Below are 115,343 nucleotides of genomic sequence, written 5' to 3'. Positions count from 1 at the left end.
TGCCTTCATACATGACCGTCGAGGCTCCCATCAGCAACGGGCCATAGACGATATAGGAATGCCCCACGACCCAGCCGATATCGGAGGCTGCCATGAAGGTGTCCCCCGGGCGGGTCCCGTAGAGAATTTCCATGGAATAATGCAGTGCCACGGCGTAGCCGGCGTGATCGCGCACCACGCCCTTGGGCGTCCCGGTGGTGCCTGAGGTATAGAGGATATAGAGCGGCTCGCTTCCCAGCATGCTGACCACTTCCGTGGCCTGGGCATGCGCCAGACATTCCTGCCAATCGTGGTCTCGCGGCCCCAGGGTGGCTCGTTGCTGCTCACGTTGCAGGATCAGGCAGGCCTCTGGCGTATGCGTCGCAAGTTCGATCGCCTCATCCAGCCACGGCTTGTAGGGAATGACACGGTCGACCTCGATGCCACAGGAGGCCGCCAGGATGACCTTGGGCGTCGCATCATCGATCCGTACGGCCAGCTCCTTGGGGGAGAATCCTCCGAAGACCACGGAATGCACCGCCCCCAGGCGTGCGCAGGCCAGCATCGCCATCGCGGCCTCCGCCACCATCGGCATGTAGATGATCACGCGATCACCCTTCTCGACGCCCTTGTCACGCAGGGCACCCGCCAGCCTGGCCACTTCGTCGCGAAGCTCTCGATAGGTGTACTGGCACTTGCTGTCAGTGACGGGAGAGTCCCAGTAGAGCGCCACCTGATCCCCGCGGCCATTGGCCACGTGATGATCCAGCGCGGCATGACAGATATTCATCTCGCCATCAATGAACCAACGGGCGTGCTCCTGGGCATCCCAGGCCAGGATGGTCGCTGGATCACGGAACCAGACGATGCGCCTGGCCTGCTCAGCCCAGAAGTCCTCTGGCGCTTGATTGGCACGCGAGACAAGTGATTCGTAGTGCTCGCGTGCGGATCGCTTGGCGGTCTCAGGCATGGCTTACCTCGTTGACGATGCTGGCACGGGATTCATGGCATGGCGTTGCCATCAGAAAGCAGTATCACGTCTTACGCGCCTTCGACTCGGGGACTGCGCCTGGAAGATGCCGGCAGCTGGCGACCCCAAGTGTCCCACCACGCTGATGGCAGGTGACGCGCTTGCGCACTATCAGAACCTTAGGCCAAAACCCGCCCGTGTGAATGTCAGATGAGGCATCCAACTCTGGTCAGTTTGTCGTATGACGTCATCGACACGCAGTGAAACGAACGACCGTATGTCGACCAGCGTCAGGAAAAGGAAAAGTCCACCCCTGATCAGACCACCCTCGATGATTTATCGTTTAATATTGCCTTGGACGTAGCACGCGGAGTTATTGATGATTCACTAAAACAAGGATACTTCATGCCTGACACCACAAGGACGGCCAATCTGATGATGGAATCCCCCAGACAGCACCGGAGCTCACCAATGAATGCCAAGGTCTCAACCGCGAGGAAACCCGCCATGCCTGCGCAAGATGATGTCATTACGTTACACCAGGCAGGTGATCGCGTGATCGAGGAAGCCACTGCCCTGTTGAAGGCAATGGGCAATGAAAATCGCTTGCGAATTCTCTGCCTGCTCAGTGAAAGCGAAATGTCGGTCAGTGAACTGAATTCACGTCTCGAACTTTCCCAGTCAGCCCTGTCGCAGCATCTGGCCATTCTGCGTCGCGAAGGCATGGTGCGGACTCGCCGGGCGTCACAGACCATCTACTACTCACTGCTGGGCCCGAACGCTGCAGGCGTGATCCGCACGCTTCAACAACTCTATCGCTGAAAAAGGGCGCCAGTCGAAGACTGACGCCCTTGAGGGAAGCCATCGGATCATCCGGTCACGCCATGTCGCGACGCGATGCCATGACCAGGCTGAGCCAGACCCGCAACATCACCAGGTCTCTCGCACCTCCCTCACTCCTCGTTTGACGGATGGCCAGGGAATGGCCGCCATTGCCCACAGACTTGCATTCGTGCAGAGCCTGGCGCCTGCAGATCACGATTCGCGCAGATCCTGTTTTCCGCAGGTCTCGATTCGCGAAGGTCTCAGTGCTGCTGCCAGCGTGACTCGACATTGCGCTCCAGCACGCGGTCAAGCACACGATCCAGACTCAGCGTCATCCCCTTCCCGAATCGATCCATCATGCGACGCGGCTTTTCAAGACTGACTTCAAATATCTTGAGATCCTGCTTGAGATAGCCGGCCAGCAGCGCCTGACTTGTGCCCACCTCATCGATCAGACCGATCGCGATCGCCTCGCTGCCATACCAGATGTCCCCTTGTGACACGGCCTCCACATCCAGTTGCGGACGACGGCTACCGACGTGCTGCTTGAACAGATCATGGGTGCGTGCCAGGTCAGACAGGAACTTTTCACGCCCTTCTTCCGTATTCTCCCCCAGCATCGTCAGCGTTCGCTTGTAACGCCCAGCCGTCAGGATCTCCACATCGACATCGTGCTTCTTGAGAAGACGGTGCACATTGGGCACCTGTGCTACGACGCCGATGGACCCTATCACGGCAAACGGCGCCGCCACGACGTGATCAGCGGCACACGCCATCATGTACCCGCCACTCGCGGCCACCTTGTCGACGGTAATCGTCAGACGCGCTCCTGCCGCACGCAGACGATCCAGCTGTGCGGCGGCCAGACCGTAGGCGTGCACCAGGCCACCACCAGACTCCAGTCGCAGTACCACTTCATCCTTGTCGGTCAGCACGCCTTCCAGCGCGGTGACCTGCTCGGCGAGGCTTTCCACTCCCGTCGCCTTGATATCGCCGACGAAATCGAGCACGAACACCCGACGCCCGGCAGTGGAGTCCTGATCCTGAACGTCATCTGAAGGCTTGCGCTTCGCCTTGGCCTTGAGCGCCTTCTTAAGAGACTTGGCCTCCTGCTTCTCCTTCTTGGCGCGTGCCTTGGCATTGGCGGTGCGCTCGGCATCTTCCAACCCGGCCTGCCCCAATTCCCGCTGGAGGTGCTGCATGCGCTCATGCCAGGGGCGAATCTTGAGGCGAGCCTCGCGCTCACCACTGTCCCCGTGACGGGCACGCACGATCATGAGGATGATTGCCCCAATGGCCACCACCACCGTGACTGCCTCGGCGAGAAAGAGGCCATATTCCGATAACCATTGCATGCACTTGCTCCTGAACGACATGGATGTCGTCGGACACCGCGACCTGCACGGATCTGTCTGACGGACAACGACTTTAGCGGCCACCAGGCCAGCTGTGAGATTCCTGCTACATGGGGGCAAATGACCCTCTCTGCAAGGCGAGCACGGCGCTGCGAGACAGGGTGTCACAACGCCGGTTGATCCGGTCAGCGCAAGGGCCGCTGCAACGGAAGAGATCATCTTCGGCGCTTGATTGGAACGATCGTTTGAAATAGTCTGATGCACAGCCTTGAAAGTGCTGACCCCCATATCCACTTTCCCAGCCTTCACCATTGAAAAGGAATATTGCCATGGCAGACGCTAACGCCGTCATCGAGATGCTGAAAAATCGCTTCAACCCGGACGCCGCCAAGGGCATGAACGACGTCTTCCAGTTCAACATCACCGACAGTGATGACTACTACATGGTCGTCAAGGATGGCACCCTGGACGTGGGCGAAGGGGAGCACGACGACCCGTCCGTCACGCTGTCCACTGACAGTGATACCCTCAAGGGCGTGATGAAGGGCGAAGTCGACGGCATGCAGGCCTTCATGACGGGCCGCCTGAAAGCGACCGGCAACATCATGCTGGCCACCAAGCTGACCTCTCTCTTCCCGAACAAGTGACGGCAGAACAGCGGATGCGACCTCTGCTGATCGGTATCGCTCGATGAGCGATACCGTCAATGAAAACGCCCCTGCCATTGGCAGGGGCGTTTTCATTGACAGCCCGAAGTGCCAGGCGTCAGCGGCCGCTGGCCACCGAGCGCAGGAAGTTGTCGATCAAGGCATGCGAGATCGAGAACTTCGGCGGCAAGCCAGGCAAGGATTCAGGTGTGAACCACTGGGCATCCTCTATCTCATGGCCATCAATGGCGATCTCTCCGCCCGCATATTCGGCGTAGTATCCCAACATGAAGGAGTGAGGAAATGGCCAGGATTGGCTCTGGAAGTAACTCACGCGCCCGACCTCGACACCCACTTCCTCCAGGACCTCGCGCCTCACCGCTTCCTCGGCGCTTTCCCCGGCTTCGATGAAACCGGCCAGGGTCGAGTACATGCCGGGCCCGAAACGCGGACTGCGTGCCAGCAGCAACTCACGCCCACGCGTGATCAGCGTGATGATGCAGGGTGAGATCCGCGGATAGCTGCGATGCTGACAGCCGGTACAGTGCATCGCGAACTCATGTTCCAGACGTTTCATTCGCTTGCCACAACGCCCACAGAAACGATGGTCCCGCGCCCACTTGAGCACCTGCAGGGCACTTGAGAGCAGCGGGAACTGCTCTCTGGGCAGTGAATGCAACCATTGCCGAGCGCCTGGCCACTCGGAAGAACCATTCTCGCCAAGCACGGCGATCGGCGCCCCCTGCCACTCTCCCAGTGCAATCGCGCCGGATGGCCAGTCGCATGGCGGTTGAATGATGCCGCCATCGGGCGCCGGGGCGACCCCGTCGCGCCCGATGCGAATCAGGTACCCCTGACGCTGGTTCACTCGTGACAGATCACGTATCAGCATCAGACAGCGCCTCCCGGGTTGCCTCTGCCGTCAAGGCTGCCCAACGAGTCGATCGCCACCTTGTCAAAGGCACATTCTGTCTTGGCACGAATTTCCTCGCACCAGGCAGCATGGCGCTCAAGCTCCAGCGCCGAGAGCCCGGGCGTGACCAGACGCGGGCGGTCCGCCCGAAGGCGACGCACCCCCACAATGCCGCCCTCTCCCTCATCGCCATCGTCTATGTCGTCCAGCCCGAGCGCCGTCTGACCGCCGGTCATCGCCAGATAGACGTCGCCGAGGATCTCCGCATCCAGCAAGGCACCGTGCAGCACGCGGTGCCCATTGTCGATATCGTAGCGCTTGCACAGCGCATCCAGGTTGTTGCGCTGACCGGGGTGCTTCTCGCGGGCGAGCTTCAGGGTATCGAGGATCGCGCAGTGTTCCGCCACCGGCCCCAACGGCTGGCTACGCCGTGGATTGATCAGGCCGAATTCATGATCAATGAAGCCGACGTCAAAGGGCGCGTTGTGAATGACGAGCTGGGCGCCCTTGATGAACTCCCAGAAGGCATCCGCCACGTCCGCGAAGACCGGCTCATTGGCGACCCGTTCATCGGTGATGCCGTGGACGCCGATCGCCTCTTCATCGATCAATCGTTCCGGATTGATGTACTGGTGATAAGTGCGCCCCGTCAAACGGCGATTGATCATCTCCACCGCACCGATCTCGATCAGACGGTGGCCTTCCTTCGGGTCGATACCGGTCGTTTCGGTATCGAGAATAATCTGACGCATCTCAGACCTCTTGGTGAACGGGACCTGGTGAACGGGTCCGGGTGAACTTGGCTCTGAAGACACTGGTCCTGATGTATCCGACGCTGGTGCTTCTGACGCTGAGGTTTGTGACTCGGTGGCACCTGACTCTGAGCTGCCGGGCCAGTAGCCGCGTGCTCAACGGCGTGACTGCATCTCATCGATCGCTTCATTGGCAAGGCTATCGGCACGTTCATTGCCTTCGTCGCCACTGTGACCCTTGACCCAGCGCCACTCGATATCATGACGCTGACTCTGTTCCAGCAACGCCTTCCACAGCGCCTCATTCTTGACCGGTTGCTTGGCAGCCGTCTTCCAGCCGCGCTTGACCCAGCCATGGACCCACTTGGTGATGCCATTCTTGACGTATTCGGAGTCCGTCCACAGCACCACGTCACAGCGCCGGGTCAACGCCTTCAGGGCCTCGATGGCGGCCATCAGCTCCATGCGATTGTTGGTGGTGTCCTGTTCGCTGCCCTTGAGTTCCTTGCGATGCTTGCCACTGACGAGAATGGCTCCCCACCCTCCCGGGCCGGGATTTCCTCGGCAGGCACCATCGGTGTGGATGACCACCCGAGGGCTGGGGGCGGCTGAGGAGGCATCATTGGCGAGATCGGACGAGGAGACACTGTGACTCACAGGGGAACACTCTTGGAGAAAGGACAGGACACAGGCAATGACACGACGCGACGTCACTTCGACGCGGGCTTGCTGCCAGGGCGACATTCTAACCGCTCATGCCGGATAGCGGCAAAGCGACCTGTGTGTCCTTACAGTCCATGTCAGCCCATCCGGCGACACGGACGGCGTGGCGACATGGCCTGCACGGCTCACACCTTGCCCGAGTCATCCGACGAACGGGAGTCATGATTGTCGCGCGAATGCAGGCGGGTCACCTGCCCGATGGCGACACCGGGAATCGCCACGCGTGAGCGCTTGGCATTCAGAGGCTGCACGTACCCGACATTGCGACGGGCCCGTATCAGCATCAGGCTTCCCAGAGGCAGGTTGTAACGGCGTCCCATCCGCTCGAGCCAACCATGGCGCAGGCGCAAGCCAGGCAGGTGAAATCCCGCGTAGTCGATACGCTCGATCTCGAAGTCCACGAAGGCCAACCAGTCCCTGAGTGCCGCCGGAGTGCGCCAGCTGCCTTCCCAGGGAGTGATGTGCCGCCGCCGGGGGTCGAGGCGCAGCAGACCCTCCCCGGACATCGGCTGCCAGGCGACGATGATCAGACAACCGCTGGAGCGCAGGACACGCGCCGCTTCGCGCAAGAGGCGATGGGGCTCCGGCGCGACCTCCAGCAGATGATGGATCATCACCATGTCCATGCTTTCATCTGGCAGGGCCAGCTGAGTGAGCGGGCAGATGAGGGTCGATGGCGACTGGGCCAGGGCGGGCTCCGGCGCCCAATGGATGGCATGCCGGATGGGAGACAAGGAGAGCAGGTCATTGTCTCCCGGCCCCAGACACAGACTGTGGAAGCCGAAGCAACGCTCGAACAGCGGCGTCAACATCTCGCGCTCGGCGATGAGAATGTCCTTGCCGTCCGCCCCTTCAAGAAAGGCGCGCATCGCTCGCACGTGGGCGCCCAGCAGCCGCGCGTGCTGTCGCCGACGCGCTTCCGGGGTGAGTTGCGCAGCGGAATCCGCCCCGCGTGAACGACTTTTCCACATCCCTGCATCTCCCGTCTCTTTCATGGGGGAGCGCCCCACGCGCAAGCAAGATGTCACATACTTCTACATTCTCACACCACAAGAGGTTTGACACTTACCCGCTTGCTCGGCAGGCTCTACGCCTTTGCATGGCGATACGTCAGCCGCTTGCGCGCTGTCAACGCCAGACACCCCGGAAAAGAGCGGCGATGAACGCCCCGGGCTGTCCGATGAGAAATCGCATCGTCGATGCCACGCCAAAACCTCCGTGAGCAATGGCCTCGACATCACTTGAAGACATCGTATCCACCATATGCCTGGCGAAGGCTTGCGCCAATCGCCAGCGGGACGGAACTGCCAAGTTCTTTCATTCGGTCACGTCACCGGCAGCCTCCCCCGTCACGCAATGGGATACCGACACGACAAGAGTACCTGACCACCATGATGAGCGTTACGCCCATAGCGGCCTTTCAGGACAACTATATCTGGCTGATCCAGAGCGACGACAGCGACACGGTTGCCGTCGTCGATCCGGGTGATGCCACGCCGGTGATCGAGGTCCTGGAAACCCGCGGCCTGACTCTGGACACGATTCTAATCACTCACCACCATCAGGATCACACCGGCGGCCTCCCCGAGCTGATCAAGCGCTACCGCCCTCGCGTGGTCGGCCCGCACAACCCGGCCATCGAGGGGATCGATGTGCGTGTCGCCGATGGTGACAGCGTGCGCGTGCAGGGACGCTTGTTCGATGTCCTGGAAGTGCCCGGCCACACACTGGACCACATCGCGTTCGTGAGTGCCGGCATGCCGGGGTTGCTGTTCTGCGGGGACACCCTCTTCAGCGCGGGCTGTGGCCGTCTGTTTGAAGGCACACCAGAGCAGATGCACCAGTCACTCACGCGCCTGGCATCACTCCCGGAAGACACCCTCGTCTTCCCGGCTCACGAGTACACCCTGGCCAACCTGGCATTTTCCCGCGCGGCGGAGCCTGACAACACGCAACGCGATCAGGTGATCGCCGAGTGTGAGCGCGCCCGCGAGACCGGCCGCCCGACCCTCCCGAGTCGCATCGCGCGTGAAAGACAGATCAACCCCTTCCTGCGCAGCGATGACTCCACCTTGCAACAACGCTTGCTCCAGCAAGGGCGCCTCACTGCCTCAGAGGACGAGCCTCTCACGTCACTGGCAGCCTTCACGGCACTGCGCCAGTGGAAGGACAGCTTCTAGACCCGCTGACCGCGCGCCTGCCCACGACCTGAAGATGGGCAGGCGTCTCGCGTGACAGCGGGTCGGGTTCTCGTGATCCCGATCAGCCCCCGCAGTCACAGTTTGCGCCGGAATGTCCGGCATGCTGAGCCCGTGTCGTGCCCATCCCACGCTGGCTCGCCAAAGAGTACTCCGTCAATGCATCAGCAAGACCTCCGTACCGACGACACCTCTGTCATCAAGACATCTGCCGCCGACACGCCGGCCCGCCTGCCACTGACTGCTGAACGTCTGCGTTACCTGATTCGCCTCGCCTCTCTCGGAGCCGGCCTGTGCCTGCCGCTGATGGCGACTCCTGCCAATGCAAGCTCCCGGGCGCTCGACGACCTGACACCCACCAGCGTGCATCAGAGCGCTCCTCTGAATTTCATGCAAGCCATCGATGCGGTGCCCGCGCGCTACGATGATGTGTGGGAGCGCCTGCGTGCCGGCTATCAGCTGCAGCAGGACACCGGACGCCCTCGAGTACGCAAATGGATCGACTGGTATGAAGAGCACCCGGAGCACGTGGAGCGTATCGCCGAACAGGCTCGCCCCTGGCTGCGTTACGTGACGCGTCGCACCGAGGCGCGCGGCCTTCCGGCCGAACTTGCCCTGCTGCCTTTCATCGAGAGTGCCTATGATCCGGATGCCGCCCACCCCGGCGGCGCCACCGGCATGTGGCAGTTCATGCCCCAGACCGGCGATGCCATGGGCCTGACCCGCAACCGCTGGTACGACGGCCGCAAGGACGTCCTGATGGCCACCGATGCCGCACTGGATTATCTGCAGTCCCAGGGCGAGCGCTGGTACGACGGAGACTGGGAGCTTGCGCTGGCCGCCTACAACGCCGGCGCCGGCACCGTGAACCGCGCGCGCCGACGTGCCGGCTCAGGGGATGAGGATTACTGGAACATCAAGCTGCCCAGCGAGACCATGGAGTACGTGCCCAAGCTGCTGGCGCTGGCTGCGGTGATCCGTGAACCCGAAGAGTACGGTCTGAATCTGCCGGCGATTCCGGACACCCCGGAAATCGCCGCCGTCGATACCCGGGGCCAGCTTGACCTTTCCGTTGCCGCCAGACTGGCTGGCATCAGCGAAAGCGAGCTGCGCACCCTGAATCCCGCGTACAAGCGGTGGGCGACAAGCCCGGGAGACAGCTCGCTGGTGATTCCGGCCACGGCACGTGACACCTTCCTCAGCAAGCTTGAGACCCTGCCGCAAGAGACCCGCGAAAGCTGGGCGGAGTACCGTGTCCAGCGTGGCGACAGCCTATCGGTCATCGCCCGTCGCAGTGGACTGACACTGGCGGAGCTCAAGCAAAAGAATCGCCTGAGCGGCAACACCATCCGGGTCGGTCAGCCTCTGTTGGTGCCTGACGCCACTCGCGGCGTGGCAGCGGCGCAACTCGCAGAAGCCAACGGCCTCAAGAAGGTGCGCGTCAAGCGTGGCGATTCGCTGTCGGTGATTGCGGCACGTCACAATGTCACCACCCGCCAGATCGCGCGTTGGAACAAGCTCTCTTCCGCCGATTATCTGCGTCCGGGCCAGATGCTGACGCTCTACAGCGCCAACTGAGCGCCATCGCCTGCGCAGCTCCTACGCAGCACGTACGCAACATCAAGACGCCCCCGCCATGCTCCATGGCGGGGGCGTCTTGATATCAGGCACCTGTCAGCCTGGACTCCTCCAGCACTCGGTGGCCGGCACTCGGTGACCGGCACCCGGTGACCGGCACCACGAGGCAACAACAGACACTGAAACGCCGGCACTGACACCAGTCAGTCGCCCTCATCGTGGTCGAACAATGGTCGATAACGGGGAACTTCGATACTCTTGGCGGGGTCGATGCTTGCGGACCCCGTGGCAGTGAGTTGACCTGCCTGCCTTGTGTCCACCAGTGCCACCCGACATTGTCACCTGGCCCTTCGCGCCATGATCCCCCATTCAAGGATGTCCTTTGATGCAGGCTGCTTCTCTTATCCCTCGGCATGCACGCCTACTTCGTGCACTGTGCCTCGGGGCTCTGATTCTCTCCGCCATTGTACCGGCGCATGCATCCTCATCGCGGACCACTGATCAGAAGACTCCCGTGGCCCCCCTGGACGTGCCGACCGTGCACGGACTGGCCATCTATGGCGAACCGGCACATCCGGCAGGCTTCACTCACTTCCCCTACGTGAATCCTGACGCCCCCATCGGCGGACGTATGACTCGCGCCGCCATCGGCAGCTTCGACTCCACCAACCCCTTCATCCTCAAGGGCAACTCGGTGGCAGGGCTCAATTATTTCGGCGGGTTGATCTATGACACCCTGCTCACCCAGTCTGCCGATGAACCCTTCACTGAATATGGCCTGCTGGCCAGCGGGATCCGACTGGCAGAAGACCGCAGTGCCATCGAGTTCGATATCGATCCCCGCGCACGCTTTCATGATGGGGAACCCGTCACCGCCGAGGATGTCGTCTTCACCTATCGTCTGCTGATGAAGGATGGCCTGCCCTTCTTCAAGAGCTACTACCACGATGTCACTCGCGTCAGCCTGATCGACACCGATACCGTTCGCTTCGACATGGCTCCCGACGCCGCCCGCGAGCTGCCCTTGATCATCGGTCAGCTGCCGGTCCTGCCCGAGCATTACTGGAAGACACGTGATTTCACCCGCGCCACGCTGGAACTCCCGCTTGGCTCAGGGCCTTACCGCATGGCCTCGCTGGATGCCGGACGCCAGGTACGCTATGAGCGTGTCGCGGATTACTGGGGCAAGGACCTACCCGTCAACAAGGGACGCCATAACATCCAGACACTGGTCTATGACTATTACCGCGACCAGAGCGTGTCGCTGGAGGCCTTCAAGGCCGGCAGCATTGACCTGCATGTGGAGAGCAGCGCCAAGAACTGGGCGACGGCCTATGACACGCCTGCGCTCAGAGACGGGCGTCTGAAGAAGCTGGAGGTGCCAGACAGCAATCCTGCCGGCATGCAGGGCTTCGTGCTCAATGAACGCCGCGCGCGCTTCCAGGACCCGCGGGTACGCGAAGCCCTGGCACTAGTCTTCGATTTCGACTGGGTCAACCGCAATCTCTTCTACGGCGCCTACCAGCAGACCCACAGCTATTTCGAGAATTCGGACATGGCCGCGAATGGCCTGCCTGAAGGACGGGAACTGGCCCTGCTTGAGCCGTTCAAGGACCAGTTGCCCGCCGCCGTCTTCCGCGACCCGCTGCCCATCGATGAGCCCACGGAACTGCGCCCGCGGCTGCGCAAGGCACTCAACCTGCTTCGGGACGCTGGCTATCGCGTCGCGGATGGCCAGCTGGTCAATCACGAGACGGGCAAGCCGCTGACACTGGAAGTCCTCAACTACGACACCCAGTTCGAACGGGTCATCCAGCCGTGGATTCGCAATCTGGCACGCATCGGCATCCAGGCGCGTATCCGCACCGTCGACGTCAACCAGTACATCAATCGTCGGCGAAGCTTCGATTTCGATGTCGTGGTCGGCAGTTACCCCCAGTCCAACAGTCCCGGCAGCGAACAGCGCGAGTACTGGACGAGTGACTACGCCGATGTCGCCGGCTCGCGCAACCTGATCGGCCTGAAGAGTCCGGTCATCGATGCACTCACCGATGCCCTGATCCAGGCCCAGACCCGCGAAGATCTGCTGAGCGCCACACGAGCACTGGATCGCGTGCTGCGCTGGGGATTCCATGTCGTGCCGCAGTGGCATCTCGCGGCGACTCGCATCGCGCTGTGGGACAAGTTCGGCTATCCGCAGCCGTTCCCGGAGTATCTGCTGAGCCTGGACAGCTGGTGGATCGTCCCCGGGGCTGAGGCTGATGACGAGTCAGACGACTGAAACACTCGCGTGAAGATGGCCAACTGCCGCGCATCCCTCGGCATTGGCCAGCACGACCGACATGGGGCGTCTGCAAGGCTCGCCCCGGCGATTGCTCAACCATGAATGAACACGATGCCATCCGGACCGCCCCGCACAGGGCGGCCGCATGACACGCAGGGAGATTGCTCTTGGGTGCCTATATTCTGCGCCGAGTCCTGTTGATGATTCCGACACTGCTTGGAATCCTGTTGCTGAATTTCCTGATCGTCCAGGCGGCTCCCGGCGGGCCCATCGAGCAGCTGATGTCGCGTCTTGACGGCCTCAGCGCCGGGGCCAGCACACGGCTGAACAGTGGGGGTGGCGATGGCGTCACCAGCGGCTCCGGCACCAGTTCCACCTACCGCGGAGCCTCGGGAGTCGACCCGGCCCTGATCGCCGAGCTGGAGCAGCAATTCGGCTTCGACAAGCCCGCCTGGGAGCGCTTCCGCGACATGGTGGTCGACTACGCGCAGTTCGATTTCGGCGACAGCTTCTTCCGCGACCGCCCGGTGATCGACCTGATGCTGGAGCGACTCCCCGTCTCGATTTCCTTGGGCCTGTGGACGACGCTGCTGGTCTATCTGGTGTCGATACCACTGGGCATTCGCAAGGCACTGGTGCATGGCTCACGCTTCGATGTCTGGACCTCGGGTGTCGTCATCGTCGGCTACGCGATTCCGGGCTTCCTGTTCGCGATCCTGTTGATCGTGGTGTTCGCCGGCGGCAGCTATCTCGACTGGTTCCCGCTCAGGGGGCTGACCTCCCCGGATTTCGAGGAGCTCTCGACGCTTGGCAAGGTCCTCGATTATTTCCATCACATCGCCCTTCCCGTGCTGGCCTCCGCCATCGGCAGCTTCGCCACCCTGACGATGCTGACCAAGAACAGCTTCCTGGATGAGATCCACAAGCAGTACGTGCTGACGGCACGCGCCAAGGGGGCCAGCGAGAACCGCATTCTCTACGGACATGTCTTCCGCAACGCCATGCTGATCATCATCGCGGGGCTGCCGGCGGCGCTGGTCGGCATATTCTTCACCGGCTCGCTGCTGATCGAGGTCATCTTCTCTCTCGATGGCCTGGGCCTGCTGGGCTTCGAGGCGGTACTGCAGCGCGACTATCCGCTGATCTTCGGCACCCTGTACCTTTACACCCTGATTGGCCTGATCCTGAAACTGGTATCAGACCTGATGTATGTGTGGATCGACCCGCGCATCGACTTCGCGACCCGGGAGGCTTGAGATGCGTCACGACACACCCCTTCAAGGGGAGACCAACGTCGTCCAGGACGTGCCGGAACGCCCGCACCGCTCGCGCCTGTCGCCCATCACGCGGCGGCGTATCACGGCGTTTCGTGACAACCGGCGCGCCTGGTGGTCACTGCTGATCTTCGGCATGCTGTTCATTCTGTCGCTCGGGGCGGAACTGATCGCCAATGACCGCCCACTGCTGGTCTCCTATCAGGACGAGCTCTACCTGCCGATGCTCAAGGAGTATCCGGAAACGACCTTCGGCGGCTTCCTGCCGACCGCCACGGATTATCGCGATCCCTATGTGATCGACGCCATCGCGGCGCAGGGCTTCATGCTCAACACCCTGATCCCGTATTCCTATGACACCCTGGATCTCAACCTGGGGTCGCCCGCGCCTTCGGCTCCCAATGCCCGTCATTGGCTGGGCACGGATGACCAGGGACGGGACGTGCTGGCGCGGGTGATCTACGGCTTCCGCCTGTCGGTCCTCTTCGCTCTGGTGCTGACCGCCGGTTCCATCGTGCTGGGCGTGCTGATCGGTGGTGTTCAGGGCTATTTCGGCGGCAAGGTCGATCTGATCGGGCAGCGCTTGATCGAGATCTGGTCTGGACTGCCGGTGCTGTTCCTGTTGATCATCCTGGCCAGCATCGTGGAACCCAATCTCTGGTGGCTGACCGGCATCATGCTGCTGTTCTCGTGGCTGGGGATCGTCGATATCGTGCGCGCCGAATTCCTGCGTGCGCGAAATCTGGAGTATGTGCGCGCGGCCCGCGCCATGGGCCTGCCCTCACGTCTCATCATGTGGCGTCATGTACTGCCCAATGCGATGGTCGCCACCCTGACCTTCATCCCCTTCCTGTTCACGGGCGCCATCACGACCCTGACCGCGCTGGACTTCCTGGGCTTCGGGTTGCCGGCAGGCTCCCCGTCGCTGGGCGAACTGGTCGCGCAGGGCAAGAACAATCTCCAGGCCCCCTGGCTTGGCATGACGGCATTTCTCAGTCTCGGCATCATGCTGACCCTGCTGGTCTTCATCGGTGAAGGGCTGCGCGATGCCTTCGACCCACGTCATATCAGTGCCCGGGAGCAGGACGCATGAGTCAGTCAATGCATGAAGCCACGACAGCGGCCAACGCCGAGCCGCGCTCCCGGGATCACTGCGTGCTGCGGCTGGACGATCTCTGCATCCGCTTTGGCAAGACACCTGTCGTCAGGCATCTGTCGCTGGACGTGAAGCGCGGCGAATGTCTGGCCATCGTCGGCGAATCCGGCTCGGGCAAGTCAGTAAGCCTGCTGGCAAGTCTCGGCCTGCTGCCGGGGCATGCCCATGTCACCGGCACGCGGGAGTTCACCACGCTCGAGGGAGAGAGGCTGGATCTGTCAGCCCTGACGAGCCGCCAATGGCAACTCGTGCGCGGCAACCGGATCGGCTTCGTGTTCCAGGAACCGATGACATCCCTAAACCCCCTGGCCCGAGTCGGCGACCAGATCAGCGAGAGCCTGCGGCTGCATCAGGGCCTGCGTGGCCATGCGGCACGCCAGCGAGTGATCGAGCTGCTCAAGCAGGTTCAGCTGCCTCGCCCGGAAGAACTCCTCGAGGCCTGGCCGCATCAGCTCTCTGGCGGTCAGCGCCAACGCGTGATGATCGCCATGGCGATGGCCAATCAGCCGCCTTTGATGATCGCCGACGAGCCCACCACGGCGCTGGACGTCACGGTGCAGCAGGACATCCTCGCTCTGCTCGACAGACTGCGGCGAGACCAGGGCATGGCCATGATCCTGATCAGCCATGACCTCAATCTGGTCCGCCGCCATGCAGACCGCGTCATCGTGATGCGGGAAGGCGAATGCATCGAGCAAGGGCCGGTGTCAGAGGTCTTCGATTCTCCCAGCCACCCGTATACCCGCGAACTGCTGGCCGCCGAGCCTGAAGGGGTGGCCGCGCCACTCGACCCTGAGGATGCGGGCACGCCCGTTCTGAAAGCACGTGATCTGGAGGTGCGCTTCTCGCGTCCTCGCAAGCTGTTCCAGAAACGTCCAGCGGATTTCATCGCGCTTCAGCCGCTGGATCTGACCCTCGCGCGCGGGGAGACCCTCGGGGTCGTGGGCGAGTCGGGCTCCGGCAAGACCACCCTCGCCCTGGCGCTGTTGAAGCTGCAGGCCGCACGCGGTGAGATTCGTCTGGAGAATGCCCGTATCGATACGCTGGATCGCAACGCCCTGCGTCACAAGCGACGCCAGATGCAGATCGTCTTCCAGGACCCCTATGGCTCGCTCTCGCCGCGCATGCCCGTCACGGACATCATCAGTGAAGGCCTGCGCTTTCATCAGCCTGAGCTCTCAGAGGACGAGGTACGCCAGCGCGTGACGCAGGTCATGCGCGAGGTCGAGCTGCCTGCCGAGTGCGCCGACCGCTACCCTCACGAGTTCTCCGGCGGCCAACGCCAACGCATCTCGCTGGCCCGCGCCCTGATTCTCGAACCTCACCTGCTGGTACTGGATGAACCCACCTCGGCGCTGGATCGCAGTGTCCAGAAGCAACTCATCGCCCTGCTGCGCGACCTGCAGGAGCGTCATGGCCTCAGCTACCTGTTCATCAGTCATGATCTGGCCGTGGTGAGGGCTCTGGCCCACCGCGTGATGGTGTTGCGCGAAGGCAAGCTGGTGGAGAGCGGAACGACTGCCGAGGTACTGGGCAATCCGAGGGAGGACTACACGCGGGCCCTGATCCAGGCGGCAGGACTGACGTGACAGGTCCGCTTGCCACTCAAGGGCGCGCCCGCCACCAAGGCAGCGGAGGCCTCGTCCCTCATGTGGCGAGTCTCGAGAAGACAGGCATCCTGCATTGCACGGAACGCACTGCTGAGTTGCCTGACTGACTCTGGACGATTGCAAATAATAAAGGTTCTCAATATGATTCCGTCAGAGGTGGGCCACGCGACACCGCGCACGACATGACACCTGTCACCGTCGCGTCGAGCCTTCACGACATCGCGTCACGCGATCTGCATAATAAAAGACTGTTCAAGGGAACCTCATGTCCGCACATTTCCGTCCTATCGCTCGCAAGCCGCTGGCTGCCGCCATCGCGCTCTCCGTGGCACTGATCGGCTCTACCGCCCAGGCGCATGAAGGCCATGCACACGATGATCGCAAGGTGAGCGCTGAAGCCGTCGTTGACCAGTACGCCAACGTGGCCCATGCCACCTACAGCGATGCCTTGGCCAGCGCCAATGCCCTGCGCGCCGCCAACGCCGCGCTGATCGAAGCTCCGTCCGAGGCGACGCTTGCCGCGGCTCGCACTGCCTGGAAACAGGCGCGCGTGGCGTACCAGCAGAGTGAAGTCTTCCGCTTCGGCAATGCCATCGTCGATGACTGGGAAGGTCAGCTGAATGCCTGGCCGCTGGATGAAGGCCTGATCGACTACGTCGAAGGCGACGGCTATCAGGCGGAACTGGGCAACCCGGGCGCCAGCGCCAACATCATCGCCAACGACAGCGTGCAGATCGGTGCCGACAAGATCGACACTACCGAGATCACCCCGGAGCTGCTGGCCTCCCTGAACGAGCTGGGCGGATTCGAGGCCAACGTGGCCAGCGGCTACCACGCCATCGAATTCCTGCTCTGGGGCCAGGACATGCATGGCTTCGAGTCTGGCGCAGGCGAGCGTCCGGCGTCGGACTATGCCAAGGGAGAGGACTGCACCGGCGGCAACTGTGACCGCCGTGGCGCCTACCTGCTGGCGGCCAACGACCTGCTGATCAATGACCTGGAATACATGGTCGGCCAGTGGGCACAGGGCGACAAGGGCAACTATCGCGCCGAGCTGACCTCCCTGCCGGCCGGTGAAGGCCTCGAGAAGATGCTGTTCGGCATGGGCTCCCTGTCACTGGGCGAGCTGGCCGGTGAGCGCATGAAGGTCGCGCTGGAAGCCAATTCCTTCGAGGACGAGCACGACTGCTTCTCCGACAACACCCACTACTCGCACTTCTACAATGCCAAGGGCATCCAGAACGTCTATGAAGGCACGTACGTGACGCTGGATGGCCGTACCTTCGAAGGCCCGTCATTGCACGCACTCGTCGCCCAGAATGACCCGGAGCTGGCCGAGAAGATGCACGAGGCGCTGGACACCACCATGGGCCAGCTGCAGGTGATGGTGGATACGGCAGACGCCGAAGACGGCATGAAGTTTGATCAGATGATCGCCCCGGGCAATGCCGAGGGTGCCGAGATCATCAATGCCAGCATCGAAGACCTGGTCGCGCAGACGCGCCTGATCGAAGAGATTGCCAACGACGTCGGCATCAGCGGAATGAAGGCCGATACCGCGGATCACGAATTCTAGGCACTCACCCGAGATTGCCAGGCCATGGGCGGTGATGAAACCGCCCATGGCCGCGCAGCCCCCTCGCCCGAACCTGTCTCGTACAGGTTCGGGCGTTGATGCTTTCGTGCCAGCATTTTATGCGCGCCTGCTAATTCTTCAGAGTGCCTTGCCCGAAGGCCATTGATGGACTCGCAGCCTGACCGCGCAAGCCAGGACCTACATCAATGCCACACGTCATCCCGAAACACCCGATCCTTCACGCGTTGTCGCTTGCCATCGCACTGACCGCCCTGCCCCAGGGCGTGGCACAGGCCGCCCAGACACCGCTGACCGTCAGCGCCTATCTGGCCGCATTGCCACTGCAGGACACCGCGAAGAGTGGTGGCGAGGGCAGCGTGCGCAAGCACGATACCAATGCCTATTCCCTGCCGGCCAAGAACCTGAGCTTCGATCAACGTCTGTCCTTCAGCGTCGGCAACAGCTTCTTCAAGAGCCCATGGGTGATCGCGCCCGCCAGCACCACCGCTCGCGATGGCCTTGGCCCGCTGTTCAACACCAATGCCTGCCAGAACTGCCACGTCAAGGATGGACGCGGCAGTCTGCCGGCCGAGAGCGACCCCTCGGTGGGCCTCTTCCTGCGCCTGGGCATGCCGGACAGCCACGAGGACAGCTGGAGCGATGAGGAGCGTGAATTCCGCCGCATCGCTGGAGTGATGCCGCACCCCGTCTATGGCACTCAGCTGCAGAATGCCGCGGTGCCCGGTATCGAGCGCGAAGGCCGCATGCAGGTCGTCCATGAAGAGATGCCCGTCCCGTTGGCGGATGGAGAGGTCGTTCTGCTGCGCAAACCGCGCTATTCCCTGGTCGAGGCTGGCTTCGGCGACCCTGGCCCCATTGCACTCTCACCGCGCCTTGCCCCGGGCATGGTAGGCCTCGGGCTGCTCGAGGCGGTCAGCGAGGAGACCTTGCTCGAGTGGGCCGACCCGCAGGATGCGGATGGCGATGGCATCAGCGGTCGCGCCAATACCGTCTGGTCACTGACCGAGCAGCACGAGGTCATGGGGCGTTTTGGCTGGAAGGCCGGCCAACCCGACGTTCGCCAGCAAAGCGCCAAGGCGTTCGCCGGCGACATGGGCCTGACATCGAATCTGGTCAGCTCCACCGATTGCACGCCGGTCCAGAAATGCGCAGACCTGCCCAACGGGGGCACCATCGAGGTGGAAGACAACGTCATGGACAATGTGGCGTTCTATTCGCGCAATCTCGCCGTGCCGACACGACGTGACCTCGACGACCCGACGGTGCGCGAAGGCGAGCAACTGTTCCGGGAGCTTGAATGCGCCAGCTGCCACCGACCACGCCTGACGACCGCGTCCGGTGGTGTGGCCGCCCAACTGGCTGACCAGACGATCTGGCCCTACAGCGACATGCTGCTGCATGACATGGGCGATGGCCTGTCAGATGATCGCCGCGAATTCGAGGCAACCGGCAATGAGTGGCGCACACCGCCACTCTGGGGGATCGGCCTGGCGCAGACGGTCAATCCCGCGACGGGCTTCCTGCATGATGGACGCGCCCGCACCCTGCTTGAAGCCGTGCTCTGGCATGGCGGGGAAGCCAGGGCCAGTCGAGACAAGGTCGTGGCGTTGCCGACTGACCAGCGGCAGGCGCTGCTGCGCTTCCTGGAATCGCTCTGATCTCTTCTCAGCCTCTACCCGCCAGCCGACTCTGGCACGCCCCCGACTTTCGCCTGGCGTGCCGTTCTGACAAGGAATCCCGCGACATGTCCCGTGACACCTTCACCTCTGCTGCCATCCCGATGAAACCTTTCACGCGCAAGCCCTCGCCCCTGGCGCTGATGACCTCCGCCATGACCCTGCTGGGCACCGCACTGCTGTCGACGAGCACACTGGCGGCATCGGACTCTTCTAGCGCCAACACCACCAGCGCGGACGCCGTCAGCCAGTTTGCCGCTGACACTTTGAGCGAAGCCCACCAGCAGCTCGCCAACCGCCTGGCGCAACTCTCGCAGCACAGCCAGGCGTTCTGCTCCGCCAAGGGTGACGTGACGCTCGAGACGCTCAAGGAGGATTGGCGCAGCGCCATGCTGGGTCTGAATCAGGTCAACTGGGTCGAGATGGGGCCTATCCTGCAGAATTCTCGCCAATGGCAGCTGTATTTCTGGCCAGACAAGAAGGATCTGGTGTCAGGCAAGACACGCGCCCTGCTCGCTGGCGATGCCCCGATCACGGCCGATGGCCTGGCGCAGCAATCCATCGTCATGCAGGGGCTGGGCAGTGTGGAATATCAACTGTTCGATGCCCGCTATGCCGACTCGCCCCTCACCGCCAACACGCGGCGGTGTGAGCTGATGACGGCCAACACCGCCTACGCCGCCAGCACCGGCAAGACGTTGCTCGAAGAGTGGCAGCAGTTCGCGCCACAACTGGCCGATGGCACTGGCGCCTTCAGCGATCCACGTGACGCCGTGCTTTCCCTGGTACGCGCGATGACCGTGCAGCTTGAGGCCATCAAGGACCGCAAGCTGCGCCGCCCGATCGGGCTCGACAACGGCGGCACGGCCAACCCCTACGCGGCAGAGTCCTGGCGTGGCGGTATGGGGCTTGCCAACATCGGGGCGACGCTTGCGATGATGGAGACGCTCTGGCTCGGCAATGACGAGGTCGCAGGCATTCAGGGCTACCTGAATCAGCAGGTCGACCCGCGCATGGTGGCCTCCACCACCGGAGACTTTGCCGATGCGCGTGACGCCTTCGCCGCCCTGCCGGCGGATCTTGCTGGCATGTTGCGCGACGACCCGCGCAATGGCGATCTGCAGCAGGCCATGATCCACCTCGAGACCCTGCAGGCAGGCTTCGCTGACACGCTCAACCCGGCACTCGGCCTGTCTCTGGGCTTCAACAGTACCGATGGCGATTGATTCGGGAGTGAAGCACGTGAGCAAGACAGGACATGGCATGCTGGATACCCATCCAACGGAGGCACGTCAGCGCCGGCGACTGCTCAAGGCATTGGCCTGCACCCCGCTGCTGGGGTTACCCGGCGGCGCGGCACTGGCCGGTGGCAACAATGCCGCCAGTGCTCGAGGCCATGTGCCAGCCGGGGTGGCCATCTCGGCCTGTGACGATGACACGGGGCAGCACTTTGCCAGCTGTACCAGTTACCAGGGACAGGAACGCTGGCGTCAGCCCATCAAGGAACGCGCCCATGGCGCCACCCGCCATCCTCACAAGCCCTGGGCGCTGATTTTCGCCCGGCGCCCCGGCACCGAAATCAATGTCTTCGATCTCGAGACCGGTGAGCGGATCACGCGCATCGAAGCCGCGCCGGACCGCCACTTCTATGGACATGGCGTGTTCAGCCCGGATGGCGGTCTGCTCTACACCACCGAGAACGCCATCACCTCCGGGGAAGGCCGTATCGGGATCTACGACATGCATCGCGACTTCGCGCGACTTGGCGAGTTCGCCAGTGGCGGGATCGGCCCGCATGAGATCCGTCTGCATCCGGACGGTCGGCAGCTGATCATCGCCAATGGCGGAATTCTCACGCGCCCGGAGACCGGTCGCGTGAAGCTCAATCTGGAGTCGATGCAGTCCAATCTGACGTTGCTGGATCGCGTCTCGGGCGAGATTCACTGGCAAGGCGAGCCATCGCATCATCAGCTGTCATTGCGTCATCTGGATGTCAGCCGCGATGGCACCATCGTCGCGGGGTATCAGTATCAGGGACCTGCCTCGGACCATCACCCCCTAGTGGTGATGAAGCGCCCCGCCAGCGAGACCTTGCAGGAATTGCCGCTACCGCCGGAATACGTCCCTCAGTTCAAGCAGTACATCGCGAGCATCGCCATCGCCCCCGAGGGCCACCTGGCGGTGGCCACTGCCCCCCGGGGCAACCTGATCACGCTGTGGAACCTCGAGACCGGCGAGCTTGAGACGACACTGGACTTCGCCGACTGTGCGGGGGCGCTGGCAGTACCGGCCACTCAGGAGACTCCCGCGGGGTTCGTGGTCAGCAATGGTCGCGGAGAATGGCTGCTGATCGATGAGGACGGGCTGCCGGCGCTGGGGCCGGTGCGCCTGGCCAATACCCACTGGGACAACCATCTGGCGTTGATGTAGACGGCGCATCACGGGATGACCCGTGCTCCAGGTCGCGGGCGAGAGTGTGGCACGCGGCAGGAAACGACAACGCCCCGCAGGCATCCGCCTGCGGGGCGTTGTCGTTCAAAAGGACATGATACAAAGGCGCAAGGAATCAGAAGCGATAGCTCAGACTGCCAATGATGCTGCGGGATTCCCCGTAGTAGCACCAGTAGCTGCAGCTGGCGACATATTCCTTGTCGGTGAGGTTGCTGACATTGACCTGAGCGCTCAGCTCGCGGGTGAAGTCATACCCGACCATCGCATCGAACAGCAGATAGTCGGACACGGTGGCATCGCCATCTACCGATTCGCCGACATAACGGGCACCCGCCCCAAGACGCAGCCCCTCCAGGGCACCAAGCTCGAAGGCGTAATCCAGCCAGCTGGAGGCCTGGTGGCGCGGTATCAGCGGGGCACGCACATCGTCTTCCAGGCGTGCATCGGTATAGGTATACGCCGAGGTCAGCTTGAGATGGTCCGTCAGATAACCGACCATTTCCAGCTCGAAGCCACGCGACTGACGCTCGCCCTCCTGCACCTGGATTCCGCCGGTCGTGACCAGCGTATTGTCTTCGGTGAGGTCAAAGACAGCCGCCGTCACGTAGCCATCCCAGCCGGCGGGCTGATACTTGGCGCCCAGTTCCCACTGGCGTCCTTCGCGAGGCTCATAGAGCGAACCGCGATCATCGGTCGCGCTGATCGGCTCGAAGGATTCGGTATAGCTCAGATAGGGGTTGAGGCCGAAGTCACTCAGGTACATCACCCCGCCCGACCAGCTGATCTCGTCATCATCGGAGCGCTCACGTGACCCCGTCGTCTGATTGACGTTCTCGGTCTCGGCCTGGTCGTAGCGCACGCCCGCCAGCAGCACCCACTTGTCATCGATGCGCAGCTGATCCTGCACGTAGAGGCCGATCTGCTCCTTGTCGATATCGCGCCGCGTGATCTGGTCATCGCTCAAGGCGGTGTAATTGCCGTATTGCGGGTCAAACAGATCGATCGGATCGCCGAAGGCATAGTCATCCGCTTCCTTGCCCGACAGGCTCAGATTCTGATAATCCACGCCCAGCAGCAAGGTGTTCTCGGTGCGCTCGCCATACCACTTGCCGATGGCCCGATTGTCGACGGTATAGCTGTCGATGGTGCCCTCGCGGTACAGCAGCCCCCGCTGTCCCTCGCGCGCCGAGGACTGATAGAGGATGTAGCTGCTGATCAGGTCGAGATCCAGCTGGCTATAGCGGAAATCCTGCTCCAGCGCCCAGGTGTCGTTCAGCTGGTGGCGCAGCTCATAGCCCAGGGAGGTCTGGGTACGCTCATCCTTGTCATACCCCGGTTCGCTGTAGTTGGTCTGCGGGTCCACCTTGCCGAACGGCGTATCATCATGGGTGCCATAGGCCAGCTTGAAGGCATTGGTGGGGACGCCATCATCCTTCTGGAGGCTGGCGAGCAGCGTCAGCTGGGTTGCCTCAGAGATGTCCCAGGTCAGACTCGGCGCGAAGTAGTAGCGCTCGTTCTCGGTATGATCCAGATCCCCATCACGTTCGCGGTACAGCCCGACCAGACGATAGCGCACATCCCCGTACTCGCTCAGATACCCACTGGTATCAAGCCCCGTCTGGCGCAGACCGCGATTGCCGACCTGAATCTGAATCTCGCTCTGCGGCTCATCGGTGGGGCGCTTGCTGATGGCGTTGATCAACCCGCCGGGAGGCGCCTCACCATAGAGGATGGAGGAAGGCCCCTTGAACAGATCGACCCGCTCCAGGCCCCAGGTCTCCGGCAACCACTGATAGAAGCCTTCACGGTAGATGCGCAGGCCATCCTGATAGGTGGATTGATCAAAGCCACGCACCTTGAACCAGTCGGTATTGTTGTCGGACCCATAATGGCCAGACAGGACGCCGGCACGGTAACGGAAGGTTTCATCGAGCTGCTGGACGTTGCGCGTGTCGAGCTCTTCGCGATTGACCGTCGAGACCGGACGCGGCGTCTCCACCAGCGGCGCATCGACTTTCAGTGCCGTGCCGACCACGACCATGGTGTCATCGGTCTCGGCGGCCAGCGCGCTGGCCGACTGTGACAGGAGTCCCGCCGCGATACAGAGCCGAATGGCATGCGTTAGAGAGGCGAGTGCCGGCCGGACAGGTGTCTGCCGTGATGTTGGATGTCTGGACATGTCGTGTTCCCTTGCAACGATCGTTGTGTGGTCAATCTCCCCTTCCGTCTCGTGGCGTCTCTCACTGGCACGCTCATGGCGAATACGGAATGGAATCAGGATGATTCGTATTCATCTAATGTGAGCCGTGGTGACACACCGTTCTGCATGCACCAGCATGCAATCCCGAGAATGGCGCGTCTGACCGACTGCAGTACCCCGAGGGGCGATTCACGCTGCAGCCGGGCATCATCCCTGATACATCACATGAGACCGCCTCCGGGGCTCACGTCCTGCCACTGCCTGTCTGGTGATGTCGGAGGAAATGAGCGACCGCGGCATCCCGCGGCCGCCCCCGCCGCCAGCCCGAACGGGTTGTTTCAGGCTTCATCCAGACGCGCGACGGCATCCTGGCTGATGCGATCACGCTGGGCGCCCGACAACTCCTGCAACGTGCCGGCGCGCATCTCGAACAACCTGTCCGCCTGCGCGAAATAATGATCATCGTGACTGATGGCGAAGACCGTCTTGCCCATCTCGCGCAGACGCGGCAACAGATCGCGATAGAAGATACGACGGAACTGCGGGTCCTGATCTGCCGCCCATTCATCCAACAACACGATGTCGCGACGCTCTGCCACGGCCATCAACAGCGCCAGTCGCTTGCGCTGCCCTTGAGACAGCTCGGTGTTGATCACACGGTTCTCCTCGAGCACCAGCTTCTCGCGCATCTGCAGGTAGTCGATCCATTGTGCGATCAATGCCGGATCTGCCGGCTCACCGGTCGGACCCAGCAGGCGATCGAACTGATGGAAATCAGTGAAGACCGCCGAGAACTGCTGACGCCAGGCTTCCCGCTCGTCTTCTCCTATCGGGTGCCCGTCCCGCAGAAGTGAGCCTAATGTCGGCCGATAGAGGCCGGTCAAGAGCTTGGCCAGGGTCGACTTGCCGCTGCCATTGCCACCGACCAGGAAGACCAGCTCTCCGCGCCTGAGGGTAAGATCCAGCGGACCGACGCAGAAGGCCTGCGCGTCGTTGTGCGCAATGTCCTGTCCCAGGGTCTCGCGGCCGGCGTAGCGGAAGCAGACACCCTGCAGACTCAGGGTCTGCCAGTCAGACCCGGCCGACGTGTCTGCGGCTGACGCATGTCCCTGCGGCGGTGCATCTTGAGGAGACGCGAAATCGGCGTTGACCGGTGCCAATGCCAGCTTGCGCAGCTTGGCAAAGGCCACATCCGCCCCCAGCAGAGTCGGCAATGCCCCCACGGCCTGGATCAAGGGCGTGCGCAGAAACAGCAGCGTCAGGGAAAAGGTTGCGGCGACTTCACCACTGGCCCAGCCCAGGCCATTGGCCAGATAGAAGACGATGCCGATGGCGCCGAGCATCATGATGTTGGAGAAGTTGACGGCGCTCAGGTGGTAGGTATCCGCGCGCACGACGTGATGGCGATACTCACGGGCATTGACGCTATAGCGGGTGTCGAAATAGTCACGCGCACGGGGTCGATTGAGCGCCAGCTCCTTGCGCCCATCGATGACCGCCTCATAGTCGGCGTAAAGGCGACTCTCCGCTTCACGCACCTCGGCCAGGTGGCGATAGACTCGCGTGACCAGCCAGCTGCCCCCCATGATGGTCAAGGTCACCCAGATGGCGGTGACCAGCATCATGCCGGGGGATAGCCAGCCAAGATAGAACACGGCTCCGAGGGTCAGCACGATGCCCTGCACCAGTTCCGGCAGGCGCACGAACGCCAGGGTGATGTTGCGGATGTCACTGGACAGACTCGCCAGCAGGTTGGCGCTGCCCAGCTGCTCGAGCCGCTCGATATCGGTATCGAGGATCTGCTTGACCAGACGCCCGCGCAGTCCGTGCACGAAATGATGCCCCAGCGTCGTCAACGCCAGTTGTGCCCCCAGGGTAATCGCCAACAACAGCAGAATCAGTCCGAGAAACTCCGGAAGCACCCCGACATGGGCCGCAAGCCCCTCGTCCAGGGGGACGGTGGCAGAATGCGCGATGAGTCGCTGGTTGATATAGGCAATGACACCGATTCCCAGCCCTGCACTGACAAGGCTCAGAAAGATCACACCAAGAAAGGACCAGCGATAATGGGCAAGAACCACTTTCAGTAACGTCACACCTGCTCCCGGGCACCATGGCAATCAGACCGCCACCAGAAGGCGGCGACGCAGCTCATGTGACTGCGCCGACAGGAATCTTACGGCGCGCATACTTTAATGCAAGAAATAATAAGAAATATTATCACTACGAAATGACAGCGGTAGGTGCCGTCGCGCGATCCTGCTCTCTGCACCTGTCCCCGCGAGGACCGCCCCCGCTCATGGCGCTCGGCGGTCACGGGCCACTCAAGTGGCCGTGAATCTCACCATAGCGTCATCTGGCGATCCAGCAGACGATCGAAATCATCCTTCACGAACGGAAGAATGCCATCGGCAACGGGCTTGAGCTGACGACTCAGATAATGCTCCACATCGATGGGAGAGCGCAGGTACTCGACAGGCTCCGGCCCGGCAGTGGTCATCACGTAGCGAATCCAGCCGCCACGCTGGTAACGCAACGGCAGGCCGCGCCTACGATTCTCGTCATCCGCCAGACGCGCTGCCCGCACATGCGGGGGCACGTTGCGCTGATAGTCATCCAGACGTCGCCGCAGGCGCTTGCGATAGATCAGCGCATCCACGTCAGAGTGGCTGTCAGTCCCTTGAGCATGGCGCTGCAGAGACTCCTGCACGTAGCGCTTGAGATACTCCTGGTAGGGGCTTCCCTCGAAGATGCGACGGTACAGGCCTTGCTGGAATACCTTGGCCAGCGGCGTCCAGTCGGAGCGCACGGACTCGAGCCCCTTGAACACCAGCTCGCTCCCACCTTCCTCCCCCGTCTGCCGGAGGCCTGCATAGCGCTTCTTGCTGCCCTCCTCTGCTCCCCGGATGGTGGGCATCAGAAAACGCTGATAATGGGTCTCGAACTGGAGCTCCAGAGCACTGTCGAGCCCCAGACTGTCCTTGAGATGCCGCTGCCACCAGGCGGTGACATGGGCGGCCAGTTCACGGCCGATCTCACCGGCCTCCTCCTCCGTGTGCGCCTCGCCAAGCCAGACGAAGGTGGAGTCGGTGTCACCGTAGATCACGGTGTAGCCGCGTGCTTCGATCAACGCCACCGTCTGCTGGATGATCTGATGGCCACGCCGTGTGATCGAGGAGGCCAGACGCGGGTCGAAGAATCGGCAACCGCGTGAGCCCAGCACGCCATAGAAGGCGTTCATGATGATCTTGAGCGCTTGCGTCAGCGGCACATCGCCTGCCGCCCGGGCGGCGTCCCGCGCCTGCCATATCTCTGCGACGATGGCGGGCAGACAATGCTTGTCACGCGAGAACCGCGCACCGAGAAACCCCGGGACGCTTTGGCCCAACGACACATCATCCGACTCATGCAACCCTTCGATGAGCCCCAGCGGGTCGATCAGGAAGGTCCGGATGATGGAGGGATACAGACTCTTGAAATCCAGCACCAGTACCGAGTCGTAGAGTCCGGGCTGGGAGTCCATCACGAAGCCGCCGGGACTGTCCTCCCCCACCACATCTCCCAGATTGGGCGCGACCTTGCCGAGTCGATGCAGGCGCGGCAGATAAAGGTGGGTGAAGGCCGCCACCGAGCCACCGCTACGGTCGGCTTCAAGTCCGGTGACACTGGCCCGCGCCAGCAGAAATTCCATCAGCCGCGTCTGCTCGAAGATACGCGTGACCAGCTCGCAATCCTTGAGGTTGTAGCGCGCCAGCGACGGCTTGTCCTCGGCGAACATGCGCAAGATCTCGTCCAGACGGGAATAGGGATCATCGATGGCCTTGCCTTCCTGCAACAGGTCACGCGAGACATTCTCGAGGCTGAACGACTCGAAATGCCAGAAGGCCGACTTGAGCGCCTCGATGCCGTCCACCACCCACCGGCCGGGAATCTCGGCGAAATAATGCTCCGCCTGACGCGAATGCGCTCGCCACTGCATCGTGCTGCCATCGCGCCCCAGGCGCAGAGGCAGATTCTCGGCCTCCGAGAGCCGCACCAACATGCGAAGATCGAACTGGATGACATTCCAGCCGATGATGACGTCCGGATCGTGGCGTGCCACCCAGTCGATCAGGCACTGCAGCAATTCACGCCGGCTGTCCCGATACTCGAGCCCGAAGTCGCATCGGGCAGTCGTCTCACCGTTCGCCGGGCCCAGCATGTAGACCTGACGCTGGCCGCAGCCTTCAAGCGCGATGGAATACAGGTTGCCCCGGGCATCGGTCTCGATGTCCAGCGATGCCCAGCGCAGGGGAGGACGGTAGCCGTCAAGCGGCATGAGGCGTGCATTGTGCAGACTGCCATCGGCGTGACGCTCACCACGCGCCGTGACGCCCGCCGTGATGAAACGCTCCATCAGATAGCGATCAGGCGGACGGACATCCGCCTCATAGACGTCGACACCGATCGCTTTCAAACGACGTGCCAGCTGCCCCAACGTGCGGTATTCGCGACAGTAAAGCCCCACCACCGAACGATGATGAAAGTCTTCCAGTGCCAACGGGCGCAACTCGGCCCCGGGCTGGAAGCGGACCAGAGTCTGCGCCAGCACCTGCTGTTCAGCTGGCAGGAAAGCGACCACCTCCTGGGGCTGGGTCTGGACTCGCATCCCGCCATCCTCGGTGCGAATCCAGACGCTGATCACGACACCTTCCGGCGTATCCCGCCAGTGTCGCGTCATCACGAAGCCCTGATGAGCCGTGGTGGGAGTCGCTTTCACGCCTGTGTCCGGCTCGAGGTCATCCTGGCGAGTGGACGGTTGGGGGGAACCTGACGATACGGCCTCTGGCACTGCAATACCCTTACGTTGAATATACGAATGCCGAGCGGGATGAGATCAAGACGCGACTGCATCCCCATACGTTAAAATGAATTCAGTAACGTGCAACAGCCGTCGCGACGCCACTGCTTGATGACGGTAACGTCCGTGCCTTCCCAGCGATGTGAATGACGACTGCGGCAAGGAATGCCCCTCCCAAGATACCGGCACGACTCAAGGAGCATGCGTCATGCAACGCTTTGAGATGATTCAAACCCTGCTGGGCCAGATGCTTGGCCAGATCGACGATATCATCTTGCTTGCGGATGATCAGCGACACATCACCTACATGAACGACAGCGCGGTAAAGGCATTCGGCTATCCGCGTGACGTGCTGATCGGCCAGCAGACACGCATACTGTATGCCTCCAACGATGAATTCGAGCGCCAGGGCACGAGACAATTCCGCACCGATGCCCTGCCCCCCAGGGAGGGGCGGGTCATTCGCTATCGACGTCAGGATGGCAGCTTCTTCTATGGCGAGACACTCGGCGGCCCCATCAAGGACCCGTCCAGCGACAACACCTTCATGTTCGGCCTGATCCGCGATGTCTCTCGTCGCGTGACAGCAGAGCACACCCTGCACCGACTCCACGCCATCACCTCTTCGCGCCAGCTGTCCTTCAATGATCGCATTGATGAACTCCTGAAACTGGGATGTGCCCATTTTGGCCTGCCCATCGGTATCTTCAGCCGCATCACGGATGGTGATTACGTCGTCCAGCGTGCCTGCCATCCGGAAGACCTGCTGGCACCGGGACTGAGTTTCTCCCTCAGCGATACCTACTGTGATCACGTCTACAAGGCCGATAGCGTACAAGCCTTCCACCATGTGGCAAGCAGCGAGATCAGAAACCATCCCTGCTACTCCAACTTCAATCTGGAAGCCTACATCGGCGCGCCGGTGATCGTGGATGGTGAACGCTACGGTACCTTCAACTTCTCGAGCCCCGATCCGGTGAAACCCTTCACTTCGCAGGATATCGAGCTGGTGCGTCTCATCGCACTGTGGGCCGGACATGAAGTCGCGCGTGCCAATGACATCAATGCTCTGAAGGAAGCCCATCAGGCGCTCGAGAAGGTCGCGATCACTGACCCGCTGACCGGCCTTTACAACCGACGTCATGCTCAGAAAGTGCTGGAGGAGAGCATCACCGCGCTGTCGACTTCCCAGGTCGACCAACCATTGTGCGTCGCATTGCTGGACTTCGATCACTTCAAGAAGATCAACGACAACTACGGCCATGACGCCGGTGACCTTGCCTTGCAGCAGCTGAGTGTCCTCGCCGAGGACATTCTGCTGCCCGGGGATACTCTCGCCCGCTGGGGAGGTGAGGAATTTCTGGCCATCCTGCCCAATTCACTGCTCAGCGACTCTGCCACACGCATCAATACGCTGCGTCAGCGCATGAAGGACAGTGTCGTGGAGCACGCTGGACAACGCCTGCCACTGTCATTGAGCATCGGACTTACCTGTCTTGCACCCAGCGAGCGTGCCACGCGCGAGCAGCTCATCGCTCGCGCGGACGAGGCCATGTATGCCGCCAAGGAAGATGGGCGGAACTGCCTCAGGATGGTGTGACAGAAAGTCTTGCTGTCTGCCTTCACGCCAAACGGGCCCGAGATCACACTCGGGCCTCTTGTTTCCCGCCAACCGCCCTCCCCCTGATGACCCGCGAGCGATCGAGCGGGGATTGGCTGACGCCTCGCGCTCTGCCAGCGAACAGGCTAATGTCATGGGCTTCGACTCGATGCCAAGCCACCCGACGCCTTCATTGCCAGAGCGTTCATGTCATCACACGACTCCCATGCCTCCTCCCCTGATTCCCGCAGCGCCGTCGGCCTGGCGGAAGATGGCGTTCTGTCAGCGCAGCCCACCGGCATCGCGCCCCTGACGGCAGCGCTCGCCTCGCCGACTCAGCACGAGCGCCACCAATTGGGCATCTTACTTCTGCCGGGTTTCGCGATGGTCGCGCTGTTCTCGATGATCGAACCGCTGCGCATCGCCAATCGCCTGCGCGGGACACGCCTGTATCAGTGGACACTCGCCAGTCAGGATGGCGCACCGGTCAAGGCCTCCAACGGCATGGTCCTGCCGGTGGACACGGCACGTGACGAGCTCCCCTCGGTGGACAAGCTGGTCGTATGTACCAGCTTTGCCCCGGAAGCCTATCTGGAAGATCGTACTCTCCAATGGCTTGAGCAGCGCTCCCGCAGCGGCTGCCAGCTCGGGGGCGTGGACACCGGCTGCTTCGTGCTGGCACGTGCAGGCCTGCTGACGGGCAAGACAGTCACATTGCACTGGGAGAGCCTGCCGGAATTCACCCAACGCTTCGATGAGGTGGATGCCGTGGAGTCTCTTTATGAAATCAGTGATGACGGTTTCTTCTGCGCCGGAGGCAGCGCCCCGCTGGACATGAGCCTGGAGCTGATCCGCCGCCAGCATGGCCAGACGCTCTATCAGGCGGTACGCGATCAGTTGATTCTCGATCAGGGACGACTGCCCGCCAGCCGGCAGCGCGGCCTCAGTCAACAATCGGCAGACCTGGCAGATCCGCTGCTCAGACGTGCCATCACGCGCATGGAAAACACCCTGGAGGCGCCACTCAGCATCGAGGCACTGGCCGAGGAGCTCGGGCTCTCATGGCGTCAGTTGGAGCGGCGCTTCCAGCAAGGGCTGGGATGCACGCCTCAGGCCTATCAGGGAGAACGTCGCCTGCTGCATGCGCGCAGTCTGCTTCATGACACCCGCCACGGCATCACCGATATCGCCCTGGCCTGCGGATTCACATCGCACTCGAGCTTCACCCGCGCCTTTCGTCGCCGCTTCGGGATCACCCCGACACAGGCACGACGCCAGCCACCGCGTCCCGTCTCATGAGCTGACACGCCACGCGCCCACCAGATGTCGAATTGGGCACAGATGGTGTCGAATTGGGCACAGAAGACACCTACATGGACTGCCATTCTGTCGGGGAACTGATCACCGACAGAAGGAAGGACTCTCCATGGCGCTCCCGATGACACCCGACTACGACAGCTGGCCGATTGACGAGACTCTCGTGAAGGTCACCCACGAAGCGCGCTATCTCAGCGTGAGCTGGAGCGACGGACGCGTCAGTCGTTTCCACAGTGTCTGGTTGCGCGAGAACGCCGCGGATGACACCACCATCAATCCAGTGACACGCGAACGCATACTGGATCTCTCCCAGCTGCCAGCATGGCCGGAGATCGCCAAGGCCAGCATCGATGAGGACGGTGCGCTCAGCGTGCTGTTCACGTCGGAAGACCGCCGCCTGCGCTTCCACCCGGGCTTCCTGCGTGCCAATGATTACGACAACCAGAGTGTCTTGCCGCCAGAACTGCCGCCGCATGCTCTCTGGCATGGTGAACAGCTGGAACAGCCCCCGACCATCGACGCCGCCCGCCTGGCCAGTGCCGAGCATGGCAGCCAGCAGGAGTCCGAGATCCTCAATCCGGCCCTGCACGAGCTGCTCGGCAAGGGACTGGTGCGTCTGCGTAATCTGCCGGCGGAGTCCGGCGCCCTGGAGAAGGTCGCCGAGCGCATCGGCTCGATCCGCACCACCAACTTCGGTCACCTCTTCAATGTCCGCGCGATCCAGAACCCGGACTCCAACGCCTACACCTCCATCGCACTGCCACCGCATGTAGACTTGCCGACCCGGGAATACCAGCCGGGCCTGCAGTGTCTGCATTGCATCGAGAACAGCGTGGAAGGCGGCATGGCGGTGATGATGGATGGCTTCGCCATCGCCACGGCACTGAAGGAAGAACACCCAGAGGCCTACGAGACCCTCACCACGGTGCACTGGCGTTACGCCAATACCTCGCGCAATACCGATCACGTCTGGCATTCACCAATGATCGTGCTGGGCCAGGCGGGAGAGCTGCTGGAAGTGCGGATCGCCGACTTCCTGCGGGGCCCGATGATGGCACCGTTCGAGCAGACCGAAATCGCCTACGATGCCCTGATGACACTGCAGCGCATGCTGCGTGAGCCGCGCTTCGCCCTGCGCTTCACCTACGCGCCAGGTGACCTTGTCATCTTCGACAATCGCCGCCTTCTGCACGCCCGCGATGCCTTCGAAGGCGACAGCGGCAGCCGCTGGCTGCAGGGCTGCTACCTGGAGCGTGACGAGGTACGCTCGCGCTATCGCATGCTCAAGCGTACCGAGCGCGCGGAGCGGGTCGAGGCAACGCCTACGGTCTGATATTCGAACATCAAGATGGCATAAAGAAATGGCAGCCCCGAAAGTTTCCATACAAGCCTGGGGCTGCCCAGTATCGCACGCGATTTCAATGTTGATGCTCCTGATCATGCGCGGCGTGAGAATGACCATCTGCATCACCGTTGCTTTTCAGACCATGACTTTCCTGAGCAGGGCTTTCCTGCAAAGCATCATGATGCCCATCATCATGGGGTAACTCTCCAACCCCATCAGCATGGTGCGATGACTGCGATAGCGTAGTCTCACCTCCGCCATGTTGATGACCATCACTCGCTGCCACAAGGGCCGTATAACGCGCAGCACTCATGTCAGGAAGTTCTTCCATGAAAGCGACCATCTGCCAGATGTACTCATCCTGCATGCTCTGACCCCATGCCGGCATTCCGCTGGCTTTTATCCCATGCTTGATGACCCAGAAACGCTCATGAGGCTCACCGCTCATGGTAGATGCTGCGAAATTCGGGGGACTGGGATAAAGCCCCCTACTGAGTTCTGTCTCTGACACACCAGGTGCCAGATGGCAGGAGGCGCACATCGAGGCATAATTTCCTGCACCGGCGACAATCATGGCTTCATCATCAAGCAGGGGAGCCTGGATAGCACTGGAGTGGAACTCGATGGAGCGATCACGCGCCGTTTCAAATACTTCGTACACCCAACCCCAGTGCGGGTCATCCGCGGCCACACTGATGACCCCGGAATAAACCGCCCCCGCACCAAGAGTTGCCAGCATCATAAACGTCAGCCACATTCCCCATAGCATTTTTTCATGTCATATCCCTTGGTCAAGCAAGCATATTCAATGAACAGATCGTCTGACACCATGCAGACAATGGGGCCTTGCCTCGTCATGCTTCCTGAAATTCAGGAAAGGCGCAGTATCCAATCATGAGCAGGTCTTCACGAATGCCACGAATGCTGGTCACCGTCGCGGAGGCGTAACCTGATGACTGAACACCGCCGCCAGCGTGCTTCAGAACATCATGCGGATCCCAATCACGACACCCGTATCTTCTACCGTCTCGCTTTCCTCACGCCGCATATCAGCAGTTTCGCCATACTCCCGCTGCCAATACATACCTACATAAGGAGCTACTCTACGAGTCACCTCATAGCGAGCACGCAAGCCGATTCGCACAGAATTGAGACCCGACCCGATAGCCTGTTGTCTGGATTCATTGGCAGCAAGGACGATTTCACTACGTGGCTGTAGATACCAGCGCTGCGTCAGGCGTATATCATGTTCAAGTTCCAGACTGGCAGTGACGATGCCTCCCTCTCGATATTGGACTGCTGCATCCGTCTCGATTCTGTAGGGTGCAGTCCCTTGAAGCCCGAAGACCCCATACACGCTTTCATCATGATCATCGCTGAGTACGCCGCCCTGATAGCCACCTCCAAACTGAAACTCCCAGAAATCGGCAATCAGGCGACTATAAAGAAGCTCAAGTGACTCAAACTCGGCGTCTTCGCCATCGCCCTGGGTATTTTCTCCTTCTGACTTGAGATAGACACGATGGGTATCTCCGCCATACCAGGCCTGAAAATCCCATACCAGTGAGTCCTCGCCCTTATTCGGAAGGCTATATTCCAGGCGATCGAATGCTGCACTCCACTGGAGATGTTCTGCCATGGGTGATGGCCATGACTGCGGGGCATCATAGCCATCCTGAGCGAACGCTTGAGAGACACCAGCACTGGAGAACAGAAACGCCGTCACGCTGGCAAGACAAAATGAATGATGACTGATTGACATGATGACTCCTCAAGAAACCTTTACGACACGGAACATACCTGCGTCCATGTGATACAGAAGATGGCAATGGAAAGCCCAGCTACCTTCTGCATCTGCAGTGATCAACGCTGACACTCGCTCACCCGGTTTGACATTCAAGGTATGTTTGCGAGGAATCAGATCTCCTTGACCATTCTCCAACTCCATCCACATGCCGTGCAGGTGTATGGGATGCTCCATCATGGTGTCATTGATCAGGATGAGCCGAAGTCGCTCATCTTTCTTGAAGTGAATCGGGCCATTGACTTCACTGAACTTCTTGCCATCGAAGGACCACATATAGCGCTCCATGTTGCCGGTCAGATGCAGCTCCATCTCGCGCGTGGGGCCACGTCTGTCCGGCCAGGGCGCATGGGCCTTGAGGTCCTGATAGACCAATACACGACGCAGCGATTGATCCAGACCGATGCCTGCCTGGTCGTAACGAGCCCCCTGCTGAACAGCACCCGCCATCAGCATGCCATCCTTGGCTACATCGGCTTGCAGGCCCGTCATCTTCGAATGATCCATGCCTGCCATCTGCGAATGGTCCATACCGGCCATCTTCGAATGATCCATACCGGCCATCTGCGAATGGTCCATGCCGGCCATCTGCGAATGATCCATACCCGCATGAGCGCCCATGGCCTCCATCCCGCGATCAGCGATCTGTCGTCGTTCAGGTACGGGCGCCTCCATCCCGGGGCGAGGTGCCAGCGTGGCTCGCGCATAGCCACTGCGGTCCATGGCTTCGGCGAAGATGGTGTACGCCTTGTCGTCTTCCGGTGTCACCAGCACATCGTAGGCTTCCGCCACGGCAATGCGGAACTCATCCACTTCTACCGGTTGCACTGGCTGGCCATCTGCAGCGACCACGGTCATCTTCAAACCTGGAATACGTAAATCGAAGTAACTCATTGCCGAGCCATTGACGACACGCAGACGTACGGTTTCCCCACGCTTGAAGAGCGCGGTCCAATTTTCCTCAGGCGATTGACCATTGAGTAGATACGTATAGGTGCTGCCGGTGACATCCGCGATATCCCGCGAACTCATGCGCATCTCAGCCCACATGCTGCGTGCCTCGATCGTCTCTACCAGCCCTCTACGCCGAGCATCCGCAAAGAAATCATCGACAGTCCGCTCCTGGAAGTTGTAATACCCCTCCATGGTCTTGAGATTGCGAAAGACTGTCTTGGGATCTTCAAACGTCCAGTCAGTGAGCAGCAGGACATGCTCACGATCATATGTGAAGGCTTCGGGAGTCGCTGAATCGATGATCAGGGGCCCAGCATGGCCTTCCTGCTCCTGAAGGCCTGAATGGCTGTGATACCAGTAGGTACCGCTCTGCGTGACAGGAAACCGATAGGTAAAGGTCTCGCCTGGTGCGATTCCCGCGAAGCTGATACCCGGCACGCCGTCCATTTCCGGGGGAAGTATGATGCCATGCCAATGGATGGAGGTCGGCTCATCCATCAGGTTCGTCACCTTGATGACAGCATCCTGCCCCTCTTTCAAACGCACCATGGGGCCGGGGCTGCTGCCATTGATCGTGATGGGACGCGCGAACTGCCCGTCGATGTCGAAATCTTCACGACGAATGACAAGCGAGACTTCGGGGCCATGCACAACCCCTTGAGAATACGTCGATGTTCGCCCCCAGGGATTGGCCCAGGCAGGTGCCATTCCCAGCGCCATTGTACCTAGCCCCAGGGCAGAACCTCCCTTCAGCAATTGACGACGAGATACAGAGAAATCAGAGGTTCCTGATGCCATGGCCATTGTTGCCCCCGGGTCATGAATGATAAGTCATGACATGGATGAAGCCACGGCAAGCTGAAACGAACCTGAATGAAGAGACTATTTACGTGTTGGCAGATGCACGTTGACTCTCAATCCCCCTGCTGCTCCTGATGAGTAGCTCACGCAACCCGCGTATTGCTTGACGAGATGCGAAAGAATGGAGAGCCCCAACCCATAACCTGGGTAAGTTTCGTCCTGTCGCCATCCACGCTCGCCAAGATGGGCCAGTTGCTCCTGCGGCACCCCAGGACCATCATCCTCAATACAGAGTACGACCTGGTCACTCTCTATCGTCACTCGGCATTGCACCTGATTGACAGACCACTTGCCCGCATTATCCAGCAATATCCCGAGCATTTCGGTGAAATCCTGTGTCTCGACACTCACCCAGCCATCAGCATGCTCAACAGGCAAGTTCAGACATTCCAGCAAGAAGGTGCGCTGCGGATAGAGTCCCTGGAACATCTCGATCAATCGCCTGGCCTCTTCAGCAGGGCGCGTGGTCTGGCCCGTACGTGGGCCAGCAATACGGGCTCGCCTGAGTTCGGCCTCCAGCTGGGAGTGTATCGCTTCGACACGTTGCAGCATCTTGCCACGACGTACCTCATTGATCGGGCGTGTGCCCCGCAACACCTGCGTCAATGCCGCCAGAGGTGTCTTTAGAGCATGGGACAGGTTGGCGACGGACTCTCGTGAGCGAGTCAGACGGCGATCAAATTCATCCAGTAGCTTATTGAGCTGCGACACCAGCGTATCCAGCTCCGACGGCACCGTGAGGGCAATCCGCTTTCGATGGCCGGTTTGGAGTTCACTCAACTGATGACGCAAGCCACTCAAGGGCTTGAGACCCCGTCTTACCGCCAGCAGATTGAGTGACACGAGAATTCCCCACAACAACAAGGCGCTGGCACCAATCCACCAATGAACTCGGGTCAAGCCCTTCTCCACTGGCGAGAAATTCTCGGCAATCAACAATTGCACCCGTTGCCCGCGCAGATCAAAGCCATACCGATAGGCCAACATAGGCTGCTGCTGCAGCTGATGCATGAACAACGCATCCCCCTTGCCCTCAAGCAAGGGAAGCATCTCCGTCGGCATGGCAGGAAGCGAAGTACTGACCTCGTTCCCGACTCGCAACACATAGAAATGATGAAAGCTCAGAGACTCCTCGCGTGCCGCCACCATTAGCTGGGCAACAGGACGCTCATCTTTCTTGAGCAAGGTGACGATGTGAGATGCCTCATCCTTGAGACGCTCACCAAGAAAATCCTTCGCCAGCTCGTGCAGAAAGACCCCATGCAGATACCAGGCAAACAACACTACAGCGAGGGATGCCCCTCCCAGGCGTGTCAGCAGACGAAAACGAAGGCTACGACGATCGATGTGAAACAAGCAGGTACCCCTGTCCGCGACGGGTCTGTATCAAGTCCTTGCCCACGCGGCGGCGAAGACGAGCGATATAGACTTCCACCAGATTGGGTGCAGCGGCATCCTGCTCCAGTGCATAGAGCTGATCCAGCAACTGCACTTTGGAATGCACTCTGTCTGGATGATGCATGAGGTAGCGCAGCAAACGGAATTCGGTAGCCGTCAAGGTCGACCAATCCTCGCCGTCGCAACGGACACGTTGCGACTCCTCATCCAGCTGAATCCCGCTGACCTCAAGATACGTATGGCCTCCCCCTTGGCGACGCCGAAGCAGCGCATGAAGTCGCGCCAGCAACTCGGCTTCATGAAATGGCTTGGTCAGATAATCATCTGCCCCGCTGCGCAACCCCACAACCTTGTCCTCCCAGGTATCACGTGCCGTAAGAATCAGCACGGGAATATCCACGTGAGACTGTCGCCAGCGTTTCAGCAACTCCAACCCCGAACCATCCGGAAGCCCGAGATCCAGAACGACCAATGCATACTGTTCCGTCGCTATGAAAGCCTGTGCTTCATGCAGACTCGTGGAGACATCCAGTCGATAGCCATTATCTTCCAGCAGTTCAGCGAGGCTTTCTGCCAGCAGGTCATCATCCTCAAGCAACAACAGCTTCATGCCTACCCTCCTTTATCCCACTGACCTTCACTGAACACCGCTCCCATGACAAGCGCAACATCTGCAGAAAAGCCCCCATCCTGCAGGTATATGCTGAGTGCTGGCTGAAAAGCGCCAGCCACGGCAATGACAGGCACCGGACACTACACCATTGCCTTTGGAAAGCACCTCTCTGATGTCCAAGTCAGCCGACACTTGCCAGCTCATCAGCGGATGAATCTTCCAGGGGGGCCTGCAACACCCTCAGGTGACACCTGAGATACTGGGCAGAGCCTCTCTGTCACGGTAGCCTTGCACGCTTGTCAGGCAGGTCATACATCATGTCGTCTGCCTGAGACCCTATCCATCTTTATTGGCTATCTGCACAGGATGCCTGCAATGCCCGCCAATTCCGCCGATATTCCCTACCTCGCAAGCCTGCTCGATGGCCTCGCGCAGCATTTCCCGCTCTCGCTGCCTATCGTCTGCGCGTTGCTGCTACTTGCCCTGCTGACGTCAGCCTTGTCCGCTGCTGTCGGGGTTGGCGGTGGGACGTTGCTGATCATGATCATGGCGCAGTTGATGCCTGCCGCTGCATTGATTCCTGTCCATGGGATGGTACAGCTGGGTTCCAACGGCGGGCGCATGGCGATGACCTGGCGCCATATCGACATGCGCCGTCTGTTGGCCTTTCTGCCCGGTGTGGCGCTGGGTGCGCTGGTGGCAGCCTGGGTGTTGATCCGCTTGCCTGAAGGGGTGCTGGAGCTTTCCATCGCGCTGTTCGTGCTGTTCACCTGCTGGGGGCCGCCGCTGCCCAAGCGGGCATTGAGCCGCACAGGCACCTTGATCGCCGGTGCCATCACGACGTTCCTTTCGAGTCTGATCGGGGCCAGCGGCCCACTGGTCGCAAGCTTCATCAAGCAAGGCGGCGGCGAGCGTCACACCAAGGTGGCGACCTTCGCGGCCTGCATGGTCGCGCAGCACCTCACCAAGGCCTTCATCTTCGGCATGGCAGGGTTTCTCTTCCATGAGTGGTTGCCCCTGATCGTGCTGATGATCGGTGCGGGCCTGATCGGTACCCGCCTCGGACTGCGTTTTTTGGATCGTGTCTCCAACCGGCACTTCGATGGCCTGTTCAAATGGGCGCTGTCGTTGCTGGCGCTCAGGCTTGCCTGGCTGGGTAGCGTCTCTCTGATCAGTCATTGATCCGCCACCAGGCGGAACTCGGGGTGCGACATTATTGCGGGGGACACCACAGTGCTGGCTGAGGTAACGTGCCCCTTCTGCAAGTGCATACCTCTGACCAGAGGGTGTGAATCCCCATGGCTGGACCATGCACAAGTCAACGCGACCGAAGTCCAGAGGACATCAAGATGACGCATGCAAGACATTGGCTCACCACACTCGTCGCTGGCAGCCTGCTGTTCAGTGGCCAGGCATTCGCTCACGCCCATGTCAGCAGTGCCAATCCCGCGGACGGCGCCAGAATCGCCTCGCCGACTAGCATCAGCCTCACCTTCAGCGAAGGGCTGGAGTTGCCCTTCAGTGGCCTGGGTCTCAGCAGAGTCGATGGCAACCCCGTCTCCCTGGGGGATGCCACTCTCGACAATGGCGGCAAGACGTTGAACGCTCCGGTCAGCAAGACGCTCGAGGCAGGAAAATATGCCGTCAAATGGCATGTGCTTTCCACCGATGGTCACAAGACCGAAGGCCAGTATCAGTTCACCGTCACGCCGTGATCGGCCCCGATAACGCCCTTGCCGCGAGCCGCTTCGTCCTTGACGGAGCGGTCGTGTTCCTTTGGGGCGTCAGCGGATTCCTGCTGACATCGTCATCGCGCGAGCTGCGCCTCTGGCTTGAGGAGCGCTGGTCGGGGGCCTTGCGCCTGGCACTGGCATTGGCCGTGATCGCCACTGCCTGCCAACTGCCACTCCAGACTGCCATCATCGGGGCTGGCTGGGGAGATCTCTCCAATGTCTCCCTGGCATGGAGCGTCATGACCCAGACGACCTCGGGGCTTGCCTGGGCAGGCAAGGCAGGCATCCTGTCGATGGCACTGCTGCCGCTGATGGTGATTCCCGCACATCGCCTGGTGGTCCTGGCGCTTGCGAGCATGGCAATGTTGGCAAGCCTTGCGTTCTCCGGTCACGCCGCCATGCACGGTGGCTGGCTGGGAGGTATTCACCGCGCCAATCAATGGCTGCACCTACTCAGTGGTGGCTTCTGGATCGGGGCGTTGTTCCCGGTGGTGTCCACCCTGCGTGCATTGCATGCCGAAACTTTGTGCCAAGCCGCCAGAGCTGCCTTGATACGCTTCTCCCGCATGGGCCACCTCGCGGTCGCTCTGGTGGTCGTGACGGGGGCCCTCAATACCGGGCTGATTCTCGGGACACCCCCGCTGGACTGGTCACACCCTTATCAAGGACTGCTGGCCATCAAGATCGGGCTGGTACTCAGCATGGTCAGTATCGCCCTCTTCAATCGCTATTGGCTTGTGCCGAAGCTTTCCGGCCAGGGCGGCACCACACGAGCCCTTGAGTGGATGACGCGACTGGAAGTGATGTTGGCGGCGCTGGTACTGGGGCTGGTCGTGACGCTTTCCGCCCTCGATCCCTACTGATGATCGCAGCTTGCGTCTCTGTCCTCTCTACAGCGCCGCCCTTGCTGTCAAGATCCCTAGGCCTTCTTGCCTGCATCATCACCATGACATGTCTGCATTACTCACCATCAAAAACGCCCCGCTCAGCCAGAAGGCTGAGCGGGGCGTTGTTTGTCATGCGCAACTACAGATAAGAGGGATCAGAACGGATACTGACGTGGCTCGACCTGCAGACTGACCCATTGATCGGTGGTGAATTCCTCCAGCACCCAGTCGCCATTGAAGCGCCCAAGGCCTGAATTCTTCTCGCCGCCAAAGGGCGCGCGTGGATCATCATTCACCGGCATGTCATTGACGTGCACCATGCCCGCCTCGACCTTAAGCGCGAAGCGCTCGCCGCGTGCGATATCCGCGGTGAAGACGGAGGCCGAGAGGCCATATTCGGTGCCATTGGCAAGTTCCAGCGCATGCGCTTCATCACGGGCTTTCTGGATGCCGACCACCGGGCCGAAGATCTCGTTCTGCGCCAGGCTCATGTCATTGGTGACATCGGTGAACACATGCGGCGGCACCAGCTGACCCTGCGCCTCGCCCTCAAGCATCACCTTGGCGCCCTCGCCCTTGGCCGTCTCGATCATCTCGAGCAGACCATTACGCTGCTTGGCATTGATGATCGGCCCGATGACGGTATCGTCCTGGGCGGGGTTGCCGACCTTCAGCTCACGGGCACGCGCCACGAAGCGATCGACGAAGGCGTCATGGACCGACGCATCGACGATGATGCGGTTGATGGCCATGCAGATCTGCCCTTGATGCAGGAACTTGCCGACCAGCGCGGCGTCCACCGCCTGCTCGATGTTCGCATCGTCAAGCACCACGAAGGGGCTGTTGCCGCCCAGCTCCAAGGCAACCTGCTTGAGATGATCACCACCGACGGCGCGACTACCGATGCCCTTGCCCACCTGGGTGGAACCAGTGAAGGAGATCAGCCTCGGTACCTCGTGATCCACGAAGGCATCGCCGATCTCGCTGCCGGCACCGACCACCACGCTCAAGACGCCGGCAGGCAGCCCCGCCTCCTCGAACAATCTGGCCAGCAGCAGGCCGCCGGTCAGCGGGGTATCACTGGCCGGCTTTATGACGACGCTGTTGCCGAGTGCCAGTGCCGGCGCCAGGGAACGCTGGGTCAGATGCAGCGGGAAATTCCACGGGCTGATGATGCCGATGACACCCAGCGGCTTGCGGAAGACACGGCTCTCCTTGCCCGGTACCTGAGCCTCCATCACCATCCCGGCCACGCGATTGGCCATCGCGGCGGACTCCAGCGTGATCGCACGGGCCGCCGCCAGTTCCGCCTGAGCCTTGAGGCGGGTACTGCCCGACTCACGCACCAGCCAGCCGAGCAACTCCTCGCGTCGCTCGTCCATCAGCTCCACCACCTTGTGCATCACGCCAGCGCGCTCGCTCGCCGGTGTTAGAGCCCAGTCAGGCTGGACATCACGCGCCCTGCGATAGCTGGCATCGAGATCCTCGGCATTGACCATGGGAATCGAGAGCAGCGAGCTCTGATCGAAGGGATCCACCACCTCAAGCGTCCTGCCGGCTCGGCCGTTACGCCATTCTCCGGCGAGGGGTAGCTGCTCGAGGTTCTGATAGTCGCGGGACATGAGTCACTCCGTATCATGAGTATGATCAGGACATGGCGGTGCCGGAGCAAAACCCAACCGTTGCATCACAGCTGTGCCAGAATGGCACCTGCAACTGACCAGACCGTCCTTAACCGAGTGGAATGAGAGTCACTGGATGAGCCCCGAAGATCTGCAGAAACTGACGACCCGCCAGATGCCCTATGGCAAGTACGCCGGACGCTTGATTGCCGACCTGCCCGGCGATTACCTGGGCTGGTTTGCGCGCAAGGGATTTCCGCAAGGCGAGATAGGTCGCTTGCTGGCGCTGATGCACGAGATAGATCACAACGGGTTGAATGCCCTGTTGGAGCCGCTGCGACGTCGCTGACATGCAGAAGATGAGGTTCACGACAGGCGGCCGCTGGCCTCCAGTTGATCGAACATGTCGTGCAGCGTCGTCTCGAGGGGCCGGTAGATCAGCCCCAGCTGCTCACGGCTGCGGGTATTGTCGAACACGAAGGCATGCCCCACGTTGCGTGAGACGACCTTGCGGGTCACCGCCCTATTGACCAGCGGACCCGCCAGCCACACCAGCCATCTGGGCAGCTGGCGAGAGGGAATCGCATATTGCGGGCCGGCGTGATGACTCAACAGTCGCCCCAGCGCAATGAAGCTTGAGGAGTGCCCGGCGACCAGATGACGCCCGGTGGCCGTGGGCAAAAATCCCGCCGCCAGATGCGCCTCGGCGACATCCCGCACATCCACCACGCCCATGCCGTAATCCGGCGCGCCTATCCTGAGCGTACCGTCACAGAGCTGCGTCATCAGGCTGAAGGATTCGCCGTGCGTGTCATCGCTGATCGCGGGGCCGAGCACCAGCGAGGGATTGATCACCACCAGCCGCCAGCGCGACTGCTGCTCGGCGATCTGCCAGGCGGCCTGTTCCGCCAGCGTCTTGGAGTGGGAGTAGGCCTGGTGTGTCAGCGACGCCGTAGTATTCCAGACACTCTCGTCGAAACAGCCACGCGGGGTGTCCAGCGCATCGGCATTGTCACTGTAGATGGCAGCACAACTGCTGGTCAGCACCACGCGTTCGACACTGCTCTGACGATTGGCTTCCTGGAGCACGTTACGCGTGCCCTCCACTGCTGGCCGCACCAGATCTCGCTGTGCATCCTCGACACTGACGACAAAAGGCGAGGCGGTGTGAAAGACCACCGCACACCCCGCCATCGCCTCGGCGTAAGAGCCCTGCTCGAACAGATCACTGGCGAAGACGCGCAGCTTGCCCGACATGCTGTCTTCCAGTGCCTTGAGTGCCGCCAGACGCTCGGTGTTACCTGGATCCCGCACGGCGGCATGCACTGTCAGACCCTCCTGCAGCAAGCGACGGATCAGCTGTCCCGCCACATACCCCGTCGCTCCTGTCACCAGAACGGGGTGCGACCTGTCCAGATGAGCCAATGCGGCTAGCGTATTGTCATTGAGCGGCATGGAGAAGCCTCAGGGAAGGGGAAAACAGCGGGAATCGCTCTCTGCCTGGGAGCCCCCTCTCAAGCGGACAGCTTGACGAACCAGGTCCACAGGCCGCCGAGAATCAGCGACTCGGCAGCAAAGCGGAACAGATGACGCATGTCGATGCCATCCAGCATCAACCCCATCAGGCGTGCCGTCATGATGCCGGCGATACCCGCCACGGCGAGTGTCACCAGCACCGGCAACACTCCCAGACCGATCGGCGGATACATCAGCAGGTACCCTACCGCGATGACCCAGCCCCAGCGAATCCGACGCGAGATCGCCGCACCCGTTTGTCTGGGCACGGTCAAGGGCGTGTCATCCGGGCCCTTGAAGCGATTGACCAGCTCCGGCACTGCCGCAAGCAGCACCCCCGCCGCCAGCACGAAGCCCCCCAGAATCTGCAATACCATCATCATCGTGCCATCTTCCCTTGTCCGGTAATCAATGGCGCACATGCTACCAAGACTGTGCGGGCTTTGCCTGACCGGAATACGCGCCCTCACAAATCCTCGAGAATGGCCAAGGGTTATCTGCACCCATTCTTTCCTCCGGGCACCTTCCCATATGCGGCACGCTGATCTATCATCGCACCATCGTCATTTCGACAAGTCTCGACATATGGACAAGATGATATGAATGATACTGACAGCCTTCCCGACCCGCAGGCCACGCTGGACACCTTCGCGGCGCTATCCCAGGCCACGCGTCTGGACACGTTTCGCCTTCTGGTACGCCATGAGCCAGAGGGACTACCGGCCGGCGAGATCGCCCGTCGTCTCGAGGTGCCGCACAACACGCTCTCGACCCATCTGGGCGTGTTGAGTCGCGCGGGGCTGATCCACTCCCAGCGCGAGGGCCGTTCGCTGATCTACCGCGCCAACCTCGAGCACATGCTCGCCACCGTGCAGTTTCTGGTACGCGACTGCTGCGCGGGCTCCTCGGTGGTCTGCGATCCGTTGCTGGCCTCGTTCACCCCGCCCAGCTGCGGTGACGCCCACACTCCCGGTACGTCGCAGGAGCCCGGAAACGATGACTGAATCCACTCGCTCTTCCCACACGATCACGATCTACCACAACCCGGCCTGCGGCACGTCACGCAATGTGCTGGCCATGCTCAAGGCTTCCGGTGAGACACCGGAAGTCATCGAGTATCTGGTCACACCCCCGACGCGCGAGACGCTGAAAGCATTGATCGACGCCATGGGCGATGGACCGCGCCCGCTGCTGCGCCGCAAGGGTACGCCGTATGACGAGCTCAATCTGGATGACCCGTCCATGAGCGATGCCGAGCTGATCGACGCCATGATCGCCCACCCGATCCTGATCAATCGCCCCATCGTGGTGACGCCCGAAGCCACGCGCCTGTGCCGCCCGTCGGAGACGGTACTGGAGCTTCTGGACAATCCGGTCGCGCACTACACCAAGGAAGACGGCGACGTCGTCCACGCCCCAAGGACTTGACCCATGAACGCACACACTTCCACCCACTCTCACCTGCCGACAGGCGACACCATGACAGACGCGATGAAAGCGGCATTGGCCGATCTGCCCAATATCGACGCCGAACACTGGCGCCCGCTGGAGATCGACCGTCTGGTCGGCCCCGGTGCGCCGCGTCATGCACCGCGCATTCTGGTGCTGTACGGCTCCCTGCGTGAGCGTTCCTTCTCGCGCTTTGCCGCCGAGGAAGCGGCGCGCCTGTTGACCGCATTCGGCGCGGAAGTCCGCCTTTACTCGCCGGCGGGCCTGCCGCTGCCGGATGACTGCGATGCCGATCACCCCAAGGTGCAGGAGCTGCGCGAGCTGGCTCAGTGGTCCGAGGGCATGCTCTGGGCCAGCCCTGAACGTCATGGCGCGATGACCTCGATCATGAAGGCGCAGATCGACTGGATTCCGCTGTCACTGGGCGGCGTACGTCCTACCCAGGGCAAGACGCTGGCCATCCTTCAGGTCAGCGGCGGCAGCCAGAGCTTCAACAGCGTCAACCAGATGCGCATTCTGGGGCGCTGGATGCGCATGCTGACCATCCCCAACCAGTCATCCGTGCCCAAGGCCTTCAATGAATTCGATGAAACCGGCCGCATGCGCATGTCACCGCTGTATCTGCGCATCGTCGATGTCTGTGAAGAGCTGATGAAGTTCACCTGGATGAACCGCGAGCGCAGTGACTATCTGACCGAGCGCTATTCCGAGCGTGTCGAGAGTGCCGAAGAGGTCTCGAAACGCGTCAATCAGAGCACGATCTGACGCTGTCCGTGTTCGCACACGTCGTGCTTCTCTTGCTCTTCCCCCTCGACAAGGAGACGTCATGCTTGCCTTGGCAATCTTCGTCATCACGCTGGCACTGGTGATCTGGCAACCACGCGGTCTGGGCATCGGCACCAGTGCACTGGGCGGCGCCGTGATCGCACTGGTCTGCGGCGTGGTCACGCTGCCGGACGTACTGGTGGTGTGGGACATCGTCTGGGACGCCACCTTCACCTTCGTGGCGCTGATCATCATCTCGCTGATTCTCGATGAAGTGGGCTTCTTCAGCTGGGCGGCACTGCATATCGCACGCTGGGGCGGCGGCAACGGACGCAGGCTGTTCCCGCTCATCGTGCTACTAGGCGCGGTGATCGCGGCCTTCTTCGCCAATGATGGCGCGGCCCTTTTGCTGACACCGATCGTGATCGCGATTCTGGTACGCCTGGAATTCTCGGCGGCGGCCTCGCTGGCCTTCATCATCGCCACCGGGTTCGTGGCGGATTCCACCAGCCTGCCGCTGGTGATCTCGAATCTGGTCAACATCGTCAGTGCCAACTACTTCGATATCTCCTTCACGCATTACGCCGCCGTGATGGTGCCGGTCGATCTGATCGCGCTGGCCGCCACGCTGATCGTGCTGTGGCTGATGTTCCGCAAGGAACTACCGTCACACTATGCGCTGGAGAAACTCGAGGCACCCTCGAGCGCCATCAAGGACCCCCAGGTCTTCCGCGCGGCCTTCCCGCTGCTGGGGGTGCTGCTGGTGTCCTACTTCGTGACCGCGCCCTTGGGCATTCCGCTCGCCGTCGTCACCGGCAGCGCCGCGCTGATGCTGCTGGCCATCGCCGGCCGCTGGCTGGGCAGCGGTGATGCCGTGATCGAACTCGGCCCGGTACTGCGCGGTGCACCATGGCAGATCGTGCTGTTCTCGGTGGGCATGTATCTGGTGGTCTACGGGCTGGGCAATGCCGGCCTGACCGATCACGCCAGCGACATCCTCGCCTGGCTTGCCAGCCAGGGCAGTCTGATCGCCACCCTCGGTACCGGCGTGCTGGCTGCCGTCACCGCCTCGGTGATGAACAACATGCCGGCCACGCTGATCGGCGCGCTGGCCATCGACCACCTCACCGCGCAGCAGGTCAGTGACGCGACGCGTGAGCTGATGATCTATGCCAACGTGATCGGCAATGATCTGGGCCCCAAGTTCACCCCGATCGGCAGTCTCGCCACACTGCTGTGGCTGCATGTGCTCGATCAGAAAGGCCATCACATCAGTTGGGGCCAGTACATCAAGGTCGGTCTGGTGCTGACCCCGCCGGTACTGATCGCCACCCTGCTCGGCCTGTGGGCCTGGCTGGGCGTGCTCAATGGCTGACGGCCCGCCATCTCCTGGCCAAGGGCCATGGCTTAGATCGCGACCCATGCCGTCATGACATGGGCACTTGCACAAGAAAGCCCCGCCGCATCCCGGCGGGGCTTTTGCGTTGCGTGCGTCATTGCCCGAGATAGAGATGTCCGCCGTCAGAGCTGGCGGCGGCTGACGATGACTCCACTGTCGGCCGCTTCACCCTCGGCGGCGATCTGCGCGCGCATCCAGTCGCAGAATTGCTGCACGTGTCTGGCAGGCTGCGGGTGATGGAACAGCCAGTAGGCACGCTGGCGGTTGGCGGCCATCTCGAACAGGCATTCCAGGGTGCCGTCCTCAAGCTCCTTGCGGATCAGGCGTGGCGGACACAGCGCGACCCCCTGCCCCGCGACCACCGCAGCACTCAGCAGACTGAAGTCCTGATAGAGATCGCCCTTGTCGAGTTGGGAGGGATACAGCCCGCAGTTGTTGAACCAGTCATGCCAGGGCTGGCGCGACTGGTCGTGGATCAGCTCCAGCTTCAACAGGTCCGCCGGCTGGGACGGGCGGCGGTGATGCTCCAGATACAGCGGACTGGCCACCGGCTGGGTAGCCCCCGAGAACAAGCGGAACGCCTGTGATGCCTTGTCCGGGAGTTCGTCCTGCCAGGTGATCATCACATCGACCTCCGGCAGCAGTCCCCGCGCACTGACGCCGGCATATTGCAGGCTGACCGCGATATCAGGGCATTGCTCGCGAAAGCTGTTGAGCCGCGGGATCAGCCAGCGCACCGCCACTGAAGGAAGACAGCTGACGCGCAGCTGGCGCCGCTGATGCACGCCTTGTGGGTCGACCTCGAATTCGGCCACCGACTGCTCGATTCTGGCAAAGCCGGCCTGCAGGCCATCGGCCAGTCGACGCCCGGCATGTGACAGCACCACGCCGCGTCCAGCCCGCTCCAACAGACTGACCTCCAGCGTGGCCTCCAGGCGGCGGATCTGGTGACTCACCGCCGATTGGGTGATGTTGAGCTCATCCGCAGCCGCAGTAATGCTTCCCAGGCGTGACACGACCTCGAAAGCATTGAGCGATGACAGACTGGGTCGCATGGGTTGTCCTTGATGACTGGCCTGGCCGGGTGCCAGAACTGGGTGCCGAGTGCCTGTGCCAAGCGCTGTGCCGAGTACTTGCGAGCAGCGTCCTGATAGAAGAAAGGCGTCAACCAGCACACGACGGCTACCCATGATATTGAGTCATATGTTAAACGAAAAATGATCAGTTTTCTGCAATCCACCTCATGGTTAAGGTGACGGTGTCAGTGCTATTGCCAGCTCCCCGCGGCTTGTTCCGTGCAAGCCTGCTGCAACACGACATCACTGGTGAACAATAACAAGACGCCTCGGCGTCACCATGAGGTCTCCTAGGATGAACTTACCTGTCCTGCTGTCGTTCGGGCTCTATCTGCTGCTGATGCTGGGCATCGGCATCTACTTCTATCGCATCACCCACAATCTGTCGGATTACATCCTCGGGGGACGCGGCTTGCCGCCAAGCGTCGCGGCCTTGAGTGCCGGCGCTTCCGATCTCAGCGGCTGGGCCCTGATGGGCCTGCCCGGCGCCATCTTCAGTGGTGGCCTCTCGCAAGCCTGGATCGCGGTATGGACCCTGGTCGGCGTCTACCTGAACTGGACCCTGGTCGCCGAGCGACTGCGCGTGTTCACCGAAGCGGCCGGCAATGCGCTGACGGTGCCGGATTATCTGGAAGCGCGTTTCGAAGACCGCTCGCGCGTACTGCGCACTCTGTCATCCGTGGTCATGCTGGTGTTCTTCACCTTCTATGTCTCGGCGGGCCTGGTCGGTGGTGCCGTGCTGTTCGAAGGTCTCTTCGACATCGATTACCGCGTCGCACTGTGGTTGGGCGCGCTGGTCATCGTCGGCTATACCTTCCTCGGTGGCTTCCTCGCCGCTTCGTGGACCGACCTCATCCAGGGCCTGATGATGGCCGCCTCGCTGTGTGCCGTGGCTGCCATGACGGCGGTGGCGCTGTTCGGCGATGGCGCAGCCGCCCCGGCAGCGGCGCAGGATGTCGCCCCCATCGGTGGTCTAATGGAAGGCGTGACCTTCCTGGGCATGCTGTCGCTGGCCGGCTGGGCGATCGGCTACTGTGGCCAGCCACACGTCGTGGTGCGTTTCATGGCCGTGCGCAAGCGTGAAGATATCAAGGTGTCACGTCATATCGCCCTGCTGTGGTCCGCCATCACCATGGCAGCTGCGGTAGCAGTGGGCGTGCTGGGTTACTACTGGTTCGGCGGTGAGCTGGGTGGCGGTCTCACGGACAGCGAGCGTGTCTTCATCTCCCTGAGCCAGATCATGCTCAACCCCTGGGTGGCAGGCTTCATTCTGGCCGGCGTCCTGGCCGCGATCATGAGTACCGTCGATTCCCAGCTGCTGGTCTGCTCCAGCGCCATCGCCGAAGACATCTACCGTGGCTTGATTCGCCCCAAGGCGACGCAGAAGGAGCTGGTCTGGCTGAGCCGTGCCAGCGTGATCGGCATCGCACTGCTCGCCACCGTGATGGGCAGCGAGCGTGACAGCAGCATCCTGGGCCTGGTGTCCTACGCCTGGGGTGGCTTCGGCGCCGCCTTCGGTCCCGTCATCCTGCTGTCACTGTTCTGGCGTGGCATGACCCGCAATGGCGCCATCGCCGGCCTGCTGGTCGGTGCCCTTACCGTCGCGATCTGGAAGCCGCTGAGCGGCGGCCCGCTGGAAATATTCGACATGTTCGAGGTCGTACCCGGCTTCCTGTTCGCCCTGATCGCCGTCGGCATCGTCAGCCGCATGAACGCAGAACCTGCCGCCAGCGCCTGCTTCGACCGTCTGATGAAGCACTGGCGCCGCGAACAGGCCTGACCCCGCGCAGGGGGACCGAGAAACTTCCCTGTGCCCTGCAGATACCGCCACTGCCGGCCATCACACTTGCCGGCAGTGCACGAAAGCCCCGACCGGGCAGCGAATTCCAGGCAGTCCGGCCTGGTCATCAGACCCAATTTCGATTTACGAGGAGTCCTGTCATGAGTGATGTACCTGCCGCCTATCAAGCCAGCAAGGGATCGATTCTGGACGTCGATCGCGACTTCTACGACAGCCTCACCGAAGGCAAGGCCGAGCGCACACTGGTCGCGACCCATACCGTGCCGCTGCGCGATGGACTGGCATGGGAAGTGCCGGCGGGCCACGTGCTGCGCATCAAGATCACCGAAGGCTCACAGGTCGGTGATTTCAACATGTGGAATCTGCACAATCCGCGTGAACGCATGTGGGCGTCTCGCACCCGCCAGCTGCAGCGTGCGCATGTCAGCACCTATGATCGCCTGTGGTCCACACTGCCCTACCTGCGCCCGATGGCGACCATCATCGATGACACCCTCGCCGACTATGGTGTCGATGCAGAAGGCGGTCGCGTGCATGACCTGCTGGGCACGCGCTGCGACCCCTACGTCAATCGCCTGCTGACCGGCGAGGACTTCGATCACCACTGCCACTCCAATCTGGTCCGCGCGGTGGAGCCCTGGGGCCTGACCGAATTCGATATCCACGATGTGCTCAACATCTTCCAGTGCACCGGCCTCAACAACGAAGACAAGTACTTCATGAAGGCCTGCCCGGCTCGCAAGGGCGATTACCTGGAGTTCTTTGCCGAGACGGACCTGCTGTGCGCGATGTCCTGCTGCCCGGGTGGCGATCTGTCTGTGGACCTGTGGGGCCCTGATGCGCGTGACCCGCTCGAGACCTGCAACCCGCTCGGTGTGGAGATCTACCGGCTGGAAGGCGATGTTCTCGCAGGCTGGGAGTCGCCCAAGGTCGCGGCTTACGCCGGTAATCACGGCCGCCAGCACCCCACCACCGACTGGGCCGCCATCAAGCGTGAGCGCTGCTGCTGAGGCGGCTTTTGGCACGCTGATCGCGTTTAGCGAATACTGATGTAACAAAGCCCCCTGCCGAGACTCTCGACAGGGGGCTTTGACGTTTCGTGAACGGGCATCGCCGCCTCAGCCTCGGCTTGTCTGCTCATACAAACGCCGATGTTCGGCGTGCAGCGATGTCCATAGCGGCGCCATGCGGGCAATCAGACGAGGATCGAACTGCTTGCCGGATTCCTCGCTGAACAATCCGATCAGACGCTTCAACGACCAGCCCGGCTTGTAGGCGCGCGGCGAGGCCAGAGCATCGAAGACATCCATCATCGCGGCCACCTGACAATGCAGTGGCAAGGCCTCCCCGGCGGACCCGGCAGGATAGCCCTTGCCATTCCAGCCCTCGTGATGGGTGATCGCCACTTGGCTGGCCAACGCTCTCAGGGGGCCGCGTAGAGAAAACAGCAGGCGCCCGCCATGACCGGCATGATCGCGCATCGTGACGCGCTCCTCATCACTGAGCGCACGCGGGGCATTCAGAAGCTCCGTCGAGATACCGACCTTGCCGATATCATGCAACAAGGCCGCGCTATGCAGGTCATGCAGTGGCACCTTGCGCTGAGCGGACGGCAACAGCCTTGCGTAGAGAAATATCGTCAGCCCCGCCACCCGCCAGGAATGCGCCAGGGTATCGCCATGATGACGCTGAAGGAGACGCGCCAGGGCCAGAACTCCGGGTTCGAGCGACTTCGCCCCAGGGGGCGGCTTTGAGAGGTAATCCGGCAAGCAGGCATCACTGGCGGGCGCGAATCGCGTCGCGCACAGGGCATTTTTCATGGGGGCTCCCTGTTCAATCTGCCTATCAAGGGTCGTGAGTCATCAGGGGGCTCATGATCGATGCGCCAGATAGGGTCGCATCAGCCTAGAATGACGAACGCCTATTTGTCGTTCGTTTTTTGGATTTGTGTTTCACATCCGTCTCGCAAGCTCGGGCCTTCGTATCCGCTTCGAAGACCAGCTCTTCCAAGACCCTACACTTGCTAAAAAGGGCTTGCTAAAAAGGACTTGATAGAAAGTACTTGATAAAAAGTGCCTAGTGAATATTAGGCGATAATAATGACGTGCCTCAATGTTTCCTTCATCAAATCTTTACCTTATTCGTATTGCAGCATGACGCATACAGCGCTCAGAGACGCGCGCATATCATCTCGCGAACCATTCAAGCAGATGCTCGATCAAGCGCACCGTACGCAGCGGACGATGGCGCTCACGATGATAGATCAATGACAACGGTACATCCGCCGGCTGCCATTCACTCAGCAATTCCTGCAGCTCCCCTCGCGCAAGGGCGGATTCACAGTAGAGCCTTGGCACGCGAATGATGCCGTTGCCGGCAATGGCACCACTGACCAGCACATGCCCGTTGCGGCACTCAAGCTGACCACCGACATCCACCTGCAACTCTCGAGGCTCTGCCCCGCGCGCGGTGAAGGACCAGCGCGAGACCGAGCCGACCAGGCAGCGGTGATCCACCAGCTCACCAGGCGCATTCGGGGCGCCATGACGGGCGAGATAGTCTGGGCTGGCCACCACCACGTAGGGCAATGTCATCAACGGACGCGCGATGAAATCGGCATCCTCGAGGGCGCCCATGCGCAGCGCGATATCGAAATCATCACGAATCAGATTCACGCGATGACTGCTGAAATCCAGCTCCACCTGCACTTGCGGCCACGTCTGCATGAAGGCATGCACGGCGGGCGCCAGTAGCCGCTCACCGATCGGCCCGCCGACGCTGTTGATGCGCAGCCTCCCGCGCATGGCGTTACGCTCTTCACGCACCAGCGTCACGATCTGCGCCATGTCGCCCAGCGCACTACGACATTGCGCGTGGAGAAGATGACCACTCTCGGTGAGCCGCAACGAGCGAGTGGAACGCTGCATCAAAGTCACGCCCAGCAGCTTCTCCAGCGCGGTGACCTGCTTGGACACCTGTGAACGCGATACGCCCAACGTCTCGGCGGCCCGGGTGAAACTGCCGTGATCCGCTGTCATGACAAAGGCACGGATATCGGCAAGGGGAAGCGAGTCGAGCATGTGAAGCTCTCCGGACAGTAGTGACATCGAATGAAGGAAGAGACCCTCGAGACGTCAGTCTATCAGCCAATCCGATTGAATCAGCGGCAGGACCCGATACGTCAGGCCCCGATATCGAGTCGTCGCAACGCATCAGGGGCGCATTGGAGCGCCCCTGGTCCACGACAGTTGCCTGTCGTCCCCTCTTCATAAAGAGCAATCAGCTCATAAAGAGCAATCAGCTCATAAAGAGCAATCAGCGGTGTTACCAGCCCACGCTGGCCGACAGGGTGATTTCCATCGGATCGCCTACCAGTACGCGCGTGTCACCACCGCTGCCGTAGTAATAGGCGGTATCGAACAGATTCTTCGCATTGAGCTTGAATTCGGTGTCCGGACCGAAGAAGTCATGACGCCAGCCGACGAAGGCATCCGCGACGGTGTAGGCATCCATCGAGAAGCTGTTGTCGTCGTCACCTTCACGCTCACCGACGTAGCGCACGCCACCGCCGACACGCCACTCGCCGTAGGACGGATCAATCGCCAGATCATGTGCCAGATAGAGGCTGGCCGCGTTGAGCGCCGCATTCGGCAGACGATTGCCCTCGGTGCCTTCGGTATCCTCCAGCACTTCGGTATCGGTGTAGGCATAGCTGAACAGCAAGGAAGTACGATCCGTCAGGGCGCCTTCGAGGCTGAACTCCAGGCCTTGCGAGCCGGCTTCACCGATGGTGCGCGTGGTGCCGTTGTCCGTCACCGCCACGTTTTCCTTGCGGATCTGGTAGAGCGCCACGGACGTCGCCAGACGCGGATTCCACTGACGCTTGTAACCGATCTCATAGCCCTTGCCGAGCTCAGGGTCGAGGCTCTCGCCACTGTCGCTGTCGCTGCCGTTGGGCACAAAGGATTCGCTGTAGCTGAGGTACGCGGAGCTGGCATCGTCGATGCGATACAGCAGGTTCGCGGAGGGCAGGAACAGGTCATCGCTGTAATCGGGGTCAGACACGAAATCCTCGCCCTGCCCGCTCTGCTGATCAAACCAGGTGTAGCGCCCGCCAAGGCCCAGAATCCACTTGTCACTCAGATACCAGCGGTCGCTGACATAGACCCCGATGGCCTGACTCTCGTCGAGACGATTGCTGCGCGAGGTGTTGATGTCGTCGGAGGTCACCTGGGCCAGCTGGCCGTGATTCACGTCGGTGACGGTGGAGACCGTGACGGAGTCGCCGAAATAGCGCTCATCCAGATAGTCGCGGGTGGTCTCATAATCGGCACCGATGACCAGCTGGTGACGCTGCCCCGCTATCTCGACATCACCCATGGCGTCCAGCGCCGTGTAGTGCTCGCTGCGTTCATAGCCCTGGTTCTCTTCGGCGCGCACGGTCACATCACCGCTATCGCTGACATTCGTGACGTTGGCGCGCGCATCGCTGTACTGACGACGCGTCCAGCCATAGGTCAGCTTCATGTCCCAGTTGTCGGTGACTTCCTGCTTCCACCAGGCATTGACGGACTCGTCATGGCCATAGACGCGGTTCCAGGATTCATCGAAACGCGTGCCACGCGTGACGTTGGCGGCGCTGCCGTTGTAGAAGACGGTGCCACGATCGATATCCAGCTCGTAGTCCTGATACTCGTAGCTGATCTGGGCGCTGCTGTACTCGCCCTCCCAACGCAAGGACGGGGCGATGGTGGTGCGGCGGTCATTGCCGTACTCGCGCCAGGAGTCTTCATCCTCATGCGAGAGGATGAAGCGATAGGCCAGGCCGGTATCCTCGATGGGACCGGTGGTGTCCAGGGTGGTATTGCCACCGCCGAAGGAGCTGACTTCACCGCTGATCTCGGTGTGCGTCTCGTACTGCGGACGCTTGGTGACCATGTTGATCACGCCGCCGGGGTTCTGCTGGCCCTGGAAGAGCGATGACGGCCCCTTGAGGACTTCGACGCGGTCCACCGTCGCCGTGGTGTAGGTACGGCGCGGCTGACGGATGCCATCGATCAGCATCGAGCCATCGCTGTTGCTGCCGAAGCCTCGCTTGACGAAGCCGTCTTCGGTGCCCCCCAGCGTATTGCCCAGCTGAATGCCAGCCACCGGCTGCAGCGACTCTTCCAGGTCATCGAGATTGAAGTCGTGCATGACCTGCCGGGTCACCACATTGATGGTGCGGGCCTGCTCGAGAAACTCCACCGACTGCTTGTTGGCAAGGCTTGAGGCCTCTGCACGGTAACTGCCCGGCGCCACTTCCGATTCCCGCTGGCCGGTGACCACCATCACCGAGCTTGCGACTGCCGAGGCGTCCTGTGCCGACTCACCTGCCGCCAGTGTGGTACTCGGCAATGCCATGAGGCTGAAGACCAGACAGGAAAATGGCCCCTTGCTCTTGCTGACGGTGCTCTTGCTGACGGTATTCTTATTGACGACGTGGTTGCGAGAATGACTTGGCACCTGGAACCCTTCTATGTGATGTGCCAGCGTCCTGCTGAATCAACATCTCGCCCTGTATTCGACAGAGCATGGCCATGACTGACGCCCCCTGCGCCAGCAAATTGAGCGCGAATGATAATCTTTAGCATAAAGTGTCGCAACGTTATCTCGAGAATCCAGCCAGCAGGTGGCCGAAATCATCGCCATTGGTCGTGATGAAAGCAGTCTCTTGCGCTCAAGGGTAAGATGACGCTCCTCATTGAGGAGCACTCGTGGGTCGCCGAGCCATCAAAGGGGGTGACGAGCGGGACAATGCTGCAGGACATTGACACAGGGAGAATGAGCGCTCTACCCTGTAGAGGTAGAACAAATGCTCTCCCTGAAATCTTCGACGATGGTCCTTCCATGATTCAGCACGACATCGCCGCTCGCCTGGAAGCCCTCTTCAGCCAGCGTGGCTTCGCAGAACCCAGTGTGTCAGAGCTCAAGGCTGCCTCTGGCGTGAGCCTACGCACCCTCTACCGACATTTTCCTTCCAAGGAAAGCATGGTCATCGGTGCCCTCCAGCATCGCCATGAGCGCTACCTCGCCTTTCTTGAGGACGAGGTGCCCAGCGATGGCGCCGCTGCGCTCAGTCACCTTTACCGACGACTGGGCCACTGGATGAAGCACGAAGCCCCCAATGGCTGCATGTCGATCAATGCGTTGGCGGCCTTTCCTGACAATCGTGACGTCAGTGATGCCGTCACCCGTCACAAGCGGGAAACCCTCCATTGGCTTGGCACGCGCAGTCGCCGCGAAGATCTCGCCAACGAATTGTTCCTGATTCATGAAGGGGCATCCTCGGCCTGGCTAGTACTGGGCGACACAGCGATCGAAGCGGCACTATCCACCACCCTCACCCTCCTGGGAGAACCTCGCAAATGAGCACTGTATCCACACGCCATGACACCATGCACGGTATCTATCTGACCGGCCACGGCGGCCCGGAGGTGCTGGAAGTGCTGGAAGTGCGCGACGACATCCCCCGTCCGGTTCCCGGCCCGCGCGACGTACTGGTGCGCGTCGGGGCTGCTGGCGTCAACAACACCGACATCAACACACGCCTGGCGTGGTACTCCAAGGGCGATGGCGGCTTCGCCGAATACACCAAGGTGGCAGCACGCCATGCACACCCCATCAAGAGCGCACTGAGCGATGTGGAACTGGCCTCATTCCCATGTTCCTACTCCACCGCCGAGAACCTGCTGACACGCACGCAGCTTGCCAAGGGGGATCGCGTGTTGATCACCGGCGCCTCAGGGGGGGGCGGCTCTGCAGCCGTTCAGCTCGCCAAGGCACGTGGTGCTCATGTGATCGCCATCACCAGCGCTGCCAAGGCAGAGTCGCTGCCCAGGCCGTCTTCCAGCAGAAAGGTCATGTGGGCAAGGTCGTGCTCAAGGTTTGCCAGGACTGAGTCAGTTTCCTCAGGGACTGATGGCCAGAATGCAAAAGGGCTACCCGATGGGTAGCCCTTTTTGATTGCCAGACAGCGGCAACTTCACAAGACATTAGACATTGGGTCTTGAGGGTCAGTCGGCGCGCTTGTCTTCGGTATTGGTGTCGAAGTCACTCGCCGAATGGCGTTCGATCAGCTGCTCATGCGGCTCCCCCCAGAAACGATTGACCATGCGACCACGCTTGACCGCAGGACGCTCGGCAATCGACTTGGCCCAGCGCTGCACATGGGGGTAGTCCTGCACGGAAAGGAACTCGGCAGCGTCATAGAGCTTGCCCTCGGCAAGCGCGCCATACCAAGCATAGATGGCGATGTCCGCGATGCTGTATTCATCACCCGCGATGTAGGCATTGTCAGCCAGCTGACGATCCAGCACGTCCAATTGACGCTTGGTCTCCATCGCGAAACGGTTGATCGGATACTCCATCTTCTCCGGGGCGTAGGCATAGAAGTGGCCAAAGCCTCCACCCAGATACGGCGCGGAGCCCATCTGCCAGAACAGCCAGTTCATGACCTCGACCCGCTTGGCCGGCTCCTTGGGGATGAGCGCGCCGAACTTGTCCGCAAGATGCAGCAGGATGGAACCGGACTCGAAGACACGCACAGGCGTGTCGCCACTTCTATCCATCAGCGCGGGAATCTTCGAATTGGGATTGATCGCGACGAAGTCACTGCCGAACTGATCGCCATCACCGATGCGGATCGGCCAGGCATCATATTCCGCACCGGAATGTCCGAGCGCCAGCAGCTCCTCGAACATGATGGTGGCCTTCACACCGTTCGGTGTCGCCATGGAGTAGAGCTGGAAGGGATGCTCCCCGACCGGCAGCTCCTGGTCATGCGTCGGTCCGGCAATAGGCCGATTGGTGCTGGCAAACTTGCCGCCACTTTCACTTTCCCATGTCCAGACCTTGGGTGGCTGATAGCTGTCGCTCATACCCTTGACTCCTTGGCATCCTGTTGAAGCTTCAAGACTTCGATGGCGTCAGAAACGTCGGTGTTGTGGCGCTCTGACTCGGTAGCCCAGTTATGACGGTCAGACGCTTGTGACACAAGGGGATGAAACGACGAAAGTTTGTTGCTAACATGCCACCAGTTTTTGGGGAGTAGCCCGCTCTCGTTACCCAACGAGAGTCTCGGTTGTCAACATCGTCGGCAGGCATTGCCGTGGCACCGAGGACCCACCTATCCAGATCATGCCCATGATCGGTCAGGACAAGGTTCGGCGAGACCAATGACAGTCAGACGCTTCCGGCCGGTGGTGTCTCGCTGTTATTGACTCGTAACCGGCCTGGAACTTCCTGACACATGCCTATGCTATCGACATTCCTGCTCGCCTTTTCCATGTCCTGCGACGCCTTCGCTGCTGCCTTGTGCAAGGGTGCGGCCATTCGACGGCCGTCCCTGAAAGATGCCCTGCGCATCGGCCTCATCTTTGGCGTCATCGAAGCCATCACCCCCATGATCGGGTGGCTGATCGGTCGCTCATTGGCCGTCTACGTCGAACAGTGGGACCACTGGATCGCCTTCGCTCTGCTGTTGCTGCTCGGTCTCCACATGATTCATGAGGGGCTCTCCAAGGACGAGGAAGATGAGGATTGCAGCACGCCGCAATCGTTGCCCCGCCTGATGCTGACTGGCCTTTCCACCAGCATCGATGCCATGGCCGTCGGTGCCGGGCTTGCCTTTGCTGGCGTGAATATCATCACCACTGCGCTGGCGATCGGCACCGCCACCTTCGTGATGGCCACCACCGGTGTGATGCTCGGGGGCGTATTGGGCAAGATGGTCGGCAAGCGCGCGGAAATCATCGGTGGCCTGGTGTTGATCGGCATCGGCACGACCATCCTGCTGGAACACACCGGCTATCTTGGCTAAGGCTTTCCCCAGCAGGCCAGAGCCCCCAGCAAGGGGGCTCTGGCCCGACCAGTCCCTGCCCCTGGCGATGGATGCATCTCCGCGTTCCGCCAAGGGTCCCTTGAAAACCCTGACAATGGCGTCATTCAAGAGGGACATGTGGCGTATCGCACATCTTGATATCCAACAGGGGAGCCAGATTGCATGTATACACGCAAGCTTCATCCAGGTAGTGAATTTCCGGCCATCCAGGTCCAGCGCCACGATGGCGAAACCCTGACGCTCGGCAAGCCCCAGAGCGAGCATGATTGGCAACTGGTGGTCGTCTATCGCGGCAAGCATTGCCCGATCTGCACCAAGTTCCTCAACAAGCTGACGGAATATCGTGAGCGCTTCAGCGCACAAGGCGTGGATCTCGTCGCCGTCTCTGCCGACAGCCAGCAGCAGCTGAACGAGCACCTCGAATCTCTGGATCTCAATTTCCCGATTGCCGGTGGCCTGACGGTAGAGCAGATGGAAACGCTGGGGCTGTTCATCTCCACGCCACGCAGCGAGAAGGAAACCGATCACGATTTCCCGGAGCCGGCCTTCTTCATCGTCAATGGCGAAGGCAAGGTCCAGATCGAAGAAGTCGCCAATGCGCCCTTCGTACGTCCTGACCTGGACACGCTCATCGGGGGTATCGAGTTCATCCGCAAGCCGGACAACCACTACCCGATTCGCGGCACCCGCGATTACGGCTGAACCTTTCAGGGTTCAGGTCGCGCAGGAAAGACGCCCCGCAGCCTTGGTGCTGCGGGGCAGCTTTGTATCAGGGCCTTCAAACCTGCCCTGTATCGTTGATCACTCTTTCCTCTTTCTTTAGGCTTCCTTTCGCCACTCTCTCCTTCCCCCTCCCTTCTTTGATCATCCCGCTCTTACCTCAATCTGTCCTTGCCTCACTCCGCTTGACAAGCCAGAAACGCACCTCGAATAGAAAGCACGAAAAAATCTTGATCCCGTGACATCCAGACGGGAAAGGCCAGCGTTATGAGCAGTGCAAGGGAGACAACGACACACCTGCAACCGCTAGCTGAACCTTATCTGTCTACGGAGTCGTCAAGATGAAAACAATCGCTTGTATCTCTGGTATTTTCGCTGCCCTCGCAATGAGCCCGATGGCTCAAGCCATGGAAATTCCCGAAAGCGTCACGGTGCCGAAAGGCAATGACGTCGCCATGGAAACTGTTGGCGTCGGCAAGATCAAATGGGCCTGTGAAGCAAAGGATGATGGCACCATGGGCTGGGTCTTCAAGGGGCCGGATGCTGCGCTGAATGATGCTGATGGCAAGCAGGTCGGCAAATACTATGGTCCGCCCGCCACCTGGGAATCCATGGATGGCTCCAAGATCACCGGCACACAGCTGGCGGTAGAGCCCAACGGCAAGGGCAATATTCCGCTGCAGCTGGTCGAGGCCAATCCGGCCGAAGGTGAAGGGCATATGCAGGGCGTCACCTATGTGCAGCGCCTCAATACCCAGGGCGGTGCCGCTCCTGACATGGCCTGTGATGATGCCCACAAGGACAAGGTCGAAATCGTGATGTACCAGGCCGATTATCTGTTCTACAAGGCCATGTAATCTTGAGCCAGAGATAAAGAAGGTTCACCACTCGATGTCGTGTGACAGAGCGCATTGACACAGGGAAGGTGAGATCATGAAAAGCCCCGACATGCAGAAGCATGTCGGGGCTTTGTCGTCATCAATCCCGACAGAAGATGGATGATTGCGCCTGGATTTTTTGATCAATCCCGTCTGGCGACAACGGCGCCATGGCGAAGACAGACAGTCTCCCATTCAAGTGCAAAAGCCGTGAGTCTGATTCTCCCGGGCAGTGAGAAAGCTTCTGAGCCGGCGAGCTGCCGTCAGACCAGCGCCAGCATCGTATAGGGCGCTTCACAGGAATGGCGCTCGTCGCGTTCATCCACACTGCCCAGCTCGTGGTTGCGATCATTGTCATAGACCACGAACAGCCGTTCGCGATCCAGTACCGCAAGCCCCTCCGCCTTGTGCTCGAACTCCAGCACGCGACCATCCTCATGCGTCACCAGCGTCGGGGATTTGCCTGCATGGAAGTCAGCCAGCGACAGCACCCACAGATAGCCCCCAATCACCTCTTCACTGCCCTGCTCGGTCTCGAAGCTGGTCACCAGATAGAGGCGTGCGTGATAGGGGTCATATTCCAGGCTCGAAAGACCACACTCGTGATTCACGCCCTCATATTCGGCGGGATCAAAGGCATAGACGTCGTGAAGGTCCTCGATGAACTCGATATTGTCACTGTCGGTCATCGCATAGCGCGCCCCGATGACGCGACGCACGTACGCGAAGTCATCATGCGAGTTGCCTTGTTCGCGCACCCCGAACAGGATCAGCCCATCGCCCTTGTCACTCGGGACGACCGCCAGCCCTTCTATCTTGTAGTACGGCTTGCCAATGGCCGCTTCCAGCTTCTGACGAAATTCCAGTGAGCCCTCGACCCCATCACGTGGGTCCGGGTCGACCACCTGCACCTTGTCCGGCTCACCCAGCGGCCAGATCAACAGGTGATTGTAGGCATTCAGGGCATGGCTCTCGCTGTCGATGCGATCAAACCCGGTGGTTGCCAACATGTGACGGCCATCGGTGGTCAGCGCGAAGTCTTCATACTTGACCGCCTGACGAATCAGCGGGGTGGTCAGATACTCAAGCTGACGGTCATCTGGCCCACTGGAGTCCAGCGGCAATGAGAAGACGGCTGAACGCCCCTCACCCGGAATCGGCTTGTCACTCGCCATCAACAATCGCTCACCGTCATAGGCCACGGCGGATATCTCGGCATTCACCAGCTTGCCATCCTCATCCTTCAAGCCTGCCGGAAAACAATGGATCGTGCCCTGTTGCGTGATACGTACCTTCGCCATCCGTTGCTCCTCGAAACGAAACATCATGACAATGGGACAGGCCAGGCTGGATTGAGTTCGAGGCAATGCACGCCGCCTTGTGACAGGCTGTCTCAAGTCCACGGCCAGAAACAGCCTCAGGGGCGTACCCTGAAACTGAGACAGAAGCAGAAAAGCATCTGCCAGAATCCACAACGCCCCGCGAGACTCCATTAGGCAGGAATCTCGCGGGGCGTTGGGTTCGCATCAATCATCGCACCTCATGACGCTGAATCACGCGCATGTCATCGGTGTACGGCTCACACTTCCTTGGCCGGCGCCGCCAGCACCGCCTCGTGATTGCCGCCTCCAACGGCTGCGCCCTGCTTGCGAGAGCTGCGTGCACGCCAGGTAATGGAGATGGCCAGCACCACCAGCATCGCCCAGGGGTAAGGGGTGAAGAAGGACGCCATGGCACTCGGCGCCGCGACGCCCGCCTCGGTGGCACTGGCAGTGATCACCTGCTGCCAGACTGCCACCGCGATATGCCAGGGCAGCAGGAAGAAGACCGTGCAGACGGCGCAATCCATCAGGTTGGCACTGCGTTCCGGCGCGATCCCGAACTTCTCGGCCAGCTTGCGCACCAGCCCGGGGCCGACCAGCAACAGTGCTGGCGCATTGGCGGACAGCGGTATAGACGCCGCGACTGTCACCGCCACGATGCCTGTCTCGGCCCCCGTACGCGACGTGATCAAGCTGTCATTGGCCTTGTCGAGCAGACGACGCATCAGACCAGCATCCAGAATCACCTGCGTCAGTGCCAGTACCATCAGGGCGAACAGCACGGCGCCGGTCACCGAGGCGATGCCGTTCTCGATCAAGCCGGTGCTTTCACCGCGCTGTGCCGGCAGCGCAAAGATATCGCCCAGACTGATGGCGCCGATCACGAGAGCACAGAGCATGGCGACCAGATTGCCGAAGAACATCGCCTCGATGATATGGCGGCGCTTGAGGGCCAACCCGACCACCACGGCCAGAGGCAACAGCATGACAAGGCCGAGCGCATTTCCTGATGCCAGCGCAGGCACTTCGGTCAGCGCCGCCTTGCTGCCACCTGCCACCAGGAAGATCACCACGCAAATGGCAGCCGCGGACAGTGCCAGCGGCAGACGCGTGCGAATGACATCCGCGACCTGCGCCCCTTGGGTGAAGGACGACACGATGGTGGTATCCGAGACTGGCGAAAGATTGTCACCAAAGGCAGCACCCGAGAGCAGCGCCACTGCCAGCATCGTCGGGTCTGCGCCCAGCATCACACCAGCCGGATACAGCACGGGGCCAAGACCAATGACAGTGCCCACGCTGGTACCGGTGCCCAGCGAGAACACCATGCAGATGGCGAAGGCGAGCACCACGAAGACGCCACCCGTGGCGCCCATCGAGGCACCAATCCATTGCAGGCCATCGATGAGCCCGCCTGCCATCATCAGCTTGCCGAATACCCCGGCGAGCAGCCATAGGGCAATGATGGCGGTCGCGGTGTGATTGCCCATGCCACGCAGCAGGCTCTCGCAGTAGGCCGAGCGATCACGACACAGAAAGAGCCCGACCCCCATCGCCAGCCAAGCGCAGGCCCAGAAAGGCTGGGTGCCCGCACGCTCGAATACCGAGAGGTAGATCAGCCCCGCCACCAGCACCATCAGCGGCACCAGGGCGCCCACCACACCACCCCGAAACACCAATTCATTCGTGTTCTGTTGCTGCATATTCCTGTCCCTCACACGCGAGTCTTGTTATTGGAGTCTCCCTACCTGGCGGGCCTGCACATGACGGCCCAAGCCCCCGCCAGATAGCCACAGGCTATGCGAACCACTTGCGTGACGACCAATGCCAAAATCGGTGGCAAACGATTACTTTTGCACATGACCAAGCAATCTCTCTGCCAAATATTAGAAAATCAGTAATTTCACATACCAAAGCAATGACAGACCAGTGATCTGTCAGGGTGCTGCCGCATCAATCAGCGTTGCCACAAGGAAGTGTTAGAGAGAAAGAGTCTTGGTGAGAGACAGTCTTGGCGAGAGGTGTCAGCTGCAAAAGCTCGTCGGGCCGGGGCCTAGAGGCAGAACACGGCTCTACATGTAACTCGACACGCGCCGAAATACCTGCCCCTGCAAAGGCTTGCAGGGGCGTATGCGGACAAATGCAACGCCGGGATGATGATCGTGGGTGAAGCCAGGACTGACGCCAGCGCCGCGCGAAAACGCTAGCGTGTATGATCGGCAGGTGCTCGATAAAGGGGCACGCCTTAATCCTCTGCGCCGTCTTCATCAACCGATGAGTCAGCGGGCAATCAATGCATCACATTGCGAATGAAGCGCAGCATGTCAGTGCCGGTGTTGCGGTAGGCATAAGCCTGGTCACTGGGATAGACGTGAAAATCGCCGGCGCGAATGACGATGTCCTCGCGTTCCAGCGTCAATGTCAGCTCTCCCTGGGTGACCACCAGCATCTCGTGCCAGCCGGCATCATCTGGGGCGGAGTCGTAACGCTCGCCGGGGGCCAGAGTCCAGCTCCATAACTCGACTTCCTGTGTGGCCGGCTTGCTGGCCAGCAGTACGGCTCGGCTCTCTGGTGCCTTGCCGACCCAAGCCACCTCATTGATACGTGCCGAATCCTCGCTTTCCGGGGGCTGCACCAGCGCGTAGAAGAGCACCCCGAGCGCCTCGGCGAGCTTGTCGAGCGTGCCGAGGCTCACATTGACGTCACCCTTCTCGATGTTCACCAGCATCCGCCGACTGATCTCGGCCTGATCCGCGAGTGCCTGCTGGCTCAGCTCGGCCGCCAGCCGCAGGCTGCGGACGTTGGCCGCGACGTGAACCAGTACATCAGGTCTCTGATTTTCGTTGTGCAATATAATGCGCATCCGTACAATCTTGCCGACGACGAGGAAGTGGGGGCATAACGCCCGGCCCGCCTCCTCCCTTGCTACCTCACTGCCCACGAATCATGCCGCATGTGTGGCTGACTGACCATGCCCATCACCCACTGGATCACTCAAGGAGACCCCCATGTCCGTTGCTGTCGCAGCCTCCTCTTCTCGTCTGTGGCCTGTCGCCATGTTGCTGGTCGCCATGTGCTCGATCCAGAGCGGTGCTTCGCTGGCCACTTCCCTGTTCCCGATGATCGGTGCCGCTGGCGCGACGGCGATTCGTCTGATCATCGCCTCCGTTCTGTTGCTGGCCATTCTGCGCCCATGGCGCAAGGCAGTGACACGCAAGGCATGGAAGTCCATCACCCTCTATGGTGTGGCGCTGGGCGTAATGAACCTGCTGTTCTACCAGGCCCTCAAGACGGTGCCGCTGGGTATCGCCGTAGCACTCGAGTTCACCGGCCCGCTGGCCGTGGCACTGTTGAGCTCGCGTCGTTGGCTCGACCTGGGCTGGGTCGCGCTGGCCATCATCGGACTGGTACTGCTGTTGTTGCTGGGGGAGGACACCGCCGCGCCGATCGACCCCGTCGGAGCCGCTTTCGCCCTCGGCGCCGGCGTGTGCTGGGCGCTCTACATCCTATTCGGCCAGAAGGCCGGGGCAGGCAACGGTACTCAGAGTGCCGCGTTGGGCATCACGATCGCGGCGGTGGTGGTCGCGCCCATCGGCGTGATGGAGGCGGGCAGCGCCATGTTCTCACTCGAGATATTGCCGCTGGCCTTGGCCGTCGCCGTGCTCTCGACCGCCCTGCCCTATACGCTCGAGATGATCGCTCTACCGCGCCTGCCGACCCATACCTTCGGCACCCTGATGAGTCTGGAGCCGGCCGTGGCGGCGCTGTCCGGGCTACTGTTCCTCGGCCAGACACTGGGCCTACTTCAATGGCTTGCCATTGGACTGGTGATCACCGCCTCGGTTGGCACGACGCTGACCGGTCGGCGCACGGACGTCTTCGACGCCCCGATACCGGACTGAACAACGTGTGAGTCATGGTCGTTTCTCATGGCCCAGCGTGGTATATCGTTCTTTCCTTCATCACGTCCCATGAAAGCAGGAGGCAGCCGATGACCTTGCAGCGTTCACCGTCCTCACCCCCCACCGCCCTGCGCGCCACCGTGCAGATGGGAATCTGGTTCGGGCTGAGCTTTCTCACTGCCGCCATCGGTGCACTGGCTTCGGTAGATGCCAAGGCCTTCTACGCAAGCCTCACTCAGCCCGCCTGGGCACCTCCGGCAGGCGCCTTCGGACCAGTCTGGACGGCGCTCTTCGTGATGATGGCACTCGCCGCCTGGCGGGTCGCGCGCGACGGTCTGCATGCCAGCAACGGTTTCCGCTCGCGCCATCGTCTGGCGCTCGGACTCTTCGTGGTGCAACTGATCGTCAATGCCCTGTGGAGCTGGCTGTTCTTTGCCTGGCATCTCGGTCAGGCGGCCTTCATCGATGTGCTGGTGCTGTGGACGCTGATCGCCATCACCATGTTCACCTTCTGGCGCATCAATCGCTTCGCCGGGCTGTTGATGCTGCCCTATCTGGCATGGGTGACGCTGGCCAGTGCGCTGACCTGGTCCGTCTGGCAAGCCAATCCCGCCTTGCTGGGGAGCTGAGCGCTGCGCACCGTGAGCCTCTCGCCCTGACGAACACACCAGATACGCCAACGCCCGGCCGAGACTCCTGCAGAGTGTCGGCCGGGCGTTGGCGTATGAAGCACTGTCTTTTGAATCGTCCTCTTGCTGTCGCGACCCTGCCGCCATGGGCTCTGATGAGTGATCAAAGCTGCTGACGCGCCTTCAAGCGACCTTCCTCCACCACCAGCACGCGATCCGCGACCTTGCGCAGCAGCGCCGCATCATGACTGACCAGCACCAGCGCCGTACCCTGCTCGCGCACCATCTTCACCATGCAGGCGATCACCTCCTGCTGGACCAGCGGGTCGAGGCGTGAGGTCGGCTCATCGGCGAACACGAAGCGCGGCTTGATCAGCATCAGACGCAACAGCGCGAAACGCTGCAGCTCGCCACCCGAGACCTGTCCCGGCAGACGCGAGAGCAATTCCGGCGCCAAGCTCAGTTGCGCCATCAGCTGCGGCAACTGGCTGTCATCGAGACGATGGCGTGCGCTGAGATCCTTCAGCAGGCGGCCCAGTGTCCGGCGTGGCGGGAAGGTCGCCACGGGGTCCTGATAGAGCTTCTGAAACTCAAGCATCTCGGCGCTGCGCACCACTTTCCCTGAATACGGAGCCAGCAGGCCGAGCAGCGCATCCCCCAGCGATGACTTGCCGCAGCCTGACGCACCCTGAATGCCGATGATCTCACCGCCCTTCACGCTGAGCTCCACGTCACGCAGCAACGAGGTGCCCCCGCGCGCGATGGTCAGACTCTCGGCACGGAGGATGGCCTCGCCTGCCGCCTTGCCATCACGGCTTGCACTGTCCGCTGCCGGCTTGAAGGCGGCCTCCGGCCAGGCCTGCGGCGCGGCATTCACCAGGCGCCGGGTATAGGCATGTGTCGGCGCGGCCAGCACGTCACGGGTCGCGCCCTGCTCGATCACTTCGCCCTTGCGTACCACCATCAGGCGGCCGCCGATCTGGTGCGCCAGCGCCATGTCATGAGTGATGACCATCAAGCCGGCACGCGGTGTCTCGGCCAGTGACTTGAGCAGCAGCTCGCCGATCTCGCTGACGCGGGCGGCGTCCAGCCCCTTGGTCGGCTCGTCGGCGATCAACAGCGGCGCGCCGCCGGCGCGGGCGGCCGCGAAGGCCACACGTTGCGCCATGCCACCGGACAGCTTACCCGGCAGCTGCTCGCCGGCGGCAGCGACACCAAGCTGCTCCAGATCACTGCGCGCGGCCGCATGAGAGGCCTGCGCCGAACGCCTCGCGACCAGACGATATGCCTCACTGACCTGACGAATCACCTTCATCAGCGGGTCCAGCGCCAGCCAGGGCTCCTGGGGCAGTACTGCCAGACGGCGACCCCAGAGCGGGCGACGATTCTCTGGCGTGTGCAGAGGATATTGCTCGCCGTCGAGCCACAGGCTGCCGGAGGCCACAAGCTCCTGAGGCAGCGTGCCCAGCAGGGCCTGAGCCAGCAGGCTCTTGCCGGAGCCTGTCTCGCCGATCACCACCAGCGGCTCTCCCGGCTTGAGCGCAAGCGAGACAGGCGCCAGCAGTGCCGTCTGCGCGCCGCGGACCCGCACGCTCACGTCCTCGGCGCTCAGCACCACATCATCCGTCGTTACCCCATGCCGCGCGTGAGAGGCAGGCGTGGTCATCGTCGCGACATTCATGGGCGCGCTCCTTCGAGGGTGTCAGCGGCGGTTGACGTTCTGGCCTTGCTGCCGGACATCAGCAACAGTCCCAGTAACAGCAGGAAGGTGACCAGCACCGGCGTCAGCAGCGCGAACGGCGCTTCACGCCAGTACGGCAACAGCTCGACCATCATGGTGCCCAGCTCCGGCGTGGGCTCTGGAATGCCGACGTGCACGAAGCCCAGCGCGGCAATCGCCATCAGGGCGTTGGCCATGCCGAAGGCCATCGCCGTCATCATCACGGGGGCCATTTCCGGCCACAGGTGATGACGAAAACGGTACCAGGCCCCGAAGCCCAGCAGACGGCTGGCCTCGACGCCGGGACTCGCCAGCACGCTGCGACCGGTGGCACGTGCCAGGCGGAAGAATTCCACCCACAGCACCAGCGACAGGCCCAGCCACAATGCCAGCGGCGTCGACGGCAGGATGACGCTGACCATCAGCACCAGCAGCAGCCCCGGCAATGCCAGCAGGCTATCTGCCACCAGGCTCAACAGGCGCTCGGCCCAGCCACCGCGTCCCGCGGCCAGCAGGCCCAGCGAGATACCCGAAAACGCCGCCAGAATCACCGCCCCCGCGGCAATGGAGAGCGACAGCCCGAGCGCCGCCACCAGGCGGTGATACAGGGAGCGCCCGAGATGGTCATAACCCAGCGGGGCGCTGGTGATCACCTCACCGGCGTCAGAGACACCGACGGCATCCGCGCCCTGCAGTGCACGATAGAGATGCTGCTCCAGCGGGTCTCCCGGTATCACCAGATTGCCCAACAAGGCCAGCAACACGAGGCTCGCGACAATCGCGGCCCCGATCACCCGGCGCAATGGCCAGTCAAGACGTGGACGACGCACGGCATCCACGCGCTGCGGCGCAGCCCCTTCCACCACCTGATTCATTTCACACCCCGTGGGTCCAGTTGGCGACCCAGCAGATCGACCAGCAGATTGACCAGGACAAAGCCGACGCCCAGCACCAGGGCGGTGCCCTGCACCATCGGCACATCGCGCGAGAAGATGGCGTGGACCAGCGCATGGCCGATGCCCGGCCAGCCGAAGATGCTCTCGATCACCACCACCCCTTCCACCAGGGTCACGAACTGCAGCCCCAGATAGGTCACCAGCGGCAAGGCCACATGGCGCAGGCCGTGACGCCAGAAGGTCTGGGCGTTGCTGAGGCCCTTCCAGCGTGCGAAATCATGGAAGGCCGTCTGGGTGATAGCAGCCATGGCATCGCGTGCCAGGCGTGCCGATACCGCTGCCAGCCCGAGCGCCAGCGTCATCGCCGGCAGGATGAAGTGCTGCGGCTCACCATGACCGGCGGCCGGCAGCAGCCCCATCTCCACGGAGGTCAGCAGGATCAGCACCAGCGCCAGCAAAAACTGCGGTGTGGCACGCAGCAGACTGCAGACGGCCAGCAGGCTACGGTCCAGCCAGCCACCGGCACGCAGACCGGCCAGCAGCCCCAGCGGCGGGCCGATCAACAGCGAGATGCCCAGCGCCGCGCCGGCGAGTGACAGGGAGTTGCCCAGCTGATGACGAATCTCCACCCACACCGATTCCCCGGAAATCAATGAAGTGCCCAGCTCCAGGCGCAGGATATCGCCCAGCCAGTAGAGGAAGTGCAAGCCGCCTTGTGCCTCGAGGCCCAGCTCGGCGCGCACCGAGGCCGCAGCGGCCGCATCCAGCGCGTCATAGCCATAGCGACCGGCCGCGATACGCCAGGCGGCATCGCCGGGCAGACTCTGCATCATCAGATAGCTGGCGCCGCCGACCATCAGCATCACCATCAATAGCTGCAACAGACGTGAAGGGAGATTCATGGTGCCCACCGCAATTCTGAAAGGCCGAAACTACGCTCCCAGGGGTCTACCTGAGCGCGTTGCAGTCGATGGGAGATCGCCAGGTTCTGGTAGTACCAAGCGATGGGGATCACGGGTAATGCCTGCTGGATCACGCCACTGGCCTGCGCTCGCGGGTCCTCACCTTCGGGCGTGGGGCCGTAGCCCTCGCGTGCCATGCGCTCAAGCTCTGCGGTGAAGTCCGCATCGAACCAGCCCATCGCGCCCCAGTCGCCACCGGGGGCTTCAGGCGTTCCCGCGTAATCGCTCAGCACGTTGCCGATGGGGTCCGGCACCATGGCCAGATTGCGCGCGAACAGCGCCATGTCGAGGCTGCCGTCATGATGACCGGCCGGAATCGCCGAGAAATTGGTGATATCGAGGCGCGTCTGGATGCCGATGGCGTGGAACTGACGCTCCAGCACCGTGGCGACCAGCGGTAGCTCCGGACGGTCCGAGAAGGTGATCAGGCTGATCGCGAGGCGCTGACCGTCCTTTTGACGAACGCCATCCTCGCCGACGGTCCAGCCAGCGGCGTCCAGCAATGCACGCGCTTCAAAGACATCCTGATGGAGCTCGGGCAGCGCGGGGTCATGCCAGCCTTCCACCATCGGCGGGAACAGCTGGCTGGCCCCGCGCGGATATCGCAGCACGACCTGCGCGATGGCGGTGCGATCGATCGCCAGGCTCAAGGCACGCCGCACATCAGGGTCCTGGAAGGCCGGATGATTGGCGTTGACCTTCAACAGCATCGTGCGCGGCGTCGCGGCCGCCGCCAGGGTCACGCGCGGCGACTGGGAGAGACGCTGACGACTGGCGGGGTCCAGCCCGTAGGTGAAGTCGGCATCTCCGCTCTCGGCGATCAATGCCCTGCCCTCGGCGCGACTGACCGCCTGATAGCGCGCCTGGCGCACCTCGGGCTGCTCGCCCCAGTAGTCCTCGAAGGCGGTGACTTCGAGGCTCAAGGGCGGCGTCATGCGCAGCATGCGATAAGGGCCGGTACCAATGACCTGCTGGGCAGTGCCTGACTCATCGAAGGACGCCGGTGCCAGAATCTGCTGGCGATAATCGGCCAGATAGGCGGGCAACGCGGCGAAGGGCTCGCTGAGGGCAATCACCAGCGTATGGTCATCTGCGGCGACGATCCGCTCGATTGGCACTGACTTCAAGATGCCCGGCTTGGCACGGGCGATCTCGAGACTCTGACGCGCGACTTCGGCATCCAGACGGCTGCCATCATGGAACTGCACGCCGGAGCGCAGCGTGAAGCGCCACTCCAGGCCGTCATCCGAGACCTTCCAATCGATCGCCAACCCCGGCTGAAGCTCTCCCGTGGCATCCACCTCGACCAATGCCTCGACGACCTGCATGCGCTGGAAAAGGATACCGCTGAGCAGCGGGTCCGCTCCCTTGATGTCAAAGGGCGCGACGATCTCCAGACGACGCGACGTCGCCTGCTCATCGCCCGAAGACTGAGCGGATGCCTTGACGGCCTGAGGCATGCCAAGACCGAGCACCATGAGCGTCATTCCCAGCCAGCACGTGATCTGCTCAGCCACGGGCCGGGAATGCCTTGCAGACCTGGAAGGATCAGCCGACACGGGAGCTGTCAGAGAGCGGAAAAGCGACTTGTACCATCGCCGTTCAGCGTCAGGAGGCCTGAGCCTGCTCAGAGGGTGGACCATCGTCATTGCGCATCCTGTCAAAAAGACATGTTCGCTGCCGTCAGACAGCGCGGGAAAAGCGCAATGTTATAGTATAACGAACCAGCTTTGGCAATCCCGAGCGGCATCTGGTACTGGACAGGCATTCACTTGTCAGGCTGTCCTGAAAACCTGAAGATAGTGCGCTTGAATTAGCACTCACTAACTGACTGGATGGTCGGCCTGCAGAAATTGCAACGTGACGGATGCTACTCCCTGACATAACTCTCAAAAGAATCGGAAGGATCATGGATGATCTCAGCATTTCCCCCATCTACGACACACCTGCCAACCGCTACCTGAATGCAGCGGCGCACCGGCTGAGTTGTGGCAACATGCTCGCGACCTACAAGCGTCATGGTTTCCATTGGGATGCAGAGCAATTCGAGGAAAAATGGCAGGAAAACAAGAACTTCGCCGTGCGCCTCAATGGCGAATGGATCGGCTTCATCAGCCTCAAGTCGCTGAACGACATGGTGTATCTGCGTGACCTGCAGCTGGTGGCCCAGTGGCAGGGACGCGGTATCGGCTCCACCTGTCTGAGCTGGTTGATCGATTGCCTCAGCAAGCGTCAGCCCCACGACACCCTCCTGCGGCTTCGGGCCTTCTCCGACAGCCCGGCCATCGCCCTGTATGAACGCCATGGGTTCGTGAGACTCGAGGAGCCCTTCACCCCGACGCGCGCGGGAGGCATCATCGCCATGCAGCGCAAGGTCAAGACGGGGGCCAGGGCCATGACAACCAGTGAGATGTCTTCGCCCCCTCTTCGCCATGACGCCATGGCAGAAAGCTCGGCAGCGTCTCTGCAATGACAAAAAAACCGCCCGGTCTCATGACCGGGCGGTTTTGTTTGCTCTCTGGGATGGCGCCCGTCACCCCGCTTGGGCATCGGGGCTGGCCATCTCTCAGCGCGCCAGGAAATCCAGGATATAGCGCACGGTTTCTTCGGGCTTCTCGTCAGTGACCCAGTGACCGGCGTCCTTCACCCAGATCAGCTCGGCACCCGGGATGGCATCTGTGAGCATCGGGGCGTAATCCGGCTTCTGGAAGTTGTCCTTGTCGCCCCACAGCACCAGAGTCTTGATCTCGATATTCTTGAGCTCACCGGCGATGGCCTGGGTGTACTCCTTGTTGAGACGACGCATGTTGCGGAAGAAGGCTGCCTTGCCTTGCTCGCTGTTCCACTGGGACACGTAGCGCTCGACCATCTCTTCGGTCGCCACCGCCGGATCATGCACACCACTGGGCATGAAGCCGCGCATGGTGCTGATGAATTCCTCGACGCTGGTCGCTTCCTCGACGCCCGGCTCCAGCAGCTGCTTGAACTCCGGAATCGGCCAGGAATCGAAGCACACGCTGTCGATCAGCACCTGGCGACGAACGCGCTCGGGGTGGTTGACCGCCATCAGCTGACCGATACCCCCACCGATATCATGCGAGACGACATCCGCACTCGCCACACCCAGCGCATCCATCAGCTTGATGAAGATGCGTGTCTGGGCATTGATGGAAACATCAGCACCCACCGGCATGTCCGACTCGCCATAGTTGAGCATGTCCGGTGCGATGACCCGGTAATGTCTGGCCAATTCCGGCATCACATCGCGCCACATCAGCTTGTTGGTCGGAATGCCGTGAATCAACAACAGCGGCTGACCTTCCCCCATTTCCTTGTAGGCAATGCGGTGACCTTCGATCATCGCATAACGGGTTTCCAGGGCTTCCATTGTCACGTTGTCGTGGCTCATTGCTGACCTCCTTGCTTGCTCGATTCTCAATCACGGCCTCGGCGATCTCGATTGCCGAGCCTTGTGCGCCGTGAATGTGGAGCCACCGTACGTATTCTTGAGCAATCACTCAACCTCTTTTTTGATCAATCACTCAAAATACGTTTCAATAGCCGCAATCTTCAAAGGGAAAGCCCAATGGCCCGTGTCATCAACCGTAGTCTGCTCGATCTTCGCCGCCTGACCATCAATCTGGTGACCTACCCCGAGGGCCACAGCGTGATGCGCCATAACGACCCGATGGGTAGCGGCAGCTACTACAAGCTCAATATCGTGCTCAAGAAACCCCGCCAGGGCGGTGTCTTCGAGACCGATGGCAGCATTTTTTGCCTCACGGACCGCGTGGTGTTCTTCCGCCCCGACCTTCACGAACACAGCGTCAGCCGCATCGAGCGCGGCAAACGTGTGCTGCTGAGCATCGCCTTGCACGCGCCTTGGCGGTGATCCGCAGTGAGACTGCGCTCGAGAGTATTGAAGTGAAAGCGGATAGTAAAACAGATGGCGGGTAGCGCCTGGCGACAAAAAACGCCAGTCAGCAATCGCTGACTGGCGTTTTTTCCCACCTGAATCCAGGCCAATAACTACGTGCTCAACAATGAGCTGCCTCGGCTATCGCATCCGGTCCAGCCCGACGCGATAGCGGGCAAAGCCCATCTCGTCCTGATCTACCAGCGTCATCGGATAGACCGCCTGGGCATCGATGAACTGCTGCGCATCCTCGCCGGGGGCGGTGGTGAAGCGAATGTCCAGCGGGGTGTCCGTGTCGATCGCGGCCAGACGCCAGTTGTGATCCGCCGCAGGGTCCACCGCGCCCTGCTGCTGCGTCTGTCGCGAGATGTACTGGGCCAGAATGCTGCGATTCTCGTCCGGTGACGCGAAGGCGACATGCGACTCTCCGGTGCCGGGGAAGTCCTCGCCGTAGGCGCGATAGTTGTTGGTCGCGAGCAGGAAGACATCGTCGTCCTTGACCGGCTCGCCCTCGTAGGCAAGCCCCTGGATACGGTGGGTATCGGAGTCGATCAGCGCGCAATTGCCGTCATAACGCGCCGGCTGCGTGACATCCACCTGATACTCGACGCCGTCGATCACATCGAAGTTGTAGCTGCGGAAACCTTCCCAGTTGATCAGGGGCTGGGGCGTGGCGAGATTCGGGTCAATGCGATGGAACTGCCCGGCACTGCACTCTAGCCATTCCCGCACTTCCTTGCCGGTAACCTTGAGCGCCACCAGCGTATTCGGATAGAGATAGAGGTCGGCGGCATTGCGGAAGCTCAGCTCGCCGGCCTCCATCTCGGTGAACTGGGTCGGGTCATTGTGACGGCCACCGACCTTGAACGGCGCGGCTGCCGAGAGAATCGGCAAACCTTCCAGGTCCGGGTCGCCTTCGACGAAGCGTTTGACGTAATCAGCCTGGGCACGATTGACGATCTGGATCGTCGGGTCGTCCTGCACCAGCGCCAGATAGCTCTTCATCGCCGCACTGGCGCGACCGATGCTGCGGTTGACGTACTCCCGCGTGGCGCCGTGCTCATGCTCGACCAACGCCGCCAGTTCGGCATCTTCCCCCACCTGCGCCTCGCCACCCACCTGAATCGGGCGTGCCTCTGTCTGGCCACTTACCACCCGCCACTGGCCCGAGTCATTGCTCAGTTCGAGATCCATCACGCCCACATGGCTGCCCCAATGCCCCGGCATCATCGCCGGCACCCCATTGAGGGTGCCCTTGGCGATATCGGCCCCCGGCACCTCAGCAAATTCCTCGCTGGGGAAGACCGCATGGGCATGCCCGAAGGCGATGCCATCGATGCCTTCCACCTGCGAAAGGTAATACACCGAATTCTCGGCCATCACCCGGTAAGGGTCAGTCGAGATGCCGGAGTGTGGGATGGCGATCACCACATCCGCGCCCGCCCGGCGCATCTCGGGTACCCAGCGCCTGGCGCTCTCGGTGATGTCCTCGGCCGTCAGGCGGCCCTTGAGGTGCTTGCGATCCCAGGTCATCACCTGCGGCGGCGCAAAGCCGATATAGCCGACCTTCACTGTCTGAGCGTTGCCCTCACTGTCGGTGAAGGCATGGGGGGTGATCTGATAAGGCGTGAAGTACGGCTCGCCGGTCGTGGCGTCCAGCAGATTGGCGTTCACATAGGGGAACTGCGCGCCGGAAAGCGCCCGTTCGAGATACTCGAGCCCGTAATTGAACTCATGATTGCCGATGTTGCCGACATCGTAATCCAGCTGATTCATGACCTTGTAGGCCGGGAAGACATCACCCTCCTCGAGACCTTCCGCCGCCATGTAATCGCCCATCGGGCTGCCCTGAATGAGATCTCCGTTGTCCAGCAGCACGCTGTTGACCACCTCGGAACGCGCCTGCTGGATCAGGCTCGCCGCCCGCACCAGGCCGATGCGCACGCTGGGACGATCCTTGTAATAGTCGTAATCCATCACGTTGGCGTGGATGTCGGTGGTCTCGATCACGCGCAGTGACAGCGTCGCGGCATTGGCTGGCTGAGCGATCATCACGATACCCCCAATGCTGGCCAGACCGAGGATGGCTGCCCGCAGGCGACGCATTGCACACGGACGCCGAGTGTTCCCCGCAGCCTCTTTGGTACCAGAGGCCGGCTGACCTTTCCTTCCGGATGATGCATTCGCCATCTCTCACTTCCTTGTCATGGGGGGATGTTCCTGTAGCCCTTCAGGGCAACGCTCCATTATTCAGATGCCGACGCCTCAGGCAACTGGCGGTCCCTGCCCGCCAGCCAGCCGATCCCCGCCATCAGCACACTGAGGGAGGCACACACCATCAATGCCAGCTGCCAGTCACCCTGCCGATCGTAGAGCGCCCCGATCAACGGCGGCCCCATGGCCGCGAGCAGATAGCCCAGGGTCTGCGCCATGCTCGACAGCGACGCCGATTGCATGGCATCGCGCGCTCTGAGCCCCATGAACGACAGGGCGAGAATGAAGCTGGCACCGGAGCCCGCGCCCAGCAACAGCACCCACACCAGCGCCCACCCCGGCATCAGCCACAGCCCGATGAACCCTGCCAGCGACATGCAGGGCGTCGCGAAGGCGATCAGGCGTTGATCCTTCAGGCGCGGCATCAGAGGCACCAGAATCAGCCCCGGCAAGGCTGAGGCCAACTGCAGCAGGCCATGCAACGATCCCGCCTTTTCCGGGGAAAAGCCGTTGTCCGCCAGCATGCTCGGCAGCCAGCTGTTGACGGTATAGAACAGCAGCGAATTGATCCCCATGAACAGCGTCACCTGCCAGGCCAGTGGCGAGCGCCACACGGCTGCCTGACGCACCGGACCCGCGGCACCCTTCTCGACTTCCTTCGCCGCCGGCAGGGAGCGATGTGACAACTGTGGCCACCACATCACCATCGTCATCAATGGCAGGATGACCACGATGAGCATCGCGAATTGCCAGCCATCCGGACTGTCCTGCGCCAGCGGCACCATCACCGCCGAGGCGATGGCGGCCATGATGCCCATGGTCAGCACATAGCAGGAGGTCAGCAGCGCGATGTGTCGGGGAAAGCTGCGTTTGACCAGACTGGGCAACAGCACATTGCCCACCGCGATGCCCGCCCCGATCATGGCGATCCCCACATAGAGCGCCAGCGTGTTGCCCTGCACCCGCAGCACGATGCCGGCGGCGATCGCCAGCAAGGCAAGGAATACACTGCGCTCAAGCCCCACATGACGTGCGAGACGGGGTACCCAGGGGGACACCACGACGAACGCCAACAGCGGCAGAATCATCAGCAACCCTGCCGCCGTGGCATTGAAGCCCAGCGCCGCCTGCAGCCGCTCAAGCAACGGTGCGATACTGGTAAAGGGCGCACGCAGATTCATGGCAATCATCAGGATGCCGGCGATCAACACGGCAGGATGGCTCAATCGCCGAACAGGAGAAGAGTGGCAGAGTTCAGTCATGAGACGCTCGCAGCGAACTTGGAACGGACAGATAGCGGGACGACACATCAGAGGTGAATTCCCGCGCAGATTAACGATAGCGTAATCGCCAATATCGCTGCAGAATTGAGCCATCATGACATCAGATACCTGAAATCGGACAATCTGCGAGCCGACATGCCAGCCACCTCCTCTAGGACCTCCGCGACGCCGATTTCCCTTGCCACGCGAGACGCAACCTCATCGTCGGGAGTCGCCAGCGGTCACTCCTCCGTGCCCTTCTCCAGCAGCGTCTGCGAACATGACCCGGACATCTACGAGATTCCGGCCAGCGCCCTGCATGTGGATACCGGACAACAGGTGATGGAAGTCCCGATCCACCAGCATCGCAAGGGACAGCTGGTCATCGCCCTGCATGGCGTCGTGACCAGCCGCGTGCCGGAAGGGCTGTGGATGGTGCCGCCGCACAGCGGCGTCTGGATTCCCGGCAACCTGCCCCACAGCAACCACCTGACCCGTGGCGGCCGCGTGTGCCACCTGTTCATCGAGCCCGGAGCGCTTGAGATGCCGAGCCACAGCTGTACGCTGTCGATCTCGCCCCTGTTGCGTGAGCTGGTGCTGCGTCTGGCGGAGCTGCCCCAGCCATATCCTGAACAGGGGCCGACAGCGCGGCTGGTCGATGTCCTGCTGGAAGAACTGGCCTGCATGCCCAGCGAACGTCTGCATCTGCCCTTGCCTGAAGACCCGCGGCTGACCCGCATCAGCGATGCCCTGATCAAGACACCGGATGATCGGCGCACCCTGGCCGAGTGGGCGAGCGAACTGGCGATGAGCGAACGCACCCTCGCCCGGCTTATCCAGCGTGACACCGGCCTGAGCTTCAGCCGCTGGCGCCAGCAACTCCACCTGGTGGTGGGGATCCGCCTGCTGGCCGAGGGCATGAGCGTGCAGCGCGTCTCGGAAGACGTCGGTTATCAGTCCGTCAACGCCTTCATCAGCATGTTCAAGAAGCTGCTCGGCACCACGCCTGCACGCTACCTGCAGGAGCGCGAGCAGCGCCGCTCGGGCAGTGATATTGGCGACGCGTGACTACGCCCCCCCATGGGCGAAGACCCCGCGCATCGCCATGACGATGCCGCGGGGTCTTTGCATGACGCTACCTGAGCGTGGCGCCACTTGAGCGTGGGCAAGCGCTTGGAAACGCTCTCTACCAAATGAGGACACAGCCACCGCTGTGCTCGACGCTTACTGGGTGGCAGCCTGCGCGACACTCACGGCCAGCGCTTCGACGGAATCCACGATCGGCAGCCGGTCATCCAGGAGATGGCTGATGAGGGAGAGCTCCGTGCAGGCCAGTACCAGCACATCCGCTTCCTGCGCCACCAGGTCAGCGGCTGCCTGACGGAAGGCCCCCCCGACGGCGTCATCACTCACCTGTCCTTTCTTGACGCTGCGAATCACCTCCAGCATCGCGTCCTCATCCTGGGGATAGGCCAGCGATAGACCACGCGCCGCGATGAAGCCTTCGTAAAGACCTATCTTGCGCAGCGCCGGCGAACACAGCATGCCGACACGTGCGCCCGGCCACTGCGCCGCCACCCGGTCCAAAGTGCGCTCGACGATATGCCACACCGGAATCGAGACGGCGTCCTGAGCATCCTGCCAGTAGTAGTGGGCGGTATTGCAGGGCATGACCAGAAAATCACATCCTGACTGCTCCAGTCGCTGGGCCATTTCCGCGATGGCAGGCCCCGGAGAGACATCGCACCCTTCCAGCAGAGCCTTGATGCGCGACGGCACCTTGGGATTGTTGTCGACCATCATGTGCACATGATCGATGTCATCCTCGGCCGGCGTGGCCTGGATCACCTGCTGCATGAAGGCCACCGTGGCATCCGGCCCCATGCCGCCCAACACGCCCACGACAATATGTTCTGCGCCCGAGGCGTCATGCGAGCTTCTCATTGGTCGTTCTCCGACAAAACTCTCACTGAAGGTCAAGGCTCGAGAGGATAGCGACGTGGCCGGCATCCTCTCGAGGAACTGTGATGACGAGCAACTGCCATCCGCTGCGCCGCTAGAAGCCCATCATGTCCGGCAGCCACATCGTCAGCTGCGGCACGAAGGCCAGCAGCAAGGCGATCAGCACCATGGTGCCGACCAGCGGCAGCGCACGCACCGAGATCTTCTCGATGGACACGTTGGCGATGCTGGAACTGATGAACATGTTTTCGCCCAGCGGCGGGGTCGAGAAGCCGATCCCCAGGCTGACCACCAGCACGATCCCGAAGTGCACCGGGTCGACGCCCAGCTCCACCATCACCGGCAGCAGCACCGGCGTGACGATCATGATGGTCGCCAGGATCTCGATGAACATGCCGACGATCAACAGGAAGGCGATCACCAGAATCCACACCAGCCACAGGCTGTCGGTGATGTTGAGGATGCCCTGGGCGATCATGGCCGGAATGTGATGCTCCACCAGGATGCGACCGAAGGCGGTGGCGGTGAACATGATGATCAGCACGCGACCGGTCAGCCAGGTCGTGTTCTGGAAGGCTTCATTCAAGCCCAACAACGAGGACTCCTTGTGAATGAAGACGCCGACGAACAGCGCATAGAAGATCGAGACGACGGCGGCTTCGGTCGGCGTGAAGAGACCGCTGTAGATGCCGCCGAGGATGACCACCGGTGCCATCAGTGACCAGAAGCCTTCCTTGAGCACCTTGAAGACACGTGCCTTGTCGTACGGCTCGCCCTGGGCCTGATAGCCGTTGCGCTTGGCGGTGATGTAGTTGGCGATCATCAGGGCCGCCCCTAGCATGATGCCCGGGATGACCCCCGCCATGAACAGCGCCGAGATCGACTCGTTGGCGGTCACCCCGTAGATGACCAACGGCATGCTGGGAGGAATCACGACGCCCAGTCCGCCAGCGGTGGCGGTGATCGCCGCCGGATAGCTGCGGCCGTAGCCACGTTCGATCATCGCCGGAATCACCAGCATGCCCACGGCCGCCGTGGTCGCCGGCCCCGAGCCGGAAATGGCGCCGAAGAACATGCAGGCCATCACTGCCGCCGCCCCCAGACCACCTGCGGCCGGCCCAGCCAGCTCTTCGGCGATACGAATCAGACGCCGCGCGATGCCGGCGTCGCCCATCAGGGCACCCGCCAGAATGAAGGACGGCAGTGCCATCAGCGGAAAGGAGTTGATCGACGAGAATGCCAGCTCCACCAGCGAGGTGATGTCATCACCACTGACGACATAGACCGCCATGGACGCCACCCCAAGGGCAACGACGATGGGGGAGCCCAGAAACAGCAGTGCACCAAACAGAGAGAACAGAATAGTCGCGGCCATGGTATCAGCCTCCCATCTTGGCGGTGCGAGTGACGTCGGTGGAATCTGGGGTCGATTCCGTGATGCGCTTCACTTCCTCGTCGTCCACGTTACCGGGCTCGATGCCTCTGACCAGCTTGAGGAACTGCACCTGCAATACGCGAAAGGCCATCAAGGTGAAGGCCACTGGGAAGATGTAATAGACGTAGGCGAGCGACCAGCCGAGCGCCGGTGACTCATAGGGGAACTCGGTGAGAAGTCCGATCAGATCCAGGCTCTTGTAGGCGATGGTCAGGCTGAAGAGTGCCCAGATGATGTCGACGAACAGCAGGATGGCGTTGGCCACCTTGCGCGGCAGCAGATTGATGTGGGTCTGCAGCCGATTGTGGGCACTCAGGTGAGCCGCATGTGCAGCCCCCAGGAAAACGAACCAGACGAAGGCGTAGCGTGCCAGCTCTTCCATCCATGCCATGCCGATACCGAACACGACACGCAATACCACTTGAGAAAACAGCAGGAGTACGAAGACCGCCAGCAGGAAACGGCAGGCGTAATCCTCGATATTGTTCAATCTGGCCAACATGCGAGCCTCCTTCACGATGAACTATGAGAGGGATACCCGCACTGGGGGGTATCCCTGCTCGAGAGCATTGAACGCAGCAGGGGTCGCTCAGGCATCATTCACGCTGACGCCGCGAGCGCCCCCGCCCACTCGGGCTCAGTAGCCCAATGCTTTCTGCAATTCATCGAAGGATTCCTTGCCGCCGATCTCTTCATAGAACTGCGGCCAGACCTTTTCCTTGGCGATGCTGACCCACTTGTCCTCGTCGGTCAGCTGAGCGGACTGCACCCCTTCCGCTTCCATGCCAGCACGCGCTTGAGAGGCCTCGGTCAGCTGGAATTGAAGCGCATAGAGCTGGGCTTCCAGGCCAGCGCGATCGATGATCTCGCGCTCCTCGTCAGAGAGCTTGTTGTAGGTACGCACCCCCATGACGATGGGCTGCAGGGAGTACTGATAGTGAACCTCGGTCAGATACTTCTGCACTTCCTGGAATTTCATCGTGTAATTGACGATATCCGGGTTGTCCTGACCATCGATCACGCCCTGCTGCAGACCGGTGAAGACTTCCGGCCACGACATGCTGATCGGGCTGGCACCCCAGGCCTGATAGGTGGCGAGCATAATCTTGTTCTGCGGCACACGGATCTTCAGGCCCTCAAGGTCTTCCAATGATGTCACCGGACGCTTGGAGTTGGTCAGATAACGGAAGTTGGAATACAGCCAGCTGACGATGTGGACGCCGGCCTGTTTCTCGGCGATCTGGTTCCATTCATCCGCCAGCGGGCCGGTGGTGGCCTTAACGGCATCCGCATGGCTACGCAATGCATAGGGCATGGTGAGCGCGCCGAGGCGCGGCGCATAGGGCGTCAGGTTGCCGACGCCGATCAGCGCGAAGTCCAGCTTGCCGATACGCGTGTCCTGGATCATGCCGGTCTCGGAGCCCAGCTGACCGCCCGGGAACAACTCCACCTGCATCTCGCCATCGGAGAGTTGCTCGACCAGTTCCTCGAAGCGCTGTGCAAGTGCGCCCTGATCCGAATCCATCGGATCGCCCATGCCGACCTTGAAGGTCTTGGCCTGAGCGGTCGCTGACATCACCAACATCACTGCGGTTGCCAAGAGAGCTTTATTGAACATTGTTATTACTCCACTGGTTGCGGGTCCACATGCCCTGTCACCAGGACATGCGGATTGAAGATCATGTGGCTTTCAAAGCGTTATCGTTATGGGTTCACCACTGTCATATGCTGCCGCCAGGCACAGTCACGCGACGGTCAAGACTGGTCGTGCGCTGTGCAGAGCGTCCTGAATCAGGTCCGCGATCACCTCACAGTCCTGGACGTCGAAGGTCAGCGGAAGGCGCAGATCACACAGTGTCGCCAGCACCCGGTCGGCATTGGGCACCGCACGATGGCTGCCCAGATAGGCCCAGCTGTCGTAGCGACTGGTGTAATCCTCAGGCAGCGACTTGCCGTACCATTTCACCGGTAGCCCACGCGCTTCACAGCCTGCGATGAAGGCGGCGATCTGCTCGTGGGTGCACTGCGCCAGCGTGAACTGGATGGAGCTTCCAACGTAGCCTTCCAGCGGGCCACGCAGGATGGGCGTGACGCCCTCCATGGCCGTGAGTCGGTCCTGCATGCGGGCATAGAGGGCATTCCAGCGCTCGCGACGCTCAGCCAGCTCTCCCAGTTGCGGACGCAGGATGGCGGCACGCAGATTGTCCATGCGACCACTCATGTTGGGGGTCTGCAGGCGCGTCTCAGCGAAGCTCTCCGCTGCCGGCGCCGCCAGGTGACGGTCGTACAACATGTAGGAGCCTGAGAGAATGATGGCGCGTCGCATCACCTCATCATCGGCGGTCGCCAGGAGGCCACCCTCACCGGAATTGACGTGCTTGTAGGTCTGGGTGCTGTAGCAGCCGACCTTACCGAAAGTGCCGCTGGGCTTGCCGTCGTAACTGGCGCCCATGGTATGCGCGCAATCCTCGATCACCGTGATGCCGCGGCTGTCGCAGATCTGCATGATCGCGTGCATGTCGCCGATATGCCCGCGCATGTGCGAGAGCATGAAGAAGCGGGCCCCGCTCTGATCGGCCGCACGCGCCAGATCCTCCGGATCGACGGTGGTGTCCTCGAGGATGTCCACCAGCACCGGCTCGCCACCGGCGGCGACGATGCTGCCGGGCACCGGGGACAGGGTGAAGGCGTTGCACAGCACCTTGTCACCGGCCTCGAGTCCACAGGCGCGCAGCGCCAGCTGCAGGGCATAGCCGCCGGAGGCACAGGCCAGCGCATGGGGAATGCCCAGACTCGCCGCGAATTCCTGTTCTAGCAGCGCCGTTTCGCCCTGCTCGCCTTCCGCCAGGTTGTAGCGATGCAGGCGACCACTGCGCATCACGGCGACGGCAGCCTCGATGGCAGTGTCGGAGATGGCTTCCTGCTGGGTGAATGACTTGGCAAAACAACGCATGTGGCCTCCTCAGTAACGCTTCTGGGCATAGACGGGGAAGTCCCAATCCTGCTCGGGGAAGTATTTGGTGAGGCGCCAGTCACAGGCACGCGCATGGCCTTCCATCCCTTCGGTGCGCGAGATGCGCGAACCGATGGCACTGAACTTGAGGTTGGCTTCGGCACTGAGCTGCTGGGTAGTCAGTACCTTCATGAACTTGTGGACATTCAGGCCTCCGGAGTAGCGACCGGCCCGCTTGGTCGGCAGGATATGGTTGGTGCCGGAACACTTGTCACCGTGGGTGACTGTGCTGCCTTCGCCCAGGAACAGAGAGCCGTAGTTGCCGAGATTCTGCTTCCACCACTCCAGGTCCTCACACAGCACCTGCAGGTGTTCGCAGGCGTACTGATCACTGATCTGGACCACTTCTTCGCGGGTGTCGCACAGGATGACTTCACCGTAGTCGCGCCATGCGGCATGGATGACCTCGGCGTTGGGCATGTCGTTGCCGACCAGCGGCACCAGCTCGATGACGCGGCGCGCGATCTCTTCACTGGTGGTAAACAGCCAGACCGGCGAGTTCGGGCCGTGCTCCGCCTGGGAGACGAGATCCACCGCGATGGTCATCGGGTCTGCCGTGTGATCGGCGATCACCGCCGATTCGGTGGGGCCGGCGAAGACGTCGATACCGACCTGCCCGAACAACAGGCGCTTGGCTTCGGCAACGAAGGCATTGCCCGGACCGACGAGGATGTCGGCTTCGCGCCCGCCGAACAGGCCGAAGGCCATGCTGGCGACAGCGTGAACGCCGCCCATCTCCAGGATGCGGTCGGCTCCGGCCACATGCATGGCGTAGGCCACCGCCGGATTGATGCTGTCACCGCGCGGCGGCGAACAGGCCGTGATGTGCTTGACGCCGGCGGCCTTGGCCGTGGCGACACTCATCAGCGCCGAGGCGGCATGCGCGTAGCGTCCACCCGGCACGTAGCAACCCGCGGCATCGATGGGCAGCACGCGCTGACCCAGCACGACACCCGGCTCGGTCTCGATCTCGAAGGACGTCAGGCTGTCGCGCTGCGCTTCGGCGAAACGACGGATCTGGCGATGGGCGAAATCGATATCGTCCTTGACGCTCTGCGGCACGCTCTCGATCAGCGTGGCCAGCTTTTCTTCACTGAGGACGAAATCGCCGCTCCAGTTGTCGAACTTCTCGGCATACATGCGCACGGCATCTTCACCACGCGAGCGAATGTCCTGCAGCATGTCCTGGACGATGGCCGTGGTGCGCTGATCTTCCTCTGCCACGCCGTCAGCTGCTTCAGCCAGCTTGAGGTGTCTGATTGTCATTGTGATTCCCCGAAAACTGCTGTGATCATCACGCTCCCTTGCCACCCGGGCCGGGAGCGTGTCGTTACGGGATGCGTCAGTCACGCCGTGACCTTCAGGCGGGACGCATCACTGGCCGCAAACGCTATCAGGCCTGGTAATCCGCGAAGTTGAAGGCATCGGGGTAGCCGAACAGGGCCACGGCACCACCGGTGTGCAGGAAGACCACGTTCTCGCCTTCCTTGAAATGCCCCTTGCGCACCAGATCGATCAGACCGGCCATGCCCTTGCCGGAGTAGACCGGGTCCAGCAGGATGCCTTCCTGCTGGGCCAGCAGCGTGACGGCCTCGACCATGCTTTCGGTCGGAATGCCGTAGCCTTCACCGACGTAATCGCAGTTGGCGACGACATCTTCACGCTTGACCACATCCGACAGGCCCAGCTTGGCTTCGGTCTTCTGCGCCAGCGCGAAGACATTGCCTTCCTGCTTGTCCTTCGGTGCCCGCACACCGATGCCGAGTACCGGAATGCCGGAGTTGCAGGCGGTCAGGCCCGTCACCAGTCCCGCCTGGGTGCCGGCGCTGCCGGTGGCGTGAACGAGGTGATCGATCTTGAGGCCCATGTCGTTGGCCTGGGACAGCAGCTCGAGGGCGGCATTCACGTAACCGAGTGCGCCGATCTCGTTGGAGCCACCCCCCGGGATGATGTAGGGCTTCTTGCCCTTGCCGATCAGCTTGTCGGCCAGCGCTTCCATCTCGGCGGCCATGTCGGCACCACCGGCACGCTTGGCAACCGTCGCGCCATGCAGCTGGTCGAGGAAGACGTTGCCGTTGTAGTTGTAGCTGCGGTCGTCGCTGCCGGTACGGTCTTCCAGCAGGATGTGGCACTCAAGGCCCAGCTTGCAGGCAGCGGCAGCGGTCTGACGCGCGTGGTTGGACTGGGTTGCGCCCTGGGTGATGATGGTATCGGCGCCCTGCTCCAGCGCATCCGCCATCAGAAATTCCAGCTTGCGGGTCTTGTTGCCGCCAGTGGAAAGCCCGGTGCAGTCATCACGCTTGATCCAGAGACGCGGCCCACCCAACAGCTTGCTCAGGTTGTCCATCGGCTCCAGCGGAGTCGAGAGGTGACCAAGGCGAACACGGGGAAAACGGGACAGATGCATACGAGCCTCCAGGCGAGTCATTGTTGTCATAGGGATTACTCTCATAACGACGTTCGTCGAATGTGTGACATCACTCCGGCACGCCGCCGAGCGGTCTTCTCAACAGTAAGCCGCGATTCTCGCCAGTCCCAATGCCATGTTTCTCAAAGTTTGTTACTTTTCTGCATGACCAGTGGCTTCCTCTGATCCGACTCAGATATCCAGAAGATCGACATGTCCGCAACGCCGACTGGCAGTCATATCCATTGCCCAAAAGCCCCGTTCTCATGGGACACCCGGTCAGCGTCGTGCCATGTCCGCAGGTGTCGCTGCAGGCTTCACCACAATGGGAAAGCGGTGCATGATGGCCAACCTCCAACAACAACCGACATCTCCTCAGGCGACGCATGAAGATCGAATGGATCGAAGACTTTCTCGCATTGATCAAGGCCGGGACCTTCTCGCTGGCAGCCGAGCGACGCAACGTGACGCAACCCGCCTTCTCGCGCCGAATACGGCAGCTCGAGGAGTGGCTGGGGGTCGAGCTGGTCTATCGCCAGTCGCAGCGCATGATCCTCACCGAGCACGCGCTGGAATATGAGCAGGAAATGCGGGAATGGCTGGCGCGGCTCTATACGCTGCGCAGCCGGCTACGCAGCGAGGCCCGCCAGGGGCCGAAGGCGATCATCACCACTCAGCACACCCTCACCGTCAGCTACCTGCCACGGTTGCTGCGCTATTTCCGGCACAACTCCCCCGACGCCGGACTGCAGGTGAAGTCGCTGGACCGCAGTGAATGCCTGCAGTTGTTCGATCATGGGCAGGCCGATCTGCTGCTGTGCTCCGAGCTTCAGGGCGCGCCGGTCTTCGAGGGAAATTGCGGCATCAATCGCCTCTCGCTGGGGCTGGAGCGCCTGCTGCCGGTGTGTGCGCCAGATACCCTGGGTCGCCCCCTGCACCTGCCACGCAGTGATCAACGCCTGCCCTTGATCGCCTATGATCCGGAGAGTTTTCTGGGCCAGATTCTGGCCTCGCCCTATCTGATGGATCTTCAGCGCGCCCAGGACATCGACATCATCTGCGAGACCTCCTTCACGCTGGGCATTCGTGAACTGGTGATGGCCGGACTGGGGGTCGGTTGGCTGCCCCATGGATTGATCGAGGATGATCTGGAGAGCGGCAGGCTGCTCTCACTGCTGGATGATCTGGGTGGGCCGCCCCTTGAGGTAGCCTGCTATTGCCGCAATGACAACAACAGCACAGCGACCGATGCACTCTGGCAACTGCTCAACGAGAGCCCGCCTGCCGTATGACATCGTGAGCCTCTCATCACTCTTCACCTTCAAGAGCCCGACATGAATCGCCTGAATCCCGACAAGCTGTTGCAGAGCAAATGGACCGCCGTGACTCCCAAGAATCGAGAGCGGCATTTCATCGTCACGCGCCTGATTCGTGATGAGCAGGACGAACATGTGGTCGAGGTCGTGTTGCAGGCGGTACTGACCCGCAAGGATTACACCCTCGCCTGGCGTGAGCTCAAGGAAGACAGCGTCTGGCAGATGGGCTGGAAATGACGCTGTGAATCACGCTTCGGTGAACGCAGACACGCCGCCCGAGGGCGGCGTGTCTGCGTTGATCTGATGAATCGTTTGATAGTCCCGGCACCGCCGAGGCCGCGCCTCAGGTCACGCCTGAGGACACGTCTGAGGTCACTGCGTCGGGCTCGAGCTGATCACACAGTAGCGTCATGCGCTGCACCGCTTCCAGCAGGGTGTCATCCGGCACGGTCAAGGCGACACGTACCAGTGGCCTTCCGCAGTCGCCGAAGACACTGCCCGGCATCACCGCGACCTGCTGCCGTTCCAGCAGCCGCCAGGCGAACTGTTCACCATCCAGGCCGGTGCGTGAGACATCAACCATCAGGAACATGCCGCCCTGGGGCAGGCTGGAAGACAGCTGCGAGATGGCCGCCAGCGCCTCATGGACCAGACGCGCGCGGCGCCCGAGTGATTCGCGAAGACGCTCGGTAGTATCGAAATCTCCGCGCAGCGCGGCCTCTGTCATGTCGGCGATGAAGGGCTGGTTGCCGAACAGCATGGTCTCCGAGACAGGCAACAGCCGGCGGCAGAATTCCGCTGAGCCGATGGCCCAGCCACTGCGAAAGCCGGTGGCAGCATGGCTCTTGGAGATGGAGGACACCACCACGGTGCGCTCACGCAGTGCCTCGATCTCAAGCGGCGAGACGAATTCGCCCGCGAAGATCAGCGCTTCATAGACCTCATCACAGACGATCCACAGGTCATGCTCGCGACACAGCTCACCGATGCGCTCGAGCGTCGCACGGTCCATCACCGCACCCGTCGGATTGTGCGGCGTATTGAGCAGCAATACGCGACTCTGCGGCGTGATGGCCGCGGCCAGATCTTCCGGCTGCAACACGAAGCCATGCTCCATGCGCAGCGGTACCGGCTGCAGGTCACCGCCGGCACCCCGGATCACGCCCTCATAGGTGGCGTAATAGGGGTCGCCGGTCAGTACGCCGCATCCTTCTTCCACCAGCGCCAGCATCACCGCGAACAGCGCCGTCTGAGTGCCGGGGAAACACAGCACGTTGTCTGCGCTGATCTCGGGCATGCGCGCTGAGTAGCGCTCGGCCAATGCCGCGACCAGCCCCGGTTCGCCACGGCCATCGGAGTAGCGGGTACGCCCGGCGCGCAGCGCCTCGACACAGCGCTCGACCAGCGCCGGGTGTGTGGCGATATCCGGTTCTCCGATGGTCAGCTCGATGATCGGTTCTCCCGCCAGAATTCGCTGACGAGCGGCACTGTGGACGGCCCATTTGTCACCGCCCAGATCGCTCAATCGTTCGGTGATGGTGGCGTAGCGCATGCTCAACTCCTGTGAGGTGGGGGTGTTGTTGTCATCTCGACATGCTCAAGCAAGGTGCCGTGAGGCAGGCGCAGGATGCCCTCTGCCGCTCGCATGGCGATCCCGGGCAATCGCTCGACGGCATAGAGGCCATGTTCCAGCCCACCTTCCAGCCACAGACCATCGATCAGGCCATTGAGGGCGATCGCCTGCTCCTCACAGATAGCGTCATCAGCGGGCTGATCATTGGCGCTCAGAACGGGTTGGATCAGTAACCGCAGCAGATCGAGAAACTCGCGATAGGTTTCCTGATGGACCGCCGAGTAGGTGGCATCGTGACGTACCCGACCGATGAAGGTCGCCCACAGGGAGACCTTGTGGGCGGCCAGATTGGGCTGCGTGAGACTCGCCGCGATGAAGCGTGCCAGACGACACGCCGAGGATTCATCACTGACCGGGCTGGCATCGGCGATATCAGAGGTCAGCTGGCCCATCATGTAGGCATAGGCGGCCCGCACCATGTCATCCTTGGTGCCGAAGTGGTGGCGAATCAGCCCGGGTGAGACACCGGCCGCCTCCGCCACGCGGCGCACGCTGGCGCCGGCCAGACCATGCTGCGCGACACAGCTCAGCGTGGCTTCCAGCAGGTCGCGACGACGCTGATCCTGGGAAAGACGCTGAAACACCTTGCGACTCATCTGGGCCCCTCTCCTTCACTCAACGCCGGGATTGCCGCACTTGCCTCACTCTCACGTGACAGCGGCCACGCATCGAGGGAAGGCTTATCGACGATAGTCACTGCCAAGGCTCTCCAGCAGACGCAGGTGGGAATCCCATTCCAGTACCAGATCGCCATCCTCATGGATGGCCATGTCGTACTGGTCGACCACATGCGCACAGATCTCGGGCGAGAGACGGCGCACCGGCTGGCCCATGGACAGGGTCGCGACCTGAATCTCGCAGCTGCGCTCGAGGTAGAACATGTTGTTGAACATCTCGGCAGCAGAGGCACCGGTGGTCAGCAGGCCATGATTGCGCAGGATCAGCGCCGGATTCTCGCCAAGGCTTGCCACGATGCGTTCGCGCTCATCCAGATCCAGCGCGATGCCTTCGTAGTCGTGGTAGGAGACGCGACCATGGAACTGCAGGGCGATCTGATTCAGCGGCAGCAGTCCTTCTTCCAGGCTCGATACCGCCACGCCGGCGCGCGTATGGGTATGCATGATCCAGCTGGCAGAGTGGCTTGCCGCATGAATCGCCGAGTGAATGGTGAAACCGGCTGGATTGACCCGCGCGGCGCTGTCATCGACCTTCTCGCCGTTGACGTCGATCTTGACCAGCGAGGATGCGGTGATCTCCTCCCAGCGCCAACCATAGGGATTGATCAGGAAGTGCCCTTCCTCACCCGGCACTCGCGCCGTGATGTGGGTATAGATCAGGTCGGTCATGCGGTAGTGCGCCGCCAACCGATAGCAGGCTGCCAGATCAAGGCGTGCCTGCCATTCCGCGTCACTCATGGTCGATGCCTGCATGTCGCTGTCTCCTGTGATCAAGATGTCGCTGTCTGGGGTCGAGAAAGGCTCCGCAGAGCCCTGAAAAGCCTTGACGCCTCCACCTTCCGGTCCTCAATAGCCGAGGGCCACAATAGCCAAGGTCCTCAATAGACCAGGGCCTCAATAGCCGCGCTGGCGATCCACGCCCAACGTGAGCGGCAGGCCATCGCGCAACTCGCGCGCCGTGGCCACCACCTGCTCGGCGACCACCTCGGGGAGCGAGTCACTGGCGACATGCGGCGTGATGCGCAGGCGCGCGTCTTGCCACCAGCGATGATTGGGCGCCAATGGCTCCTCGCGGAAGACGTCCAGCGTCGCGCCCGCCAGCTGAGCGGACGCCAGTGCCGCATCGAGATCGGCTTCCACCAGGTGCTCGCCGCGGCCGATCTGCACAAGCCAGGCCCCCGGCCGCAGCTGGGCGAACAGGGTCGCATTCAGCACATTCTCGGTGACCGGAGTCAGCGGCAGGATGTTGATCAGGTAATCCGCCCCCTGAGCCGCGGCCATCACCGCATTGTTGCCCGTCAGATAGCACACGCCTTGCACTGCTGCGACAGGTTCACTGCGACAGGCGACCGTCACCGAGAATCCCAGTGCCGACAGCGAAGTGACCACCGCGCGCCCCATGCTGCCGTGGCCCAGCACCGCCACCTGCGCCTTCTCGGGCGCACGCATCGGCAAGGGCTGCCACTCACGGCGCGTGGCATTGTCTGCCATGACGGCAAACTCGCGCTCTTGATGCAGCACTTCATGCGCGGCAAACCCGGCCATCAGAAATGCCTGATGCGGATCTCGTACCCGTGCCACCTGAACCTCATCTGACAGCCCCGGATGACTGAGCAGAGCATCCACCCCCGCCGCGATCGACATGGCAAGCATGAGATTGGGGTACGGCGCGAAGGCGTCTTCTCCCGGCTGCCAGCAGATGGCGAACGCGACCTCCGTGGGGTCTTCGATCTCATGCGGGTTCTGCAGCACGACATCCTCGCCCAGCTGGCGCAGCGCCTCACCGTAGAGGCTGTCCAGGTCCAGGGATTCACTCAGGTAGACACCCAGAATCGGGGCTTGGCTTGGCATTGGCTCTCCTTGTGTCACGACTGGCAGCGAATGGGTTGCGGTGGATCTTCCGCCACTATTGCACACTCGTATAATTACTGCCAGCCGTCCTGTACTCCCCCGAGCCTTCATCGCCCTGCTGGCGCAGCGCCGCCTTGAGCCACAAGGAGAGGCGCAAACGCCTCTCCACTCTCCTCCCTCAAATCGAGGCTTCGCGCCGCCAGGGGGATTGAGCAAAGGGGATTGAGCAAACAAGAACGCCCGCGATCATCGAGCAAGGGCTCATGAACGCGGGCGTCAGTCATCGATGTCCTTTCACGGACTTCAGTCCTGCTGATTCTCCAGCAATGACTTCAGACCATGCGGCTGGCAACGCAGATACTGGGGCGAAACCTTGACGGTATCTCCCAGCGCGGCGGCCGCATGCCAGGGCCAGCGCGGGTCATAGAGAATGCCGCGCGCCAGGGCGATGGCATCGGCACGCTCTGTCACCAGCAGGTCTTCCGCCTGCTGTGGCTCGGTGATCAAGCCCACCGCGATGACGGGCATGACCACCTGAGCCTTCAAGGCCTCGGCGTGCGGGACTTGATAGTTGGGCTCCACCGGAATCTGCTGCTGCTCGCTGAGCCCGCCGCTTGAGACATGCAGATAGTGGCAGCCACGGCGGTCAAGCGCCTTGGCGAGTTCGATGCTCTGTGCGAGATCCCAGCCGCCCTCGACCCAGTCCGTCGCGCTGATCCGGATGCCCAGCATGACCTCGTCAGGAATCGCGGCGCGAACGGCGTCGAACACCTCAAGCGTCAGCCGCATGCGATTCTCCAGTGAACCGCCATAGTCGTCCTCGCGCTGATTGCTCAACGGTGACAGGAATTGATGCAGCAGATAACCATGCGCCGCGTGCAGCTCGATCCCGTCGAGACCGATCTCGACGGCACGCCGGGCCGCTTCCACGAAGGCGTCGATGGTCTGGGCGATCTGCTCGGCGCTCATCGCCTCGGGAAGCGGCCCCCCTTCACTGAAGGGAATCGCGCTGGGTGCCAGAGTCTGCCAGCCGTTGGGTTGTCCCGGAGCAATGGCAGTTCCGCCCTCCCAGGGCTTCTCGCATGAGGCCTTGCGGCCCGCGTGACCGATCTGCACGGCCAACGGCATCGGCGAATAACGACGGATACGCTCGACGACACCTTGCATCGCGTCACGCGTTGCCTCGTCAAAGAGCCCCACATCGCCATGGGTGATACGCCCTTCGGGGGAGACGGCACTGGCCTCGAAGATCAGCAGGCCGGCACCTGACTGGGCCAGATTGCCGAGATGCTGGTCATGCCAGGCTTGCATCCGGCCATCCTGGGCGGAGTACTGGCACATCGGTGCAATGATGATGCGATTGTCCAGCGTGAGCGGGCCGAGCTTCAGCGGGGAAAACAGTGTGGACATGGATATCCTCCAGACACGTGCAGGAACAGGTTGGGCAAGGCTCATGAGCGGACATGACAGGGGGAGCGGGTACCATCTCCCCCGGCAAACCATTGCGGATACAGTTCAGGCACAATGCGGGCGAGAGGCAGGAGTCACAAGTAAAGGATGGCATCAGGGCCGGCAACGCTGAGTTGCCCAGGCTTCACGCAGGCTCTCTCAGGCGCGCTACTTCAGGCATGCTCTTTCAGCACGTTCTCTCACGCGTCACGCGATCAATGTCAGCGTGCGTGTCCACACCTTCGGTGGCCGGTCCTTCGATGGCCAGTCTCTCGATGGCCAGTACCTCGGAGACCAGCAGACGCCCGACATCGGCAATCGCGGCGTCACGCACCGCACGCTCGGCCTCGCTCTCGGTCAGATAGACCGCCACGATCAACGGGGCGTGATTCGGCGGCCAGATGATGGCGATATCATTGTTGGTGCCATGCCCCCCGCCCCCGGTCTTGTCAGCGATCTGCCAGTCATCCGGCAAGGCGGCACGCAGCTTGTCACTTCCCGTGGTATTGGCCAGCATCCAGCCCTGCAACGTGAGACGCGACGCCTCGCTCAGCGCCTCCCCCAGCAGCAGCCGCTGAAGGGTGGACGCCATCGCGTCGGGGGTGGTGGTATCACGGGGGTCACCCGGAGTGGCCTCATTGAGCGCCGTTTCACGACGATCCAGACGTGTGCTGTCATCCTTCAGAGTCCGCAGATAATTCGTCAGCCCGACAGGCCCACCGATGGCATCGAGAATCAGGTTGCCGGCGGTATTGTCGCTGGTGGTGATGGTGGCGCGGCACAACGCCGCCAGTGTCATGCCATCGCCCTCCACCTGACGTTCAGTGACGGGGGAGTAGGTCACGAGATCCGCCGGGCGAATCTCCACCTTGCGTGACAGCGACTCCTGGCGGGCATCCACCCGCGAGAGCAGATTGCCGCATGCCAGCACCTTGAAGGTGCTGCTCATGGGGAAACGCTCATCACCCCGCCAGCTGACACGTCTGCCATCGGCAGTATCCAGTACCGTCACACCAAGGCGCGCGCCGACCCGCTGCTCTATTTTCTGCAGATTGGCGACCACAAGCCCCTCACGCTCCGCCTCGGAAGCGACCACGGACGCTGCGTGAGCCGGACTGATCATCAGCCATGACAGACAGGACGCCAGCATCGCGTCACGCCCACGACGCAGGACTCTTGCCCTTGCCGCGCCTTGGGGACTGGCCGGATCGCGCGGCGTTGTCGGGCGCCGACCATCGGCTGAGGCGCTACAGGCAAATCTCATGGGTCCATCACCTTTCATGGGGGCGCTACCTGACACCTCAGGCCGCGCAGTCAACGTGTCCGTCTGCAGACGTCGTGCAGCAGGTTGGTTGCATCATTGCCATGATCCTGAATCCGTGAGACCAGCCCCCAGAAATGCTTCTAACCTACTGAACTGCATGGCAATATAGCGAATATCGCCATTCACCCAGACAGTGCCATGCCCAACGTCAAGTTCCGCGCCAGTCGCCGCACCCTCACCAGCCACGCCGGGCTGTCCATCATCGGGCAATGCTTCGAGATCGCTGGCGTCGACAGCATCGACAGCCGCTTCCCCACCACGCTGGGCATGCGCACCAGTGACGTGATCAAGAGCTACCTGGGCCTGCTGTGTCTGGGCATGAGCGACTATGACGCTGTCGAGAACTTCCGCCGCGACAAGCCCTTCCAACAACTGCTGACCCTGCAGAAGGTGCCGAGCGCGGCGACGCTGCGACAGCGGCTGGAGAAACTTGCCGCCAACGACCTGCAGGCGCGCACCGCCACCTGGTCCACGACCCTGCTGTCACTGATCGAAGCACCGATCACCGCCGAGACGACGCACGTCTGCCTGGACATCGACACCTTCGTCATGGACAACAGCAACTCGAAGAAGGAAGGCGTCTCGCGGACCTACCAGAAGGTCGATGGCTACACCCCGATCGCCGCCTATCTGGGCAACGAAGGGTGGTGCCTGGGTCTGGAACTGCGGCCTGGCAAGCAGCACACCATGAAGGAGAGCAACGCCTTCCTGGAGCGGGTACTGCCTCGCGCCCAAGGCCTGACCAAGCAACCGATCCTGTTACGCGAGGACAGCGGCTTCGACAGCCAGGCGCACCTGGCGCTTCTCGAACAGCAGCGCCAGGTCTTTGCCGACGAGGGGCGCCGGCTCGACTATGTCGTCAAATGGAACCCGCGCGGCTCGGCCACGGCGGATCAGGATACCTGGTTGGCTGTGGCGGCGGACTACTGGGAAGAGCTGCGTCCTGGCAAGCGCCAGGCGCTGTGGACGCAGACCGTCTCGATCCACGACGACAACAAGACCGAATACGTCGTCCAACGCGTGATGCGCCTGGTAGAGCGCACCGCCGATCGCGATGGCCAGTTGCTGCTCGAACCGGACTATGAGTTGGAAGGCTGGTGGACCAGCCTGGACGAGGCGCCGGAGGCGGTGATCAAACGCTACCAGGCGCATGCCACCCACGAGCAATTCCACAGTGAGATCAAGACCGATCTCGACCTGGAGCGGCTGCCGTCGGGCAAGTTCGCCACCAACGATCTGATCCTGCACCTCGCCCAGCTGGCCTACAACATCCTGCGGCTGATGGGGCAGCTGGGCATGACCGGCGAGCTGAGCCCGGTGCGCCATCCCGCCAAGCGGCGCCGGATCCGCACCGTGCTACAAGAGCTGGTGCATCGTGCGGCGCTCGTGATTCACAAGGCGCGGCAGATCATCCTCGACTTCGGGCAGGACATCGGACGCATGACGGTGTTGAACACCTTGCGAAGCCGCCTGCGCTATCCCCGAGGCACGCCATGCTGATCGTCTGTCGGACAAAGGCACCACGCAGAGAGCTGACGGTCATCGGCAGCCAGTATCAGCGTGCCCGGCGGGTAGAAATGCCTGTCAAAATGGGCTGCTCTCGTCGGTCAGCGTCGCCATGGTTGGTCCTCCCCGGTATGCGTTCAGCGGTTGAGACGGAATCGGCGGTCAGAAAATGCTCGCTGGCGGTGATAGGGGAAGTGTCGGCGCTGGCTTCACGGAATCAGGATGATGCTATGGCACAGGCGTCCTCGACAGATAGACGTATCGCCAATGGTGACCCCCCCATCCATCGGAGACAATAAGCCCAGCATCCCCTTGGCGATGTCCCTGAACCTCAAACGATCCGCCTTCTCTCCTTGGATGGAGTTCTGCATGACCATCACCTGCATCAATGATCTGCAACGCCTGGCGAAACGCCGTGTGCCGAAGATGTTCTACGACTATGCCGACTCCGGCTCATGGACGGAAACCACCTATCGCGCCAACGAGGCTGATTTTGCCGCCATCGGACTGCGTCAACGGGTGATGGTCGACATGGACAATCGCACCCTGCGCACGCAGATGCTGGGAGAGGATGTGGCCATGCCGGTGGCGATCGCGCCCACTGGCCTCACCGGCATGCAGCATGCCGATGGCGAGATGCTGGCCGCGCGCGCGGCGAGTGACTTCGGCGTGCCCTTCACGCTCTCGACCATGAGCATCTGCTCCATCGAGGATGTCGCATCCGTCAGCACACGCCCCTTCTGGTTCCAGCTCTACGTGATGCGCGACAAGGATTACATCGGGCGGCTGATCGATCGCGCCAAGGCGGCGGAATGTTCCGCGCTGGTGCTCACCGCTGACCTGCAGATCATCGGCCAGCGCCACAAGGACCTGATCAATGGCCTGAGCGTCCCTCCTCGCCCCACCGTGGCCACCGCGCTAAACCTGGCGACCAAGTGGCGCTGGTGCGCCGGCATGCTGAAGACGAAGCGCCACAGCTTCGGCAACATCGCCGGTCACGTGAAGGACGCCGACAACCTCAGCTCCCTGTCGAAATGGACCGCCAGTCAGTTCGACCCCAGCCTGAGCTGGGATGACATCAAATGGATCAAGGATCGCTGGGGCGGCAAGTTGATCATCAAGGGCATCATGGAGCCGGAGGATGCCGAGATGGCCGTTCAGGCAGGCGCCGATGCCGTGATCGTCTCCAACCACGGTGGACGTCAGCTCGATGGTGCGGCCTCCTCCATCTCCGCTCTGCCGGACATTCTCGCGGCGGTCGGCGACAGGACAGAGGTCCACATGGATGGCGGGATTCGCTCTGGCCAGGATGTGCTCAAGGCGGTGGCGATGGGCGCCAAGGGCGTCTATCTGGGACGCGCCTTCCTGTATGGACTCGGCGCCATGGGCGAGCAAGGCGTGACGAAGACCCTGGAGATCATCCACAAGGAGCTCGACACGACGCTGGCCCTGTGCGGACTGCGGGATATCCACGACGTGGACACGCGAATTCTCAGGCCCGGCACCTATCCGGTGGCCAGTTCACAGACCAGAAGCTCGTGAGAAACACGAGCCTTTGATGACGACGACGGCCGACATGCGCCGGTGGAATCAACCACGGCACATGTCGGCCTGTCATCCTGTGCACGCTGCCCTCTCGGGCCAGCGCACCGGCTTGCCTCAATGCACCTTGAGTCGCGGCCCCATGGCGTGGCGCAACACATCACTGACCACCTCGGCTGAGCCCTTGAGGGGCCCCAGCAGCAGGAACTGATGCTGACGCTGCAGTCCTTGGTAGGCCGCGCGTGCAAAGCGCCCTCTCACCTGCAGATCCTCATGCCCATCGTTGCCTTGTGCGTTACTCAGCTTGGCGCTGAGCTTGCCACCGAGCTCACCGACGCTGCCCGCCCTGGCCAGCGACAACAGCGTGCCGCGATCCTTGAACTCGAAGACCTGAGCCGCCTCGCCCTGCTGGCGACGCGGCAGTTCTTCCGCCAGGAACTCGGCCTGTTCGCTGGCCACCTGTGCCGTGGGTGGCAAGGGTGCCTCATCGATGCAGGCACAGTCGCCCAGCGCGTAGATGGCTTCCTGCTCAAGGCATTGCAGTCCGGGCGTCACCTTCCATTGACGCTTCTTGTTGCTGGCCAGTCCTTCGACCTCCTCGACGATGGCAGGCCCCACACGCCCCGCCGCCCAGACCACCAGGTCTGCCTCGCGAGTCACGGACTCGTCACCTTCGCTGATCTCGACGCTGCCGGGTGATACCTTGGCGACCTGACGAGACAGTTCGATATTGATGCCCTGTGCCTCGAGTCGCTGATGGATCGCCTCGCGCAGTTCCTCGGAGACCCCCGGCATGAAGGTCTCGGTGGCCTCGAGGATCGTGATCTCGACCCGCGAGTCCTTCGGCGCAGGCGCATCATGTCTGCCACGCGCCTCATGCAGATAGGCGGCGAGCTCGACACCGGTGGCACCCGAGCCGACGATCACCACCTGATACGGCCGCCCCGGAGACTCTTGAGCACCATCCTTGGCACCATCCTGGGGGGCTGACGCGCTTGAATCCCCTGTCGATGCTGTTTCCCTTGCCACATGGTTGGCCAGCAAGCCACGCGAGAAGCGCTCGGCAATACGTTCGGCGTCTTCGGGCGAGTCAAGCAGACAGGCATGCTTCAGCACGCCCTCGACGCCCATGTCAGGTGTCACCCCTCCCAAGGCCAGTACCAGCTGGCGATAACCTCTGACGCGGACCGGCACCTCGGCGGTCGCGTCATCTTCCCTGCCCGGTATCGCCGCAAGGGTGATCTGGCGTTGTTCAGGGTCCACGCCTTCGAGGGCGCCGCACTCGAAGCGAAATCCCCACTGCTCCGCCAGACCGGCATACCCCAACTCATCGACCTGGCGCCGTCCGAGGCCCGCCGCGATCTCATGCAGGCGCGGCTTCCACACGTGACTGGTGTCGCGATCGATCAGCAACACGTCCTTGTGGCCTGCCTTGGCCAGGCGAACCGCCAGTTCCAGTCCGCCGGCACCGCCACCGACGATAACGATATCGGCGTCACGCGTTCGCTGAGAATCATGCGTTTCCATAGGGCCTCCTTTCGCGGGGTCGAATAGAGAAACCTTATGTCAGACCAGGCGCTTTTCAAGACTGCCACCCGGAACTTCGCCAATGCGCAGCCTTTGATGCGACGCGTCATGCCCTTGATCGAATTCGCGACGCTCACGTGCGCATTGCGGGTTTGACAGCGCTCGAGTCCGCGACTAAAGCTTATTTATACGAATAAATATGAATGACTCGCCTCCGCTCAGGACATCGCATGCCGACATCGCCTCCACCACTGATCACGTCACGCACCAGCAATGGCTCTGGCGCTCCCAAACGCCAGAAACTGGCCGAGCTGATCAGCGATGACCTGAGGCGCAGCATCGTGCGTGACGGGTTGAGCGAAGGTGACCGGCTACCCAACGAGAAGGCGCTGATGGCCCAGTACGGCTGCGCCAAGGGCACGCTGCGTGAAGCCCTCAAGATTCTGGAAGTCGAAGGCTTGATCACGCTGAAGACGGGCCCCAATGGCGGCGCCGTGCTGAATGCGCCGAGCATGGAGCCCGCCAGTCGCATGCTGAGAAGCTTCCTGCACTTCAAGACGCTCAATGGCGCCCAGGTCTATCAGCTGCGCCGGCTGCTGGAAGTCGAGATGGCGGTATCGGTGGTGGGCCTGCTCAGCGAAGAGGATCTGGTCGCGCTCGAGCACAATGTCAGTGACTGCAGTTGCCATCAGCCACAGGGCGAGGACCAGCGTCGCCAGCGTTTTCTGGAAATCGAGTTCCATCAGGTACTGGCGCGCGCCTGTCCCAACCCGCTGCTCAGCTTCATGTGCCAGTTCCTCAACGACATGCTGCACGAGCTTGTCGTCATCAAGAAGGCCTATCTCCCGGAGCGCAAGCAGTTCGATGCCGCCAATCAGCATTACCACACCGGCCTGATCACGGCGTTCCGCCAGCAGGATCACGAACAGGTCCGTCAGCTCATGACGGAGCACATGCAGGATGCCGAGCACCATATGACGGCCCTTGAGGTGGAAATGGCCGACCAGCTGCTCGTCACTCCGGCGCAGCTGATGGCCGACAGCAGAGCCTGAAACCGCACGACACATCACAAGAACAATATTCACGAGAGGAAGGAAATCGATGACCACTGCCCAGATGGATACCTCCCCCGTCAGCACCCTGAGCGAGCTGCGCACCGACAGTGATCGCCTGTGGCAATCCCTGATGACCCTGGCCGAGCTGGGCGCCACGCCCAAGGGCGGCGTCAACCGCCAGGCGTTGACCGAACTGGACCGCCAGGCGCGCGACCTCTTCATTCAATGGTGCAAGGCCGAAGGCTGCACGATCCGTATCGATGCCATCGGCAACATCTTTGCGCGCCGCGCCGGCACCGATCCGGACGCCCCGGCGGTGATGACCGGCAGCCACATCGATACCCAGCCCACGGGCGGCAAGTTCGATGGCTGCTTCGGGGTGATGGCGGGACTGGAAGTGCTGCGCAGCCTCAACCAGCACGACATCAAGACCCGCTGCCCGGTGGAGGTGGTGGTCTGGACCAACGAGGAAGGCTGTCGCTTTGCGCCCTGCATGATGGGGTCCGGTGTGCATACCGGCCAGTTGTCATTGCACGAGATGCTGGCTCAGAAGGACACGGATGGCGTGACCGCCGGCGAAGCGCTGGATGCCATCGGCTATCGGGGCAGCGATGAGATCCCCCGCGAGAACGTGCGCGCCTTCTTCGAGAGCCATATCGAGCAGGGCCCGATCCTGGAAGATGAAGAGACCACCATCGGCGTGGTGATGGGTGCGCTGGGCCAACGCTGGTTCGATCTGTCGCTGACCGGCCAGGAAGCCCATGCGGGCCCCACGCCCATGTCGCTGCGCCAGGACGCCATGCTCGGCGCGGCCGAGATCACCGTCGCCGTCAATCGCATCGCCATCGAGCATGCACCGCACGGTCGCGGCACCGTGGGCGTGATGCAGGTCCATCCGGGCTCTCGCAACGTCATCCCGGGTCAGGTCAACATGACCATCGACCTGCGCTCGCTGGAGCCCGACTCCCTCACCGCGATGGTCGCCGAACTCAAGGAAGTCGTCGAAGCCGTCAGCCAACGTCACCGTCTGGCCTTCGAGCTCACCCCTACCGCCGACTTCGTCCCCGAGCACTTCGCCGACAACTGCGTGAACGCGGTGCGCAATGCCGCCAGCCAGCTCGGCTACTCGCATCTCGACATAGTCAGCGGTGCCGGTCACGACGCCATCTTCATGGGCCGTATCGCTCCCGCCGGCATGATCTTCGTCCCCTGCGAAGGCGGTATCAGCCACAACGAGATCGAGAATGCCGCCCCCAAGGACCTGCACGCCGGCTGCAACGTGCTCTTCCACGCCATGCTCGATCAGGCCGAGATCGTCAGCTGAGGCGTGATTTCCCTTGCGCAGGATGACAAGACGCCCCGCTCGAGAGGTCATCGAGCGGGGCGTCTTGTGTCTGGCGCTGTGCATGGCCAATCCGTGCGACCCGCCATGAGTCGCTATTGCAGAGACCGCTTCCAGAGACTCTCGATGCTGTCCATCTCCGCCGGACCGAAGAGTGCCTCGGGCTCGCTCCGGTACCAGGCCCAGAGCTGATCCCCGAAGTCGAAGTGCCACCATTCGCTGGGCAGGTTGGTGAAACCGGCTTGGGTCATGACGTGATAGAGCAGCCGCCGGTTGTTACGTGCCGCAGCCTGGGGCGTGTCTGCGCCAGGCGGATGACGTTCGAAATAATCGGCGTGGGATTCAGGTGTCGCCTCATCGAACAGCGTCCCCATCTCGAGTAGCAAGCCATCGGCATCGCAGATCGTGACATCCACGGCACCGCCGGTGAGGTGCGGGCTCGGCGCGTCAGGATCACGACTGGGCAAGGAGACGAATTCCCGCGTACGCGCCAGCAGCTGGGCCTCGCAAAGCGAGGGGTCATGCGTCTTGAGCGACTGATACAGCGTCTCGAACAGATACTGCTGTACCCGCCAGGGTCGCCAGCCATCCATCACCACCAGCGACAGCCCTTCCGGCAGGGCGCGTGCGGCCTGCAGCAGGCGCTGATACACCGCACGCCGCACCAGACATTCATTGACCGCCCCGGGAATGCCGAGGCGTGCGTAGGCGGGATAGACCTTCAGGCATGACGGCCCGAGGCTGGTCGGCACCAGAGGACTGTCACAGCCCTTCACAGGAATGCAGGTCACCTGCGACCAATCCGGCTCGTCATGACTCGGGATGGCAGGAGGCGTAAAAGTCAGTGATGACGTCATGAGGTGTTATCCAGACAGGGTCGGCAACCACAGAGTTAAGGGCGGGAAGACGATCAGCATCAGCAGTACCGCGACCGCCACCAGCACGAAGGGCCAGATGGTGCGAAACAGTGAGGTGATCTCGAGCTTGCTGACCGCGGCGGCCACGAAGACGCAAGCCCCCATCGGCGGCGTGATCAGCGCGATGGTGATATTGAGCGTGATGATGACACCCAGATGCACGGGGTCGATGCCGGCGGCCATGGCCACGGGCACGAAGATCGGTGTCAGCAGCATCAGCGCCGAGACCTCTTCCATGAACATGCCGGTGACGAAGGTGATGGCACTGAGCAGCAACAGGATCAGGATCGGGCTGTCGATGTAGGGCGTCAGCAAGGCCACGAACTGATTGGGCACCTGGGCATAGGACAGCAGCCAGCTGACGATGGACGACACCGCCATGATCACGAAGATGGCACTGGTCAGACGCGCGGTATCCTTGATGGCACCCCATACCTCGACAAGCTTGAGCGGCCCCTGACACAACCCGCAGAGCAGAACGTAAGCGACGATCAAGGCGCCGGATTCCGTCGGGGTCACGATGCCCAGCACGATACCGGAGACGATGATCACCGGCGCGACCAGTGCCGGCAGCGCGCCGATGATTGCCGAGATCACTTCACTGCGTGCCGGTGCCTGACCGCGCGCCTGCAGGCCATGCCGACGGGCATACCAGGCATTCATCGCCATGAACGCCACCGCCAATACCAGTCCGGGCACGACACCGGCCAGGAACAGGCTGCCCACGGAGGTATTGGTCAGCGAGGCGTAGAGGATCATGAAGATGCTGGGTGGAATGATCGGGCCGATCAACGAGCTGCCTGCGGTCAGGCCTGCGGCGAAGGACGTCGAATAGCCTTCCTTGCGCATGGCGGGCACCAGCAGCGAGCCGAGCGCGGAGGTATCGGCGACCGCCGAGCCATTGACGCCGGCGAAGAAGACGCTGGAGACGACGTTCACGTGGCCCATGCCACCGCGCAGATGCCCGACCATCAGCCGCGCCAGGCGCATCAGGCGCTCGGTCAGACCACTGATGTTCATCAGGTTGCCGGCAAGGATGAACAGCGGAATCGCCATCAGCGAGAAGGCATTGATGCCACCGAAGAACTGCTGTGGTCCGAGACGTTCCAGCATCGAGATATCGATGAACAGAAAGCCGGTCACGGCGGTGGCGAGCAGGGAGAGAAACAGCGGCAGGCCCAGCAGGACGTGCACCACGAAGATGGCCAGCATTGCCCAGATCATGTGCGCGGCCCTCCTGTCTTGTCATCATGCGCCGGAAGGTCGGCGAGCTCCTCGTCCGGTGCGATCTCCAGTGTCTGGGATCTCAGCGGCCGTGGGCCATGCAACAGCACCTGGGCCGTGATCAACGCGAAACCGATCGGCATCGACAGCATCGGCACGCTGCGGCTGATGCCCAGCCCCATGGTGCGGAACATGCTCGCCGACATGGCGTAGTGCCAGGTCATCCAGGTCGCGCCGGCCATCAATACGAGCGTCAGCCACCATTGGTAATGGATCAGCCCCCTGGCCATGCGCGGAGGCAGACGCCGTTCCAGCAGCGCCACGCGCATGTGTGCCCCTTCTGCCCAGACGACGCCGATCGCCAGCATGACACTGGCGATGATGAGATAGCGGGTCAGCTCATCGACCCAGATGGGCGCGCCGCCCAGTACATAGCGCATCACCACGCCGTAGAGCATGATCAGCACCGTGGAAGCCAGCAGCATCGCCGCAATCGCCAGCGTCACGCGGCCACAGGCATGCAGCAGGCCTTCCCTGAAGGAAGACAGTCGTGAAGGAGTCATGGAAGTCATTTACCGCAATCCACCAGAATGGAGGGAGAATCAGAGCCCCGATGCCCGGACGACATTGCCCGGGCATCGGGGGGACTGCACCATCAGCTCATCAGGCCCAGGGCTCTCTCACGTCGAGAGGCGCTGACGTCGAGAGGCGTTGACGTCGAGTCACGCCTGGGCACTTGAGCGCTGTGGAAACCGCGCGCCTCACATGCCCCTCATGAAGAGAGACCGGCATCCTTCATCGCGGTATCGATCAGCTCTGGTGCGATGTCCTGACTCTTGAGCCACTCGAGGTAGGCAGGCTGGCCCTTGCTGCGAAATGCCTCGAGGTCTGCCTCGCTCGGGCGGATCACTTCCATGCCCTGCTCTTCAAGCAAGGCGATGCGTGACTCGACCTGGCTCTGGTTGTCCTGACGGGCCTGGGCATTGGCTTCCTTGACTGAATCGAGCAGTGCGGTGCGCTCTTCGTCAGACAGGCTCTCGAGCAGCTGACCATTGGCGACCAGGAACTGATCCGAGTATTGGATGTTGGCCAGCGTCAGGTACTTCTGCACTTCCTGCAGACTGCCCAGCAGGATGTACATAGGCGGGTTCATCTGACCATCCGCCACCCCGGTGCGCAGCGCCATGTAGACTTCCGTCCACGGAATCGGCGTACCCGAGGCGCCGAAGGCCTCATAGAGCGCTACCTGACTCGGGTCCATGGCGCGGAAGCGAAGCCCCTCGAAGTCATCGGGGCTGGTGATCGGACGCTTGTCGTTGGTAAAGGCCAGAAAGCCCCCCTCCTCCACGACGGCCAGAATCTCGGCGCCGTTGGTGCGCTCACTGAACAGTTGCTGCACCTGCTGCCAGTACTGACCTTCATCGAAGAAACGACGCGCCTCATCAAAGCCGTCGAACATGAACGGCGTGGCGCTGACATAGACTTCCGGCACGATGGGAGCCATGCCCGCGAAGGAGGCGATGTTCAGGCTCGGTGCGCTGATGACCTGCTCCATACGTTCCTGCTCCTCTCCCAACATGCTGTTGGGGTAGAGCTTGAGCTCCAGCTCACCATCGGTCTTCTCTTCCACCAGCGTCTTCAGGTTGCTGGCAAAAACGTGCACGGCATTCTTGTCGGCATCCGGTGCGCCGTTATAGCTGAGATTGATGGTCTGGGCCTGCACGCTGGCCGCCAGCAGGCTGAGCGCCAGAGTGGAACCGGTAAGCGTCTTGCGCAGCAGAGATGTCTTGGACAAGGACATGTGGATTCCCTTTTGTTTTTGTAAATATCGGTGGTATGCAGCGGGAGTAACGCCGTCCCGGGGGTATGGCACTGTGGCCAGCCAAATATCGAGCGTTGCTCCCACACGTCGAAAGTAGCGTTGTCGCTGTAGACTAATCAATCATGCAGGTGTTGTTTTTTCGTCCACACCTACTGGACCAGACAAGCCCAAATCTGGCTTGGCGTTCCCACAGACCTGACGCACCCAAAGACCAGGATGGCCCCGCAAACCGGAGTTTTCGGGGCCATTTCAATGACACGGCGAGGCTGTGCTGATCGAAGCAGGGCTTGACGAGGCGCTACATCGTCAGTGGGCATGCACCCCCTTGAGATCACTGCGCCAACCCATACCGGACTCTTCCATCAGGCGCTCATGCACGCCTTCGATATTGAGGCCGACCCACTCCTCATATTGGGCCAGATCACTGTACTCGGAGAGATCGACTTCCTGCTGGATCTTCTCAAGTGACTTGCCGACGAGAATGCCGTCCGTCACCTGGGAATATAGTGACTCCAGATACGTCAGATAGCGTTCGACATCGGCATGATCACCGATCTCGGCATGCCCGCCAACGAAGGTATCGAAGTCGTATTTCAGCACTTCACGCGTCGAGTTGATCATGCCCTGGATATCGTAGCTCCAGAGCTTCTGCCACGGCATGCGTCCGATGACGATCCAGTCCACCACGAATATCGTGGCGTGGTCCTTGAAGTACATGCTGATCGACCCGCGCCCGTCATTCGGTCCGTGATAGCGCAGCTGGACTTCCTTGCCGCCCAGTCGCAAGGTCATTTCATCATCGAAGACGAGATCCGGCGGCACGGCCTGCGCCCGGGTATTGGCGAAATCCTGAGCTGCCAGCCGGTGCGCGATGAAGATGGTCTCCGGGGTGTCGAAGACCTCGCCGCCATAGATGTGATCACTGTGGTTGTGGCTATACACCACATAGCGAACCGGAGTGTCGAAGCGTTCCTTGATCTCGTTGTTCAACCAGCTCGCCGCAGCGTGATTCATCGGGTCCGTCACCAGCGCGCCCTGATCGGTAATCATGAACACGGAGCGGTGGCGATCATCGATGAAGCGATAGAGCCCATCTCCGAGAGATTCTATCTCATAGGCCTGGGCCTGCAGACTGAAAAGAAGCGCTGCCAGCGCCAGTGCTTTCTTGAGGGGGCTCAGCATCGGAGGAAGTCCTTGCATCAGGAAGGGTTATCGTGAGTTGTCACCCTGCCCTGCCCCTATACGAGGATGCGCAAGCACTGGATGCAGCGGACGTCACATGCCAAGCAGACGTGGCGCGTCTGCGGTGAAGAACCGCAACCCTTTCTGCAGGTGGGCAAGGCAGGCCTCGACGGCCACCGTCATCTCCCGCCCACGCCGCGTACAGATCTGCGCACGGGTCGTCGCCAGTGCGGGGTGCTGCATCGGCAACAGGCAGATATCGCCGCGCCGCAGCTCCTCCACCACGCTCAACTCCGGCATGAAGGTCACGCCGATCCCCGAACGCACGAAATTCTTGAGCACCGACACGGAATTGGTGCGTAATTGCGCACGCAGCGAAACGCGCTCCTGCTGCGCCGCCTGATTGACCATCTGACGCATGCCGGTGCATTCATCGATCAGCGCCAGCGGCCACTGCGCTACCTGCGAAAGCGTCAACGGCTCTGCGATCTCGAGTAGCGGATGCTTCGCCGGCACGATCAGATCCAGCGGCTGGCAGGTCTCCACATGACAACAAAGAATCGGATCGACAGGCGGGGCGTAGAGCAGCGCAATATCCACCTCGAAGTCGCGCAGCAGCTCAGTCGCCTCATTCACTCCGGCCATGCGCACCACGACCTCGATGCCGGGATGACGTGCCATGAAGCTCTGCAAGGGCAGCGAGATCAGGTCAGCGATGAAGCCCTCGCCCACCGCAATTCGCACCTCACCGCTGCGCAGCCCCTGCAAGGCGCTCAACTGCGAGAGCGCTGCCGCCTCCGCCGCCTGCTGACGATGAAAGTGATCCAGCAGCAACACCCCGGCCTGGGTCGCACGCATGCCCGTCTCGCAGCGCTCGCACAGCGCGACACCCACCTCTTCTTCCAGCTGCTTGATCTGGCGGCTGACCGCGGAAGGGTCAAGATTCAGATGCCGTGCCGCTCGCCGCAGTGAGCCCCGGCGGATGATTTCATTCAGCGCCGTCAACGCCTTGGGATTGAGCATGGAGACAGTACCCGCCAGCAGCAGTGGAGGAAGAGGCAAGACTCGGATCACTCAGGATATCCCTGCAGTTCAAGCGACTCCAGAGGCCCATATCGTGAAGTGATCGACAACGAAAAAGGAGCCGCTTGGGCGGCTCCTTGTAGTTCGACGTGATCAGCAGTTGCCTTTCTTGGCCTGCCCGGGCGGACAGAAGTCGCCGCCTCCACGCTTGTGGTCATGGTGTCCATCACCGATCTCGATAATGGGTTCGGCATCGATCCGCGCCGGTGTATAACTGCACCCTGCCATTACAAGGGCGCTCAACATCACCAGGCTGACAAGTCGCATACTAGTCTTCATCATCATTCCTTTTCATGAAAATCAACCATCTCTTGATGCCTCACATCGTACCGGAACACAAGCAACAGAGAACGCAATTTCTCAGCGAATGATAGTGTGGGCCCAGGGGTGCATCATCCATTGAGACAGGATCTGGCCATGTTCGATTTCAAGGAAGTGGAAGCCTTCGTGTGGATCACCCGCTTGGGATCGTTCCGGCTGGCCGCCCAGCACCTGCATCTGACCCAGCCCTCGATTTCCGAACGTATCAACAAGCTGGAAACCACCCTGGAAACCCGTCTGCTGGAGCGCACTCGCCGACCGGTACAGCCGACGCTCAAGGGGCGCGAATTCTATCGCCACGCCGAGGCGCTGCTGGAAGCGCGCCAGAAAGCGCTATCCATGATGGAGTTAAATACGCCCTTCCAGGGCGTGCTGCGACTGGGTGTCGTCGAGACCGTCGCCCATAGCTGGCTGCCCGGCTTTCTGGCCGAACTGGCGCGCCGCTACCCGGACCTCACCCTGGAACTCGAGGTCGATAGCTCCCCGGGACTCGCCGCCATGCTCACCGCCGGCGATATCGACCTCGCCTTTCTGATGGGGCCGGTAACGGCAGAGAGTGTGCTCAATCGGTTTCTCTGCAGCTACACGATGGGCTTCGTGATCAGCCCCGCGCTGGGCTTCACCGAAGACAACTTCTCCTTGCGACGCTTGAATGCTCTGCCGCTGATCTCATTTGCCCGCAACAGCCGGCCGCACCATGAACTTGGCTCCATGCTGCATCAGATGGGACTCGATGACGTGAAGCTGCATTGTTCAAGCTCGCTATGGACCATCGTGCGCATGACGCTGGATGGCCTCGGCGTCGGCGCCATCCCGCCGCGCATCGTCGCCGAGGAAATCCGCCAGGGCACCCTGCTCAGCCTGCCCTGCGACCTCCCCGAACTGACCTTCACCGCCTCCTGGCCGACCCACATGGAAAGCGCCCTCGCCGAAGGGGTCTGCGAGCTTGCCATCGAGATAGCCCGCCAGGATCAGGAGGCTCATTCACGCCTGTCCTGAGCATCGCTGTCTGCCCACGACGCTCTCGTATTCCTCATGTTCCTGTTCCTGCTCCCGCTGTTCCTGTCTCGCTCACATCTCACGGGCCTGCGACGGGCCATTTCACACACCACATGAAAGGAGTTTCCGATGTATTGACTCGATAAAAATCGATTGGATTTATCCGGGTGCGCTTCTTATGGTGAAGACAGACAACAACAACTTCACAAGAAGCCCCCACGATGCCCCAGACACTTCTCAGTGCCGCGTCGTCCCCCTGCGAGGCGCGCGAGCAGATCCGCAGCGGTCATTGGGCCAGCCACACCAGCGGTATCGCTGCAGGCTTTGCCCAGACCAACCTGATCATTCTGCCAGCCGAGGCTGCCGGCGAATTTCTGCAATTCTGCCAGGCCAATCCCAAGGCCTGCCCGTTGCTGGATGTCACGGCCGTCGGTTCTCCCGTCCCGACAGGGCTCGGTGAGAACATCGACCTGCGTCATGACTTGCCCGCCTATCACATCTACCGTCACGGCAAGCGTGAAGAAACGCGCACGGATATCGCCGCCCTGTGGCAGGACGATTTCGTGGCGTTTTCCATCGGTTGCTCGTTCTCGTTTGAAGAAGCGCTGCTCAACGAAGGCGTCGAGGTTCGCCATGCGCGCCTGAAGCGCAACGTGCCGATGTATCGCACCAACATTCCGCTGATCAATGCCGGACGTTTCCACGGCAATCTGGTGGTGTCCCTGCGCCCGATGTCGGCGGCGCATGCCATTCGCGCCATCCAGATCACCACTGACATGCCCCGCGTACACGGCGCGCCCGTCCATCTGGGTGACCCCGCCTTGATCGGCATTTCCGATATCAACACCCCCGACTTCGGCGATGCACCTACGCTTGAGACAGACGACCTGCCGGTGTTCTGGGCCTGTGGCGTCACGCCACAACTGGCGCTGGAGAATGCGCGCCTGCCGTTGGCCATCGCACACAGCCCGGGCCACATGCTGATCACCGATATCCCCAATCATCGCCTCAAATACGGATGACTGCTTGTGGGAGCCACGGACCTGCTCCGCAACAGACAAGACCGTCAGATTCTTTCGATAACACCAGATGCACAACAACAATGGTGACTCCCATGAAGACACGTTTTGCCCTCTCCACCCTTGGTCTCGCGCTCGCCGCTACCGGTAGCGCCAATGCTGCCGACACCCTCAACGTGGTAGGTAGCTGGAGCAGCCTTGAGCTCAACCGTCAGTTCGAGAAGCCCTTCTGGAGCGAGACGTTGCCAGCTGCCAGCAGCGGTGAGCTCAGCACCCAGGTGACCACCTTAGACCAGATGGGCATTCCCGGCTCCGACGTCTATCGCTACCTGGGCGATGGCGTCTTCGATGTCGGCATGACCGTGGCGGATTACACCGTGTCGGACGCGCCGGAACTCGAAGGCCTGGATCTGCCGATGATGGCTCCGACGGCCGAGGAGGCCCATAAGGTTGCCGAAGCCTTCCGCCCACTGGCCGAATCCGCCATGAACAAGCGCTTCAACAGCCATGTACTGGCGATCGTGCCGTATCCGGCCCAGGTACTGTTCTGCAATACCCCGATCGAAGGGCTAGATGGTTTGAAGGACAAGAAGGTACGTGCCAGTGGCCGCTCCACCGGTGAGTTCATCGAGGCGCTGGGCGCGCAGAGCCTCAACATCGCCTTCAACGAGGTGCCGGGCTCCCTGGAACGTGGCGTGATCGACTGCGCCGTCACCGGTTCGCTCTCCGGCTACAGCGCCGGCTGGCACGAAGTCTCCAGCCACCTGATGCCGCTGCCGCTGGGCGGCTGGGATTACGTGATCACCGCCATCAATCAGGACAAGTGGCAGAGCCTGAGAGCTGATAGCCAGACGCTGATCCAGCAACAGGTGGACAGCAAATTCACCGCGCCGGTGTGGGAAAACGCGCGTGGCGAGACCGCGCGTGGCGTGGCCTGTCTGACTGGCGAAGGCGATTGCCCGCTGGGCAAGAGCGCCGACATGACGCTGGTCGACTTCAGCGATGACGATGCCAAACGCGCACGTGCGGCGCTTGAAGACACCGTCCTGCCTGCCTGGGCGGCACGTGTCGATGCAGAGACGCGCACGGCCTGGAACGAGAGTGTCGGCAAGGTCGTCGGCCTGACCGCCACCGCGGAGTGATCCAACGGCCCCTGCTCGCGAAGGGCTGTTCGCGAGCAGGGGCCGATAGCCCCGCCCTGCCCGGACACGGCAGACATGCTCCCCAGAGACACGGCGCTGAACGCCCGCACCTCGCCTGATTGGCACGGATCAGCGTCGTTCACCGCCCCAGCAGGACCAGACTCATGAACTCCTTCCTTCACGCACTCGATATCCTAGTGTCCCTGACACGTGCGATATCGCGCCACGCCGCACGCCTGATGGGCCTGTTGCTGCTGGCCGTCGTGGTCTTCATCGGCGCGGAAATCCTCATGCGCCAACTGTTCAATCATCCGCTGCCCGGCGTGCACGAATATGCCGGCTATGTGCTGGCGATGCTCTCGGCGTGGGGGCTGTCCCACACCCTGATGGAGCGTGCCCACATCCGTATCGATGTCGTGCATGGCAAGCTGCCGGCCTTCTCGCGCCACACCCTGGATATCCTCGCGATGCTGGCGCTGAACCTGGTGGCCTGGGTGATCCTGATCAATGCCTGGCCGGTGCTCGGCAAGTCGTTGAGCAACGGCTCCACCGCCAATACCCCGCTGGCGACACCGCTGTGGATTCCGCAGCTGCTGTGGCTGTCCGGTTACGCCTGGTTCGCGATCACCACCAGCGTGCTGGGACTGCGCGTTCTCGTTGCCGCCTGTCTGCGTGATACCACCACGCTGGAGACACTGGCCGGCCCCGATCACGGAGAAAGCGAAGGGGCTCTGGCCCAGGCGGCCTCCACGACCAAGGAGACACGCTGATGTTGGGCTTTCTTTCGGTAGGTATCCTCACCCTGCTGCTGGCCGGCATTCCCGTTGCGGTCACCCTCTTCCTGCTCGCCTTCGGGATCGACCAGTTCTATTCCTTCTTCCCGCTGACCAAGGCGCTGGGCCAGAACCTGTGGTCTGCCACGGACTCCTTCCTGCTGATCGCGATTCCGCTGTTCGTGCTGATGGGCGAGATCATCGTGCGCGCCGGCATCGCCGAGAAGGCTTACCGCGCCATGGACCACTGGCTGTCGTGGCTGCCGGGCGGTCTGCTGCACGCCAACATCACCACCTCGGCGCTGTTCTCGGCGACCTCCGGCTCCTCGGTAGCCACAGCGGCGACGGTCTCGACCGTGGCACTCCCCCAGGGCAAGAAGCTCGGCTACGACCCCAAGCTGTTCTGCGGCAGCATCGCCGCGGGCGGCACCCTCGGCATCCTGATCCCGCCGTCGATCAACCTGATCGTCTATGGCTTCCTGACCGAGACCTCCATCCCGAAGCTGTTCATGGCCGGTCTGGTACCGGGCCTCGGCCTGGCAGCGCTGTTCATGCTGGCCTCGCTGCTGCTGTGTGTCTGGAAGCCATCGCTGGGCGGCCCGCGCAAGAGCGCGAGCTGGAGCACCCGCCTCAAGAGCCTGTCGTTCCTGCTGCCGCTGCTGGTGCTGTTCATCGTCATCGTCGGCTCCATCTATCTTGGCTGGGCGACGCCCACCGAAGCCGCCGCCATCGGCGTGCTGGCCTCACTGGGTCTCGCCGCCATCAACCGCTCGCTGAACCTGTCGATGATCAGCCGCGCGCTGGACGGCACCGTCAAGACCACCTCGATGATCCTGTTCATCATCATGGCGGCCTCCTTCCTCAACTTTGCGCTGGCGTCCTCCGGCATGGTCCAGCAGGTCACCGGCCTGCTCGAAGCCTATGACCTGGGTCCCTTCGCGCTGCTGATGGCGGTGATCGCGCTGTTCATCGTGCTCGGCTTCTTCATCGAGACCCTGTCGCTGATGGTCATCACCATTCCCATCGTCACCCCGCTGATCGTCGCGGCCGGTTACGACAAGGTGTGGTTCGGCATCGTGATGATCCTGTTCGTCGAGCTGGCGCTGATCACCCCGCCAGTCGGCTTGAATCTCTACATCGTGCAGGCCTCACGGCGTGGCGAAGCCTTCGCCGACGTCATCATCGGCACCCTGCCGTATCTGGGCGCGATGCTGGTGATGGCAGCGCTGCTGGTGGCCTTTCCGCAGATCGCGCTGTGGCTGCCTTCGGCACTGTAAACCTGCTCTAGCCTGGCACCTGCTGGCAAGCCGGCAGGTGTCATTGGCGCCACACCGTTCATTCAAGAATTTTTCAAAGAACAAAGACAACCCCGATAACGGAGCGATAAACCATGCTGACCTTTACCCATGACAACGGCGAATTCACCCTTGATATCCAGCGCGTCGCGATTGCCGGCTGGGCCGGACGCGACCAGGAAGGCGTGCAGCACCATATCGACGAGCTCAAGCTGCTGGGTGTGGCACCGCCCTCCCAGACTCCGCTGTTCTACCGCGTGAGCCGCGAGACGCTGACCCAGGCCTCTCAGGTCGCGATGCTCGGCGGCGAAGGCTCCGGTGAGGTCGAGACCTGTCTGGTCAGCGACGCCGAGGGCACTCTGTGGGTGACGATTGCCTCGGATCACACCGACCGCAAGCTCGAAGCCGTCGGCGTCGCCGAATCCAAGCAGCTGTGCGCCAAGCCGATTGCCCGCCACGCCTGGAAGCTCAGTGAGGTCATCGATCACTGGGACAGCCTCGAGATCGAGAGCGAGATCGAGGACGCCGGCAAGACCGTGCGCTACCAGCAGGGCACCCTCGCCGAGCTGCTGCCGGTCGCCACTCTGATGGAGCGCCTGCCCGCCGCCATCGCCAAGGATGGCAGCCTGGCCCCCAACAGCGTGCTGCTGTGCGGTACCGTGCCGGCGATCGGTGGCATCCGCCCCAGCCCGAGCTTTACCATGCGCCTGATCGACCCGCAGACGGGTCGTCGCATCGAGCACCGTTACGAGGTGGAAGAACTTGAGGTGGTGGCATGAGTGATGAAGGCATGAGCGCTGAGCGCGTGAAGATGGACAACGCCCGTGAATTCTGGGCGCGCTCGCCCCGCCAGCGTACGTTGACTCAGCTGCTGGCCGCCTATCAGGCAGGCAGTTTCGGTCCCGAGCAGACTGCCACGGTGCTTACCGAGCGCCATCAGGCCTTGGGCGAGACCGCCAGCCACAGCATCATCAGCCGCGATGACGCGGTCATGAGCGCGCAGGCAGCGGCCCAGCAGCAACCCAAGGCGGCTGCGACGTCGTTGCCGCTGGGAGGGG

The 115,343-nt window shown here is 61.8% G+C and carries 100 protein-coding genes (2 of these 100 cut by a window edge); 48 read left to right on the top strand and 52 right to left on the bottom strand.

Features of this window, described 5'->3' with window-relative positions; translation table 11 throughout:
• Window positions 1-949: the beginning of an AMP-binding protein gene (locus AC26AR_RS07165; protein ID WP_417285926.1), read on the bottom strand. It extends 1,022 nt beyond the left edge of the window; only the first 949 of its 1,971 coding nucleotides appear in the window; its start codon is at window positions 947-949; its stop codon lies beyond the left edge, outside the window.
• A 507-nt stretch (window positions 950-1,456) separates the two neighbouring features.
• On the opposite strand from AC26AR_RS07165, the gene AC26AR_RS07160 reads away from it, so the two are divergent.
• A complete protein-coding gene (locus tag AC26AR_RS07160; protein WP_077376763.1) occupies window positions 1,457-1,771 on the top strand; it encodes an ArsR/SmtB family transcription factor in 315 nt (104 codons plus the stop codon).
• Window positions 1,772-2,034: 263 nt separating this feature from the next.
• On the opposite strand, the gene sohB is transcribed toward AC26AR_RS07160, so the two are convergent.
• Window positions 2,035-3,129, bottom strand: coding sequence for a protease SohB (gene sohB / locus AC26AR_RS07155; protein WP_417285927.1), 1,095 nt, complete (start codon window positions 3,127-3,129; stop codon window positions 2,035-2,037).
• Between the two features lie 329 nt (window positions 3,130-3,458).
• Between sohB and AC26AR_RS07150 the strand changes: the two genes are divergently transcribed.
• Complete coding sequence (locus tag AC26AR_RS07150; RefSeq protein WP_417285928.1) at window positions 3,459-3,776, top strand: SCP2 sterol-binding domain-containing protein; 318 nt, start codon at window positions 3,459-3,461, stop codon at window positions 3,774-3,776.
• Between the two features lie 118 nt (window positions 3,777-3,894).
• Here AC26AR_RS07150 and nudC read toward each other — a convergent pair whose 3' ends face one another.
• From nudC to AC26AR_RS07130, 4 genes are all read right to left on the bottom strand, one after another.
• Window positions 3,895-4,668, bottom strand: a complete 774-nt coding sequence (gene nudC / locus AC26AR_RS07145) for an NAD(+) diphosphatase (protein WP_077376771.1) — start codon at window positions 4,666-4,668, stop codon at window positions 3,895-3,897.
• Window positions 4,668-5,441 carry a DNA polymerase III subunit epsilon gene (dnaQ, locus tag AC26AR_RS07140; RefSeq protein ID WP_341542804.1) on the bottom strand — a complete coding sequence of 258 codons (774 nt, stop codon included), beginning with the start codon at window positions 5,439-5,441 and terminating at the stop codon, window positions 4,668-4,670. The genes nudC and dnaQ overlap by 1 nt, the downstream gene beginning before the upstream one ends.
• Window positions 5,442-5,597: 156 nt before the next feature.
• Window positions 5,598-6,098 (bottom strand): ribonuclease HI, encoded by a 501-nt coding sequence (rnhA, locus tag AC26AR_RS07135; RefSeq protein ID WP_240704129.1) that lies wholly within the window; start codon window positions 6,096-6,098, stop codon window positions 5,598-5,600.
• Window positions 6,099-6,289: 191 nt separating this feature from the next.
• A complete protein-coding gene (locus AC26AR_RS07130; RefSeq protein ID WP_077376780.1) occupies window positions 6,290-7,135 on the bottom strand; it encodes a methyltransferase domain-containing protein in 846 nt (281 codons plus the stop codon).
• 420 nt (window positions 7,136-7,555) lie between these two features.
• Here AC26AR_RS07130 and gloB point away from each other — a divergent pair, with 420 nt between their 5' ends.
• The 10 genes from gloB (at window position 7,556) to AC26AR_RS07080 (ending at window position 21,967) form a co-directional block, all read left to right on the top strand.
• Complete coding sequence (gene gloB / locus AC26AR_RS07125) at window positions 7,556-8,344, top strand: hydroxyacylglutathione hydrolase (protein ID WP_417285930.1); 789 nt, start codon at window positions 7,556-7,558, stop codon at window positions 8,342-8,344.
• 177 nt (window positions 8,345-8,521) lie between these two features.
• Window positions 8,522-9,940 (top strand): LysM peptidoglycan-binding domain-containing protein, encoded by a 1,419-nt coding sequence (locus AC26AR_RS07120; protein WP_176493234.1) that lies wholly within the window; start codon window positions 8,522-8,524, stop codon window positions 9,938-9,940.
• Between the two features lie 385 nt (window positions 9,941-10,325).
• On the top strand, window positions 10,326-12,221 hold the full coding sequence (locus AC26AR_RS07115) for an extracellular solute-binding protein (RefSeq protein ID WP_488107786.1): 1,896 nt from the start codon (window positions 10,326-10,328) through the stop codon (window positions 12,219-12,221).
• Between the two features lie 170 nt (window positions 12,222-12,391).
• Window positions 12,392-13,480 (top strand): microcin C ABC transporter permease YejB, encoded by a 1,089-nt coding sequence (locus tag AC26AR_RS07110; protein ID WP_084208776.1) that lies wholly within the window; start codon window positions 12,392-12,394, stop codon window positions 13,478-13,480.
• A 1-nt stretch (window position 13,481) separates the two neighbouring features.
• The gene (locus AC26AR_RS07105) at window positions 13,482-14,591 is read left to right on the top strand and encodes an ABC transporter permease (protein WP_417285933.1); all 1,110 of its coding nucleotides are present in this window, start codon (window positions 13,482-13,484) and stop codon (window positions 14,589-14,591) included.
• Between the two features lie 8 nt (window positions 14,592-14,599).
• Window positions 14,600-16,243: an ABC transporter ATP-binding protein gene (locus AC26AR_RS07100; protein ID WP_488107891.1), complete on the top strand. Its 1,644-nt coding sequence runs from the start codon at window positions 14,600-14,602 to the stop codon at window positions 16,241-16,243.
• A gap of 286 nt (window positions 16,244-16,529) precedes the next feature.
• Window positions 16,530-17,840 carry an imelysin family protein gene (locus tag AC26AR_RS07095; protein ID WP_404625392.1) on the top strand — a complete coding sequence of 437 codons (1,311 nt, stop codon included), beginning with the start codon at window positions 16,530-16,532 and terminating at the stop codon, window positions 17,838-17,840.
• Between the two features lie 206 nt (window positions 17,841-18,046).
• Window positions 18,047-19,519, top strand: coding sequence for a di-heme oxidoreductase family protein (locus tag AC26AR_RS07090; protein WP_417285934.1), 1,473 nt, complete (start codon window positions 18,047-18,049; stop codon window positions 19,517-19,519).
• Between the two features lie 86 nt (window positions 19,520-19,605).
• The gene (locus AC26AR_RS07085) at window positions 19,606-20,763 is read left to right on the top strand and encodes an imelysin family protein (protein ID WP_404625389.1); all 1,158 of its coding nucleotides are present in this window, start codon (window positions 19,606-19,608) and stop codon (window positions 20,761-20,763) included.
• Window positions 20,764-20,779: 16 nt separating this feature from the next.
• Entirely contained in the window at window positions 20,780-21,967 is a 1,188-nt protein-coding gene (locus AC26AR_RS07080) for a DUF1513 domain-containing protein (protein ID WP_404625387.1), read from the top strand.
• A gap of 136 nt (window positions 21,968-22,103) precedes the next feature.
• On the opposite strand, the gene AC26AR_RS07075 is transcribed toward AC26AR_RS07080, so the two are convergent.
• The 3 genes from AC26AR_RS07075 to AC26AR_RS07065 all read right to left on the bottom strand — a co-directional run bounded on the left by AC26AR_RS07075 (window position 22,104) and on the right by AC26AR_RS07065 (window position 28,947).
• Entirely contained in the window at window positions 22,104-24,167 is a 2,064-nt protein-coding gene (locus AC26AR_RS07075; protein ID WP_404625386.1) for a TonB-dependent siderophore receptor, read from the bottom strand.
• A 359-nt stretch (window positions 24,168-24,526) separates the two neighbouring features.
• Window positions 24,527-26,284, bottom strand: coding sequence for a multidrug ABC transporter permease/ATP-binding protein (locus AC26AR_RS07070; RefSeq protein ID WP_488107785.1), 1,758 nt, complete (start codon window positions 26,282-26,284; stop codon window positions 24,527-24,529).
• 245 nt (window positions 26,285-26,529) lie between these two features.
• Window positions 26,530-28,947: a DNA polymerase II gene (locus AC26AR_RS07065; protein ID WP_488107784.1), complete on the bottom strand. Its 2,418-nt coding sequence runs from the start codon at window positions 28,945-28,947 to the stop codon at window positions 26,530-26,532.
• Between the two features lie 289 nt (window positions 28,948-29,236).
• On the opposite strand from AC26AR_RS07065, the gene AC26AR_RS07060 reads away from it, so the two are divergent.
• From AC26AR_RS07060 to AC26AR_RS07050, 3 genes are all read left to right on the top strand, one after another.
• Window positions 29,237-30,628, top strand: coding sequence for a bifunctional diguanylate cyclase/phosphodiesterase (locus tag AC26AR_RS07060; RefSeq protein WP_279855494.1), 1,392 nt, complete (start codon window positions 29,237-29,239; stop codon window positions 30,626-30,628).
• 207 nt (window positions 30,629-30,835) lie between these two features.
• Window positions 30,836-31,927 carry a GlxA family transcriptional regulator gene (locus AC26AR_RS07055; protein WP_404625380.1) on the top strand — a complete coding sequence of 364 codons (1,092 nt, stop codon included), beginning with the start codon at window positions 30,836-30,838 and terminating at the stop codon, window positions 31,925-31,927.
• Between the two features lie 127 nt (window positions 31,928-32,054).
• Window positions 32,055-33,278 carry a TauD/TfdA family dioxygenase gene (locus AC26AR_RS07050; protein WP_488107783.1) on the top strand — a complete coding sequence of 408 codons (1,224 nt, stop codon included), beginning with the start codon at window positions 32,055-32,057 and terminating at the stop codon, window positions 33,276-33,278.
• Window positions 33,279-33,363: 85 nt separating this feature from the next.
• Here the strand turns inward: AC26AR_RS07050 and AC26AR_RS07045 are convergent, their stop codons facing one another.
• The 5 genes from AC26AR_RS07045 to AC26AR_RS07025 form a co-directional block, all read right to left on the bottom strand.
• Entirely contained in the window at window positions 33,364-34,047 is a 684-nt protein-coding gene (locus AC26AR_RS07045) for a c-type cytochrome (RefSeq protein ID WP_404625376.1), read from the bottom strand.
• A gap of 222 nt (window positions 34,048-34,269) precedes the next feature.
• Window positions 34,270-35,052: a copper resistance protein B gene (locus tag AC26AR_RS07040; protein WP_488107782.1), complete on the bottom strand. Its 783-nt coding sequence runs from the start codon at window positions 35,050-35,052 to the stop codon at window positions 34,270-34,272.
• Between the two features lie 9 nt (window positions 35,053-35,061).
• Window positions 35,062-36,852 carry a copper resistance system multicopper oxidase gene (locus AC26AR_RS07035; RefSeq protein ID WP_404625373.1) on the bottom strand — a complete coding sequence of 597 codons (1,791 nt, stop codon included), beginning with the start codon at window positions 36,850-36,852 and terminating at the stop codon, window positions 35,062-35,064.
• Between the two features lie 78 nt (window positions 36,853-36,930).
• On the bottom strand, window positions 36,931-38,265 hold the full coding sequence (locus AC26AR_RS07030) for an ATP-binding protein (RefSeq protein WP_417285942.1): 1,335 nt from the start codon (window positions 38,263-38,265) through the stop codon (window positions 36,931-36,933).
• Window positions 38,243-38,917, bottom strand: coding sequence for a response regulator (locus tag AC26AR_RS07025; RefSeq protein WP_176493219.1), 675 nt, complete (start codon window positions 38,915-38,917; stop codon window positions 38,243-38,245). The genes AC26AR_RS07030 and AC26AR_RS07025 overlap by 23 nt, the downstream gene beginning before the upstream one ends.
• Window positions 38,918-39,295: 378 nt before the next feature.
• Here AC26AR_RS07025 and AC26AR_RS07020 point away from each other — a divergent pair, with 378 nt between their 5' ends.
• From AC26AR_RS07020 to copD, 3 genes are all read left to right on the top strand, one after another.
• Window positions 39,296-40,102, top strand: a complete 807-nt coding sequence (locus tag AC26AR_RS07020; RefSeq protein WP_176493218.1) for a sulfite exporter TauE/SafE family protein — start codon at window positions 39,296-39,298, stop codon at window positions 40,100-40,102.
• A 167-nt stretch (window positions 40,103-40,269) separates the two neighbouring features.
• Complete coding sequence (copC, locus tag AC26AR_RS07015) at window positions 40,270-40,635, top strand: copper homeostasis periplasmic binding protein CopC (protein ID WP_136937901.1); 366 nt, start codon at window positions 40,270-40,272, stop codon at window positions 40,633-40,635.
• Window positions 40,569-41,516, top strand: a complete 948-nt coding sequence (gene copD, locus AC26AR_RS07010; RefSeq protein ID WP_488107781.1) for a copper homeostasis membrane protein CopD — start codon at window positions 40,569-40,571, stop codon at window positions 41,514-41,516. The genes copC and copD overlap by 67 nt, the downstream gene beginning before the upstream one ends.
• Before the next feature lie 179 nt (window positions 41,517-41,695).
• Here copD and AC26AR_RS07005 read toward each other — a convergent pair whose 3' ends face one another.
• Complete coding sequence (locus AC26AR_RS07005; protein WP_417285943.1) at window positions 41,696-43,162, bottom strand: aldehyde dehydrogenase family protein; 1,467 nt, start codon at window positions 43,160-43,162, stop codon at window positions 41,696-41,698.
• Between the two features lie 136 nt (window positions 43,163-43,298).
• On the opposite strand from AC26AR_RS07005, the gene AC26AR_RS07000 reads away from it, so the two are divergent.
• Window positions 43,299-43,511 carry a DUF3820 family protein gene (locus tag AC26AR_RS07000; RefSeq protein WP_052384432.1) on the top strand — a complete coding sequence of 71 codons (213 nt, stop codon included), beginning with the start codon at window positions 43,299-43,301 and terminating at the stop codon, window positions 43,509-43,511.
• A 17-nt stretch (window positions 43,512-43,528) separates the two neighbouring features.
• On the opposite strand, the gene AC26AR_RS06995 is transcribed toward AC26AR_RS07000, so the two are convergent.
• Both AC26AR_RS06995 and AC26AR_RS06990 read right to left on the bottom strand, forming a co-directional pair.
• Entirely contained in the window at window positions 43,529-44,617 is a 1,089-nt protein-coding gene (locus AC26AR_RS06995; RefSeq protein WP_488107780.1) for an NAD-dependent epimerase/dehydratase family protein, read from the bottom strand.
• Between the two features lie 59 nt (window positions 44,618-44,676).
• The gene (locus AC26AR_RS06990; protein WP_077376856.1) at window positions 44,677-45,060 is read right to left on the bottom strand and encodes a hypothetical protein; all 384 of its coding nucleotides are present in this window, start codon (window positions 45,058-45,060) and stop codon (window positions 44,677-44,679) included.
• Between the two features lie 216 nt (window positions 45,061-45,276).
• Between AC26AR_RS06990 and AC26AR_RS06985 the strand changes: the two genes are divergently transcribed.
• From AC26AR_RS06985 to AC26AR_RS06970, 4 genes are all read left to right on the top strand, one after another.
• A complete protein-coding gene (locus AC26AR_RS06985) occupies window positions 45,277-45,681 on the top strand; it encodes an ArsR/SmtB family transcription factor (protein WP_417285945.1) in 405 nt (134 codons plus the stop codon).
• Complete coding sequence (gene arsC / locus AC26AR_RS06980) at window positions 45,674-46,105, top strand: arsenate reductase (glutaredoxin) (RefSeq protein ID WP_417285946.1); 432 nt, start codon at window positions 45,674-45,676, stop codon at window positions 46,103-46,105. The genes AC26AR_RS06985 and arsC overlap by 8 nt, the downstream gene beginning before the upstream one ends.
• A gap of 63 nt (window positions 46,106-46,168) precedes the next feature.
• Window positions 46,169-46,891: an arsenical resistance protein ArsH gene (arsH, locus tag AC26AR_RS06975; protein ID WP_417285953.1), complete on the top strand. Its 723-nt coding sequence runs from the start codon at window positions 46,169-46,171 to the stop codon at window positions 46,889-46,891.
• 61 nt (window positions 46,892-46,952) lie between these two features.
• Entirely contained in the window at window positions 46,953-48,266 is a 1,314-nt protein-coding gene (locus AC26AR_RS06970) for an arsenic transporter (protein WP_417285947.1), read from the top strand.
• Between the two features lie 146 nt (window positions 48,267-48,412).
• On the opposite strand, the gene AC26AR_RS06965 is transcribed toward AC26AR_RS06970, so the two are convergent.
• Window positions 48,413-49,345, bottom strand: a complete 933-nt coding sequence (locus tag AC26AR_RS06965; protein WP_170877434.1) for a LysR substrate-binding domain-containing protein — start codon at window positions 49,343-49,345, stop codon at window positions 48,413-48,415.
• A 316-nt stretch (window positions 49,346-49,661) separates the two neighbouring features.
• Here AC26AR_RS06965 and putP point away from each other — a divergent pair, with 316 nt between their 5' ends.
• Window positions 49,662-51,146, top strand: coding sequence for a sodium/proline symporter PutP (gene putP, locus AC26AR_RS06960; RefSeq protein ID WP_077376871.1), 1,485 nt, complete (start codon window positions 49,662-49,664; stop codon window positions 51,144-51,146).
• 161 nt (window positions 51,147-51,307) lie between these two features.
• Window positions 51,308-52,177, top strand: a complete 870-nt coding sequence (locus tag AC26AR_RS06955; RefSeq protein WP_054556025.1) for an urea carboxylase-associated family protein — start codon at window positions 51,308-51,310, stop codon at window positions 52,175-52,177.
• Between the two features lie 108 nt (window positions 52,178-52,285).
• Here the strand turns inward: AC26AR_RS06955 and AC26AR_RS06950 are convergent, their stop codons facing one another.
• The 3 genes from AC26AR_RS06950 to AC26AR_RS06940 form a co-directional block, all read right to left on the bottom strand.
• On the bottom strand, window positions 52,286-52,987 hold the full coding sequence (locus AC26AR_RS06950; protein ID WP_488107779.1) for an HD-GYP domain-containing protein: 702 nt from the start codon (window positions 52,985-52,987) through the stop codon (window positions 52,286-52,288).
• A 366-nt stretch (window positions 52,988-53,353) separates the two neighbouring features.
• A complete protein-coding gene (locus AC26AR_RS06945; RefSeq protein WP_404625355.1) occupies window positions 53,354-54,247 on the bottom strand; it encodes a LysR family transcriptional regulator in 894 nt (297 codons plus the stop codon).
• Between the two features lie 244 nt (window positions 54,248-54,491).
• Window positions 54,492-56,570 carry a TonB-dependent siderophore receptor gene (locus tag AC26AR_RS06940; RefSeq protein ID WP_488107778.1) on the bottom strand — a complete coding sequence of 693 codons (2,079 nt, stop codon included), beginning with the start codon at window positions 56,568-56,570 and terminating at the stop codon, window positions 54,492-54,494.
• Between the two features lie 486 nt (window positions 56,571-57,056).
• Between AC26AR_RS06940 and AC26AR_RS06935 the strand changes: the two genes are divergently transcribed.
• Both AC26AR_RS06935 and AC26AR_RS06930 read left to right on the top strand, forming a co-directional pair.
• Window positions 57,057-57,578 (top strand): TetR/AcrR family transcriptional regulator, encoded by a 522-nt coding sequence (locus AC26AR_RS06935; RefSeq protein WP_289864216.1) that lies wholly within the window; start codon window positions 57,057-57,059, stop codon window positions 57,576-57,578.
• Window positions 57,575-58,162 (top strand): MDR/zinc-dependent alcohol dehydrogenase-like family protein, encoded by a 588-nt coding sequence (locus AC26AR_RS06930; protein ID WP_488107777.1) that lies wholly within the window; start codon window positions 57,575-57,577, stop codon window positions 58,160-58,162. Before AC26AR_RS06935 ends, AC26AR_RS06930 begins: the two co-directional genes overlap by 4 nt.
• A 60-nt stretch (window positions 58,163-58,222) precedes the next feature.
• Here AC26AR_RS06930 and yghU read toward each other — a convergent pair whose 3' ends face one another.
• A complete protein-coding gene (yghU, locus tag AC26AR_RS06925; RefSeq protein ID WP_077376888.1) occupies window positions 58,223-59,086 on the bottom strand; it encodes a glutathione-dependent disulfide-bond oxidoreductase in 864 nt (287 codons plus the stop codon).
• Between the two features lie 371 nt (window positions 59,087-59,457).
• On the opposite strand from yghU, the gene AC26AR_RS06920 reads away from it, so the two are divergent.
• The 3 genes from AC26AR_RS06920 to AC26AR_RS06910 all read left to right on the top strand — a co-directional run bounded on the left by AC26AR_RS06920 (window position 59,458) and on the right by AC26AR_RS06910 (window position 61,625).
• On the top strand, window positions 59,458-60,027 hold the full coding sequence (locus tag AC26AR_RS06920) for a manganese efflux pump MntP (RefSeq protein ID WP_488107776.1): 570 nt from the start codon (window positions 59,458-59,460) through the stop codon (window positions 60,025-60,027).
• A gap of 183 nt (window positions 60,028-60,210) precedes the next feature.
• A complete protein-coding gene (locus AC26AR_RS06915) occupies window positions 60,211-60,750 on the top strand; it encodes a redoxin domain-containing protein (protein WP_488107775.1) in 540 nt (179 codons plus the stop codon).
• Between the two features lie 425 nt (window positions 60,751-61,175).
• Entirely contained in the window at window positions 61,176-61,625 is a 450-nt protein-coding gene (locus AC26AR_RS06910; RefSeq protein ID WP_255303242.1) for a DUF3455 domain-containing protein, read from the top strand.
• A 284-nt stretch (window positions 61,626-61,909) separates the two neighbouring features.
• Here the strand turns inward: AC26AR_RS06910 and AC26AR_RS06905 are convergent, their stop codons facing one another.
• The 3 genes from AC26AR_RS06905 to AC26AR_RS06895 form a co-directional block, all read right to left on the bottom strand.
• Window positions 61,910-62,947 (bottom strand): hypothetical protein, encoded by a 1,038-nt coding sequence (locus tag AC26AR_RS06905; RefSeq protein ID WP_404625343.1) that lies wholly within the window; start codon window positions 62,945-62,947, stop codon window positions 61,910-61,912.
• A 278-nt stretch (window positions 62,948-63,225) separates the two neighbouring features.
• Window positions 63,226-64,671 (bottom strand): Na+/H+ antiporter NhaC family protein, encoded by a 1,446-nt coding sequence (locus AC26AR_RS06900; RefSeq protein WP_488107774.1) that lies wholly within the window; start codon window positions 64,669-64,671, stop codon window positions 63,226-63,228.
• Window positions 64,672-65,258: 587 nt separating this feature from the next.
• Entirely contained in the window at window positions 65,259-65,831 is a 573-nt protein-coding gene (locus AC26AR_RS06895) for a helix-turn-helix domain-containing protein (protein WP_404625341.1), read from the bottom strand.
• A gap of 145 nt (window positions 65,832-65,976) precedes the next feature.
• Here AC26AR_RS06895 and rhtA point away from each other — a divergent pair, with 145 nt between their 5' ends.
• On the top strand, window positions 65,977-66,870 hold the full coding sequence (gene rhtA, locus AC26AR_RS06890) for a threonine/homoserine exporter RhtA (RefSeq protein WP_136937920.1): 894 nt from the start codon (window positions 65,977-65,979) through the stop codon (window positions 66,868-66,870).
• Between the two features lie 89 nt (window positions 66,871-66,959).
• Complete coding sequence (locus AC26AR_RS06885) at window positions 66,960-67,499, top strand: TspO/MBR family protein (protein WP_077376912.1); 540 nt, start codon at window positions 66,960-66,962, stop codon at window positions 67,497-67,499.
• Window positions 67,500-67,662: 163 nt separating this feature from the next.
• Here AC26AR_RS06885 and AC26AR_RS06880 read toward each other — a convergent pair whose 3' ends face one another.
• Genes AC26AR_RS06880 through AC26AR_RS06865 form a run of 4 tightly spaced genes read right to left on the bottom strand, consistent with a single transcriptional unit; the run spans window position 67,663 to window position 72,594 of the window.
• Complete coding sequence (locus tag AC26AR_RS06880; protein WP_404625338.1) at window positions 67,663-69,180, bottom strand: ABC transporter ATP-binding protein; 1,518 nt, start codon at window positions 69,178-69,180, stop codon at window positions 67,663-67,665.
• Window positions 69,177-70,094: an ABC transporter permease gene (locus AC26AR_RS06875; protein ID WP_175090251.1), complete on the bottom strand. Its 918-nt coding sequence runs from the start codon at window positions 70,092-70,094 to the stop codon at window positions 69,177-69,179. The genes AC26AR_RS06880 and AC26AR_RS06875 overlap by 4 nt, the downstream gene beginning before the upstream one ends.
• Window positions 70,091-71,017 (bottom strand): ABC transporter permease, encoded by a 927-nt coding sequence (locus AC26AR_RS06870; protein WP_479399351.1) that lies wholly within the window; start codon window positions 71,015-71,017, stop codon window positions 70,091-70,093. Before AC26AR_RS06870 ends, AC26AR_RS06875 begins: the two co-directional genes overlap by 4 nt.
• Entirely contained in the window at window positions 71,014-72,594 is a 1,581-nt protein-coding gene (locus AC26AR_RS06865) for an ABC transporter substrate-binding protein (protein ID WP_488107773.1), read from the bottom strand. Before AC26AR_RS06865 ends, AC26AR_RS06870 begins: the two co-directional genes overlap by 4 nt.
• 392 nt (window positions 72,595-72,986) lie before the next feature.
• On the opposite strand from AC26AR_RS06865, the gene AC26AR_RS06860 reads away from it, so the two are divergent.
• Window positions 72,987-73,550: a GNAT family N-acetyltransferase gene (locus AC26AR_RS06860; RefSeq protein WP_175090254.1), complete on the top strand. Its 564-nt coding sequence runs from the start codon at window positions 72,987-72,989 to the stop codon at window positions 73,548-73,550.
• Between the two features lie 93 nt (window positions 73,551-73,643).
• Here AC26AR_RS06860 and AC26AR_RS06855 read toward each other — a convergent pair whose 3' ends face one another.
• Window positions 73,644-74,486, bottom strand: a complete 843-nt coding sequence (locus AC26AR_RS06855) for an alpha/beta fold hydrolase (protein WP_254627159.1) — start codon at window positions 74,484-74,486, stop codon at window positions 73,644-73,646.
• Window positions 74,487-74,663: 177 nt separating this feature from the next.
• Between AC26AR_RS06855 and AC26AR_RS06850 the strand changes: the two genes are divergently transcribed.
• Window positions 74,664-74,969 (top strand): hypothetical protein, encoded by a 306-nt coding sequence (locus tag AC26AR_RS06850; protein WP_077376944.1) that lies wholly within the window; start codon window positions 74,664-74,666, stop codon window positions 74,967-74,969.
• Between the two features lie 165 nt (window positions 74,970-75,134).
• Here AC26AR_RS06850 and AC26AR_RS06845 read toward each other — a convergent pair whose 3' ends face one another.
• Together AC26AR_RS06845 and AC26AR_RS06840 are read right to left on the bottom strand one after the other, a co-directional pair.
• On the bottom strand, window positions 75,135-77,099 hold the full coding sequence (locus AC26AR_RS06845) for a bifunctional 2',3'-cyclic-nucleotide 2'-phosphodiesterase/3'-nucleotidase (RefSeq protein ID WP_175090255.1): 1,965 nt from the start codon (window positions 77,097-77,099) through the stop codon (window positions 75,135-75,137).
• A 140-nt stretch (window positions 77,100-77,239) separates the two neighbouring features.
• A complete protein-coding gene (locus AC26AR_RS06840) occupies window positions 77,240-78,469 on the bottom strand; it encodes an MFS transporter (protein WP_175090256.1) in 1,230 nt (409 codons plus the stop codon).
• Between the two features lie 156 nt (window positions 78,470-78,625).
• Between AC26AR_RS06840 and AC26AR_RS06835 the strand changes: the two genes are divergently transcribed.
• Window positions 78,626-79,537: an AraC family transcriptional regulator gene (locus AC26AR_RS06835; protein ID WP_175090257.1), complete on the top strand. Its 912-nt coding sequence runs from the start codon at window positions 78,626-78,628 to the stop codon at window positions 79,535-79,537.
• A gap of 156 nt (window positions 79,538-79,693) precedes the next feature.
• Here AC26AR_RS06835 and cuyB read toward each other — a convergent pair whose 3' ends face one another.
• The 7 genes from cuyB to cuyA all read right to left on the bottom strand — a co-directional run bounded on the left by cuyB (window position 79,694) and on the right by cuyA (window position 87,286).
• Window positions 79,694-80,413, bottom strand: a complete 720-nt coding sequence (gene cuyB, locus AC26AR_RS06830; protein WP_136937933.1) for a cysteate racemase — start codon at window positions 80,411-80,413, stop codon at window positions 79,694-79,696.
• Window positions 80,414-80,525: 112 nt separating this feature from the next.
• On the bottom strand, window positions 80,526-81,806 hold the full coding sequence (locus AC26AR_RS06825; RefSeq protein ID WP_175090258.1) for a TRAP transporter large permease: 1,281 nt from the start codon (window positions 81,804-81,806) through the stop codon (window positions 80,526-80,528).
• Between the two features lie 4 nt (window positions 81,807-81,810).
• Entirely contained in the window at window positions 81,811-82,368 is a 558-nt protein-coding gene (locus AC26AR_RS06820) for a TRAP transporter small permease (RefSeq protein WP_175090259.1), read from the bottom strand.
• 135 nt (window positions 82,369-82,503) lie between these two features.
• A complete protein-coding gene (locus AC26AR_RS06815) occupies window positions 82,504-83,442 on the bottom strand; it encodes a TRAP transporter substrate-binding protein (protein ID WP_217485917.1) in 939 nt (312 codons plus the stop codon).
• Between the two features lie 168 nt (window positions 83,443-83,610).
• A complete protein-coding gene (locus AC26AR_RS06810) occupies window positions 83,611-84,819 on the bottom strand; it encodes a DegT/DnrJ/EryC1/StrS family aminotransferase (RefSeq protein ID WP_488107772.1) in 1,209 nt (402 codons plus the stop codon).
• A 9-nt stretch (window positions 84,820-84,828) separates the two neighbouring features.
• A complete protein-coding gene (gene hisD / locus AC26AR_RS06805; RefSeq protein ID WP_175090262.1) occupies window positions 84,829-86,145 on the bottom strand; it encodes a histidinol dehydrogenase in 1,317 nt (438 codons plus the stop codon).
• A gap of 127 nt (window positions 86,146-86,272) precedes the next feature.
• The gene (gene cuyA / locus AC26AR_RS06800) at window positions 86,273-87,286 is read right to left on the bottom strand and encodes a D-cysteate sulfo-lyase (protein ID WP_077376967.1); all 1,014 of its coding nucleotides are present in this window, start codon (window positions 87,284-87,286) and stop codon (window positions 86,273-86,275) included.
• Between the two features lie 386 nt (window positions 87,287-87,672).
• Between cuyA and AC26AR_RS06795 the strand changes: the two genes are divergently transcribed.
• The gene (locus AC26AR_RS06795) at window positions 87,673-88,578 is read left to right on the top strand and encodes a LysR family transcriptional regulator (protein ID WP_175090263.1); all 906 of its coding nucleotides are present in this window, start codon (window positions 87,673-87,675) and stop codon (window positions 88,576-88,578) included.
• A 42-nt stretch (window positions 88,579-88,620) separates the two neighbouring features.
• Complete coding sequence (locus tag AC26AR_RS06790) at window positions 88,621-88,839, top strand: TIGR02450 family Trp-rich protein (protein WP_175090264.1); 219 nt, start codon at window positions 88,621-88,623, stop codon at window positions 88,837-88,839.
• A 106-nt stretch (window positions 88,840-88,945) separates the two neighbouring features.
• Here AC26AR_RS06790 and AC26AR_RS06785 read toward each other — a convergent pair whose 3' ends face one another.
• The 6 genes from AC26AR_RS06785 to bla form a co-directional block, all read right to left on the bottom strand.
• The gene (locus AC26AR_RS06785) at window positions 88,946-90,154 is read right to left on the bottom strand and encodes a pyridoxal phosphate-dependent aminotransferase (RefSeq protein ID WP_175090265.1); all 1,209 of its coding nucleotides are present in this window, start codon (window positions 90,152-90,154) and stop codon (window positions 88,946-88,948) included.
• 2 nt (window positions 90,155-90,156) lie between these two features.
• Entirely contained in the window at window positions 90,157-90,831 is a 675-nt protein-coding gene (locus AC26AR_RS06780) for a TetR/AcrR family transcriptional regulator (protein WP_175090266.1), read from the bottom strand.
• Window positions 90,832-90,915: 84 nt separating this feature from the next.
• Entirely contained in the window at window positions 90,916-91,665 is a 750-nt protein-coding gene (locus AC26AR_RS06775; RefSeq protein ID WP_217485918.1) for a class II aldolase/adducin family protein, read from the bottom strand.
• A 141-nt stretch (window positions 91,666-91,806) separates the two neighbouring features.
• A complete protein-coding gene (locus AC26AR_RS06770; RefSeq protein WP_175090267.1) occupies window positions 91,807-92,763 on the bottom strand; it encodes an NAD(P)-dependent oxidoreductase in 957 nt (318 codons plus the stop codon).
• 303 nt (window positions 92,764-93,066) lie between these two features.
• Complete coding sequence (locus AC26AR_RS06765) at window positions 93,067-94,173, bottom strand: NADH:flavin oxidoreductase/NADH oxidase (RefSeq protein ID WP_175090268.1); 1,107 nt, start codon at window positions 94,171-94,173, stop codon at window positions 93,067-93,069.
• A gap of 226 nt (window positions 94,174-94,399) precedes the next feature.
• Window positions 94,400-95,476, bottom strand: a complete 1,077-nt coding sequence (gene bla / locus AC26AR_RS06760) for a class A beta-lactamase (RefSeq protein WP_488107771.1) — start codon at window positions 95,474-95,476, stop codon at window positions 94,400-94,402.
• 198 nt (window positions 95,477-95,674) lie between these two features.
• Here bla and AC26AR_RS06755 point away from each other — a divergent pair, with 198 nt between their 5' ends.
• Both AC26AR_RS06755 and AC26AR_RS06750 read left to right on the top strand, forming a co-directional pair.
• On the top strand, window positions 95,675-97,036 hold the full coding sequence (locus AC26AR_RS06755; RefSeq protein ID WP_040244555.1) for an IS1380 family transposase: 1,362 nt from the start codon (window positions 95,675-95,677) through the stop codon (window positions 97,034-97,036).
• Window positions 97,037-97,411: 375 nt separating this feature from the next.
• Window positions 97,412-98,584: an alpha-hydroxy acid oxidase gene (locus AC26AR_RS06750; RefSeq protein WP_077376993.1), complete on the top strand. Its 1,173-nt coding sequence runs from the start codon at window positions 97,412-97,414 to the stop codon at window positions 98,582-98,584.
• Between the two features lie 117 nt (window positions 98,585-98,701).
• Here AC26AR_RS06750 and AC26AR_RS06745 read toward each other — a convergent pair whose 3' ends face one another.
• Window positions 98,702-100,111: an NAD(P)/FAD-dependent oxidoreductase gene (locus AC26AR_RS06745; protein WP_175090270.1), complete on the bottom strand. Its 1,410-nt coding sequence runs from the start codon at window positions 100,109-100,111 to the stop codon at window positions 98,702-98,704.
• Between the two features lie 230 nt (window positions 100,112-100,341).
• On the opposite strand from AC26AR_RS06745, the gene AC26AR_RS06740 reads away from it, so the two are divergent.
• Window positions 100,342-101,163, top strand: coding sequence for a FadR/GntR family transcriptional regulator (locus tag AC26AR_RS06740; protein WP_175090271.1), 822 nt, complete (start codon window positions 100,342-100,344; stop codon window positions 101,161-101,163).
• Window positions 101,164-101,212: 49 nt separating this feature from the next.
• On the top strand, window positions 101,213-102,490 hold the full coding sequence (locus AC26AR_RS06735) for a Zn-dependent hydrolase (protein WP_254627160.1): 1,278 nt from the start codon (window positions 101,213-101,215) through the stop codon (window positions 102,488-102,490).
• Window positions 102,491-102,603: 113 nt separating this feature from the next.
• On the opposite strand, the gene AC26AR_RS06730 is transcribed toward AC26AR_RS06735, so the two are convergent.
• The 6 genes from AC26AR_RS06730 to AC26AR_RS06705 form a co-directional block, all read right to left on the bottom strand.
• Window positions 102,604-103,299 carry a M15 family metallopeptidase gene (locus tag AC26AR_RS06730; protein WP_417286402.1) on the bottom strand — a complete coding sequence of 232 codons (696 nt, stop codon included), beginning with the start codon at window positions 103,297-103,299 and terminating at the stop codon, window positions 102,604-102,606.
• A gap of 72 nt (window positions 103,300-103,371) precedes the next feature.
• Window positions 103,372-104,649 (bottom strand): TRAP transporter large permease, encoded by a 1,278-nt coding sequence (locus AC26AR_RS06725; RefSeq protein WP_077377007.1) that lies wholly within the window; start codon window positions 104,647-104,649, stop codon window positions 103,372-103,374.
• Window positions 104,646-105,221: a TRAP transporter small permease gene (locus AC26AR_RS06720; protein ID WP_254627161.1), complete on the bottom strand. Its 576-nt coding sequence runs from the start codon at window positions 105,219-105,221 to the stop codon at window positions 104,646-104,648. The genes AC26AR_RS06725 and AC26AR_RS06720 overlap by 4 nt, the downstream gene beginning before the upstream one ends.
• Window positions 105,222-105,421: 200 nt before the next feature.
• A complete protein-coding gene (dctP, locus tag AC26AR_RS06715) occupies window positions 105,422-106,450 on the bottom strand; it encodes a TRAP transporter substrate-binding protein DctP (protein ID WP_404626998.1) in 1,029 nt (342 codons plus the stop codon).
• Between the two features lie 327 nt (window positions 106,451-106,777).
• Window positions 106,778-107,653, bottom strand: coding sequence for an MBL fold metallo-hydrolase (locus AC26AR_RS06710; protein ID WP_175090275.1), 876 nt, complete (start codon window positions 107,651-107,653; stop codon window positions 106,778-106,780).
• A 93-nt stretch (window positions 107,654-107,746) separates the two neighbouring features.
• Window positions 107,747-108,715 carry a LysR family transcriptional regulator gene (locus AC26AR_RS06705; RefSeq protein WP_254627162.1) on the bottom strand — a complete coding sequence of 323 codons (969 nt, stop codon included), beginning with the start codon at window positions 108,713-108,715 and terminating at the stop codon, window positions 107,747-107,749.
• Between the two features lie 438 nt (window positions 108,716-109,153).
• Between AC26AR_RS06705 and AC26AR_RS06700 the strand changes: the two genes are divergently transcribed.
• From AC26AR_RS06700 to AC26AR_RS06670, 7 genes are all read left to right on the top strand, one after another.
• Window positions 109,154-110,056: a LysR family transcriptional regulator gene (locus tag AC26AR_RS06700; RefSeq protein WP_175090276.1), complete on the top strand. Its 903-nt coding sequence runs from the start codon at window positions 109,154-109,156 to the stop codon at window positions 110,054-110,056.
• A 221-nt stretch (window positions 110,057-110,277) separates the two neighbouring features.
• Complete coding sequence (locus tag AC26AR_RS06695; RefSeq protein WP_175090277.1) at window positions 110,278-111,078, top strand: putative hydro-lyase; 801 nt, start codon at window positions 110,278-110,280, stop codon at window positions 111,076-111,078.
• A gap of 92 nt (window positions 111,079-111,170) precedes the next feature.
• The gene (locus AC26AR_RS06690) at window positions 111,171-112,217 is read left to right on the top strand and encodes a TRAP transporter substrate-binding protein (protein WP_175090278.1); all 1,047 of its coding nucleotides are present in this window, start codon (window positions 111,171-111,173) and stop codon (window positions 112,215-112,217) included.
• A 164-nt stretch (window positions 112,218-112,381) separates the two neighbouring features.
• Complete coding sequence (locus AC26AR_RS06685) at window positions 112,382-112,987, top strand: TRAP transporter small permease subunit (RefSeq protein WP_175090279.1); 606 nt, start codon at window positions 112,382-112,384, stop codon at window positions 112,985-112,987.
• Window positions 112,987-114,267 (top strand): TRAP transporter large permease, encoded by a 1,281-nt coding sequence (locus tag AC26AR_RS06680; RefSeq protein ID WP_175090280.1) that lies wholly within the window; start codon window positions 112,987-112,989, stop codon window positions 114,265-114,267. Before AC26AR_RS06685 ends, AC26AR_RS06680 begins: the two co-directional genes overlap by 1 nt.
• Before the next feature lie 113 nt (window positions 114,268-114,380).
• Window positions 114,381-115,064 (top strand): DUF2848 domain-containing protein, encoded by a 684-nt coding sequence (locus tag AC26AR_RS06675; RefSeq protein WP_176503723.1) that lies wholly within the window; start codon window positions 114,381-114,383, stop codon window positions 115,062-115,064.
• Window positions 115,061-115,343, top strand: the beginning of a protein-coding gene (locus AC26AR_RS06670) for an amidase (RefSeq protein WP_417286304.1). 1,121 nt of this gene lie beyond the right edge of the window; the window shows 283 of its 1,404 coding nt (coding positions 1-283); it begins with the start codon at window positions 115,061-115,063; the stop codon falls past the right edge of the window. The genes AC26AR_RS06675 and AC26AR_RS06670 overlap by 4 nt, the downstream gene beginning before the upstream one ends.

It is taken from the genome of Cobetia sp. PS-4MA (genome assembly GCF_057670765.1).
This window is presented reverse-complemented; position numbering and strand designations above follow the sequence as displayed.

Coding starts and splice junctions, on each gene's coding strand:
- AC26AR_RS07160 (WP_077376763.1), top strand. CDS start 1,457: ATGCCTGCGCAAGATGATGTCATTACGTTACACCAGGCAGGTGATCGC.
- sohB (WP_417285927.1), bottom strand. CDS start 3,129: ATGCAATGGTTATCGGAATATGGCCTCTTTCTCGCCGAGGCAGTCACG.
- AC26AR_RS07150 (WP_417285928.1), top strand. CDS start 3,459: ATGGCAGACGCTAACGCCGTCATCGAGATGCTGAAAAATCGCTTCAAC.
- nudC (WP_077376771.1), bottom strand. CDS start 4,668: ATGCTGATACGTGATCTGTCACGAGTGAACCAGCGTCAGGGGTACCTG.
- dnaQ (WP_341542804.1), bottom strand. CDS start 5,441: ATGCGTCAGATTATTCTCGATACCGAAACGACCGGTATCGACCCGAAG.
- AC26AR_RS07130 (WP_077376780.1), bottom strand. CDS start 7,135: ATGTGGAAAAGTCGTTCACGCGGGGCGGATTCCGCTGCGCAACTCACC.
- gloB (WP_417285930.1), top strand. CDS start 7,556: ATGATGAGCGTTACGCCCATAGCGGCCTTTCAGGACAACTATATCTGG.
- AC26AR_RS07120 (WP_176493234.1), top strand. CDS start 8,522: ATGCATCAGCAAGACCTCCGTACCGACGACACCTCTGTCATCAAGACA.
- AC26AR_RS07115 (WP_488107786.1), top strand. CDS start 10,326: ATGCAGGCTGCTTCTCTTATCCCTCGGCATGCACGCCTACTTCGTGCA.
- AC26AR_RS07105 (WP_417285933.1), top strand. CDS start 13,482: ATGCGTCACGACACACCCCTTCAAGGGGAGACCAACGTCGTCCAGGAC.
- AC26AR_RS07100 (WP_488107891.1), top strand. CDS start 14,600: ATGCATGAAGCCACGACAGCGGCCAACGCCGAGCCGCGCTCCCGGGAT.
- AC26AR_RS07095 (WP_404625392.1), top strand. CDS start 16,530: ATGTCCGCACATTTCCGTCCTATCGCTCGCAAGCCGCTGGCTGCCGCC.
- AC26AR_RS07090 (WP_417285934.1), top strand. CDS start 18,047: ATGCCACACGTCATCCCGAAACACCCGATCCTTCACGCGTTGTCGCTT.
- AC26AR_RS07085 (WP_404625389.1), top strand. CDS start 19,606: ATGTCCCGTGACACCTTCACCTCTGCTGCCATCCCGATGAAACCTTTC.
- AC26AR_RS07075 (WP_404625386.1), bottom strand. CDS start 24,167: ATGTCCAGACATCCAACATCACGGCAGACACCTGTCCGGCCGGCACTC.
- AC26AR_RS07060 (WP_279855494.1), top strand. CDS start 29,237: ATGCAACGCTTTGAGATGATTCAAACCCTGCTGGGCCAGATGCTTGGC.
- AC26AR_RS07055 (WP_404625380.1), top strand. CDS start 30,836: ATGTCATCACACGACTCCCATGCCTCCTCCCCTGATTCCCGCAGCGCC.
- AC26AR_RS07050 (WP_488107783.1), top strand. CDS start 32,055: ATGGCGCTCCCGATGACACCCGACTACGACAGCTGGCCGATTGACGAG.
- AC26AR_RS07045 (WP_404625376.1), bottom strand. CDS start 34,047: ATGTGGCTGACGTTTATGATGCTGGCAACTCTTGGTGCGGGGGCGGTT.
- AC26AR_RS07040 (WP_488107782.1), bottom strand. CDS start 35,052: ATGTCAATCAGTCATCATTCATTTTGTCTTGCCAGCGTGACGGCGTTT.
- AC26AR_RS07035 (WP_404625373.1), bottom strand. CDS start 36,852: ATGGCCATGGCATCAGGAACCTCTGATTTCTCTGTATCTCGTCGTCAA.
- AC26AR_RS07025 (WP_176493219.1), bottom strand. CDS start 38,917: ATGAAGCTGTTGTTGCTTGAGGATGATGACCTGCTGGCAGAAAGCCTC.
- AC26AR_RS07020 (WP_176493218.1), top strand. CDS start 39,296: ATGCCCGCCAATTCCGCCGATATTCCCTACCTCGCAAGCCTGCTCGAT.
- copC (WP_136937901.1), top strand. CDS start 40,270: ATGACGCATGCAAGACATTGGCTCACCACACTCGTCGCTGGCAGCCTG.
- copD (WP_488107781.1), top strand. CDS start 40,569: ATGGCATGTGCTTTCCACCGATGGTCACAAGACCGAAGGCCAGTATCA.
- AC26AR_RS07005 (WP_417285943.1), bottom strand. CDS start 43,162: ATGTCCCGCGACTATCAGAACCTCGAGCAGCTACCCCTCGCCGGAGAA.
- AC26AR_RS07000 (WP_052384432.1), top strand. CDS start 43,299: ATGAGCCCCGAAGATCTGCAGAAACTGACGACCCGCCAGATGCCCTAT.
- AC26AR_RS06995 (WP_488107780.1), bottom strand. CDS start 44,617: ATGCCGCTCAATGACAATACGCTAGCCGCATTGGCTCATCTGGACAGG.
- AC26AR_RS06990 (WP_077376856.1), bottom strand. CDS start 45,060: ATGATGATGGTATTGCAGATTCTGGGGGGCTTCGTGCTGGCGGCGGGG.
- AC26AR_RS06985 (WP_417285945.1), top strand. CDS start 45,277: ATGAATGATACTGACAGCCTTCCCGACCCGCAGGCCACGCTGGACACC.
- arsC (WP_417285946.1), top strand. CDS start 45,674: ATGACTGAATCCACTCGCTCTTCCCACACGATCACGATCTACCACAAC.
- arsH (WP_417285953.1), top strand. CDS start 46,169: ATGAAAGCGGCATTGGCCGATCTGCCCAATATCGACGCCGAACACTGG.
- AC26AR_RS06970 (WP_417285947.1), top strand. CDS start 46,953: ATGCTTGCCTTGGCAATCTTCGTCATCACGCTGGCACTGGTGATCTGG.
- AC26AR_RS06965 (WP_170877434.1), bottom strand. CDS start 49,345: ATGCGACCCAGTCTGTCATCGCTCAATGCTTTCGAGGTCGTGTCACGC.
- putP (WP_077376871.1), top strand. CDS start 49,662: ATGAACTTACCTGTCCTGCTGTCGTTCGGGCTCTATCTGCTGCTGATG.
- AC26AR_RS06955 (WP_054556025.1), top strand. CDS start 51,308: ATGAGTGATGTACCTGCCGCCTATCAAGCCAGCAAGGGATCGATTCTG.
- AC26AR_RS06950 (WP_488107779.1), bottom strand. CDS start 52,987: ATGAAAAATGCCCTGTGCGCGACGCGATTCGCGCCCGCCAGTGATGCC.
- AC26AR_RS06945 (WP_404625355.1), bottom strand. CDS start 54,247: ATGCTCGACTCGCTTCCCCTTGCCGATATCCGTGCCTTTGTCATGACA.
- AC26AR_RS06940 (WP_488107778.1), bottom strand. CDS start 56,570: ATGGCATTGCCGAGTACCACACTGGCGGCAGGTGAGTCGGCACAGGAC.
- AC26AR_RS06935 (WP_289864216.1), top strand. CDS start 57,057: ATGATTCAGCACGACATCGCCGCTCGCCTGGAAGCCCTCTTCAGCCAG.
- AC26AR_RS06930 (WP_488107777.1), top strand. CDS start 57,575: ATGAGCACTGTATCCACACGCCATGACACCATGCACGGTATCTATCTG.
- yghU (WP_077376888.1), bottom strand. CDS start 59,086: ATGAGCGACAGCTATCAGCCACCCAAGGTCTGGACATGGGAAAGTGAA.
- AC26AR_RS06920 (WP_488107776.1), top strand. CDS start 59,458: ATGCCTATGCTATCGACATTCCTGCTCGCCTTTTCCATGTCCTGCGAC.
- AC26AR_RS06915 (WP_488107775.1), top strand. CDS start 60,211: ATGTATACACGCAAGCTTCATCCAGGTAGTGAATTTCCGGCCATCCAG.
- AC26AR_RS06910 (WP_255303242.1), top strand. CDS start 61,176: ATGGAAATTCCCGAAAGCGTCACGGTGCCGAAAGGCAATGACGTCGCC.
- AC26AR_RS06905 (WP_404625343.1), bottom strand. CDS start 62,947: ATGGCGAAGGTACGTATCACGCAACAGGGCACGATCCATTGTTTTCCG.
- AC26AR_RS06900 (WP_488107774.1), bottom strand. CDS start 64,671: ATGCAGCAACAGAACACGAATGAATTGGTGTTTCGGGGTGGTGTGGTG.
- AC26AR_RS06895 (WP_404625341.1), bottom strand. CDS start 65,831: ATGCGCATTATATTGCACAACGAAAATCAGAGACCTGATGTACTGGTT.
- rhtA (WP_136937920.1), top strand. CDS start 65,977: ATGTCCGTTGCTGTCGCAGCCTCCTCTTCTCGTCTGTGGCCTGTCGCC.
- AC26AR_RS06885 (WP_077376912.1), top strand. CDS start 66,960: ATGACCTTGCAGCGTTCACCGTCCTCACCCCCCACCGCCCTGCGCGCC.
- AC26AR_RS06880 (WP_404625338.1), bottom strand. CDS start 69,180: ATGAATGTCGCGACGATGACCACGCCTGCCTCTCACGCGCGGCATGGG.
- AC26AR_RS06875 (WP_175090251.1), bottom strand. CDS start 70,094: ATGAATCAGGTGGTGGAAGGGGCTGCGCCGCAGCGCGTGGATGCCGTG.
- AC26AR_RS06870 (WP_479399351.1), bottom strand. CDS start 71,017: ATGAATCTCCCTTCACGTCTGTTGCAGCTATTGATGGTGATGCTGATG.
- AC26AR_RS06860 (WP_175090254.1), top strand. CDS start 72,987: ATGGATGATCTCAGCATTTCCCCCATCTACGACACACCTGCCAACCGC.
- AC26AR_RS06855 (WP_254627159.1), bottom strand. CDS start 74,486: ATGAGCCACGACAACGTGACAATGGAAGCCCTGGAAACCCGTTATGCG.
- AC26AR_RS06850 (WP_077376944.1), top strand. CDS start 74,664: ATGGCCCGTGTCATCAACCGTAGTCTGCTCGATCTTCGCCGCCTGACC.
- AC26AR_RS06845 (WP_175090255.1), bottom strand. CDS start 77,099: ATGCGTCGCCTGCGGGCAGCCATCCTCGGTCTGGCCAGCATTGGGGGT.
- AC26AR_RS06840 (WP_175090256.1), bottom strand. CDS start 78,469: ATGACTGAACTCTGCCACTCTTCTCCTGTTCGGCGATTGAGCCATCCT.
- AC26AR_RS06835 (WP_175090257.1), top strand. CDS start 78,626: ATGCCAGCCACCTCCTCTAGGACCTCCGCGACGCCGATTTCCCTTGCC.
- cuyB (WP_136937933.1), bottom strand. CDS start 80,413: ATGAGAAGCTCGCATGACGCCTCGGGCGCAGAACATATTGTCGTGGGC.
- AC26AR_RS06825 (WP_175090258.1), bottom strand. CDS start 81,806: ATGGCCGCGACTATTCTGTTCTCTCTGTTTGGTGCACTGCTGTTTCTG.
- AC26AR_RS06820 (WP_175090259.1), bottom strand. CDS start 82,368: ATGTTGGCCAGATTGAACAATATCGAGGATTACGCCTGCCGTTTCCTG.
- AC26AR_RS06815 (WP_217485917.1), bottom strand. CDS start 83,442: ATGTCAGCGACCGCTCAGGCCAAGACCTTCAAGGTCGGCATGGGCGAT.
- AC26AR_RS06810 (WP_488107772.1), bottom strand. CDS start 84,819: ATGCGTTGTTTTGCCAAGTCATTCACCCAGCAGGAAGCCATCTCCGAC.
- hisD (WP_175090262.1), bottom strand. CDS start 86,145: ATGACAATCAGACACCTCAAGCTGGCTGAAGCAGCTGACGGCGTGGCA.
- cuyA (WP_077376967.1), bottom strand. CDS start 87,286: ATGCATCTGTCCCGTTTTCCCCGTGTTCGCCTTGGTCACCTCTCGACT.
- AC26AR_RS06795 (WP_175090263.1), top strand. CDS start 87,673: ATGAAGATCGAATGGATCGAAGACTTTCTCGCATTGATCAAGGCCGGG.
- AC26AR_RS06790 (WP_175090264.1), top strand. CDS start 88,621: ATGAATCGCCTGAATCCCGACAAGCTGTTGCAGAGCAAATGGACCGCC.
- AC26AR_RS06785 (WP_175090265.1), bottom strand. CDS start 90,154: ATGCGCTACGCCACCATCACCGAACGATTGAGCGATCTGGGCGGTGAC.
- AC26AR_RS06780 (WP_175090266.1), bottom strand. CDS start 90,831: ATGAGTCGCAAGGTGTTTCAGCGTCTTTCCCAGGATCAGCGTCGTCGC.
- AC26AR_RS06775 (WP_217485918.1), bottom strand. CDS start 91,665: ATGCAGGCATCGACCATGAGTGACGCGGAATGGCAGGCACGCCTTGAT.
- AC26AR_RS06770 (WP_175090267.1), bottom strand. CDS start 92,763: ATGCCAAGCCAAGCCCCGATTCTGGGTGTCTACCTGAGTGAATCCCTG.
- AC26AR_RS06765 (WP_175090268.1), bottom strand. CDS start 94,173: ATGTCCACACTGTTTTCCCCGCTGAAGCTCGGCCCGCTCACGCTGGAC.
- bla (WP_488107771.1), bottom strand. CDS start 95,476: ATGAGATTTGCCTGTAGCGCCTCAGCCGATGGTCGGCGCCCGACAACG.
- AC26AR_RS06755 (WP_040244555.1), top strand. CDS start 95,675: ATGCCCAACGTCAAGTTCCGCGCCAGTCGCCGCACCCTCACCAGCCAC.
- AC26AR_RS06750 (WP_077376993.1), top strand. CDS start 97,412: ATGACCATCACCTGCATCAATGATCTGCAACGCCTGGCGAAACGCCGT.
- AC26AR_RS06745 (WP_175090270.1), bottom strand. CDS start 100,111: ATGGAAACGCATGATTCTCAGCGAACGCGTGACGCCGATATCGTTATC.
- AC26AR_RS06740 (WP_175090271.1), top strand. CDS start 100,342: ATGCCGACATCGCCTCCACCACTGATCACGTCACGCACCAGCAATGGC.
- AC26AR_RS06735 (WP_254627160.1), top strand. CDS start 101,213: ATGACCACTGCCCAGATGGATACCTCCCCCGTCAGCACCCTGAGCGAG.
- AC26AR_RS06725 (WP_077377007.1), bottom strand. CDS start 104,649: ATGATCTGGGCAATGCTGGCCATCTTCGTGGTGCACGTCCTGCTGGGC.
- AC26AR_RS06720 (WP_254627161.1), bottom strand. CDS start 105,221: ATGACTTCCATGACTCCTTCACGACTGTCTTCCTTCAGGGAAGGCCTG.
- dctP (WP_404626998.1), bottom strand. CDS start 106,450: ATGTCCTTGTCCAAGACATCTCTGCTGCGCAAGACGCTTACCGGTTCC.
- AC26AR_RS06710 (WP_175090275.1), bottom strand. CDS start 107,653: ATGCTGAGCCCCCTCAAGAAAGCACTGGCGCTGGCAGCGCTTCTTTTC.
- AC26AR_RS06700 (WP_175090276.1), top strand. CDS start 109,154: ATGTTCGATTTCAAGGAAGTGGAAGCCTTCGTGTGGATCACCCGCTTG.
- AC26AR_RS06695 (WP_175090277.1), top strand. CDS start 110,278: ATGCCCCAGACACTTCTCAGTGCCGCGTCGTCCCCCTGCGAGGCGCGC.
- AC26AR_RS06690 (WP_175090278.1), top strand. CDS start 111,171: ATGAAGACACGTTTTGCCCTCTCCACCCTTGGTCTCGCGCTCGCCGCT.
- AC26AR_RS06685 (WP_175090279.1), top strand. CDS start 112,382: ATGAACTCCTTCCTTCACGCACTCGATATCCTAGTGTCCCTGACACGT.
- AC26AR_RS06680 (WP_175090280.1), top strand. CDS start 112,987: ATGTTGGGCTTTCTTTCGGTAGGTATCCTCACCCTGCTGCTGGCCGGC.
- AC26AR_RS06675 (WP_176503723.1), top strand. CDS start 114,381: ATGCTGACCTTTACCCATGACAACGGCGAATTCACCCTTGATATCCAG.